General features: G+C 39.2%; 98 protein-coding genes, 2 tRNA genes and 3 rRNA genes (2 of these 103 only partly in view). 54 read left to right on the plus strand and 49 right to left on the minus strand.

From position 1 onward, the window contains the following. The 5 genes in view from ACQY77_RS12830 to ACQY77_RS12850 are tightly spaced (at most 10 nt apart) and all read left to right on the plus strand, a layout consistent with a single transcriptional unit that may run on beyond the window. On the plus strand, nucleotides 1-3,153 hold the 3' portion of the coding sequence (locus ACQY77_RS12830; protein WP_421941750.1) for a response regulator. It extends 432 nt beyond the left edge of the window; 3,153 of the gene's 3,585 nt are visible here — the last part of the coding sequence; the start codon falls outside the window, past its left edge; it ends in the stop codon at nucleotides 3,151-3,153. Nucleotides 3,154-3,163: 10 nt separating this feature from the next. Beyond that, nucleotides 3,164-3,541 (plus strand): response regulator, encoded by a 378-nt coding sequence (locus tag ACQY77_RS12835; RefSeq protein WP_421941749.1) that lies wholly within the window; start codon nucleotides 3,164-3,166, stop codon nucleotides 3,539-3,541. Next, on the plus strand, nucleotides 3,538-4,356 hold the full coding sequence (locus ACQY77_RS12840; protein ID WP_421941748.1) for a CheR family methyltransferase: 819 nt from the start codon (nucleotides 3,538-3,540) through the stop codon (nucleotides 4,354-4,356). Before ACQY77_RS12835 ends, ACQY77_RS12840 begins: the two co-directional genes overlap by 4 nt. Beyond that, the gene (locus ACQY77_RS12845; protein ID WP_421941747.1) at nucleotides 4,341-4,925 is read left to right on the plus strand and encodes a chemotaxis protein CheB; all 585 of its coding nucleotides are present in this window, start codon (nucleotides 4,341-4,343) and stop codon (nucleotides 4,923-4,925) included. The genes ACQY77_RS12840 and ACQY77_RS12845 overlap by 16 nt, the downstream gene beginning before the upstream one ends. After that, nucleotides 4,918-5,298 carry a response regulator gene (locus tag ACQY77_RS12850; protein WP_421941746.1) on the plus strand — a complete coding sequence of 127 codons (381 nt, stop codon included), beginning with the start codon at nucleotides 4,918-4,920 and terminating at the stop codon, nucleotides 5,296-5,298. Before ACQY77_RS12845 ends, ACQY77_RS12850 begins: the two co-directional genes overlap by 8 nt. A 4-nt stretch (nucleotides 5,299-5,302) precedes the next feature. Here ACQY77_RS12850 and ACQY77_RS12855 read toward each other — a convergent pair whose 3' ends face one another. The 4 genes from ACQY77_RS12855 to ACQY77_RS12870 form a co-directional block, all read right to left on the minus strand. Beyond that, nucleotides 5,303-6,259, minus strand: a complete 957-nt coding sequence (locus tag ACQY77_RS12855) for a DUF3137 domain-containing protein (RefSeq protein WP_421941745.1) — start codon at nucleotides 6,257-6,259, stop codon at nucleotides 5,303-5,305. Continuing rightward, entirely contained in the window at nucleotides 6,259-6,816 is a 558-nt protein-coding gene (locus ACQY77_RS12860) for a LemA family protein (protein WP_421941744.1), read from the minus strand. Before ACQY77_RS12860 ends, ACQY77_RS12855 begins: the two co-directional genes overlap by 1 nt. A gap of 58 nt (nucleotides 6,817-6,874) precedes the next feature. Continuing rightward, nucleotides 6,875-8,692: a hypothetical protein gene (locus ACQY77_RS12865; RefSeq protein ID WP_421941743.1), complete on the minus strand. Its 1,818-nt coding sequence runs from the start codon at nucleotides 8,690-8,692 to the stop codon at nucleotides 6,875-6,877. Between the two features lie 62 nt (nucleotides 8,693-8,754). Next, on the minus strand, nucleotides 8,755-10,542 hold the full coding sequence (locus ACQY77_RS12870) for a hypothetical protein (RefSeq protein ID WP_421941742.1): 1,788 nt from the start codon (nucleotides 10,540-10,542) through the stop codon (nucleotides 8,755-8,757). 780 nt (nucleotides 10,543-11,322) lie between these two features. On the opposite strand from ACQY77_RS12870, the gene miaB reads away from it, so the two are divergent. The 12 genes from miaB (at nucleotide 11,323) to ACQY77_RS12930 (ending at nucleotide 29,622) form a co-directional block, all read left to right on the plus strand. Continuing rightward, entirely contained in the window at nucleotides 11,323-12,738 is a 1,416-nt protein-coding gene (miaB, locus tag ACQY77_RS12875) for a tRNA (N6-isopentenyl adenosine(37)-C2)-methylthiotransferase MiaB (RefSeq protein ID WP_421941741.1), read from the plus strand. Nucleotides 12,739-12,878: 140 nt separating this feature from the next. Then, nucleotides 12,879-14,114: a sigma-54 interaction domain-containing protein gene (locus ACQY77_RS12880; protein ID WP_421941740.1), complete on the plus strand. Its 1,236-nt coding sequence runs from the start codon at nucleotides 12,879-12,881 to the stop codon at nucleotides 14,112-14,114. A gap of 17 nt (nucleotides 14,115-14,131) precedes the next feature. Continuing rightward, nucleotides 14,132-14,632, plus strand: coding sequence for an LptE family protein (locus ACQY77_RS12885; RefSeq protein ID WP_421941739.1), 501 nt, complete (start codon nucleotides 14,132-14,134; stop codon nucleotides 14,630-14,632). A gap of 106 nt (nucleotides 14,633-14,738) precedes the next feature. Continuing rightward, complete coding sequence (locus ACQY77_RS12890) at nucleotides 14,739-15,782, plus strand: hypothetical protein (RefSeq protein ID WP_421941738.1); 1,044 nt, start codon at nucleotides 14,739-14,741, stop codon at nucleotides 15,780-15,782. Between the two features lie 13 nt (nucleotides 15,783-15,795). Beyond that, the gene (gene secG, locus ACQY77_RS12895) at nucleotides 15,796-16,158 is read left to right on the plus strand and encodes a preprotein translocase subunit SecG (RefSeq protein WP_421941737.1); all 363 of its coding nucleotides are present in this window, start codon (nucleotides 15,796-15,798) and stop codon (nucleotides 16,156-16,158) included. A 435-nt stretch (nucleotides 16,159-16,593) separates the two neighbouring features. Further along, complete coding sequence (locus ACQY77_RS12900) at nucleotides 16,594-16,884, plus strand: co-chaperone GroES (RefSeq protein ID WP_421941736.1); 291 nt, start codon at nucleotides 16,594-16,596, stop codon at nucleotides 16,882-16,884. Nucleotides 16,885-17,035: 151 nt separating this feature from the next. After that, a complete protein-coding gene (gene groL / locus ACQY77_RS12905; protein ID WP_421941735.1) occupies nucleotides 17,036-18,673 on the plus strand; it encodes a chaperonin GroEL in 1,638 nt (545 codons plus the stop codon). 300 nt (nucleotides 18,674-18,973) lie between these two features. Then, on the plus strand, nucleotides 18,974-24,907 hold the full coding sequence (locus ACQY77_RS12910; protein ID WP_421941734.1) for a PKD domain-containing protein: 5,934 nt from the start codon (nucleotides 18,974-18,976) through the stop codon (nucleotides 24,905-24,907). Between the two features lie 23 nt (nucleotides 24,908-24,930). Further along, nucleotides 24,931-25,926 (plus strand): PorP/SprF family type IX secretion system membrane protein, encoded by a 996-nt coding sequence (locus ACQY77_RS12915; protein ID WP_421941733.1) that lies wholly within the window; start codon nucleotides 24,931-24,933, stop codon nucleotides 25,924-25,926. A 24-nt stretch (nucleotides 25,927-25,950) separates the two neighbouring features. Next, nucleotides 25,951-26,610, plus strand: coding sequence for an MgtC/SapB family protein (locus tag ACQY77_RS12920; RefSeq protein WP_421941732.1), 660 nt, complete (start codon nucleotides 25,951-25,953; stop codon nucleotides 26,608-26,610). 214 nt (nucleotides 26,611-26,824) lie between these two features. Further along, nucleotides 26,825-28,252 carry an L-serine ammonia-lyase gene (locus ACQY77_RS12925; protein ID WP_421942382.1) on the plus strand — a complete coding sequence of 476 codons (1,428 nt, stop codon included), beginning with the start codon at nucleotides 26,825-26,827 and terminating at the stop codon, nucleotides 28,250-28,252. Nucleotides 28,253-28,428: 176 nt separating this feature from the next. Beyond that, the gene (locus ACQY77_RS12930) at nucleotides 28,429-29,622 is read left to right on the plus strand and encodes an aminopeptidase C (RefSeq protein ID WP_421941731.1); all 1,194 of its coding nucleotides are present in this window, start codon (nucleotides 28,429-28,431) and stop codon (nucleotides 29,620-29,622) included. A gap of 278 nt (nucleotides 29,623-29,900) precedes the next feature. Here the strand turns inward: ACQY77_RS12930 and ACQY77_RS12935 are convergent, their stop codons facing one another. The 3 genes from ACQY77_RS12935 to ACQY77_RS12945 all read right to left on the minus strand — a co-directional run bounded on the left by ACQY77_RS12935 (nucleotide 29,901) and on the right by ACQY77_RS12945 (nucleotide 32,690). Beyond that, nucleotides 29,901-30,812 carry an AEC family transporter gene (locus ACQY77_RS12935; protein ID WP_421941730.1) on the minus strand — a complete coding sequence of 304 codons (912 nt, stop codon included), beginning with the start codon at nucleotides 30,810-30,812 and terminating at the stop codon, nucleotides 29,901-29,903. Nucleotides 30,813-30,892: 80 nt separating this feature from the next. After that, nucleotides 30,893-31,366 (minus strand): Dps family protein, encoded by a 474-nt coding sequence (locus tag ACQY77_RS12940; protein WP_421941729.1) that lies wholly within the window; start codon nucleotides 31,364-31,366, stop codon nucleotides 30,893-30,895. A 97-nt stretch (nucleotides 31,367-31,463) separates the two neighbouring features. Beyond that, nucleotides 31,464-32,690, minus strand: a complete 1,227-nt coding sequence (locus ACQY77_RS12945) for a DEAD/DEAH box helicase (protein ID WP_421941728.1) — start codon at nucleotides 32,688-32,690, stop codon at nucleotides 31,464-31,466. Nucleotides 32,691-33,481: 791 nt separating this feature from the next. Between ACQY77_RS12945 and ACQY77_RS12950 the strand changes: the two genes are divergently transcribed. The 5 genes from ACQY77_RS12950 (at nucleotide 33,482) to rrf (ending at nucleotide 39,118) form a co-directional block, all read left to right on the plus strand. Continuing rightward, nucleotides 33,482-35,003 (plus strand): 16S ribosomal RNA (locus ACQY77_RS12950). Nucleotides 35,004-35,274: 271 nt separating this feature from the next. After that, nucleotides 35,275-35,349 (plus strand) — tRNA-Ile (locus ACQY77_RS12955). 85 nt (nucleotides 35,350-35,434) lie between these two features. After that, nucleotides 35,435-35,508, plus strand: a tRNA-Ala gene (locus ACQY77_RS12960). A 483-nt stretch (nucleotides 35,509-35,991) separates the two neighbouring features. Continuing rightward, nucleotides 35,992-38,869, plus strand: a 23S ribosomal RNA gene (locus tag ACQY77_RS12965). Nucleotides 38,870-39,006: 137 nt separating this feature from the next. Further along, nucleotides 39,007-39,118, plus strand: a 5S ribosomal RNA gene (gene rrf / locus ACQY77_RS12970). Together the 16S, 23S and 5S rRNA genes with 2 tRNA genes alongside form the textbook arrangement of a ribosomal RNA operon. A gap of 238 nt (nucleotides 39,119-39,356) precedes the next feature. On the opposite strand, the gene ACQY77_RS12975 is transcribed toward rrf, so the two are convergent. The 8 genes from ACQY77_RS12975 to ACQY77_RS13010 all read right to left on the minus strand — a co-directional run bounded on the left by ACQY77_RS12975 (nucleotide 39,357) and on the right by ACQY77_RS13010 (nucleotide 43,921). After that, complete coding sequence (locus ACQY77_RS12975) at nucleotides 39,357-39,797, minus strand: Hsp20/alpha crystallin family protein (RefSeq protein ID WP_421941727.1); 441 nt, start codon at nucleotides 39,795-39,797, stop codon at nucleotides 39,357-39,359. A 31-nt stretch (nucleotides 39,798-39,828) separates the two neighbouring features. Then, nucleotides 39,829-40,287: a hypothetical protein gene (locus tag ACQY77_RS12980; RefSeq protein WP_421941726.1), complete on the minus strand. Its 459-nt coding sequence runs from the start codon at nucleotides 40,285-40,287 to the stop codon at nucleotides 39,829-39,831. 11 nt (nucleotides 40,288-40,298) lie between these two features. Continuing rightward, nucleotides 40,299-40,532: a hypothetical protein gene (locus ACQY77_RS12985; RefSeq protein ID WP_421941725.1), complete on the minus strand. Its 234-nt coding sequence runs from the start codon at nucleotides 40,530-40,532 to the stop codon at nucleotides 40,299-40,301. A gap of 4 nt (nucleotides 40,533-40,536) precedes the next feature. Further along, nucleotides 40,537-40,803 (minus strand): hypothetical protein, encoded by a 267-nt coding sequence (locus ACQY77_RS12990; RefSeq protein WP_421941724.1) that lies wholly within the window; start codon nucleotides 40,801-40,803, stop codon nucleotides 40,537-40,539. Nucleotides 40,804-41,063: 260 nt separating this feature from the next. Continuing rightward, nucleotides 41,064-41,408 carry a hypothetical protein gene (locus ACQY77_RS12995; protein WP_421941723.1) on the minus strand — a complete coding sequence of 115 codons (345 nt, stop codon included), beginning with the start codon at nucleotides 41,406-41,408 and terminating at the stop codon, nucleotides 41,064-41,066. 9 nt (nucleotides 41,409-41,417) lie between these two features. After that, on the minus strand, nucleotides 41,418-41,969 hold the full coding sequence (locus ACQY77_RS13000; protein ID WP_421941722.1) for an RNA polymerase sigma factor: 552 nt from the start codon (nucleotides 41,967-41,969) through the stop codon (nucleotides 41,418-41,420). Between the two features lie 167 nt (nucleotides 41,970-42,136). After that, a complete protein-coding gene (locus tag ACQY77_RS13005; protein ID WP_421941721.1) occupies nucleotides 42,137-43,072 on the minus strand; it encodes a hypothetical protein in 936 nt (311 codons plus the stop codon). A gap of 87 nt (nucleotides 43,073-43,159) precedes the next feature. Beyond that, entirely contained in the window at nucleotides 43,160-43,921 is a 762-nt protein-coding gene (locus ACQY77_RS13010; protein WP_421941720.1) for a DUF4197 domain-containing protein, read from the minus strand. A gap of 201 nt (nucleotides 43,922-44,122) precedes the next feature. Between ACQY77_RS13010 and ACQY77_RS13015 the strand changes: the two genes are divergently transcribed. The 3 genes from ACQY77_RS13015 (at nucleotide 44,123) to ACQY77_RS13025 (ending at nucleotide 46,620) form a co-directional block, all read left to right on the plus strand. Next, complete coding sequence (locus tag ACQY77_RS13015; protein ID WP_421941719.1) at nucleotides 44,123-44,701, plus strand: RNA polymerase sigma factor; 579 nt, start codon at nucleotides 44,123-44,125, stop codon at nucleotides 44,699-44,701. Continuing rightward, on the plus strand, nucleotides 44,694-45,944 hold the full coding sequence (locus ACQY77_RS13020; RefSeq protein WP_421941718.1) for an energy transducer TonB: 1,251 nt from the start codon (nucleotides 44,694-44,696) through the stop codon (nucleotides 45,942-45,944). Before ACQY77_RS13015 ends, ACQY77_RS13020 begins: the two co-directional genes overlap by 8 nt. Nucleotides 45,945-46,005: 61 nt before the next feature. Beyond that, nucleotides 46,006-46,620 (plus strand): FMN-binding negative transcriptional regulator, encoded by a 615-nt coding sequence (locus ACQY77_RS13025; protein WP_421941717.1) that lies wholly within the window; start codon nucleotides 46,006-46,008, stop codon nucleotides 46,618-46,620. A 203-nt stretch (nucleotides 46,621-46,823) separates the two neighbouring features. On the opposite strand, the gene ACQY77_RS13030 is transcribed toward ACQY77_RS13025, so the two are convergent. The 8 genes from ACQY77_RS13030 to ACQY77_RS13065 all read right to left on the minus strand — a co-directional run bounded on the left by ACQY77_RS13030 (nucleotide 46,824) and on the right by ACQY77_RS13065 (nucleotide 54,418). Continuing rightward, a complete protein-coding gene (locus tag ACQY77_RS13030) occupies nucleotides 46,824-47,834 on the minus strand; it encodes an inorganic phosphate transporter (protein WP_421941716.1) in 1,011 nt (336 codons plus the stop codon). Nucleotides 47,835-47,846: 12 nt separating this feature from the next. Continuing rightward, complete coding sequence (locus ACQY77_RS13035; RefSeq protein WP_421941715.1) at nucleotides 47,847-48,488, minus strand: DUF47 domain-containing protein; 642 nt, start codon at nucleotides 48,486-48,488, stop codon at nucleotides 47,847-47,849. Between the two features lie 228 nt (nucleotides 48,489-48,716). Next, a complete protein-coding gene (locus tag ACQY77_RS13040) occupies nucleotides 48,717-49,742 on the minus strand; it encodes a sensor histidine kinase (RefSeq protein WP_421941714.1) in 1,026 nt (341 codons plus the stop codon). Nucleotides 49,743-49,775: 33 nt separating this feature from the next. After that, the gene (locus ACQY77_RS13045) at nucleotides 49,776-50,540 is read right to left on the minus strand and encodes a TIGR03915 family putative DNA repair protein (protein ID WP_421941713.1); all 765 of its coding nucleotides are present in this window, start codon (nucleotides 50,538-50,540) and stop codon (nucleotides 49,776-49,778) included. 25 nt (nucleotides 50,541-50,565) lie between these two features. Next, nucleotides 50,566-51,822, minus strand: a complete 1,257-nt coding sequence (locus ACQY77_RS13050; RefSeq protein WP_421941712.1) for a putative DNA modification/repair radical SAM protein — start codon at nucleotides 51,820-51,822, stop codon at nucleotides 50,566-50,568. A gap of 91 nt (nucleotides 51,823-51,913) precedes the next feature. Next, the gene (locus ACQY77_RS13055) at nucleotides 51,914-52,561 is read right to left on the minus strand and encodes an HD domain-containing protein (RefSeq protein WP_421941711.1); all 648 of its coding nucleotides are present in this window, start codon (nucleotides 52,559-52,561) and stop codon (nucleotides 51,914-51,916) included. A gap of 67 nt (nucleotides 52,562-52,628) precedes the next feature. Beyond that, nucleotides 52,629-52,910, minus strand: a complete 282-nt coding sequence (locus tag ACQY77_RS13060; RefSeq protein WP_421941710.1) for a helix-turn-helix domain-containing protein — start codon at nucleotides 52,908-52,910, stop codon at nucleotides 52,629-52,631. Between the two features lie 326 nt (nucleotides 52,911-53,236). Then, the gene (locus ACQY77_RS13065; RefSeq protein ID WP_421941709.1) at nucleotides 53,237-54,418 is read right to left on the minus strand and encodes a THUMP domain-containing class I SAM-dependent RNA methyltransferase; all 1,182 of its coding nucleotides are present in this window, start codon (nucleotides 54,416-54,418) and stop codon (nucleotides 53,237-53,239) included. Between the two features lie 56 nt (nucleotides 54,419-54,474). On the opposite strand from ACQY77_RS13065, the gene ACQY77_RS13070 reads away from it, so the two are divergent. From ACQY77_RS13070 to ACQY77_RS13080, 3 genes are all read left to right on the plus strand, one after another. Continuing rightward, on the plus strand, nucleotides 54,475-54,843 hold the full coding sequence (locus tag ACQY77_RS13070) for a DUF3127 domain-containing protein (RefSeq protein WP_421941708.1): 369 nt from the start codon (nucleotides 54,475-54,477) through the stop codon (nucleotides 54,841-54,843). Between the two features lie 341 nt (nucleotides 54,844-55,184). Beyond that, nucleotides 55,185-56,978 carry a sensor histidine kinase gene (locus tag ACQY77_RS13075; RefSeq protein WP_421941707.1) on the plus strand — a complete coding sequence of 598 codons (1,794 nt, stop codon included), beginning with the start codon at nucleotides 55,185-55,187 and terminating at the stop codon, nucleotides 56,976-56,978. Between the two features lie 178 nt (nucleotides 56,979-57,156). Continuing rightward, nucleotides 57,157-57,852 (plus strand): response regulator transcription factor, encoded by a 696-nt coding sequence (locus ACQY77_RS13080; RefSeq protein WP_421941706.1) that lies wholly within the window; start codon nucleotides 57,157-57,159, stop codon nucleotides 57,850-57,852. On the opposite strand, the gene ACQY77_RS13085 is transcribed toward ACQY77_RS13080, so the two are convergent. Further along, nucleotides 57,853-58,701 (minus strand): menaquinone biosynthesis family protein, encoded by an 849-nt coding sequence (locus ACQY77_RS13085; protein WP_421941705.1) that lies wholly within the window; start codon nucleotides 58,699-58,701, stop codon nucleotides 57,853-57,855. 40 nt (nucleotides 58,702-58,741) lie between these two features. After that, entirely contained in the window at nucleotides 58,742-59,365 is a 624-nt protein-coding gene (gene mqnB, locus ACQY77_RS13090; RefSeq protein ID WP_421941704.1) for a futalosine hydrolase, read from the minus strand. A gap of 118 nt (nucleotides 59,366-59,483) precedes the next feature. Here mqnB and ACQY77_RS13095 point away from each other — a divergent pair, with 118 nt between their 5' ends. The 4 genes from ACQY77_RS13095 (at nucleotide 59,484) to ACQY77_RS13110 (ending at nucleotide 65,339) form a co-directional block, all read left to right on the plus strand. Beyond that, complete coding sequence (locus tag ACQY77_RS13095) at nucleotides 59,484-59,894, plus strand: 6-pyruvoyl trahydropterin synthase family protein (RefSeq protein ID WP_421941703.1); 411 nt, start codon at nucleotides 59,484-59,486, stop codon at nucleotides 59,892-59,894. A gap of 30 nt (nucleotides 59,895-59,924) precedes the next feature. After that, nucleotides 59,925-60,560 carry a GTP cyclohydrolase I FolE gene (folE, locus tag ACQY77_RS13100; RefSeq protein ID WP_421941702.1) on the plus strand — a complete coding sequence of 212 codons (636 nt, stop codon included), beginning with the start codon at nucleotides 59,925-59,927 and terminating at the stop codon, nucleotides 60,558-60,560. A 73-nt stretch (nucleotides 60,561-60,633) separates the two neighbouring features. Beyond that, the gene (gene fabD, locus ACQY77_RS13105) at nucleotides 60,634-61,515 is read left to right on the plus strand and encodes an ACP S-malonyltransferase (protein ID WP_421941701.1); all 882 of its coding nucleotides are present in this window, start codon (nucleotides 60,634-60,636) and stop codon (nucleotides 61,513-61,515) included. Nucleotides 61,516-61,667: 152 nt separating this feature from the next. After that, on the plus strand, nucleotides 61,668-65,339 hold the full coding sequence (locus ACQY77_RS13110; protein WP_421941700.1) for an ATP-binding protein: 3,672 nt from the start codon (nucleotides 61,668-61,670) through the stop codon (nucleotides 65,337-65,339). A gap of 29 nt (nucleotides 65,340-65,368) precedes the next feature. On the opposite strand, the gene ACQY77_RS13115 is transcribed toward ACQY77_RS13110, so the two are convergent. Beyond that, a complete protein-coding gene (locus ACQY77_RS13115; RefSeq protein WP_421941699.1) occupies nucleotides 65,369-66,271 on the minus strand; it encodes a hypothetical protein in 903 nt (300 codons plus the stop codon). Nucleotides 66,272-66,480: 209 nt separating this feature from the next. Between ACQY77_RS13115 and ACQY77_RS13120 the strand changes: the two genes are divergently transcribed. The 3 genes from ACQY77_RS13120 (at nucleotide 66,481) to ACQY77_RS13130 (ending at nucleotide 70,668) form a co-directional block, all read left to right on the plus strand. Further along, complete coding sequence (locus tag ACQY77_RS13120) at nucleotides 66,481-68,025, plus strand: glycoside hydrolase family 10 protein (RefSeq protein WP_421941698.1); 1,545 nt, start codon at nucleotides 66,481-66,483, stop codon at nucleotides 68,023-68,025. Nucleotides 68,026-68,154: 129 nt separating this feature from the next. Further along, on the plus strand, nucleotides 68,155-69,276 hold the full coding sequence (locus ACQY77_RS13125) for a DUF4407 domain-containing protein (RefSeq protein WP_421941697.1): 1,122 nt from the start codon (nucleotides 68,155-68,157) through the stop codon (nucleotides 69,274-69,276). Between the two features lie 84 nt (nucleotides 69,277-69,360). Next, nucleotides 69,361-70,668, plus strand: a complete 1,308-nt coding sequence (locus ACQY77_RS13130; protein ID WP_421941696.1) for a M20/M25/M40 family metallo-hydrolase — start codon at nucleotides 69,361-69,363, stop codon at nucleotides 70,666-70,668. A 67-nt stretch (nucleotides 70,669-70,735) separates the two neighbouring features. Here the strand turns inward: ACQY77_RS13130 and ACQY77_RS13135 are convergent, their stop codons facing one another. From ACQY77_RS13135 to pnuC, 6 genes are all read right to left on the minus strand, one after another. Continuing rightward, nucleotides 70,736-71,230, minus strand: coding sequence for a GNAT family N-acetyltransferase (locus ACQY77_RS13135; RefSeq protein ID WP_421941695.1), 495 nt, complete (start codon nucleotides 71,228-71,230; stop codon nucleotides 70,736-70,738). Further along, on the minus strand, nucleotides 71,227-71,787 hold the full coding sequence (locus tag ACQY77_RS13140; protein ID WP_421941694.1) for a thiamine pyrophosphokinase: 561 nt from the start codon (nucleotides 71,785-71,787) through the stop codon (nucleotides 71,227-71,229). Before ACQY77_RS13140 ends, ACQY77_RS13135 begins: the two co-directional genes overlap by 4 nt. A gap of 67 nt (nucleotides 71,788-71,854) precedes the next feature. Continuing rightward, the gene (locus ACQY77_RS13145; protein WP_421941693.1) at nucleotides 71,855-72,487 is read right to left on the minus strand and encodes a thiamine phosphate synthase; all 633 of its coding nucleotides are present in this window, start codon (nucleotides 72,485-72,487) and stop codon (nucleotides 71,855-71,857) included. A 184-nt stretch (nucleotides 72,488-72,671) separates the two neighbouring features. Then, nucleotides 72,672-75,110 carry a TonB-dependent receptor gene (locus ACQY77_RS13150; protein ID WP_421941692.1) on the minus strand — a complete coding sequence of 813 codons (2,439 nt, stop codon included), beginning with the start codon at nucleotides 75,108-75,110 and terminating at the stop codon, nucleotides 72,672-72,674. A 516-nt stretch (nucleotides 75,111-75,626) separates the two neighbouring features. Next, nucleotides 75,627-76,163 carry an AAA family ATPase gene (locus tag ACQY77_RS13155; protein ID WP_421941691.1) on the minus strand — a complete coding sequence of 179 codons (537 nt, stop codon included), beginning with the start codon at nucleotides 76,161-76,163 and terminating at the stop codon, nucleotides 75,627-75,629. Further along, on the minus strand, nucleotides 76,147-76,752 hold the full coding sequence (gene pnuC, locus ACQY77_RS13160) for a nicotinamide riboside transporter PnuC (RefSeq protein WP_421941690.1): 606 nt from the start codon (nucleotides 76,750-76,752) through the stop codon (nucleotides 76,147-76,149). Before pnuC ends, ACQY77_RS13155 begins: the two co-directional genes overlap by 17 nt. A gap of 521 nt (nucleotides 76,753-77,273) precedes the next feature. On the opposite strand from pnuC, the gene ACQY77_RS13165 reads away from it, so the two are divergent. Further along, nucleotides 77,274-77,591, plus strand: coding sequence for a carboxypeptidase regulatory-like domain-containing protein (locus tag ACQY77_RS13165; protein WP_421941689.1), 318 nt, complete (start codon nucleotides 77,274-77,276; stop codon nucleotides 77,589-77,591). Nucleotides 77,592-77,787: 196 nt separating this feature from the next. Beyond that, nucleotides 77,788-80,625: a carbamoyl-phosphate synthase large subunit gene (gene carB, locus ACQY77_RS13170; protein ID WP_421941688.1), complete on the plus strand. Its 2,838-nt coding sequence runs from the start codon at nucleotides 77,788-77,790 to the stop codon at nucleotides 80,623-80,625. Nucleotides 80,626-80,752: 127 nt separating this feature from the next. Here carB and ACQY77_RS13175 read toward each other — a convergent pair whose 3' ends face one another. The 3 genes from ACQY77_RS13175 to ACQY77_RS13185 form a co-directional block, all read right to left on the minus strand. After that, nucleotides 80,753-81,511 (minus strand): DNA alkylation repair protein, encoded by a 759-nt coding sequence (locus ACQY77_RS13175; protein ID WP_421941687.1) that lies wholly within the window; start codon nucleotides 81,509-81,511, stop codon nucleotides 80,753-80,755. A gap of 120 nt (nucleotides 81,512-81,631) precedes the next feature. Continuing rightward, entirely contained in the window at nucleotides 81,632-84,076 is a 2,445-nt protein-coding gene (locus ACQY77_RS13180; RefSeq protein WP_421941686.1) for an outer membrane beta-barrel protein, read from the minus strand. A 278-nt stretch (nucleotides 84,077-84,354) separates the two neighbouring features. Continuing rightward, nucleotides 84,355-86,034 (minus strand): dipeptidyl-peptidase 3 family protein, encoded by a 1,680-nt coding sequence (locus ACQY77_RS13185; protein ID WP_421941685.1) that lies wholly within the window; start codon nucleotides 86,032-86,034, stop codon nucleotides 84,355-84,357. 112 nt (nucleotides 86,035-86,146) lie between these two features. On the opposite strand from ACQY77_RS13185, the gene ACQY77_RS13190 reads away from it, so the two are divergent. Then, nucleotides 86,147-86,983: an N-acetylmuramoyl-L-alanine amidase gene (locus ACQY77_RS13190; RefSeq protein ID WP_421941684.1), complete on the plus strand. Its 837-nt coding sequence runs from the start codon at nucleotides 86,147-86,149 to the stop codon at nucleotides 86,981-86,983. Nucleotides 86,984-87,041: 58 nt separating this feature from the next. On the opposite strand, the gene ACQY77_RS13195 is transcribed toward ACQY77_RS13190, so the two are convergent. Beyond that, nucleotides 87,042-88,697 (minus strand): glutamine--tRNA ligase/YqeY domain fusion protein, encoded by a 1,656-nt coding sequence (locus ACQY77_RS13195; protein WP_421941683.1) that lies wholly within the window; start codon nucleotides 88,695-88,697, stop codon nucleotides 87,042-87,044. A 117-nt stretch (nucleotides 88,698-88,814) separates the two neighbouring features. Here ACQY77_RS13195 and ACQY77_RS13200 point away from each other — a divergent pair, with 117 nt between their 5' ends. The 7 genes from ACQY77_RS13200 to ACQY77_RS13230 all read left to right on the plus strand — a co-directional run bounded on the left by ACQY77_RS13200 (nucleotide 88,815) and on the right by ACQY77_RS13230 (nucleotide 93,968). Further along, entirely contained in the window at nucleotides 88,815-89,234 is a 420-nt protein-coding gene (locus ACQY77_RS13200) for a cobalamin B12-binding domain-containing protein (RefSeq protein WP_421941682.1), read from the plus strand. A gap of 2 nt (nucleotides 89,235-89,236) precedes the next feature. Continuing rightward, complete coding sequence (locus tag ACQY77_RS13205) at nucleotides 89,237-90,016, plus strand: enoyl-CoA hydratase/isomerase family protein (protein ID WP_421941681.1); 780 nt, start codon at nucleotides 89,237-89,239, stop codon at nucleotides 90,014-90,016. Nucleotides 90,017-90,174: 158 nt separating this feature from the next. Continuing rightward, entirely contained in the window at nucleotides 90,175-91,590 is a 1,416-nt protein-coding gene (locus ACQY77_RS13210) for a sigma-54-dependent transcriptional regulator (RefSeq protein ID WP_421941680.1), read from the plus strand. Between the two features lie 136 nt (nucleotides 91,591-91,726). After that, on the plus strand, nucleotides 91,727-92,776 hold the full coding sequence (locus tag ACQY77_RS13215; protein WP_421941679.1) for an AI-2E family transporter: 1,050 nt from the start codon (nucleotides 91,727-91,729) through the stop codon (nucleotides 92,774-92,776). Nucleotides 92,777-92,850: 74 nt separating this feature from the next. Further along, on the plus strand, nucleotides 92,851-93,117 hold the full coding sequence (locus tag ACQY77_RS13220) for a YtxH domain-containing protein (RefSeq protein ID WP_039474732.1): 267 nt from the start codon (nucleotides 92,851-92,853) through the stop codon (nucleotides 93,115-93,117). Between the two features lie 49 nt (nucleotides 93,118-93,166). Next, the gene (locus ACQY77_RS13225) at nucleotides 93,167-93,547 is read left to right on the plus strand and encodes a phage holin family protein (protein ID WP_421941678.1); all 381 of its coding nucleotides are present in this window, start codon (nucleotides 93,167-93,169) and stop codon (nucleotides 93,545-93,547) included. Beyond that, nucleotides 93,534-93,968: a hypothetical protein gene (locus ACQY77_RS13230; RefSeq protein ID WP_421941677.1), complete on the plus strand. Its 435-nt coding sequence runs from the start codon at nucleotides 93,534-93,536 to the stop codon at nucleotides 93,966-93,968. Before ACQY77_RS13225 ends, ACQY77_RS13230 begins: the two co-directional genes overlap by 14 nt. A gap of 74 nt (nucleotides 93,969-94,042) precedes the next feature. On the opposite strand, the gene aspS is transcribed toward ACQY77_RS13230, so the two are convergent. After that, complete coding sequence (gene aspS, locus ACQY77_RS13235; protein ID WP_421941676.1) at nucleotides 94,043-95,788, minus strand: aspartate--tRNA ligase; 1,746 nt, start codon at nucleotides 95,786-95,788, stop codon at nucleotides 94,043-94,045. 153 nt (nucleotides 95,789-95,941) lie between these two features. Continuing rightward, entirely contained in the window at nucleotides 95,942-96,346 is a 405-nt protein-coding gene (locus ACQY77_RS13240) for a hypothetical protein (RefSeq protein WP_421941675.1), read from the minus strand. Nucleotides 96,347-96,597: 251 nt separating this feature from the next. Here ACQY77_RS13240 and ACQY77_RS13245 point away from each other — a divergent pair, with 251 nt between their 5' ends. The 4 genes from ACQY77_RS13245 (at nucleotide 96,598) to ACQY77_RS13260 (ending at nucleotide 99,697) form a co-directional block, all read left to right on the plus strand. Further along, nucleotides 96,598-97,158 (plus strand): RNA polymerase sigma factor, encoded by a 561-nt coding sequence (locus tag ACQY77_RS13245; RefSeq protein WP_421941674.1) that lies wholly within the window; start codon nucleotides 96,598-96,600, stop codon nucleotides 97,156-97,158. Continuing rightward, the gene (locus ACQY77_RS13250) at nucleotides 97,148-97,675 is read left to right on the plus strand and encodes a hypothetical protein (protein ID WP_421941673.1); all 528 of its coding nucleotides are present in this window, start codon (nucleotides 97,148-97,150) and stop codon (nucleotides 97,673-97,675) included. Before ACQY77_RS13245 ends, ACQY77_RS13250 begins: the two co-directional genes overlap by 11 nt. A gap of 99 nt (nucleotides 97,676-97,774) precedes the next feature. Beyond that, nucleotides 97,775-99,073, plus strand: a complete 1,299-nt coding sequence (locus ACQY77_RS13255; protein ID WP_421941672.1) for a hypothetical protein — start codon at nucleotides 97,775-97,777, stop codon at nucleotides 99,071-99,073. 63 nt (nucleotides 99,074-99,136) lie between these two features. After that, the gene (locus ACQY77_RS13260; protein ID WP_421941671.1) at nucleotides 99,137-99,697 is read left to right on the plus strand and encodes a TlpA family protein disulfide reductase; all 561 of its coding nucleotides are present in this window, start codon (nucleotides 99,137-99,139) and stop codon (nucleotides 99,695-99,697) included. A 60-nt stretch (nucleotides 99,698-99,757) separates the two neighbouring features. Here ACQY77_RS13260 and ACQY77_RS13265 read toward each other — a convergent pair whose 3' ends face one another. From ACQY77_RS13265 to ACQY77_RS13305, 9 genes are all read right to left on the minus strand, one after another. After that, nucleotides 99,758-100,633 carry a pirin family protein gene (locus tag ACQY77_RS13265; RefSeq protein WP_421941670.1) on the minus strand — a complete coding sequence of 292 codons (876 nt, stop codon included), beginning with the start codon at nucleotides 100,631-100,633 and terminating at the stop codon, nucleotides 99,758-99,760. Nucleotides 100,634-100,692: 59 nt separating this feature from the next. Continuing rightward, nucleotides 100,693-101,223 carry a YceI family protein gene (locus ACQY77_RS13270; RefSeq protein WP_421941669.1) on the minus strand — a complete coding sequence of 177 codons (531 nt, stop codon included), beginning with the start codon at nucleotides 101,221-101,223 and terminating at the stop codon, nucleotides 100,693-100,695. Nucleotides 101,224-101,497: 274 nt separating this feature from the next. Continuing rightward, nucleotides 101,498-102,085, minus strand: a complete 588-nt coding sequence (locus tag ACQY77_RS13275; protein WP_421941668.1) for a Crp/Fnr family transcriptional regulator — start codon at nucleotides 102,083-102,085, stop codon at nucleotides 101,498-101,500. 12 nt (nucleotides 102,086-102,097) lie between these two features. Then, on the minus strand, nucleotides 102,098-102,256 hold the full coding sequence (locus ACQY77_RS13280) for a FeoB-associated Cys-rich membrane protein (protein ID WP_421941667.1): 159 nt from the start codon (nucleotides 102,254-102,256) through the stop codon (nucleotides 102,098-102,100). Nucleotides 102,257-102,335: 79 nt separating this feature from the next. Continuing rightward, the gene (locus ACQY77_RS13285) at nucleotides 102,336-103,523 is read right to left on the minus strand and encodes a hypothetical protein (RefSeq protein WP_421941666.1); all 1,188 of its coding nucleotides are present in this window, start codon (nucleotides 103,521-103,523) and stop codon (nucleotides 102,336-102,338) included. A gap of 65 nt (nucleotides 103,524-103,588) precedes the next feature. Next, a complete protein-coding gene (locus tag ACQY77_RS13290) occupies nucleotides 103,589-104,416 on the minus strand; it encodes a type 1 glutamine amidotransferase (RefSeq protein WP_421941665.1) in 828 nt (275 codons plus the stop codon). A gap of 7 nt (nucleotides 104,417-104,423) precedes the next feature. Then, nucleotides 104,424-105,536 (minus strand): carboxylate-amine ligase, encoded by a 1,113-nt coding sequence (locus ACQY77_RS13295; RefSeq protein ID WP_421941664.1) that lies wholly within the window; start codon nucleotides 105,534-105,536, stop codon nucleotides 104,424-104,426. A 15-nt stretch (nucleotides 105,537-105,551) separates the two neighbouring features. After that, on the minus strand, nucleotides 105,552-106,598 hold the full coding sequence (locus tag ACQY77_RS13300) for an ATP-grasp domain-containing protein (RefSeq protein WP_421941663.1): 1,047 nt from the start codon (nucleotides 106,596-106,598) through the stop codon (nucleotides 105,552-105,554). Between the two features lie 64 nt (nucleotides 106,599-106,662). Further along, entirely contained in the window at nucleotides 106,663-107,370 is a 708-nt protein-coding gene (locus tag ACQY77_RS13305) for an esterase family protein (RefSeq protein WP_421941662.1), read from the minus strand. A gap of 184 nt (nucleotides 107,371-107,554) precedes the next feature. On the opposite strand from ACQY77_RS13305, the gene ACQY77_RS13310 reads away from it, so the two are divergent. Next, entirely contained in the window at nucleotides 107,555-108,364 is an 810-nt protein-coding gene (locus ACQY77_RS13310) for an alpha/beta hydrolase (RefSeq protein WP_421941661.1), read from the plus strand. A 3-nt stretch (nucleotides 108,365-108,367) separates the two neighbouring features. Here ACQY77_RS13310 and ACQY77_RS13315 read toward each other — a convergent pair whose 3' ends face one another. Together ACQY77_RS13315 and ACQY77_RS13320 are read right to left on the minus strand one after the other, a co-directional pair. Continuing rightward, nucleotides 108,368-109,288 (minus strand): hypothetical protein, encoded by a 921-nt coding sequence (locus ACQY77_RS13315; protein ID WP_421941660.1) that lies wholly within the window; start codon nucleotides 109,286-109,288, stop codon nucleotides 108,368-108,370. 2 nt (nucleotides 109,289-109,290) lie between these two features. After that, on the minus strand, nucleotides 109,291-110,721 hold the full coding sequence (locus tag ACQY77_RS13320) for an MBOAT family O-acyltransferase (RefSeq protein WP_421941659.1): 1,431 nt from the start codon (nucleotides 110,719-110,721) through the stop codon (nucleotides 109,291-109,293). Between the two features lie 301 nt (nucleotides 110,722-111,022). Here ACQY77_RS13320 and typA point away from each other — a divergent pair, with 301 nt between their 5' ends. The 4 genes from typA to ACQY77_RS13340 form a co-directional block, all read left to right on the plus strand. After that, complete coding sequence (typA, locus tag ACQY77_RS13325) at nucleotides 111,023-112,828, plus strand: translational GTPase TypA (RefSeq protein ID WP_421941658.1); 1,806 nt, start codon at nucleotides 111,023-111,025, stop codon at nucleotides 112,826-112,828. Between the two features lie 162 nt (nucleotides 112,829-112,990). Beyond that, on the plus strand, nucleotides 112,991-113,863 hold the full coding sequence (locus ACQY77_RS13330; RefSeq protein ID WP_421941657.1) for a lysophospholipid acyltransferase family protein: 873 nt from the start codon (nucleotides 112,991-112,993) through the stop codon (nucleotides 113,861-113,863). Between the two features lie 82 nt (nucleotides 113,864-113,945). After that, a complete protein-coding gene (locus ACQY77_RS13335; protein ID WP_421941656.1) occupies nucleotides 113,946-115,136 on the plus strand; it encodes a serine hydrolase domain-containing protein in 1,191 nt (396 codons plus the stop codon). Between the two features lie 55 nt (nucleotides 115,137-115,191). Continuing rightward, a protein-coding gene (locus tag ACQY77_RS13340; RefSeq protein WP_421942381.1) for a hypothetical protein crosses the window boundary here: on the plus strand, nucleotides 115,192-115,343 show its 5' portion. The gene runs 892 nt beyond the window's last position; the window shows 152 of its 1,044 coding nt (coding positions 1-152); it begins with the start codon at nucleotides 115,192-115,194; its stop codon lies off the right edge, out of view.

The following is a 115,343-nucleotide window of genomic DNA, read 5'->3' on the forward strand; positions in this document are numbered from 1 at the left end:
ACCTATATGGATCAGGTTAGAGATTTGGTAAAAAGGATGACGGATGAAGAGAAGCGTTTATTAGAGGAAAGAACCACAGAACTTAATAAGTTAACTTCATACACGCCTGTATTAATTATGTTAGCAGCATTGCTGGCGGTGCTTATTACCCTGTTTTTCTACAGAAAAGTTTCCATTGATTTTGATGAAAGAGTAAAGCTTCAGCAAGAAATTGAAGAGAAGAAATATGAAATGGAGAAACGCATTATTGCCATTAAGGAAATCGCCCACCAGATTTCGGCTGGCAATTATGGGGTTACTTTAGATAGCCAGACAAGAGATGACATTGGAGAGCTTGCCGAATCGCTCAATAGCATGTCTGCCTCGTTAAAAAAATCTTTTGATACACTGGAAGAAAATGAATGGTTACAAACCGGTGTAGCCAATCTCAATGTAAAAATGGTTGGTGAGAAAGATGTTTTTCATTTGGCTGATGATATTATTGAATTTTTAGCAGCATACACCAAAAGCCAGGTTGGTGCCATTTACCTGTTTAAGGATGATGGCTATTTGCATTTGAAAGGTCAGTATGCCTTGCAAGGGCAGCAGTTAGCTCCTGTACTAGAGATTGGGCAAGGCCTAATCGGACAGGCAGTTAAATCCGGTAAACGAATTCTTTTAGATGAAGTTCCTCAAAACGAATTAACAGTAAGCCATGCTACAGGTAAAATTAAACCCGCCCAGTTGGTTATTCTCCCGATTGTAAGGAATGAAATTACCATTGGTGGGATAGAACTTGGAACCATAACGGAATACAATGATTTACAGCTCCATTTCTTAAATCTGGTTATGTCTGATGTTGGCACCGCACTGCTGGGTGCACAGAACCGACAAAAACTGCAACAATTGCTGGAAGAAACTCAGGCACAGTCAGAAGAATTACAAGTTCAGCATAACGAGTTAGAAGGTATGAATGCCGAGCTCGAAGCGCAGGCTCAGAAACTTCAGGCATCAGAAGAAGAATTGAGGGTTCAACAAGAAGAATTGCTTCAAAGCAACCAGGAGCTGGAAGAAAGAAGCAGCTTACTGGAAGAGAAAAATGAGTTAATTGAAGAAAGAAACCTTGAAATACAACAAAAAGCAGAGGCACTTGAGCTGAGTACCCGCTACAAATCAGAGTTTTTAGCCAACATGTCTCATGAATTGAGAACACCATTGAATTCTATATTGCTGCTATCGCGATTAATGGCCGAAAACGAAGAAATTGATAGCGAGCATAAAGAATATGCAGAGGTGATTCAGAGTTCGGGCCAGGGCTTGTTGAGCCTGATCGATGAAATTTTGGATCTTTCTAAAATCGAAGCGGGCAAAATGGAGCTCGACAGGGCAAATATCAAAGTTGAAGAAGTGGTGCTTAATATGCGTTCACTTTTTAACCCCCTTGCCAAAGAAAAGAACCTCGAGCTGGTGATTGACCAATCTGCTGATGTACCTGAATTTTTTCACACAGACAAAATGCGTTTAGAGCAAATATTAAAGAATTTGCTGTCAAATGCCATTAAATTTACCAGTTTAGGCTCTGTTAAGCTTAATATTACAAAAAATGTTAAGCTTGATGCTTTAGTTTTCAAAGTAACAGATACCGGTGTAGGTATTGCCCCGGAAAAACAGGCCATGGTGTTCGAAGCTTTCCAGCAGGCAGATGGTTCTACCCGCCGCAAATTCGGCGGCACAGGATTAGGTCTTTCTATCAGTAGAGAGCTGGCTAAACTTTTAGGTGGATATATTGATTTAAAAAGTACAGAGGGCGAAGGAAGTATCTTCACTTTAACGTTGCCGATCGATAAAAATAAAGGTATTGAAAAGCTGGATGCACCTGCAGAGCGGATTACTCATCCAGTTTCTGATCAATTCCCGAAAGTAAGTCATTTAACAGTTCCCAATATCCCGCAAGAAGTGGAAGACGACAGGCATAACATTCAGCCTGATGATAAAGTAATCCTGATTGTGGAAGATGATACGCCATTTGCAAAAACCTTGCTGGATTTTACACGTAAACGTAACTACAAAGGCCTGGTGGCGGTACGTGGCGATGCCGGAATAGAGATGGCCAAAACCTATAAACCATTGGCTATACTTTTAGATATACAGTTGCCTGTGAAAGATGGCTGGCAGGTAATGGAAGAACTGAAATCTGATCCTGAAACACGCCCGATTCCGGTGCACATCATGTCGTCTTTACAGGTTAAAAAGGAAAGCCTGCTTAAAGGTGCAGTTGATTTCATTAACAAACCCTTTGCATTTGAACATATGCAGGAGGTGTTTCAAAAGCTTGAACATGCGCTTAGCCGTCATCCTAAAAAGGTACTGATTGTGGAAGAGAATGAACAGCATGCGAAGGCATTGAGCTACTTCCTCAGCAACTTCAATATCCAAACGGAGATTGTAAATCAGGTAAATGAGGGGGTTTCTGCTTTGCACAAACCAGAAGTAAATTGTGTCATCTTAGATATGGGTATTCCGGATAAACATGCTTATGAAACACTTGAAGTAGTGAAAAAAACACCTGGTTTGGAAAATCTGCCCATTATAATTTTCACAGGTAAAAATCTTTCAAAAGGTGAAGAGAACAGAATCAAACAGTATGCAGATTCTATTGTCGTTAAAACAGCACATTCTTATCAACGTATTTTAGATGAAGCGGGCTTGTTCTTACACCTTGTTGAAGAGAAAAGTAAAGACAAACGTAAAACACCAAGGAAATATTCAGAATTGCAGGATGTTTTGAAAGGCAAAACTGTTTTGGTTGCCGATGACGATGTGCGCAATATTTTCTCATTAACGAAGATGCTGGAACAGCACCAGATGAAAGTTTTGGCAGCAACAGATGGCAAGGAAGCATTGAAGTTACTGGAGGAAAACGAAACTGTTGATGTAGTGCTGATGGATATGATGATGCCGGAATTAGATGGATATGAAACTACAACCGCCATCAGGCAAAATGCTAAGTATAAGAATTTACCCATTTTAGCAGTTACAGCAAAAGCCATGATGGGCGATCGTGAAAAGTGCATTGCAGCTGGTGCATCAGATTATATCAGTAAACCGGTTGATATGGATCAGTTGGTATCACTGTTACGTGTATGGCTCTACGAAAATCATCATAACGCTTAATTATTTTTTTATGCCCCTAAAAACAGTATTAATAATAGATGACGATAACCGAAACATTTTTGCCCTGAAAGCTGTATTAAAAGCTAAAGGGTTTGATTGCTTATCTGCTACCAGTGCGCAGGAAGGTTTCTCGCTCATCGAGAAAAATGAAAAGGTAGACATTGTGTTGATGGATATGATGATGCCTGATATGGATGGTTACCAGGCTATTGCGGCCATGAAAAAATCAGCTGCAATGCAAAATATCCCGGTTTTAGCGGTAACGGCCCAGGCCATGGTTGGCGATAGGGAACGTTGTTTAAGTGCCGGGGCATCGGGCTATGTCTCCAAACCTATAAATGTTGATGAATTATTGGTGCAAATAAAAAAGTTTACCCCTGATACGTGATAGTGGATGCAATAGACAATGAGCAGGTGAGCCTGTTATTAAATGATGTTCTGGAAACTCATGGGTATGATTTTCTGGAGTATTCTCCTGCATCTATAAAACGCAGGATTGCACGTTTATTCGCACTGGATAATTTTGTTAGTTTTGCTGAGTTCCGTTACACTATTCGCTCTGATAAACAATATTTTAAACGTTTTTTAGAAGAAATTACGGTAAACGTAACCGAAATGTTCCGCGATCCGGGCTTTTATAAGGCCTTGCGCAATGAAGTGTTACCTAATCTGGGTACTTATCCATTTATCCGGATTTGGGTTGCGGGCTGTTCAACAGGAGAGGAAGCCTATTCGCTGGCCATTGTACTAAAAGAGCTAAATCTCCTGAATAAATCTTTGATATACGCCACAGATATTAATCCTTCTGTATTGGAAAAGGCCAAGAAAGGGATGTTTCCGTTAAATTATTTAAAGGGATATTCGGAAAATTACCGCCAATCCGGAGGATTAAAGGATTTTTCGAGTTATTATACCGCTAATTATTCATTGGCCAAGTTTGACGAAAGCCTCAGCAGCAAGATGATATTTTCTACCCATAACCTGGTTTCCGATCATTCTTTTAATGAGTTTCAATTAATTATGTGCCGAAACGTGCTCATCTATTTCGATAAGGAACTTCAACATAAAGTTTTTAACTTGTTTGATAATAGTCTGGAGAATTTGGGGTATCTGGCTCTAGGGAGTAAGGAGAGCCTCGACTTTTGGTCCAGAGCCAAAGAATATAAAAGAGTAAAAACAGAAAAAATATGGCGGAAACTTTAAGAAAACCCAAATGTGGTGCTATCGTTATTGGCGGCTCAGCGGGAAGTCTTGACGTATTGCTCGAAGTTTTTCCTTCACTTAGGGCAGACTTAAAGTTTCCCATTATCCTTGTGGTGCATCGCAAAGGCAGTTCCGAATCTCTCCTCTCTGATTTACTGCAGAGCAGAACCGCACTAACGGTTTTAGAGGCAGAAGAAAAATCCTTACTGGAAGGGGGGAAGGTATATATCGCTCCGGCCGATTATCACCTACTTATTGAAGAAGACCATACCTTATCTTTGGATTATTCTGAAAAAGTTAATTATTCCCGTCCGTCTATTGATGTTACCTTTCAGTCTGCTGCAGAGGTATTTAAGTCAGAATTGGTTTGTGTTTTACTTTCAGGATCCAATGCCGATGGAGTGGAAGGATTAAAAACTGTAAACAATTTCGGTGGAAATGTGGTTATACAGAATCCAAATACAGCAATAATGCCGTATATGCCGCAACAAGCCATAAATGCGGTAAAACCAAATCTGGTTTTAGATAGTTTTGATATGGCAGAATATATAAATGGTTTGCATGGATAGTGAAAATTTAAAGGGTGTGAAAAAAGTATTTGTTTTTGATGATAATAAGGATATCCTCGATCTGTGCACATTCATTCTGGAAGATGCGGGGTATGAGATCAGGACTTCCGAGACGGCCAATAATATCGAAGAGCAGGTTTCGGCCTATATGCCCGATATCATCTTTATGGATAACTGGCTTCCTGATTTAGGTGGGATTCAGGCTACGAAGGCAATAAAACAACATCCTGATTTAAAGCATATTCCGGTAATTTATTTTTCTGCCAATAACGATATATCTGCTTTAGCCAGCGAGGCAGGCGCCGATAGCTACCTTTCTAAACCTTTTGATATCGCCTCGCTGGAAGAAATCGTTAAAAAACATTTAAGCTAACAGCTTATTGCTTACCCCAAATTCGGGTATTCAGATCAAGCTCCTGAACAATATCATGCATAAATTTAATGGCTGCAATGTCATCATTGAGCAGCTGCGGATTGAGCAAGGTTTTAAACACAGGCGCTTCAAAGTAATTCCGGTTTAATGGGAAACCGATATACATCCTGGATTCTATAAAAGAAAGACTGATCGCATATTTTGCACTATTGTGGAGGTTTAAAATCCGCTCCATCATGGCAGGGGTTAAAATATACCTGGCTTCTACCTGATCGGTTGCGTAAGTAACAAACGTTTTATCAAAATCAGTATTTTCTAAACTCACCACATCTTTGCTTCCGTAGGAAAATACGTTTTTAGAAAACCAGGCGCCTATTGCTGCTCCAAAATCTTTTGGCCTGACTACGGTAACGCCATTAAAATATTTATTGAAATCGGCTACAAAGATGATCCCTTTAAAAATATCGTGCCACTCGGTACGGGTTCCGTTTTTGGTTTGATGAACAGTTTTATACTCAGCATGTACTTCAGCAAAATAAAAGCTGGTTTTTCCTGCAGTGCCACTTACTAAATCCTCGGTTTTATAGCGGTCAGGCTGCTGAGTGAATAGTTGGGAGTAGATGAATTCCTGCGCTAAAATTCCCTCGTAAGGTTGAATGGTTAAACTTGGATCCATGAATTTAAGTGCAGCGCCAATCACATCTCGCTTATAAGCATCTTTGTAAGCGTGTAATTCATCACCAATACGGTAAAGGATAATACCACCTACAATTCCGAGGGCAATTAAACCTACTATGCCGGCAACCGGAAAGCCCAGTATAAACCCTAAAATGAGCAGAAAAACGCCCGCGCCAATGCCAATATAACCTTTTGTTTGTGCCGCAGATATTTTTTTTCGCTCAATTTCCATGTTAGCCAATACATTTTGTAAGGCTACATTGCTTGCTAAATCAAACTGCATTAATTATTGAAAAGTTCTTTAGCGCTTATGTTTTTACGTTCTTCAACAGCAGTTTCCAAAACTGGTTGGGGCTGAAAGTTAAGCATGCCGGCAAACAAACTTCCCGGAAACATCATGATGGCATTATTATAATCAGTTACTGCTGAGTTGTAAGTTCTGCGGGCAGCGGCAATTTGCTCTTCACTTTCTGTCCAGGTGGTTTGCAAATTAATAAAGTTGGTGTTGGCTTTTAAATCAGGATAGTTTTCTATGTTAAGCATTAATCCCTTAACACTACTGCCTAACTGGGCATCAATTTGTGCTTTCTCGGCATCGCTAACCGTGCCGGATGTTGCTTTTGCCCTAAGCTCAACAATTTTGGTTAAAGTACTTTGTTCATAGTTGGTATATTGTTTCACCACCTCAACAAGGTTTGGAATAAGATCGAAACGTTTTTTAAGCATTACATCAATTGCCGAAAAGGCATTGGTAACCTGGTTCTTTTTGCCGATAAGCGAGTTGTAGAAGAAGATACCGATTAACAATAGGAAACCGATAACAATAATAGCGATAATCATAGTTTTATGTTTTGAGTTTAGATCATAAATATAGCAAAAGGTTACAAGTGTATATCTGCTATCTGCGATGTAATCTTTCCAGTCGCGCTTTCTGTTGCCTTCTTTTTAATCGTTTTTGCTTCCGGATCAGGTGGTTTTCTCTCATTTGTTTAAATTTCGCGATGTGCTCCTGAATTTCTGCCTGTTTCTCTTCCGTAACCCCCACACTGTGTTTTATACCCATGTAAAGGCTTCGCCAGATCAGGTTAAAGAAAGAGGTATTGGATGGGCGTTGATAGTTAACATCAGCGGATATGAATTTTCCGTCCCGTGATGGATTTTCAGCATTGATGATTAGCGCATTAGCTAAAATGGATAGTAAGCCACGCGTAACCAGGTGATCTTTCTCCGGATCATTCCGCATCAAGGCAACCGAAAGGTCGTAATAAGAGAAATCGACTTTTCCCCTGGCGCCAAAATCATTTGCATTGAAATTGAATTTAAGCTTTTCTACATTTCCCCTATTAATCCTTACCAATCCAAGCGGCTTGGTAATGGCGTTTAAAATGCGCGCATTGAAATGCTGTAAAACACCATTAAAAGCAAAACTACCATCTTTGGCCAATAAGTTAAACTTAAAGTTTAGGTCAAGCTTACCTTCACCAAGCAAATAGGAGGCAAGGCTTACATCCATGATGGGGTTTTGAGCTTTTATCTTGGAGATATTTGTGGCATTGCGGATAATCCCGGAAGTTCGTTCAAAACTAATTTTTCCCCGCTGGTTGCTCTCTTTGTTATAGGCCGCATAACTGATATCAATATCTTTTAACTGTATTTTCTCGGCCAGGATTGGTGCATTTATTTTTTGTAAAAGCTGATGTGGGAAGCGACCAATTTTGTTTTCCCTGGGTTTGGCCGGGAGTGCATCATTTGCAAAAACGGATATAGATCCATTGGCAATGGCCATTTCTTTAGTTCGCAGCTCTTGTTTACTGATGTAAAGCGGCAAGTTAATACCATTCATCATGATATTGTTCATTTGAATGCTAAAGCGGTCACGGGCATAACCCGCTACCTGCCCAAACTCCATTTCTCCGTACAAAGGTTCTAAAGCAAACTTACTGACACGGAGTTTTCCTGTAGATGCCCTGAAATCAAGCTGATTAAGCTTAATATTGTACATTTTATCTGGCGTAGGATAAACATAATCTTTAAGATTGATTACGATGTCTTTTAGGAGGTATATTCTTTTTGGATCATCTGCGGATGTAGAATCTACCAGTAAATCAGTCAAAGTAATGTTCAGGTTATCTATAGCAAAAGGAACTTCATTGCCCCTGTTTCTGTTGATGTATTTAAAGCTGGCATCTCTAAAAAGAATGTTTTTTATGCTAAATTCTTTCAGGTTTTTAGAGATGTATTCGTAGGGTAGTTTAATGGGTTGAGGCTGCCGGTCTTCATTAAAGTCAAGCTGCTTATTTATCATCATCACTTCTGGTTTATCAAAAACCACTTCCTCCAGCTGGAGCTTATGTTCCCGGTAAAGGGTTAAAGGGTGAAAACGATTAACCACCAGTTTTTTTAATTTAATACTGTAAAGATTATTGGGCGCTCTTTTAAGGCGAATAAGTTCATTATAACGAGTAGTATCGGGCGTAATGGTCACATTTTTAAGCGTTGCATGGCCGGTAAAAATATTGGTGGTAACTGTGGTAAAGCTAATCGTGTATAAACTATCCGTAGAAGTGTAAAGGAGTGTTTTTATCCTATCGGTAAGTAACGGCCGGGATTTAACATTCAAAAACCATGCTGTAGCGGCTAAAATGGCAAAAACAACAAATGATATACCTGCAAGCCACTTAAATAGTCGGAAACGATGATTAGAGGTATTCGGCATTGAAAATGGGGAATGTTACACCACAATATACATTATAAATCGCGTTTGTTGAAAGGGCTTACTTAATTTTTCTCACGCCGCGCTTTCCTGGCTTCCTTTCTGTCGGCTCTTTTCTGTTCTCTTATTTTCTTGGCAATTACTTTTTGTTGTTTTACAGGATCTTTGATCGGCACAATACCTACGCCCACAATATCTCTTATGCCCACGAAAACAGTCTTCCACATCAGATTGAAAAATGAAGCTGAATTTATCCTTGTGTTGCGCATACTGGCTGTTCTCGGACTTTCGCCCTTAGCGGGGTTTTCATCTTTTACCAGCACAGCATTGGCCAGGAAGGAGAGGAATCCTTTTTCCTTGGTTCCTTCACCATCAATGTTGTCAGATAGCATCTTAACTTTTAAATTGCTGTATAGCATATTCAGGTTGCCTGAGGCACCGGCCTGGTTTCCGCTGGCTTTAAAATCTACCTGTTGAATGTGGCCGCTTTCTATTTCTACCAGACCAAGCGGCTTTGAAAGTGGGTTTAGATTGGTGAGGCCAAAATTACGCAGAATCCCGCTGTAATCAAACGCACCATTCTTGTCGGTAAGGTTAAAATCAATTTTTACCTGAAGCGAACCTTTACCCATTAGCAGGGTGTTGAGATTGGCTAACGCATGGCTTTGTTTTGTCAGCCTTAAACTATCGTTGGTTACATTAAGGATGTTGCCGTCAATGGATTTAAAAGTGACCGAACCTGTTTTCTTGCTTGCCGGGTTATATTCTCCGTACTTAACATCTACATTTTTTAACCAGACAGTGTCTATGCGGATAGGAAAATTCAATCTTTTTAAGGCCACATGCGGGAAATTTTTTCCTTTATCGAGGCCCGGCGATGGAGGAGACTCCCGGCTCATGAATACATCAACCTGTGCCGGACCAATTCTTAGCGAACGCGCATGGAGTTTTTGATCGGTGTTGAGTGCTATAAAATCTACCTGTCTGAGTTCTATTTTCTGAAAATTCAAATCGTAGCGGTCTTTTTGAACGTTGTATTTTCTTGCAAAAGTAAGCTCGGGGTATAAGGGGGTCAATTTTAAACCTTTAACTGTTATTTTTTTAGAAGCCGTTGAGCCGGTAATGCTGTCTACGAGCATGTTATACATTTTATCTTTGGTGACTGATTTATAGCCGGCAATATTGAATGCAACATCTTTGGTGTAATAGAAACGGGTAGAATCCTTACTCGATAAGGAATCTAAAAGGAAATCTTTTACCATTACATTGAGGTGTTTAATGGAGTTTACCACCTTTTTGGTCCCGGCCTTATTAATGTAGTCAAAATCGGCATCAACAATTTTAATGGAATTGATGTGCAATGATTTTAATGTTTTGGAAATTTGTTCATAAAGGGTTTTCTCAACTTTAACAGTATCTGGTCTTTTAGTTACTTTGCTGAAGGTAACATTGATAGATGGTTTTTCGAGAATAATGGCACCCACATTTGCACGCTTTTTAAAGTAAGCGGTTAAAATACCAACCCGACTAATTTGAAGCTTTTTTAATTTAAGCTCAAAGGTATGGGCAGGCGCCCGATGTTGAATTTTTAAACTATCGTAAACCTTGGCATTGGTGCTGAGTGTTACATTTAAAAGCGCTAAACTTCCGGTGAGAACATTTATACGTACATCTTTAAAATCGATGCGATACAAATGATCGGAACCATTGTATACACCGGCCTTGATTTTTTCGGTGAGGATGGGTTTCCATTTCGCATTAATAAACATGGCCCCAAAGGCTAAAATCAATATAAGTGTACCGGATATACAACCAATCCATATCCAAATGCGGTTTCTTTTTTTAACATCCATTTTTTTGGTTTTCAATTAGAACAGATAGCGGAGGTAAAGGTTTGTTTTTCGCTTGTGGTCAATTCTTTTGTAACTACTTTGGCTGTTTTTAAAATGTTGTGGGTTGCGTGTTATGGGTCAGGTCGCCTAAATATTTAACAACTCGGTGTTCTCTGTTCTTTTCTCAGCGTCCTCTGTGGTTGAAATATAAAGTAAGAAGATAGACAGGATGCAAAACTTAGGTGGTTAGGATTGTTGTGAGTTGTGTGTTACGTGTTATGGGGCAGGTCGCCTAAATATTTAACAACTCGGTGTTCTCTGTTCTTTTCTCAGCGTCCTCTGTGGTTGAAATATAAAGTAAGAAGATAGACAGGATGCAAAACTTAGGTGGTTAGGATTGTTGTGAGTTGTGTGTTACGTGTTATGGGGCAGGTCGCCTAAATATTTAACAACTCGGTGTTCTCTGTTCTTTTCTCAGCGTCCTCTGTGGTTGAAATATAAAGTAAGAAAATAGACAGGATGCAAAACTTAGGTGGTTAGGATTGTTGTGAGTTGTGTGTTGCGTGTTATGGGGCAGGTCGCCTAAATATTTAACAAACTCGGTGTTCTCTGTTCTTTTCTCAGTGTCCTCTGTGGTTAAAATGGTTGTGAGTTGCGTGTTATAGGTCAAGTCGCCTAACTATCTTCCTATTATCCTTTCTACTCAAAATAATCCAAGTGTAAACATTTCAACTAAATATGTCAATTTGTCACTTTTAATTAAATTTATGTATTTTTGCAATCCCAAAATCTTTTTTGATAATGTTAGATTTACAAGTACAGGATAAAACACACGATGAAGCCAGACAAGGAGAAGCTTTAATTTTAGAAACTCCCCAGAAGGCAGATGCACGTAAATTATATATTGAGAGTTATGGTTGTGCCATGAATTTTGCAGATAGCGAAATTGTTGCTTCCATTCTTTCTGAAACTGGTTTTGAGACTACGGGCGATTACCACCAGGCAGATGTAATTTTTATCAATACCTGTTCGATTCGTGAAAATGCGGAAACCCGTGTTAGAAACCGTCTGTCGCAATTTGGTGTAGAAAAACGCCGCAATCCCAAATTGATTGTGGGTGTATTGGGTTGCATGGCAGAGCGTTTAAAATCTAAATTCTTGGAAGAAGAGCGTTTGGTAGATGTAGTGGTGGGCCCTGATGCTTACCGCGATCTTCCTAATTTAATTGAGCAGGTAGAAGAAGGCCATAAAGCGGTAAATGTTTTGTTATCGAGAGAGGAAACCTATGCGGATATTAGTCCGGTACGTTTGAATAGTAATGGCATTACCGCATTTATTTCCATTACCCGTGGTTGCAATAATATGTGTTCTTTCTGTGTGGTACCTTTTACCCGCGGACGTGAGCGCAGCCGGGATGCACATTCGATTGTAGAAGAAGCAAGAGGTTTGTTTGCAAATGGTTACCGCGAGGTTACTTTGCTCGGGCAAAATGTAGATTCTTATACCTGGAAATCGGAAGATGAGACTGAGACTGTAAATTTTGCTCAGTTACTGGAAATGGTGGCATTGGTAGATCCATTACTGAGGGTTCGTTTCTCTACTTCACATCCAAAAGACATTACCGATGAGGTTTTACACACCATCGCCAAATACGATAATATTTGTAATTATATTCATTTACCAGTACAATCGGGAAATACCCGCGTACTGGAGCTGATGAACCGAACATACACCCGTGAGTGGTACATCAACAGGATTGATGCCATTCGCAATATTATCCCGAATTGTGCTATCTCTACAGATATCATCGCAGGTTTCTGCACCGAAACTGAAGAGGAACACCAGGAAACCTTAAGCATGATGGATTACGTACAATACGATTTTGCTTATAATTTTACCTACTCTGAGCGTCCGGGAACTTTAGCAGCCAGAAAGCTGGAAGATGACATTCCTGAAGAGGTTAAGAAGCGTCGTTTAGCAGAAATTTTGGCTAAGCAACAAGAGCACTCCTTAATGCGTTTACAAGAGTGGGTGGGTAAAACCATTCATGTGTTGATTGAAGGTACGTCTAAAAAATCTGATAAAGATTATTGCGGAAGAGGAGATAGCGGTGCTATGGTGGTTTTCCCAGCTACAGCTGATGTTAAACCAGGCCAATATGCAGATATTTTTATCGAAAAATGTACTTCTGCAACTTTGATTGGAAAAATCATTTAGTTGTAGGTGGTAAGTTTAAGTAACAGGTTTACTTGGCGAGCACTACATACCATTTGATCGAAAATAGAAAGTCAAAACGAGATTTAGCCGTTTAGACTTATAACTTACAACGCTATACTGCAGCCCATAACATAATAAGAATGGATACACAAAATATAAAACAGCGTTTCGGGATTATTGGCAACTCGCCTTTATTAAACCGTGCTATTGATATTGCCAGCCAGGTTGCACCTACAGATATGTCGGTATTAATCACCGGAGAGAGCGGGAGTGGTAAAGAGGTTTTTTCGCATATTATCCATCAGTTGAGTGCCCGTAAACATGGTGCTTTTATTGCCGTTAACTGTGGTGCTATACCAGAGGGAACGATAGATTCAGAATTGTTTGGACACGAGAAAGGGTCTTTTACCGGTGCTCACGAAGCCAGGAAAGGTTATTTTGAGGTTGCCAATGGCGGAACCATTTTCTTAGATGAGGTGGCAGAACTTCCGTTGGGTACACAAGCACGTTTATTGAGGATTTTAGAAAGTGGCGAATACCTTCGTGTAGGATCATCGAAAGTGCAAAAAACCGATGTGCGGATTATTGCCGCTACCAACGTTGATGTTTATAACCGGGTTAAGAATGGCAAATTTAGAGAAGATTTGTACTATAGGTTAAACACCGTTCCTTTGCGTATCCCACCTTTACACGAGCGTAAAGAAGATATTTATCTTTTATTTAGAAAATTTGCTGCCGATTTCAGCGATAAATACCGTAGCCCGGGATTACAACTGGAACCAGATGCGATTCAGATTTTAACGAATTATAGCTGGCCGGGTAATGTTCGTCAGTTGAAAAATATCGCCGAGCAGATTTGTGTGCTTGAAAAAGATAGAAATGTAAGCGGGCAGGCCATATTAAATTATATCCCTAATGAAGCCGGAAGCAATTTGCCAATGGCAATCAATTCATCATCAAAAGAAGATTTTACAGAAAGAGATATTTTGTATAAAGTGCTTTTTGATATGAAAAAGGACATGGTGGAGCTTAAAAAATTAGTGGCAGAAATTATTCAGCATGGCGGAAACACCGCTACTGTGTTGGCAGATAATCCACAATATATTAACCAGCTTTATCGTGATGTCGAATTGCCTGTTGGCCAGGAGCATGCTTTTACCATCCAGCAGCCAGCGCCAAACAACATCAATAGCAATAACGATTATTTTGCGCATGATGCTGAAGAGGTAGAAGAATCACTATCGTTGGTTGATAAGGAATCTGACTTGATTAAAAAAGCCCTGAAAAAGCATAAGGGAAAGCGCAAATTTGCAGCGCAGGAACTGGGTATTTCTGAACGCACGCTTTATAGAAAAATTAAAGAGTTAAATTTATAAGTACTGCCGATAGGTTTATGAAGATTAAATTATTTGGATTACTGATTATCGCTGCATTAAGTTCTTGTGCTTATTCTTTTGGTGGGGCTTCTATTCCGGCGGAAATGAAAACAGTAACCGTTCGGATTTTCGAAAATAATGCCCCTTTGGTTGTACCTACACTGAGCAACCAGTTTACAGAAGCGGTAAAAACAAGGATCAGAAATCAGACGCGTTTGAGCATTACGCCAAACGAAGGGCAGGCGATTTTTGAAGGTAGAATAACCGGCTACGATATTAAACCCATTGCACTTCAATCTAACAGCATGCCTACTGCTGCAGGAAACCGTTTAACCATTACAGTTGCGGTAAAGTTTACCAATACCTTGGATAGCAAAGGAAGTTTTGAAGAAAGTTTTACCCGTTATTATGATTTCTTAAACGGAGCATCCATTCAATCGCTTTTACCTGCGGCAATAGAAAACATCAATAAACAATTAACAGAAGATATTTTTAACCGGGCATTTGCGCAATGGTAGTTGCTTAATTGCCTTTGGCTTTACATCACCTGATTACAGCTTCACAACCTGAAACTAAACTTTTCAAAACCACCTACATTTTTTAACTTAGCAGCAAACCGTAAAAATGGATAACAAACAGCTTTTGGCAGATTTACTTTCGCAACCGGGCAAGGTTTCGTCAGCTCATGTGCCTTTTTTGAAAGAAATGCTGCAACAATATCCATTTGCCCAACCCATTCATCAGCTTCTGGCAAAGGCCGATGCTCAATTTCTTCCTAAAGCAGCACTTTATAGTACTGGAGCCACCTTATACCATATTTTGCAGGCAACATATACTCCTGAAGAAGATGTTGAAGAGCTGGTATTGGCTGTAGAAGAGGAGGAAGCAGATGAGCAGGAGGTTTATGAAGAGATTACAGAACACCAGCCAGAGCTACCGGGTACCCTGGATTCTTCAACGGTACAAGCGCCAAATAGCATTCCGGGTGTAGATAGTCAGTTGAGGGATTTACCTGCCCAGGATGATTCTTTTATTGAAAGTGCTGCAGCAATCGATTTCTTTGCCTTTGAGGAAAAGGAAGCCATTATTGCAGTGCCGGCAGCACCGCTAATTGAAACGGTTACGCCGGATGAGCCAGAAGTTAATTTTGTTTCGAAATACGATGACGATCAGCTGCCCTATACTTTTCTATGGTGGCTGGCTAAAACCCGTAAAGAGCACGAACAGATTTTTCAGCCTTATGCTCAACCCAAACCAGCACTTTCCCGCCAGCCAGAAAACAATCAGTTACAGCAACAGGCAGAGTTTCAACAACAATATGTAGAGCACATTTTTCATATTCAAACACCGTTTGAGGTGGCGGATCATTTGGCAGAATACCCGGTTGGGGATGTAAAAGATGCTAAAGGGGCGGAGATCATCGAAAAATTCTTAAAAGAAGACCCTACAATAAAGCCACCAAAGCCAGAGCAAATCGATAATGAGAATAAGGCTAAAAAAAGCGCTGAAGATCATTACGACCTCGTTTCGGAAACATTGGCGAAAATTTATATCGAGCAAATGCTTTATCACAAGGCCATAGATACTTATAAAAAATTAAGTTTGAAATATCCAGAAAAAAGTGGTTACTTTGCCGACCTTATCCAATCTATAGAAAAGAAATTTTAAAACATATTTTACAATGGTAACCCTTTTAATCATTTTATTAATTATTGTATGTATCGCCTTAGGCTTATTTGTATTGGTACAAAACCCTAAAGGTGGCGGTTTAGCTGCTGGCGCCGGAAGTAGCAATATGTTCGGTGTGCAACGTACAGGTGATGTGCTGGAAAAAGGCTCATGGATTTTGTTAACCCTTATTGTGGTATTAACATTGGGTATTACTACCGTTGCAAAAACAAGTGGTGGTGCTGCTGCGGTTGGTAACTCAGCTATTCAAGAGCGTTTAGATAAAACACCATCTCCATCTCCAATTGGCGGTGCCTTAAACAACAATAAGCCTGCAGCAGCTCCTGCTCCGGCAAAAGATACAACTAAGAAATAATCGATTTATTTCGAGTTAGAAAAGCTTTCCTCAAAAGGGAAAGCTTTTTTTGTTTATTGGTCATTCGTCATTCGTCATTGGGCAATGGCCATTGGCTATTTGTGGTTAGCCTGCGTTAATTAAACCCGATTGGCCTGAAAAGCGCCCGTTTTTTCCGGGCGTTGGAACAGAAAGCGGGGCTGGTACCAACCGACGCAGGTTTATACTGCTTTCCTGTAAAAAAATCTTTTAATCAACCGAAGTTTTACCAACTTAAGAATGGGGAAGGTCATCTACTCTGCCAAGCTGACACTTAAATTTATTCCATATTCTACATTTGTTTATAAAATTGACAGAAGGGGTGAAAATTTGTCCCTGAAAACCACTTGGCATAAAAAGTGTTGTTTGAATGACTGTTAAAAAAAATCAAATCAAAATAAAAAAATAATAAAAGTTATGGCATTAAACCTAAAACCAATTGCCGGCACATCGAATAGGGTAATTGTTGAACCCGCTGCGGCAGAAGAAAAAACTGCATCAGGTTTGTATATTCCTGATACTGCTAAAGAAAAACCATCTAAAGGAACTGTAGTTTCAGTTTCGGCAGAAGATTCTGAAGGGAAAAAACCAAGTGTTAAAGTTGGTGACGTAGTTTTATACGGTAAATATGGTGGTACCGAGCTTCCTTATAACGGTAAAGATTATTTGATCATGCGTGAAACGGATATCTACGCAATCGAAGGATAGAAATTAATTAGTGAATGACCGAGTGAATGATTCGGTCTGAGCAGAAAAAATCTAAATAATTAATTAACAAATTGAATGTGGGATTGGGCTTAGCGGATGGTTGAATAAATCATCGCATTCTGGCATCCAATCATTCAAAATTAAAAACAACATGTCAAAACAAGTAAAATATAACGTAGAAGCACGTGACGCCCTGAAAAGAGGTGTTGATATTCTTGCAAATGCAGTAAAAGTAACTTTAGGTCCTAAAGGCCGTAATGTAATTATTGATAAAAAATTCGGTTCACCGGCGATCACTAAAGATGGTGTTTCTGTTGCGAAAGAAATCGAATTGAAAGATGCAGTAGAGAACATGGGTGCTCAAATGGTTAAAGAAGTTGCTTCAAAAACAGCTGATATTGCTGGTGATGGTACAACCACAGCAACTGTATTGGCTCAGGCAATTATTACTACTGGTATTAAAAACGTTGCTGCGGGTGCAAATCCAATGGATTTAAAACGCGGTATTGATAAAGCGGTGACTGCAGTAGTGGAGAACTTAAAATCTCAATCTCAAGCAGTTGGTGAAGACAACAACAAAATTAAACAAGTTGCCTCTATCTCTGCTAATAACGATGAAGTAATCGGTTCGTTAATTGCTGAAGCAATGGGTAAAGTAGGTAAAGATGGTGTAATTACTGTTGAAGAAGCAAAAGGTACTGAAACTGAAGTTAAAACAGTAGAAGGTATGCAGTTCGACAGGGGTTATTTATCTCCTTACTTCGTAACCAATGCAGATAAAATGGAAGCTGAGTTGGAAAACCCTTACATTTTAATCTACGACAAAAAAATCAGCAACATGAAAGAATTGTTGCCGGTTTTAGAAAAACAAGTTCAGACTGGTAAGCCACTTTTAATTATTGCTGAAGATTTAGACGGTGAAGCATTAGCTACTTTGGTCGTGAACAAAATCCGTGGTTCACTGAAAGTTGCTGCTGTTAAAGCACCAGGTTTTGGCGACAGAAGAAAAGCAATGTTAGAAGATATCGCCATCTTGACTGGTGGAACGGTAATTTCTGAAGAAAGAGGTTATAAATTAGAGAATGCTGATTTATCTTACTTAGGTCAGGCAGAAAAAGTTGTAGTTGATAAAGACAATACAACTGTTATTAACGGTGCTGGTAATGCAGATGACATTAAAGCGCGTGTTAACCAGATTAAATCTCAAATTGAAACGACTACATCTGATTACGATAAAGAAAAATTGCAAGAGCGTTTGGCTAAATTAGCTGGCGGTGTTGCTGTACTTTATGTAGGTGCGGCTAGTGAGGTTGAAATGAAAGAGAAAAAAGACCGTGTTGATGATGCTTTACATGCAACTCGTGCAGCTGTAGAAGAAGGTATCGTTGCTGGTGGTGGTGTTGCTTTCATTCGTGCTGTTGAAGCTTTAGCAAATCTTAAAGGCGCTAATGATGATGAAAACACTGGTATTCAGATTATCCGCAGAGCGATTGAAGAGCCTCTACGTCAGATTTGCGAAAACGCAGGTATTGAAGGTTCTATAGTAGTTCAAAAGGTTAAAGAAGGTAAAGCTGATTTTGGTTACAATGCACGTACTGATGTTTATGAAAACTTAATTGGTGCAGGTGTTATTGATCCGACTAAAGTAAGCCGCGTAGCCTTAGAGAACGCAGCTTCTATTGCAGCGATGTTATTGACAACAGAAGTAGTTTTAGCAGACGAGCCTGAAGAAGGTGGTGCTCCAGCTATGCCTCCTATGGGTGGCGGTGGCATGGGTGGCATGATGTAATAAGCAGCCAGCCAAAACACTTTCGTGTAAAAATTCCCTCAAGGTATAAACGCCTTGAGGGTTTTTTTATGCCCAAAAAGCTCAAAAAAGGCACTTTTAGTCCGGCTAACTGCTTCATTTAGTTGGGGTTGATGTAAAGTTTTAAGATTGTAATGTAAAAATTACGTCCTTTGTAGCTAGAAATTTATTAGCGCGTCTTTTTGTAGACTACTCATGAGCAGCTACTTAAAAAGAAAGCAGGTTCTTGCCAAACCAATCTGCTTTTTAGAAACGCAGTAAAATGACCCCCTAGTGTTAGAGATGATGAAGACCTGTTGTATAAGGAGATGGCCTTTTATTGCCCTATTTTTTGGGGTGCTTTTGTATGCTTCAACCTGTTTAGCCCAAATCAGCATCACTGCCGTAGATTCGGGGCCTTTTACTCCTGGAAGTACCATTGGCGTACCTTTTTCAATTGCCATAGGTTGTGCAGGTCAAGGCAATCAATTTCAGTTGTATCTTTCGGATGAGAATGGAAATTTTGCAACAGAAAAACTCATTGGAAGTTATACCGGATTTTATAGCACCTATGTAAACGGGGTTATTCCTGTAGGTACCGTTCCTGGAACCGGGTATAAGGTTAGGATTAAATCTACAAACCCTGTGTCCGTAAGTGATCCTTCTACGTTTTTTGAAATTAAAGCGGGTGCGGCGGTAGAGGCAAAATTAAGTTCCAGCTTGTTGAGGTCAGATAATCCTGAAACATTTGGAACCTGTATTAGTAAACCTGCCAATTTATTGTACCTGAGCAATGAGTCAACTGCGAATAGTTTGGTAACAGCCAGTGTAAATAATGAGGTTGTTGCCGGCGTAACCAACATTACATTCGATACACAAATTAAGCAATTTACTGCAGATCAGGTACATTATACCATTCTCACTAAAGCCGTTATGCCAGATGGTACAGTGGGTACTAAGGCTTATTTGATTGTTAACAATAAAACGGTAACCGCTTTTGGAACTTCAGGCAATAATGTAGTTTGTTTGCCTCAGGGGCAACTGGAGTTTAATGTAGATATTACTTCGCCAGATGGTATCCAGAAAAATTTCCCTGGAAACAGCTACGTAATTACCTGGGGAGATAACGAAACAACCACCTATACTTTATGCGACATAAAAAGTGCCGGGGGTAAAGTTACACATGCTTATACAAGGTCCTCATGTGGAAGTGTTTCTAACCTAAGCAGCGGACCAATTTATAATGCATTTGCGGTAACCATTAATGTTTCTAATGATTTTTGCGGGACTATTGGAACACCTGTTTCTTCTTATGCCAAAGTAGTAGTAAAGCCCATTAATTCTTTTACCTTTGATTCTCCTGCCTGTTCGAACACCGATGTTGTTTTTACCAATACTTCGGTTTTAGGCGAAAATCCCAATACCAATTCGCCCGGATGTGTACCCAATAATGTAACCTATAATTGGTTTGTTGATGGAGTACCCGTAAAGGTGAATCAACCCCGTTCTTATAATTTAGTTCATCAGTTCACCGCTCATGGTGAGCACACAATCCGCTTAGAATCTAATAGCTCGGGTGCTTGTGACGCCACTCCGGTAGAAATGAAGATTTGCATTCAGGACCCCCCAAAGCCAGCTTTTACACTTCCTGCCACTACGGTTTGTACACCTACAATATTGAAGCCTACCGATAATACAATTATTGATAATATATGTAGTAATCAGGCCACTTATAACTGGAGGGTTTCTCCGGCAGTTGCATTTGTAAATGGAACAAGTGCATCCAGTAAGGAACCAGAGTTTAATTTTATTACACCGGGGGTTTATACTATTGTGTTAAACGTTTCTACGGCCTCTTGTGGTTTTGTGGCTTCGGCACCGCAAACGGTAGTTGTAAATACTACCCCTGCTGCTACGCTTTCTCCCGATATCATTTTGTGTAATTTAGCCACATACGATTTTAACAATACCACCTCGGGGCCAACACGAACTACTTTTTCCGGTACCTCGCAAGAACTTGCAGATACTTATACCTGGAGCATTACCTCGGTGGCAGGTGGTACCTTTACTTTTACCGGAGGAACCAATGCCAACTCAAAATACCCTTCAGTACAATTTAATAACTACGATGAGTATACCGTAACAGTTACCCATAAAAATAACTGTGCTACTGTAACGAAAAGTCAAAAGTTAACGTTTTCAACTGCTCCGGTAGTGAATGCAGGTCCAGATCAAACAGTTTGCTACAACAATGCACAGTTTACTTTGGCTGGTAATATTACAGGTACTACTACAAGCCAGACCTGGGTTGGTGGGACAGGTACCTTTGCACCGAACAGAAATACATTGAATGCTGTTTATACACCATCAGCAGCTGAAAAAACAGCAGGAAGTGTAAACCTTACTTTAAGAGCGATAACTGGTTTATCTGGTGTTTGTGCACAGGTAGATGACGAGGTGGTTTTAAAAATCCAGCCAGACATCAGTATAACCAGCCAGCCTTCAAAAGTTATCTGCACAAATAATACAGTCGCCTACATGCCAACATCTGCCGTAACGGGAGTAACTTTTAACTGGACGGCCACGGGGTCAACAAATGCCACAGGTTATTTGGCTTCAGGAACGGGAGATATTACCGATGTGATTACCAATACGGATGCAACAACAGATGCTACTGTAGTGTACATTATCACACCGCATAAGGATGGCTGCGATGGAACACCTTTTACCTTTACAGTTACCATTACACCTAATCCTACGGCTGCAGCTACAGCGCCAAACTTAACTATCTGTAATAAAAATTCTGCTGCAATCACACTCTCTTCTAATTTAACTGGCGTAAGGTTTACTTACTCCAGTTCCATAACCGGAAGCATAACCGGAAATTCGAATCGGCTTACCGCAAGTGCCGGCACACAGATCAACGATGTTTTAACAAATAGTGGAACTTCTGCAGGTACGGTTACTTATACCATAACTCCATTTTCTGCCGGAGGATGTCCTGGTGCCACAACGACCATTACCATTACGGTTTTACCTAGTGCTACTTTAGCCAATGCTGGTGCAGATGAGGCCATTTGTAATGTAAGTACTTATACTTTAAAAGGAAATGCGGCTGTCGTGGGTTCTGGAAAATGGACTATAGTTGCTGCCCCAACAGCGATTTCTTTTGCCGATGATACCCAAAACAATACCCAGATTTCGGGCTTACAACCTGGTAATACATATATTTTAAGGTGGACAATTGCTGATGTTGGTTGCAGCAGTAGTAGTGACGATGTTCAGATTACCGTTAATCCATTAAGTGTAGGTGGCACAACCACAGGTGACGTGGCTGTATGTGCAGGTGCTAATGGAGGAAACATTTCCCTGGCTGGCGAAGTAGGTAATATTATCCGATGGGAAAAATCTATTGATAACGGTACAACCTGGGCAACCATTGTTTCAACAGTAAATCCGTATGTTTTTTCGAACTTAACCGTTAGTACCCAATTTAGAGCAGTGGTACAAAGCGGTGCCTGTGCAGAGGCGTTCTCATCTGTGAGTACAGTAACGGTTAATCCGGGAACTGTTGTTGCTAACGCCGGAAACGATCAAAGTTTGTGCAGTGGTACTAGCATCAGTTTAAGTGGAAATAATCCAGCACCAAATACAGGTTTGTGGACATTGGTTTCTGCTCAAACAGGTGTGGCTATTACCGATGCCACCTTATATAATACGACTATTACAGGCCTTGTTCCGGGGCAAACATATACTTTCAGGTGGACTATTTCTGGTTTTGCCTCTTGCCCGCCATCATTCGATGAGGTAACCATTACTTATTATTCACCTGTAACCAATAATATATCAGCAGCAGCTGCACCAAACTGCGCGGGGCAAAATGTAACCATTACAGGTGATGTACCAACCGGTGGAACAGGAACTTTCGCCTACCAGTGGCAAAGTAGCCCTGATGGAACTACATGGAGTAACGTGGTATCGGCTACGAATAAGGATTTGACTCTAGTGGTTAATGTACCTACATTTTTCAGGCGATTGGTAAACAGCACCATTTGTACTTCAACCAGTAATACAGTTCAGGTGAATGTACTTCCTGGTCTTGCCAATAATCAGATCTCAGCAGATCAAACGATTTGTCTGGGAGCAGCTGTTAATCAGCTCGCAGGTACTACACCTACGGGTGGAAATGGAATTTTTGCTTTTCAATGGCAAGCCAGCACCAATGGTACTGTTTGGACGGATATATTGGGAGCTACATCAACAAGTTATACACCTCCTATACCAACAACTACCGTTTATTACCGCCGATTGATAAGTAGTGGCCCATGTGCAAGTAATATCAGTAATCAGGTTAAAATAACGGTTAACCCTCCTGCAAAGGCAGAGATCGTTTTTAATGCTGACAAGGGTTGTGCTCCTTTTAGACTGGCCGCAACCAATATTTCAGCTACGCCATATGCAGATCGGAATGCGAGTTACACCTGGTATGCTAATAATGTACAGATTGGCACCGGGAACGTTTTTCCAGGATACACCATCGCAACAGATAATGAAAGTGTTGTAATCAAACTGGTGGTGACCAGCAGTTTGGGCTGTAATAACGATGAAACCAGTCATGTTTTTAGTACTTTCCAGAATGTTACAGCCACATATGCGCAAAATGTTACTGCCGGATGCGGTCCTTTGAATGTGGTTTTCACGAACATTTCGAATTCATTAACAGCAGCAACTTTTAAATGGGATTTTGGCAATGGCACAACTTCAAATCTGGCACAACCTCCAGCGGTTCCCTATCAGGCAGATCCAACAGGAAAGGACATTACTTATACCGTTACTTTAGAAGCCACAACGCCTTGTGGCATAACTTCACAAACCTCAACCGTATTGGTAAAGGGTAAACCCGTTTCTGTTTTTTCTCCAGATAAAACTACCGGATGCTCACCATTACCGGTAACTTTTAGCAATACGTCGCCAGGAAATTATACCAGTTATACTTATGATTTTGGTGATGGAACAGCTCCATTAACCGTAACCGATAAAAACAGTGTAAGCCATACCTATACCACTTTGGTAGTGAGGGATTATATTGTAAAAATGACCGCCACAAATGAATGTGGTAGTAATGAATCACAATATTCTATTCGGGTTTCGCCAAATGATATTATCCCCGAATTGGTTGTAAACAGTAATCAACTCAGGGGCTGTGCACCTTTAAAAGTCGATTTTTTCAACAATACTAAGGGAGGCAGTACTTTTGTATATGATTTCGGTGATGGCAGTACAACGGTTACCCATACTGCTCCCGAAACGGTATCACATACTTTTACTGAGCCCGGGAAATATACCATTACTTTATATGCTTCTAACAATTGCTCAAATGCTTCAACAACAGAGACGGTAGAAGTATTGGCTCAGCCAAACGTAAGTTTTAGTGCAGATAAAACTACAATTTGTGATGGCGTTACCATCAGGTTTAAAAATACCAGTAGTGGGGCCATTGGTTATGTTTGGGATTTTGGTGATGGTTCACCAACTTCTAATACCATTGAGCCAACCCACACTTATACCGGGGCGGGTAAAAATTATTCTGTAACGCTTACTGCAACCAATGCTTTGGGCTGTACAAAAACAGTAACCCTTAATGAATACATTAATATTGCCCTGCCACCTACACCATCTTTTACGGTAAGTCCGGGAAATGAACTATCTATCCCAAATTATACTTTTGGTTTTAAGGATACCAGTGTTGGTGCGGTAAGCTGGGAGTGGGATTTTGGCGATGGCGCTAAATCAACACTACAAAACCCATCACATACCTATGCCAATGAAGGTGTGTATAGCGTTACTTTAAAAATACTAAACAAAGAGGGCTGTTCGGCAAGTATTTTCCAATCGGTTAGAATTATTGGTGTACCTGGTTATTTGAACCTTCCCAACTCGTTTATGCCTGCCAGTGCTAAAAATGAAATCAAAGTTTTTAAAGCCAAAGGTCGTGGCATTAAAGAATGGGATATGAAGGTGTTTAACAAGTGGGGGCAGGTGTTATGGGAAACGACCAAGTTGGATGATGGGGCGCCGCTGGAGGGTTGGGATGGAACATACAATGGCCAGGAGCAGCCCCAGGGGGTTTATTACTGGAAAATAGAAGTCAAATTTGTAAACGGAAGCGATTGGAAGGGCATGTCTTTAGATTCGGCTCCGCCAAGAAAAACCGGTGTAATATATTTAATAAGATGATGGGGGGAAGAATAATATTACTCATGTTGATATGGGGGGTGCCATTTTTTGGGGCCGCCCAGGATCACATTTATTCACAGTTTTACAATGCACCCATTTATTTGAACCCTGCTTTAACCGGTCAGTTTGAGGGCGATATCCGGTTTAATGCCTTGTATAGAAATCAATGGACTGGCTTAGCCAGCGATTTTTCTTATATGACTGCTTCGGGCGATTTAAATTTACACCAAATTAATAGTGGTGTTGGCTTAATTTTTAACAGAAGCAGTGAGGGAACAGCTTATCTCCTAAAAAATAATATTGCAGCAAGCTATTCTTACATCATTGGTGGAGATGATTTTGCACTTTCTTTCGGTCTGCAGGGCGGAATTACCAATCAAAAGCTCAATTGGGATAAATTGGTATTCGGCGATCAGATTGACATTTCTACAGGATATATTCCTGGAAGTATTTCTGGAGCAGAAAGACCAGGTATAGATAGCCGTTACTATTTTGATGCCAATGCCGGAGCAAATCTGGTATATGGTAAGTTTATGATAGGTGTAGCTGCCCATCACCTGAATAAACCTGACGAATCGCTTTCGGGCTTCCAGGCAAAGCTCCCCATGCGCATTTCGGGTAATGTAAGCTATCAAATTACATTAATCCCCGATCAGTACGATCGGGACGGCTCTTACCTGATTCCCTCTATTGTTGCCTATAAACAGCAAAATGTAATGTCATACAGTTTCGGCACTCAGTTTAAATACAAAGGAGTTAATGCAGGCATCTGGTTCCGGAATGATGGAAATAGCAAAGGAAATGATGCTGTTGTTTTCTCTGTAATCTTCGATATTTTTAACCGCCGAACCAACGGAGAAAAATTTAGACTGGGAATTAGCCACGATGCTACCACATCTAAAATTAATTACAGCAATACAGGCGGTACGTCTGAAATCGGTATCGGCTACGAGAAATATTGGCCCAATAGTTCTAATGGAGGAAGGGCAAATGGTTTGAGATGTTATGATTTTTATTAATTTGCCTAAAACTTATATAAGGCAATGAACGATATTCTGGATAACAGCCACTTTATTACGCAAAGCGAAGTAAATAAATTCCTATTGGCAACTTTATTGTGCGGCTTAATTGGTGCAGAAAGAGAGTATAGAAGTAAATCTGCCGGATTAAAAACCATGATGATGATAGGTTTGGGATCAACATTGTTTACCATATTATCTATCAGGATAGGAGTTACCAGTCATGATCGGATTGCCTCTAATATTGTAACCGGAATCGGCTTCCTGGGTGCAGGTGTAATCTTCAAGGAAGAAAACCGGGTTAAAGGTTTAACCACAGCATGCATCATCTGGATCGTTGCCGCCATTGGTATGGCCGTAGGGTCAGGATATTATGAACAAGCTATTGGTGTAACCGCTGTAGTATTACTCGCTTTAATCGTTTTTCCGTTCTTAGAAGAAATTGGCGATCGGCGTTTTACTAAAAGAGTTTATCGCATTGTAAAAAAACAACATAAGCACGGCGATTTAGAAAGTTATGAAGAAGTGTTTAGAGAAAACAAACTCAAACCTCAAAGAGGAAAGCATCAGCTGGTTAATGAAATTATTACCGGAAATTGGGTAGCAACAGGGACACCAAAAAACCACAAAAAGTTTGTAGAACGAATGCTGAAAGACGATGATATCATTGAGTTCGATTTTTAAACATCCTGGCTAATATCTGAACTTCCTAAATAAACCGCTCTATCCCAATTAATTTGTTTCATGTGAAACATTGCCGGTTTCTTATTGAGGAGATGGAAATGAATTTATTCACTTAATTGTACCGTTAAAGCGCACTCGGAGTCGAAGACCACTGAATCAAAATTAATTTCTGATCTCAAAAAACAATGATAGCTTTGCGTAGCTAACTTTCATGATGATTAAGGAACAGATCTCCGTTTTTGATATTTTTAAAATTGGTATTGGCCCCTCGAGTTCACATACTTTAGGACCATGGCGTGCTGCACAACAATTTACCGCATCACTGGCTCACAACAACATTTTAAATGATGTAGAGCAGGTCAAAATATTGCTTTATGGTTCACTTGCAAAAACAGGCAAAGGACATGGCACTGATGTGGCTATTTTATTAGGTTTAACTGGTGCAGATCCGGTTACTTTTGATGTGGACGCCGTTACACCAACTTTCGAACGCATTCAAAACGACAAAAAATTAAATTTAGAGGATCAATTGGTTATCAATTTTGATTACTCCGAGGATCTCCTTTTTCTTTTCGCAGAAAGCCTTCCTTATCATCCCAATGCAGTTACTTTTCAGGCTTTTTTAAATAATGGAAAGGCCTTCTCTGAAACATATTATTCTATTGGTGGTGGTTTTGTGGTGAAAGAGGGTGAGGATAATAGCAAAAAGGTGCAGGTTGATTTACCTTTTCCTGTAGAGAAAGCTAAAGATTTGTTGCATTGGTGTTTGTCGACAGGATTGAAAGTGAGTGAGATTGTTTTAGAGAATGAGCTGGCCTGGCGATCTGAAAATGAAACTAAAAAAGGAATTCTTCAACATTTTCAGGTAATGCGTGATTGTATTTATCGGGGCTGCCATACAACAGGTTTTTTACCCGGTGGTTTAGATGTTGCGCGAAGGGCATTTCCACTAAACAAACGACTTATCGGTCAAAATGAATACCATGATTTTGATACCTGGCTCCAGGCCATTAGAAATGGCGGTAATGGCTTTAACTATATTCTAGATTGGGTTAGCTGTTTTGCATTGGCTGTAAATGAAGAAAATGCATCCTTTGGCAGAGTCGTTACTGCGCCAACCAATGGCGCTGCGGGTGTAATTCCGGCAGTATTGCAGTATTTCATTGTTTTTTGCGATGGCTATTCAGAAGAAAAAATCATTCAGTTTATAGCCTGCGCATCAGAAATAGGCAGTATATTCAAAAAAGGAGCAACAATCTCTGCCGCCATGGGAGGTTGTCAGGCAGAGATTGGTGTTTCCTCGGCTATGGCTGCAGCGGCTTTGACAGAATGCCTGGGTGGATCACAGCGTCAGGTTTTAATGGCCGCAGAAATCGCAATGGAACATCATCTGGGATTAACCTGCGATCCTATTGGCGGCTTGGTTCAGGTGCCATGCATTGAAAGAAATACCATGGGCGCTATCAAAGCAATTACAGCCAGCCAGTTGGCCCTGCAAAGTAATCCTGATAAAGCAAAAGTAAGTTTAGACGCCGTAGTAAATACCATGTGGGAAACCGCTCTGGATATGAATGCGAAATACAAAGAGACTTCAGATGGTGGTTTGGCTACCAATATCCCAATCAGTTTGCCCGAGTGTTAAAATAAAATATACCTGTATAAATGGCTTCTCCAGTTAATGAAGAAGCCATTTATCATTTATGATACTAACAAATGGCATTTTAGCATTATCATGACGATTGAACAGCATTATTACAGTGTTGGCATTTCCTAAACGTTAACAAATTGATAAATTAGCGCCCTTATTAATTCATAAAAATGACTAAACACACAAAATTGGGTTTGGTTGGCCTGGCATTATCCTTATCAACTCTGGTAAGTTATGCACAGGACAATCTGGTAAACTCATTAAAAAACAATCAAAGCGAAAACAGCAAAGATGCATTCAAGTTTACAGAAGTAATTAACCTGGCTAATACCCCGGTTCAGAATCAGGGTTCTTCTGGTACTTGCTGGAGCTATTCTACCAACTCTTTTCTCGAATCTGAAATGATTAAAGCAGGGAAACAACCTGTAGTACTGTCTCAGCTGTTTTCAGCGCGTAATGCCTATGTAGAAAAAGGTAAAAACTATGTACGCATGCATGGCGCAGTATCACTGGGAGATGGTGGTGCATTGCATGATGTAATCAACATGTACAGAAAGTATGGTGCAGTACCTCAGGAAGTTTATACTGGCTTAAACTATGGTACTAAAATCAACAAAACAGGCGAACTGGGTGATATTGAGAAAGGCGTTTTGGAGGCTGTTGTGAAAAATGCCAATGGAGAACTAACACCAAACTGGATCAAAGCATATACTGGTGTTATTGATGCTTACTTAGGTCAGGTTCCTGAAAACTTTACCTATAATGGCAAAAAATACACCCCTAAAACTTTTGCAAATGAGGTTGTGGGTTTAAATCCTGATAACTATATAGAACTTTCGTCATTTAACGATCACCCGTTCTACAGCAAATTTACTTTGTTGGTACCGGATAACTGGTCGTTTGATCAGGTTTACAATGTTAAGGTGAACGAGCTTACAGATATTATCGACAATGCTTTAAAAGCAGGATATACCGTAGCATGGGCTACTGATGTTAGTGAGAAATCTTTCAGCTGGAAAAACGGTGTGGCTTACGTACCTGCAGTTCCATTCGCAGATATGACAATGACACAAAAAGCAGCGATGTTTGATGGCCCTAAGCCAGAAATGGAAATTACACAAGAAAACCGCCAGCTGGCATTTGATAACTATCAAACTACTGATGATCACGGAATGCACATCGTTGGCGCGGCTAAAGATCAAACTGGTAAAGAGTATTACATCGTTAAAAATTCTTGGGGGGCTACCAACGATTACAAAGGCTATTTATACGTAACTAAAAATTATGTGAAATATAAATCAACCGCTATTTTGTTGAATAAGGCTGGCATCCCAGGCACAATCACTAAGAAATTAGGATTGTAATCAATACACACTAAATAATTCGAAAGCCAGGGTAATTTTTTTACCCTGGCTTTTTTTAGGCTTCATGCAGAATATTATCGTTAAAGAGCATGGAGTAAGGAACACAGAGCAATGATGAAGTGCTTTACAAACCAAAGTTGGATAATTCCCCAAATCTATTTAGCTGCCTTAGGCGCATTAGGTAGTAAAGGAACAAAGGTTAGGGAGCAAGGAATACTGACGAAGTACTCGAAGCTGAAAGCACAGAAATCTTGATACTTAATAGTTGCTACCTGATACTAAAATAATCCCAGATGTGTCAACACAAACCACCAAACGGCTGTCGTAAGAAATGACAGGAGTATCCCGATTCCAACCACCAGGTTAGACAATTTCGGGTTCAGGTTGTATTGATCAGCCACTACACCTGCAGTTAGCAAGGTTGGCATAGCCATCTCAAATATAGTGATCTGAGTGATCATCCCTTTCAAACCCAGTAATACTGCAATAATTAGGAGAACAAGCGGAGCTAAAATCAGTTTATATAGCAAAGCAAAGCTGATGGCTTTCAGTTCGCTAAACCAACCGCCAAACCTCAGTTGTAAACCAATTGAAAATAATGCCAACGGACCAACCGTACCAGCCAGTTTATCAAACAACGGATTTAAACTACTGATATCAATAAATCGGGGAACCGTCAGGGCCAAAATGCATCCAATTAAAGGAGGAAAAGAAAGCACCTTTTTAAGTACCAGTTGCGCACTTAATTTTTGCTGTTGCGAAGAACGGATGGCTACAATAATCCCAATAGTGGACAATAAAGTGAAAGTTACCTGATCACATATAATGGCCGTGCCAAACTCTTTTTCACTAAAATAGGCCGCTATTAAAGGAAGGCCAACAAATGTGGTGTTGCTTAATGAACTTGTTAACTTAAGGCCACCTGCAGTTGCTTTGCTAACTTTCCTGAACCTACTATACAAGGTGATAAATAACCAGCCCAGTAACCAGACTAACACAGGAGCAAGCGCAGGAAAAAGCAGGTCTTTAGTCCAGGTGATGTGTGGAAGGTACTTAAATGATGTTGCCGGTAGGGCAATGTATATAATCCAGGCGTTAATGCCTTTGTGCGCATCTTTTGGTAAAACTTTACGTTTACGGAAAAGAATACCTGCGATGATACATAATCCAATAAGAATGAAATTTGCCATTGATGACGGCAAAGATAGGCTATAAAAGAAAAACGCCAATAAGAAATTGATCTATTGGCGTTTAATGCTGTAAATTAATATTACTTCAAATGAGCCCTTAAGAACCAGGCCATCTCTTCATGGGTTTCCATTAAGCCGGTAATAAAGTCGCTTGTTCCGGCATCACCATAATCATTAGCGATTGGATTGATATTCCCTCTGATGAATTCAATGATGGCTTCATGATCCGCGAGTAAATCTTTAATATAACCTAAGCTATCATTATGTCGCTCACTGTATTCCGTTAAATGAGTTAATGCCAAAAAGTTTTTTAAAGTTGCAGGAGCGTAATGACCAATTTTACGGATTCGCTCAGCTACGCTATCGATAAACTCATCCAGTTGGTTATACTGTTCTTCGAAAAATTTATGTTTAGCTAAGAAATCAGCACCTTCAACATTCCAGTGGGCATTGCGTGTTTTCGTATATAACACATATTCGTCTGCTAATAATTTAGCCAATTGTTCCGATACGGCTTGTCTGTGTTCAGTCGTTATTCCAATTTTTGCTTCCATTTTTGATTGCTATTTTGATAGACCTAATCTACTCTTTATCGTTGTCAAAAAAGGAATCTGAATATCATTATTGTGTTAAAAAACAACACAGACGCCGTTATGCCGATGGTTTAGGTTTTTTCTTTTTAAACCATACTTTCTTTTTGCCATTGTTATTCGGATGGCTTTTTTTCTCTTCTACATGTTTAATCTCAATTGCAGCAACTGTTTCGGGAAGTGGCAACCGAGGTACCTCTTTCTCAATTAGTTTCTCAATATTATCGAACTTACGTTTATCCCTGCCATTAACAAGCGTAATTGCAGTACCTGTAGTTGCTGCCCTGGCTGTGCGTCCAATACGGTGTACATAATCTGCAGGATCATGAGGCACGTCGTAATTAATCACAAGATCAATTCCCTCCACATCTATCCCTCTCGACAAAACATCTGTTCCAATTAAAATAGGAAGTCTCCTGTTTTTAAAAGCCAGTAGAATATCTTCACGCTCCTTTTGCCCCAGATCGGAGTGAAAAGGTTCCGCTTTAATACCTAAACCCTTAAAAGCTTTATGAAGTGCTTTAACTTTTTCTTTTGTTGAAGCAAAAATAATGCTGCTTTTATATTGATCTTCTTTAAAGATTTCTGTTAATAAAGCTTGCTTTTGCTGGTCGTGGATATTATAAGCCTGCTGATTGATGCCTTCCGCTGGCTTGGCAATAGAAATGGTAATTTGTTTGGGCTCATGAAGAATGGTCCCGGCCATCTTGCGGATTTTAGGAGCCATTGTGGCTGAAAATAAAAGCGTTTGGCGTTTTTTAGGCAGGTAGCTTACAATCCGCATAATGTCGTCGTAAAATCCCATATCCAACATTCTATCTGCTTCATCCAGAATGAGGTGTTGCAAATGTTGAAGTTTTAAAACGCCCGAAGATAGGTGAGCCATTAGTCTGCCAGGTGTAGCGATAATGATATCTACCCCTTCACGCATTGACCTTTTTTGTTGCTCGTAAGCAATGCCATCACCGCCTCCATACACAGCCAGAGAACTGATATTGGTAAAATAGGCAAGTGCTTCCACCTGTAAATCTATTTGTTGTGCCAGTTCTCGCGTTGGCGCTAAAATTAACGTGTTGTTGTGTCTGTCAGCTGCCCGGCTAATTTTATCCATTACAGGTAAAAGATAACTGGCTGTTTTTCCAGTCCCTGTTTGAGCACAGGCAATGAGATCGTGATTCTCTAAAATTACCGGTATGGCTTGTTCTTGTATTGGAGTAGCGCTTTTATATCCCATGGCCATCAGGCCTTCGTATAAATCGGGGTTGAAATTAAAGTCGTTAAAATTCAATCTGTTATATTTATAAAATAAGGCAAAAGTACCTTAAATTACAGCCAATAGCAAATTCATTAATAGTTATTCGTTTTTGTTGCAGTTTTTACCACAGCGCTAGCCCTTCTATAAAGTAAATAGTATATACATTATATATACTACACCATTGAATTTGCCTCATGCTTTGTGCAGCTGATTTTTACCGCCTCTATCACAATTGTTATTCAAGTAGTAGTTTTATGCTCATAAGCATATTTCTTATGCGATCAGGGAGCTGCTAGTTGTGGTTTTTTCGACCCCGGCTAAACTAAACGAACAGCCAATCAGCAAGATATAATGTTTTTTAAAATACTTCTTGCAGGATTAAAAAAGTTCACTACCTTTGCAGCCCGGTTCGGAAGGAACGGAAAGTGATAGGGGGATACGGAGAGGGTGATAATTGAAATAAGGTTGAAAAGAAAAGCGGAAAAATAAAAATATTTTTCTTGCGGATTAAAAAAGTTTTTCTACCTTTGCAATCCCAAACGGAAACGAAAGGGGTTCCCGGAACGGCGGATGTCGGAAAGGGGTTTAAAAAAGAGATACAGACGAACTTCGGTTCAGAAGATATAAAAAAGAGATCGGCCGTGAGGTTTACCAGATCGATAAGTTCTTAAAAGAGATGTCAATGTAGCGTAGCGGGGTAATGAAGTACGCATTCAAGTACAGAATACCGTCGCTTTATTTTAAAGTCAGTGACTAACAGACAAAATTAAAAAAGAAGACTATTTTTAACATAGTTAAAACTGGTCAGTTTCAAAACACATTTTACAATGGAGAGTTTGATCCTGGCTCAGGATGAACGCTAGCGGCAGGCCTAATACATGCAAGTCGAGGGGTAGAGGAGAGCTTGCTTTCCTTGAGACCGGCGCACGGGTGCGTAACGCGTATGCGACCTACCTTTATCAGGGGGATAGCCCGGAGAAATCCGGATTAACACCGCATAAAATCACAGTACAGCATTGTACAATGATCAAATATTTATAGGATAAAGATGGGCATGCGTGTCATTAGCTAGTTGGCGGGGTAACGGCCCACCAAGGCGACGATGACTAGGGGATCTGAGAGGATGGCCCCCCACACTGGTACTGAGACACGGACCAGACTCCTACGGGAGGCAGCAGTAAGGAATATTGGTCAATGGAGGCAACTCTGAACCAGCCATGCCGCGTGCAGGAAGACTGCCCTATGGGTTGTAAACTGCTTTTATCCGGGAATAAACCTGCTTACGAGTAAGTAGCTGAATGTACCGGAAGAATAAGGATCGGCTAACTCCGTGCCAGCAGCCGCGGTAATACGGAGGATCCAAGCGTTATCCGGATTTATTGGGTTTAAAGGGTGCGTAGGCGGCCTGTTAAGTCAGGGGTGAAAGACGGTGGCTCAACCATCGCAGTGCCCTTGATACTGACGGGCTTGAATGGACTAGAGGTAGGCGGAATGAGACAAGTAGCGGTGAAATGCATAGATATGTCTCAGAACACCGATTGCGAAGGCAGCTTACTATGGTCTTATTGACGCTGAGGCACGAAAGCGTGGGGATCAAACAGGATTAGATACCCTGGTAGTCCACGCCCTAAACGATGAACACTCGCTGTTGGCGATACACAGTCAGCGGCTAAGCGAAAGCGTTAAGTGTTCCACCTGGGGAGTACGCCCGCAAGGGTGAAACTCAAAGGAATTGACGGGGGCCCGCACAAGCGGAGGAGCATGTGGTTTAATTCGATGATACGCGAGGAACCTTACCCGGGCTTGAAAGTTAGTGAATTATCCAGAGATGGATAAGTGAGCAATCACACGAAACTAGGTGCTGCATGGCTGTCGTCAGCTCGTGCCGTGAGGTGTTGGGTTAAGTCCCGCAACGAGCGCAACCCCTATGTTTAGTTGCCAGCATGTAATGGTGGGGACTCTAAACAGACTGCCTGTGCAAACAGAGAGGAAGGAGGGGACGACGTCAAGTCATCATGGCCCTTACGTCCGGGGCTACACACGTGCTACAATGGACGGTACAGAGGGCAGCTATACAGCAATGTAATGCGAATCTCACAAAGCCGTTCACAGTTCGGATTGGGGTCTGCAACTCGACCCCATGAAGTTGGATTCGCTAGTAATCGCGTATCAGCAATGACGCGGTGAATACGTTCCCGGGCCTTGTACACACCGCCCGTCAAGCCATGGAAGCTGGGGGTACCTAAAGTATGTAACCGCAAGGAGCGTCCTAGGGTAAAACCGGTAACTGGGGCTAAGTCGTAACAAGGTAGCCGTACCGGAAGGTGCGGCTGGAATACCTCCTTTCTGGAGTAGCATTGACTACTCGCTGCGCAACATGATACTCTAATAAAAGTTAAAAAGTTGAAAGTATTAAGTTATAAGTTGAAAAGGCCACATGGCCTTGGTACGATATACTTTATACTAACGACTAAAAAAGACACACCCAAAAGATTAACCACTCAGTGGCTTTAACAAATCTTTGAGAGGCGAGATTGAAATTGAATTACGATTTTTGATTTACGGTTTGCGATTGCATTAAATCTAAAATCGTGGGTCAGGAAATCTAAGATCAGAAAGTCCCGTAGCTCAGCCTGGTTAGAGCACTACACTGATAATGTAGGGGTCTCCAGTTCAAATCTGGACGGGACTACTATAAGGGAGTTAACAGTTAAGAGTTATGAGTTTACAGTTATATATACTGCAAACGGGGAACAGAAAACTGCAACATATCTTTCGGGGAATTAGCTCAGCTGGCTAGAGCGCCTGCCTTGCACGCAGGAGGTCAACGGTTCGACTCCGTTATTCTCCACTGGAAGTTATAAGTGGTAAGTAATAAGTTATAAGTTTTAAAACTTGCAACCTGGAACTTACAACGGTTATAAGTGTTAATTATAAGTTATAGGTTTTAAAACTTACAACCTAGAACTTAAAACTTACAACTCGAAACTTACAACTCAAACAAAGCTACCTGGATCGGTAGTATACATTGACATCAAGAAAAAGAAGAGAATGCCATCGGGGCACAGAGAAACGGTTCGAGCCCGCAATTTTCACTAACGAAGCTGGGACAAGGCTTAGGTTGGGGCACATGACACCCTACACCTTTATACCCTTGGTTTTCGGTTTCAGTAAAGTTCTTTGACATATTGGAAGAAGTTAAAAAAGAAGAGCAAACAACAATAGGCGACTGTTGTGTTTGTGCTCACCATTGAAGGGGCAACCTGGATATGGTATGAGACATCATAACAAGAGCAAAAAAGCATACCATACGGCGCAAAAGGCGTATGCGTAGAAGAAAGTAAAGAAGAGTACACGGGGGATGCCTTGGCTCTCGGAGGCGATGAAGGACGTGATAAGCTGCGATAAGCACCGGTGATCTGCAAATAGGAACTATACCCGGTGATTTCCGAATGGGGCAACCCGGCATGTTGAAGACATGTCACCATAATGGAGCAAACCTGCCGAACTGAAACATCTAAGTAAGCAGAGGAAGAGAAAATAACAATGATTTCCTGAGTAGTGGCGAGCGAAAGGGAAAGAGCCCAAACCACACCTGTTACGGCATGTGTGGGGTTGTAGGACTGTGATGTGGTTACAATGTAATGAAGTGGAACGGGATGGGAAGCCCGGCGACACAAGGTGATAGCCCTGTACACGTAAATACCATTGGCCTAACAGTATCCTGAGTACCGCGAGGTCGGAGACGCCTTGTGGGAATCTGCCGGCACCATCCGGTAAGGCTAAATACTCCCGAGAGACCGATAGTGAACCAGTACCGTGAGGGAAAGGTGAAAAGAACCCCGAACAGGGGAGTGAAATAGAACCTGAAACCGTGTACTTACAAGCGGTCGGAGCATCCAGGTGGTGTGACGGCGTGCCTTTTGCATAATGAGCCTACGAGTTACTCTTCTCTGGCAAGGTTAAGTGCTTCAGGCACGGATCCGAAGCGAAAGCGAGTCTGAATAGGGCGTATAGTCAGAGGAGGTAGACGCGAAACCTTGTGATCTACCCATGGACAGGTTGAAGGTGCGGTAACACGTACTGGAGGACCGAACCGATAAACGTTGAAAAGTTTCCGGATGATCTGTGGGTAGGGGTGAAAGGCTAATCAAACTGGGAAATAGCTCGTACTCCCCGAAATGTTTTTAGGAACAGCGTGGATATTAAGTTTCATAGAGGTAGAGCTACTGATTGGGTGCGGGGGAGTCAAATCCTACCAAATCCAGACAAACTCCGAATGCTATGAAATATGATCTGCAGTGAGGCGCGGGGTGCTAAGGTCACGCGCCGAGAGGGAAAGAACCCAGACCATCAGCTAAGGTCCCCAAGTTACAGTTAAGTTGAACTAACGAGGTCCGGTTGCACAGACAGCTAGGATGTTGGCTTGGAAGCAGCCATTCATTTAAAGAGTGCGTAACAGCTCACTAGTCGAGCGGCCGGGCATGGATAATAAACGGGCATTAAATTGTACACCGAAGCTATGGGATTGAAATATATCGGTAGGGGAGCATTCTAGCGGCAGTGAAGGTACCTGGTAATGGGTGCTGGAGCTTCTAGAAAAGCAAATGTAGGCATAAGTAACGATAAGGCGGGCGAGAAACCCGCCCACCGAAAGGATAAGGTTTCCTGATCAACGCTAATCGGATCAGGGTTAGTCGGGACCTAAGGAGAACCCGAAGGGGATATTCGATGGACAACTGGTTAATATTCCAGTACTTTTTATAACTGCGATGTGGGGACGGAGTAGTGACACTGCCGCGATCTGACGGAATAGATCGTTGAAGGCTGTAGGTATACATTTGGTAGGCAAATCCGCCGAGTGTGCTGAACGCTGATAGTACCGCGAGCCTTCGGGTAAGTGGATAGTGCAGGTAATCAGACTTCCAAGAAAAACCGCTAAGCTTCAGGTTATAAAAACCCGTACCGCAAACCGACACAGGTATCCGGGAAGAGGATTCTAAGGTGCTCGAGTGAATCATGGCTAAGGAACTCGGCAAAATGGCCCTGTAACTTCGGGAGAAGGGGCGCTGGTAGCAATATCAGCCGCAGTGAAAAGGCCCAGGCGACTGTTTAACAAAAACACATGGCTTTGCAAAATCGAAAGATGAGGTATAAGGCCTGACACCTGCCCGGTGCTGGAAGGTTAAGAGGGGATGTCATCCGCAAGGAGAAGCATTGAATCGAAGCCCCAGTAAACGGCGGCCGTAACTATAACGGTCCTAAGGTAGCGAAATTCCTTGTCGGGTAAGTTCCGACCTGCACGAATGGTGTAACGATCTGGGCGCTGTCTCAGCCATGAGCTCGGTGAAATTGTGGTCCCGGTGAAGACGCCGGGTACCCGCAACGGGACGGAAAGACCCCATGCACCTTCACTACAATTTAACATTGACATTGGGTACAGGATGTGTAGGATAGGTGGGAGGCTATGAAGCGGTGTCGCCAGGCATCGTGGAGCCAACGTTGAAATACCACCCTTTCTGTATTCGGTGTCTAACTCCCTTAGTGGGAGGACATTGTTTGATGGGTAGTTTGACTGGGGTGGTCGCCTCCAAAAAGGTAACGGAGGCTTTCAAAGGTAAGCTCAGTACGCTTGGTAACCGTACGGGGAGTGCAATAGCATAAGCTTGCTTGACTGTGAGACATACAGGTCGATCAGGGTCGAAAGACGGATATAGTGATCCGGTGGTTCTGCATGGAAGGGCCATCGCTCAAAGGATAAAAGGTACGCTGGGGATAACAGGCTGATCTCCCCCAAGAGCTCATATCGACGGGGAGGTTTGGCACCTCGATGTCGGCTCGTCACATCCTGGGGCTGGAGAAGGTCCCAAGGGTTCGGCTGTTCGCCGATTAAAGTGGCACGCGAGCTGGGTTCAGAACGTCGCGAGACAGTTCGGTCCCTATCTGTTGTGGGCGTAGGAATTTTGAGTGGGGCTGACCTTAGTACGAGAGGACCGGGTTGGACCAGCCTCTAGTGAATCTGTTGTTCCGCCAGGGGCATTGCAGAGTAGCTACGCTGGGAATAGATAAGCGCTGAAAGCATCTAAGTGCGAAACTAGCCACGAGATGAGAATTCCATATAGGGCCGTAGCAGACTACTACGTTGATAGGTTACAGATGTAAAGATGGTGACATCACAGTCGAGTAATACTAATCACCCGAAGCTTTCAAAGCAACACAAGTTGTTTGCTCTTCGAAACTTAACTTCTTTCAATAATATGTCATTTAAGTTGATGGTTATAAGTTATAGGTTTTAAGTAAGTTTTACTTACAACTTAATACTTACCACTTATTACTTAAATAAAAATATTCAGGTGCCTATATCGGCGGTGTCCACCTCTTCCCATTCCGAACAGAGAAGTTAAGCCCGCCAGAGCCGATGGTACTGCGGTAACACGTGGGAGAGTAGGTCGGTGCCAGATCTTAAAACGGAACCCTTCAGTTAACACTGAGGGGTTTTCGTGTTTTATAGGGGTTTACAAGGACCAAATGCAGATAGTTTAAGACTTTGACCTTTCAGCTCCCAACTCAAGACTACAGACTCAAGACTCTAGACTTTGACTAAGAACTCCCAACTAATGTCCACCTCTTCAAACAAGAAATTTAGGGTACAAAAAAGCCCCGACAATGTCGAGGCCTGGGCATTATGATGGACGAAACTTAATCCACAGCGATGTTTTTCGCAGGTATGTTCGTTTCGGGATTTTTAGGAAGGCTTACTTTTAAAATACCATCAGCGTAATTTGCGGTAATCTGATCAATAAGAACTTTCCCATTTAAGCCAAAGGCTCTTTCAAAAGCTCCATTGCTGTATTCTCTCCTGTTAAACCTTTTAGCGTCTTCCGGGCGTTCTTCAGGTGTATAGGAAACCGTTAATACATCATCTTGGGTAATCACTTTTAAATGCTCTCTTGCTAAATCTGGTGCATAAATATGAAGGATAAAGTTTTGATCTGTTTCTTCAATATTCACCGGTACTTTTCTGAATCTGGTCTCAAAAAGTTGCTGATGATGTTTGAAATGCCGGCCAAATCTTTCGCCTCTCGGTTTACAATCACCATAATTCATTCTGCCTCTATGGCATCTATATTCGTTATACATAATTTTGATTTTTAAATAATTTATTCTTTGATTAATAATTTGTAACAGCTTCATTAAGCGCAGCGACATTGAGTTCTATGGTATCGGGTACAAGAGTCGCAGCAGGTTCCTCAACCCGATTAACCATGGTGGGAATATCTAATTTTTGAGCAATTACATTGGCAAATGGAAAAGTTGCTGAAAAAATAACATAATCGAATGTCAAATCTTTTATCTGTTCCAAAATATCATCGATAAACTTCATGGGTTCCAATAATGCGCTAATGAGGCCGTTAGTTGGATAATCGGTCTTTTCTGAGAGGTTGTTAAATACATTCAGGCCCGTTCTGTAACGTTTAAATTTTGCGCCCAAATAAGAGATGGATTTTTTGAATTTTATCGAACTGAAAAAGGTAATTTTTTCACCCTGGTTAATTAATGTTGAAGCTAAATTCAATTCAGAATTAACATGCTGCAGGGATGGGTTGCTCAAAAATAGTACGTTTGACATGACGATGTGGATTATATGGCTGTTCGACCTATGGAATCAACCATTGCTTTACTACTGTCCATTGGTTTATTATAATGATGGTTAATTCCGTTTTTTTTCCAATGCTCCTGGCACTGCTCTTTCGGGTAATGATGATTGCTAAAATCCAACCGATCAGGATACCCTCGCGCTATCGCTAATAAATTTAAACTGTAAAATGTTCCTGCTGTGGCGGCTAAGGCCAATATAATTCTAAATGCTCTCATGATTTCAGTTAATGTTAATTTGATTTACGCTTCCGTTGCCCTGTATATTTGGATGATACCATTGATTATCGATAGGAATAATGGGTTCGTGGCTAGCACCAAAGTTCTGATAATGGTAGTGTATGAAATGCCTGCGTTTGGCTTTAAAATACATCTTAAAGATAAGGCCAATAAATAGGGCGAGAAGGATAAATTTGAATACAAACGGTATGAAGAACAGGGTAGTACCCAGTACTACTCCAAATCCTATAGCTCTTAATATTTTGATCATGTTCTATCTTGTTTTTTAAGGTAGACGCACAACCCTAATTTTTACTTTAAAGAATTTTATTTAAAAGAGAGGAGACATAAAAGTGTTTGCTACAAATCAGTATTTCAAGGATAAACCTTAATTAGTGAATATCAGGAGAGTTTTTGAGCAAGCTAAGGCTAATGGCCTTTTATCTATATTCTGAATACTACGTTAGTAGCATCATATTATTGGACTGTTCTTCTAAACAAAAAAGCCAGCATTTTATCGCTGGCTCTCTGTTATTCATCTCTTCTTCTTCTCCAATCACGGCATCGGTTTTTATATTCCTCGCGGAACCGATCACGTTCTTCTGTGCTCATGTGCCGCCATTTTTCCCGCATACCCGCTCCCCCTGGTCCAAATTTACCCGGCCCACCTCCTCGGCCGAAACTTCCAAAAAGTAATCGGCACAATACCAGTAATCCCAAGGCCTGCCAGAAATTAATGGGTTTGCAGAAAACCACTTCCGGCAAAATAGAATTCCATAAAAATTTAATCACATAACCCAAAGCCGTAGCAATCAAAATTGCTCCTGGGATAAAAAAAAGAAGTTTTTTACCTCGACTAAAATTTCCACGCCTCATAACAGCAATTTAATAGTTAATAAATTCTTGATATAAATGTTGTAAACGGTTGCGCAGATGTTTCACCGCATAACCCTTTCTTGATATTAGTGTTTTAATATTTTCACCTGTTTCATTCGCAATATCCTGAAAAGTACGCTCTTCAAGTTCATTTTGAATGAAAACATATCGTTGATTTTCAGGTAGTTCCTCTAAGGCCGAAAATAACTGGTCCCAAAATAATTTCTTCAGGCCTTCTTCTTCGGGACTATAAGCTTCGGCTAATAAAATTTCTTTGAAACTAATTTCGCCGTCCTCATCTTCAAAACTTAAATCTTCGAGAAGCTGGTCTTTTTGCTTGCGGTATCGATCTGTAATCTTATTCCGGGCAACCCGGTATAACCAGCTCCCTACCTGTTCAATAGCGTTAGTTTCAGGCTGATTGCTTAATTGGTACCATACATCCTGTAAAATATCTTCAGCATCTTCATCGGTATTCACCCGCCCCCGGATGAAACTAAATAAGCGCTTACCGTAATCAGCAACTGCAGAAATGATATTTTGAGGTTCGTTTTTTGGCACTATTTGTTCTTTGATAAACCAGTAGACGAATGAAAATCAATATTACTTTAAATTTTGCTCTTTTTTTTTAAATAGATGTGTATACCGTAATTTAATCCAAATAAAAGTCCCTATAGTTTTAACATCAATCGCCAAACTGTAGGGACCTTTATATATTGAACCTGAAGTTATTTCAGTGTACCGGTAGGATTTGTTCCTTTCTCTACAATTGTTTTAATATTTCCATCTAGATCAGAAACATATATTTTACTTTGTGTGAAAGGTTTTTCAGCCCCACTGTAAAAAATGCGATCATCTGCCGTAACAAACAAATAGGGAACATTTATGCCTTTTGGCGAGATACGATTTACTTTTTTACTGTCCACATCCAATACATAAACAGCTTCACTAGGCCCTGTTAATCCATCAAGTACATCCGCATTGCCAACATTGAAAATTAATTTCTTGCCATCCCGTGTGTAAAAGAAACGATTGCTGCTGGCCAAAAGGAAATCTTTTCCAATTAGCCCAGAAATAAGCTTAGTGTCGATAATTTTACCCTTAGTATTAAAGGTATAAAGATTAGTCAGGTCATGACCTAATAGTTCGGTTTCGTTTTTCCAGGTTGGTGAATAAACACTAATGTTAGATGCACTGTCAATCAACTGGTATCCGGTGTTATCATTTTTAATGACACCAATTTTCCATAACTTCTTTGAAGTGAAGATGCTAAAAGCCAAATTTGAACCACTTGGCGACCAAACTGCCTGATAGTAATTGTTACTGTTAACCTGAAGTTTAAGCTGACTTTTGTTCTCCATATCTGCTATCCAGATGCTGCGTCCACCTGTAGAATCTGTTAAAGTATAGGCAAGCTTAATTCCATCAGGTGATATCGCCGGATCGGTGGCTCCACCAAATGAAATCTGTTTTAAAGTATCAATGCTGGTAGCAACAATTTTTTGCCCATCCTGATAAGCCAAAGCTATGGCCTTCTTGCTTAATGCAACAGTATCTAAAAGTGCGGTAGATACCGAACCATCTTCAGTTTTATTGCCATTACAGGCAGCAATTAAACCTAAACAGGGAATAAAATATTTGAGGGATTTTAAGGTCAAATTCATCTTACAATTTTACGGATTGTTTTTAAACAAAAAGATTCAGGCCCTTTCGAAACCTGAATCTTTAACATTTTATGATACTCTGTAAACTTAAATCTTCTTTTTATCGGCATAACCGAAAACTTTCTGTAAAAGTGTAGAGCTTCTTGCATTCAAGTTACCTCTGATTTTCAGCTCTTCTTTGGCTACTTCTAAAAATAATCCATCAATAGCCTTTTGCGTTACATAGGCCGTAAGGTTAGTGTTAACAGGCTTAACCAGGGGCAGTCGATTATATTGCGTAGTCAAATCAGAATAATATTTGGTCGCATTAACCTTGCTTAAACTGGTTGTCACTATAGGACTAAATTTCTCAGTGAGTTGTGCAGAAGTAACCCTTTTAAAGTATTCTGTGGCAGCATCACTTTTGCCTAAAAGGATGTTAGTCGCATCCGTAAGTGTCATCTGTTTTATCGCTGAAATAAAAATAGGTTTAGCTTCTTTTGCTGCATCTTCAGCTGCACGGTTTAAACTGGTAATTACATTATCGCAAAGTGAATTCAGGCCAAGCCCACGAAGTGTCTTTTCTACCTTTTGGGCTTCAGGAGGCATAAGGATTTTGACCGCTAAGTTACCTAAAAAACCATCTTTAGCTGATAGCCTGTCAGCGCCAGCCGAAACGCCTAACTGTAAAGCCTCTTTTATACCCAAGCCAATTTCTGATGTGGTTGGTGCACCGGCACTTGTAGCAGAACTGCTTTGCCTGTCAGTAACTTTTTTAAATATATCGCTTAACTTAATTTGCGCCTGTACTTGCTGATGTGAAAAGAAAATCAGTGTTAACAAGGTCAATAGTCTGTTTAGTTGTCTCATTTGATGCGAGTTTAATATCACATAGCAAAACCATTGCCACAAATGGGTTCGCTATTTGTCTTTCACAAAGATAAAGCTTTTAACATCGTCAAATGTTAAAATTTCTCAATGTCAGTAATCCCTAATAATTTAGTTTAAATCGCCCATAGTCGAAAATATTTTTTATACTTGAAAGATAAATCTCGATAGCTACTCAATTTTTTGAAGTTCATAAAAAATACAGCTGGCAAACGCCAGTATGAAGATGCCGATCTAATCGCCGAGTACAAGAAAACTGGTGATTTGGATGCTTTGGGTACGCTTTATAATAAATACATGCACCTGGTTTTTGGGGTTTGTTTCAATTATTTTAAAGACGAAGAACAGAGTAAAGATGCTGTAATGCAAATTTTTGAGGAATTGGTTCTCAAGTTAAAAGCACATGAAGTGCTGAACTTCAAAAGCTGGCTACATGTGCTTACCCGAAATCATTGTCTCATGGCGTTGCGTAAATCGGCGAAACAAAATAACGTTTCTTTAGACGATACTTTTGTGGAAAATACTGATTTTGTGCATCTAGATATCGACAACACAAAAGAAACGCAACTTACCATTATGGAAAAGTGCATGGAAACTTTGACGGAAGAACAGCGAAAAAGCGTAGATTTATTCTATCTGCAGGAAAAATGCTACAAAGAAGTTGCTGAAATCACTGGATATGATATGCTTAAAGTAAAAAGTTATATCCAAAATGGTAAACGGAATTTAAAGATTTGTATAGAAAAAAATAGTAGTGAATAAGGATTGGTTAGATATTGACGTGCTGGAAGATTACCTAGATGGTAAACTTGATGCCAAAACTATGCATTTGGTAGAGCGTCAGGAGTTGGAAGATCCTTTTGTAGCAGAAGCTTTAGAAGGATTGCGCCAGTCGCCTAAGCGTAAGCAACACATTTCTATTTTACAGAACCAACTTTACCACCGCATTGCGAATGAACCTTTAAAACGTAAAATGTGGGGGATCACTACCCAGCGTTTAAGCATCGCTGCCACCGCAACAGTAGCTTTTATTGCCGTGAGCATATTATTTTTTATGAGGGAAACCAACCGAAGAAATGATATTGCTAAGCGCAAAGATGCAGGTGTAATCGTAAACCTTGATACCACTGCTGTTGTAGCTGCAACTCCACCTGCAGTTAAAGATTCTGTTCCTGTTGATGGTGCACAAAGGCACAACGCCATTATAGACAAAGCAATTAAGCAAGCCAAAACAGGAGATTTGGCTAAAAACAGTAAGACTTTCCATACAGAGGTGAAGGCAAAAGAAGAGGAAAAAGTAAACACTTTTTCTGCTCAGGAAAGTAAAACGGCTGTTCAGTTGGAAAAAGTCCAGGCCATTGCAGCAGCAGCACCTGGTCTGGCCAGTAATAAACCAGTTTATGTTGGAAGTGTTATCGCTCAGGATGGTAAACCGATTTCCGGGGCAGTAGTTAAAACAGCAAGTGATAAGCATATTACCGCTACAGACGCCAATGGTTTCTTTGCCTTACCGCTTGATAGTGCAGATAAGCGCAAGGAAATATTAGTTAAGGCACAAGGATACAATGATAAAATCGTTTCAACTGATCCAAATGCCATTAGGATGGCCTTAAGCGGGGACCGGTCTTTAAATGAGATTGCCGCTATTACCGGGTCGAACGTAAGGAAGAAAGAGCGGATTGAGGCACCTAAAATTGTACTTAGGGCAGATCAAAATCTAAATGGTAAATCAGCTGAAGAAGCCACTAAACCTATTCCTGTATCAACAATTGATTATAACCAATACCTGGAAAACAACAATAAACTGTATACTGCTAAAGGTAATATACAGTACGTTATTGTAAGGTTTAAAGTGAAGAAAAATGGAAGACCTGCCGACGTAAAAGTAATTAAAAGCATTGATAAAAAGACAGACGCAGAAGCGAGGCGGTTAATTATGAACGGACCTGATTGGGTATTGCCTAAAAACGGAACAGACGAGGTAGAGTTAAGTATAAAGTTCTAATGGCTTCCATTTAATTGAAGCTTTTATATTAATCGGGATTTCCGGTTCTTAAATCATTTACATGTATAAATTACCTTATTATCAGGTTGATAATCAAGCTGAAGTTATAGCTTTCATGCAGCAGAATAATTTCGTTACGCTGGTAGGCTTTGATGGCGATTATCCGGTAGCCACTCAAATTCCAGTTAAAATTGTTCTTGATGGTGAGCAGATCAAGTTAATTGGGCATATAATGACTAGGACAGACCATTGTGCCGCATTTGAAAAAAATCCTAAGGTTTTGGCTATGTTTACCGGAGCACATGCTTACATCAGTGCATCTGTTTATGAAGATCCGGCAGTTGCTTCTACCTGGAACTACAAAACTGTTCAGGCCAAAGGAAATATCAAATTACTCTCCTCTGAAGAGACGTATCAGGTGATTAAAGGTATTACTGATCATTATGAAGGTGAAGATAGTCCGGCTGCATTCCACAAAATGGATGAAACGTATATTCAAAAGCATTTAAAAGCCATTACCGGATTTGAAATTGAAGTGACTCATCTCGATCATGTATTTAAGATCAGCCAAAATCATTCAGCTAAGAATAAAGAAAGTATTATTGCGAACCTCGAAAGCAGCGGAGATGTGATGTCTCAGGAGGTTGCGAAAGAGATGAAGAGCGCGAAAATGTAAATACTTTAGCTTCACTACGAAGTAATTAATTACCCTCAAATCTTTGGAGAAAAGCAGGTGTTTTTTTTGAACCAAAAAAAGCTATATGGTAAAATATGAGCCAGGCTTGGTGTGCGCTGTGGTACAAATAAGCCGCCCAGCTGCAAATAAAAAAGGCTAAAACAAATTTGTCTTAGCCTTTCGAGTATATTAAAGGATTTTGTTTATTTAAAATAATAAATCAAGCTGTAAATAATCGCTGCTAATGTTGCAGATACCGGGATGGTTAAAATCCATGCCCAGATTAAATTAATGGTTACCCCCCAACGAACTGCTGAAACACTTTTTACAACGCCTACCCCCACGATTGAACCTGTAATGGTGTGTGTAGTTGAAACAGGGATACCAAAATGTTCGGTAATGCCTAACGTAACCGCTCCGGCACCTTCGGCAGCAACACCCTCAAGAGAGGTTACTTTAGTGATTCTTGATCCCATAGTTTTAACAATTTTCCAGCCGCCGCTCATTGTGCCCAATGAAATTGCTGAATAACAGGCGATCGGTACCCATGCAGGCATAGCTTCGAAATCAGGAATAACTTTTTGCGCAATCAAAGCCGTTGCAATAATACCCATAACTTTTTGTGCATCATTACCGCCATGGAAGAAACTTAATGCTGCAGATGAAAGCAGCTGCAGGCGTTTAAACCATTTCTCGGCCGTCGCCGGTTTAGCATATCGACAAATATTGATGATAATCAATGTAATGGTGACTGATATAACCATACCAATTACGGGTGCAAGTACGATAAAAGAAACAATCTTAATTACGTAACCCATATTAACAGCATCTAATGCACTGGCACCTGTTAACATGGCATGAGTCATGCCCGCTCCGGCAAAACCACCGATTAAGGTGTGTGATGAACTGGAAGGAATGCCATACCACCAGGTAAGCAAATTCCAGATAATAGCTGCAACAAGCCCGGCAAATATAACCTCTAGCGTAATGTATTGCTCAATTACAGTTTTGGCCACGGTATTGGCCACTTTGTGATCTGTAAAATAGAAATAAGCCGCAAAATTAAATAGGGCAGCCCAAAGCACCGCTTGGAAAGGCGTAAGTACTTTTGTAGAAACGATGGTTGCGATAGAGTTTGCCGCATCGTGGAAACCATTGATGTAATCGAAAGCAATGGCTAAGATTACTACAACAACCAATAAGGTAGTTACCATGTTTATTTTAGATTAGGCGTTTTTAACAAGGATAGTTTCCAGTACATTCGCAACATCTTCGCACTTGTCTGTAGCTTTTTCTATCGTTTGTAAAACCTCTTTTTGTTTAATTAATTCAATCGCATTCGTTTCGTATTCGAAAAGACGGGCAACCGCCAAAGTAAATACGTAATCTGCCTGGTTTTCTCCGCTGTTAATGCGGATACAAGCATCGGCGATTACACGGATATTTTTAAAACTGCGTAATTCTTTGATGGCTTTATCAATATCTGTACACATTTCTACCAAAAGCTCAGCTATCTTAACAATAGGTTCGTTAATGGTATGCATGTTATACATTTGCATACGGTTAGCAGTTCCATAAATATAATCAGCAACATCATCAACGGCAGTAGCCAATTGGTGAATGTCCTCCCTGTCAAAAGGCGTAATGAAGTTCCTGCTCAATTCCAGAAAAATGGAGTGCGTAATGTCATCTCCTACATGTTCTAAACGCTCAATCTCTTTAAAGATGGTTTTTCTACTTTCTGGATCAGCGGTGCTAACCATTTCTAATAGGGCCTCTGCAATTTTTAAAGCATTGCTTCCTGCTTGCTCAAAAAGAGGATGAAACTTTCTGTCTTGAGGGGTAAAGAACTTAAAAATATTGTTCATGTTAATTTTTAATATGTTGCAAAGCTACGAGGCCAATGTTAAGTTAATGTTAAGTTATTAATTATCTTAACACTTTGAGCGTTAAGAGTATGTTTGCAACAACGGCGTCAATATGCTCAGCGAGAAAAGAGAGTTGATTTGAAATCTTGAAATTCGGGTTATGTGTTTGGATCTGGACCTTTAACCTGTGCTGATGATTGAAAAATACTAGCCTGCAGTTAACTTAGGTTATCCACCTTTTTGCAGGGTAAAAGCGAAGGTAGTTCCAATATTTGGTGTGCTGCGTACAGAAATGGTTTGTTGATGGGCTTCCAGGATATGTTTAACAATGGCTAAGCCCAAACCTGTTCCGCCTACTTCTCTGGCCCTATGCGTATCAATACGATAAAAACGCTCAAACAAGCGTAAAAGATGTTTTTCTTCTATTCCAATACCATTATCGGTTACTTCAATTAAGAATTGATCGTGAAGCTCGAAAATCTTAATGGCTGTTTCGCCATTTTCTACACCATATTTAATGCTGTTAACAATCAGATTAATTAAAACCTGACGTATTTTCTCCCGATCGGCCTTAACCATGGTTACAGCTGTATATTTATCTTTGAAGAAAAGCGTTATGTTTTTAGCTTTAGCCCGGTCTTCTAGGTTGTCCATCACCTCTTTTGCCAGTACTACAAAGTCAAATTTTTGATAGTCTATAGGTGATTCTCCTGTTTCCAGTTTAGAAATTACATCAAGATCATTAATTAGATAGCTTAAACGCTCTACGTTATTCCCCGCTTTTTTTAAAAAAATAATGGCTTGTTCCGGGTCATCCTCAATACAATCTTGTAAAGTTTCGATATAACCCTGAATAGCAAAAAGGGGGGTTTTAAACTCATGAGAAACATTGGAAAGAAACTCTCTTCTAAACTGTTCCTGCTTTTTAAGCAAATCTATTTCTTTCTTTTTTGCACCTGCCCATTCTTTCACTTCTTGTTCCACATCATTAATGGGATCCGCACTTACGTATTCACCTAAAGCATCTTTTAAGTCTTTACCTAGCTTAAGATTATGAATGAGTTTATAGATCAGTTTAATTTTGGTGTAAATGTATTTTTCGAGCAGGTAATAAAATACAAGGAAGCTACTTAAAAAAGAAACACCAAATGAAATGGCCAGATAATATAAACTGTGCTGAAAATAAAAGTTAACCAAACCAATAGATGAGGCCACAGCAAGGGCAGTAAATAAGACCAGGATACTCAATTTCATGCTGCAATTTAGGAGTTTTATGTTAATCGTGTATTAACTCAACTGCTTTTCGGTTAAATATTTCCAGTACCTTTTGGGTACATGCTGTACATGTAATCTGGTGTTTTTACGGGCAACAATATTCGCACTCTTAAAATAATCTTTCCACAATAAAGCATAAAGTTGCTCCTTTTCATCGGATAAAGCCGGTGATAATTTTTGTTGTTGGGTATCTTTGCTGAAATTAATGGTAATTTCTTCAACAGTATTGAGGTTATAGTGTAAGCCATATTTTCGTTTCAAATCATAAATGATCCATTGTTGATCTGCATAACGGTTTTTAAAATGATTGGATATTAGGGGCAAAACATTAAAATCAGGATCGATACTTGCGTAAAATATTCCATCGGCAGTTTCCTGAAAGCGGATAAAGGCTTCCATCCGGTGTTTCTCGCGTTCTACACTCTTGGCATATTTCGAAAGGGCCATCACGTGAGCGTTACCATAATTTTCTTCCGCACCCTGTTGATGCATGAAAATATAACATGTAAATTGAAAAAGATGATTGTATGCTTCCGGAAGCTCTGATAAATAGCTGCAATAAAACTTACGAAGCCAGTCCTTACGAAGCTTTTTTTGAAGTCCTAGCCATACACGATCTGCTTTTGAAGTATCAGTTGTAATTTCCAGGCTTTCTGCAAAGGCTTCGGGCTGAAAAATAGCTGTCGATTTTAATATCACCTGCCCTGGTTTACGCTCAAACCATTCAAATACGCTACTCAAAAGACCCGCAAGCGAGCCATCGAAAATGTAGGTCATGTTAAGTTAATTATTCAGTTGGAAACTAAAAAAGCAATAACTGATCTTGAGCGGTTTTAAGGTATTTACTTTGGCTTTCGGCTAAAATAAAGGCCTTGATCTGTGTACCTTGATAATCTTTCAGTTGATAGGGGCTATCTGCACAGGTAATAAAATGTTTGGCCCTGTTATAGGCGATGCCGATCTTTTTCAATTGATCTATCCGAAGCCTGCCAAACTTTCTGGCCTGAACAATTTTCTTCGCAGACATGATGCCAATACCGGGCACCCGTAAAATCATTTGATAGTCAGCCTTGTTAATATCTATTGGGAAATGTTGCATATTCCGGATGGCCCAGCTCAACTTCGGATCAATATCTACTTCCAGGTTGGGGTTTTCATCATTGAGGATTTCCTGTACCTGAAAACCGTAAAAGCGCATGAGCCAGTCAGTTTGATACAGCCTGTTTTCCCTTAACAATGGTGGTTGTGTTCCTAAAATTGGCATTCGGTTATCATTACTAATGGGAATATATCCCGAATAATATACCCGTTTAAGCGAATAATTTTTATAAAAAGCATTTGCAGTATACATAATGTCCTTATCACTTTCGGCTGTTGCGCCCACTACCATTTGCGTACTTTGGCCAGCTGGAACAAATTTGGGAACATGCTTAATCAACTTTTTATCTTCTCCAAACTGGACAATATTTTGCTGAACAAAAGCTAAGGGTTTGATCACATCAGCATGACTTTTTTCCGGTGCTAAGAGTTTTAAGCCTGCTTCGGTCGGCATCTCCAGGTTAATACTCATCCGGTCGGCATATAACCCCGCTTCTTTAATAAGTTCATCACTTGCACCGGGAATAGTTTTGAGATGAATATATCCGTTATATCGCTGTTCTAAACGAAGTTTTTTAACGATTAAAAGCAGACGCTCCATTGTAAAATCTGCATTTTTAAAAATTCCGGAACTGAGAAATAATCCTTCGATATAATTTCTACGATAGAAATTCATAGTGAGCTCTACAACTTCATCTACAGTAAAAGCCGCACGTTTTACATCGTTACTTTTTCTGGAGACACAAAAAGCACAATCGTAAATACAATGATTGGTCAAAAGGATTTTAAGAAGAGAAACGCAGCGACCATCTTCGGTATAGGTATGACAAATTCCTGAAGTATGAGAATTTCCTAAGCCTTTATTATCATTCTTTCTTGTCCCTCCACTCGAAGAACAAGAAACGTCGTACTTTGCTGCATCAGCAAGGATATTTAACTTTTCACGAATCCTGTCAAACATAATCAATCAGTTAGCTAACAAATATAGCTAAAAGACTAAAAATATTAGCAAAATGATTTAATGAATAACACTCTGAAAAGGAGTGGATGGCTTATTTGCCTTCCCATTCGTGATAAAACTGATCTAAGTATTGCAGCATAAATTGATGACGTTCTGCTGCAATTACTCTACCGCTCCCGGTGTTCATCATATCTTTTAGTTTTAATAATTTTTCGTAAAAGTGATTGATGGTTGGGGCTGTAGTATTTTTATAACTTTCCTTATCTAAGTTTTCTTGTGGCTTAATTTCAGGATCGTATAAAACCCTGTTTTTATACCCGCCGTAGGTAAAGGCTCTGGCAATTCCAATAGCTCCAATGGCATCGAGGCGGTCAGCATCCTGAACCACTTCCATCTCTTTGGAAGTAAATTTTGCGTTGTCAAAGCTGTTTTTAAATGACATGTGCTGGATGATTAGTTTAACCTGCTCAATAATAAGCTGATCTACAGCGATAGATTGTAAAAAATCCTCAGCTACTTTTGGTCCCAGTTCTTCATCACCACCGTTAAACTTTGGATCAGCAATATCATGTAATAGTGCAGCCAGTGCAACTATCAGGTAGTTTGCTTTTTCAGTGGAGTTAATGTTTAAGGCAGTTTTAAAAACACGTTCAATATGAAACCAGTCGTGGCCAGCTTCTGCATTCTTTAAAGTTTCCTTAACAAAATCTATAGTTTTAGAGATGATGATGTCCTGCATATTCTATTTTTTTCAAAGGTATTGGAAAAATAGAAAGGAGGAAAGAAATGATATCAACAGGCAAATACTATACTGCTTTTGCCTGTCTGGTTTCATCTTCAACGATAATTTTGATCAAATCATTATGATCCATTGTTAAAAAATGAGTAACTTCTACTTCTAGGATGGCCGCAATTTGAAATAACCGGTCAACAGTTAATTTGCTGTAGCCCAATTCAATTTTACTATACGCATTTTGGGAAATCTTTAGCTTAGCTGCAAGATAATCTTGAGTATAATCTCTGTATTCTCTAATTTTTCTAATATTTCCGGCGACGTTCTTCGTTTTTAAAGTCAATAGATCTTCCATACAAATTTTAGGTATTTTAACAACTTACGGTGGTATATACGATGATCAAATCAATTGAGTTTTCAATTTATTAAATTTTTTAATTGATTGTATATACTTAATTAAGTTATATGTTAAGCATTATAACAACTAAAACTGCTCAAATGTTTACTGTATTCTACTTGTTTATTAAATACCACCTGCTATTCAATGGTTCCATAGGTTAAAATTTGTAATTGCCTATGGTAACAATACCTTATGGGGATAGGAAGAATCACCCTGGGTAAAAGAAGGGGTAGGTTATTGCAATAAGATAAATATTATGGAGCGCGTTAATAAAGTTGTGCTTATTCTATAATTAAAGGGGCCCTTTTAGAACCATCATAAAGCTCGTATTCTAATAAACGGCAATCTAATTTTCCGTTATAGAATTCGATTTTCCTGGCGGCCTTAAGCCCTATTTTTTTAGCTAAATCAGGGTTACCGGTAAAAATGTAGCCCGAATAACCTTTACATTGCTGCTTCATGTAATCGCCCATGCGCTTATACGTAAGCTCTAGCTTGCTGTGAACGCCCAAACGTTCCCCGTACTCGGGATTGAAGACTACGGCACCTTTTCCACCTTCAGGAACAGGAGTTTGTTCAAAATCACAAACGTGAAAGTCAATAAGTGTATCTACACCCGCAGTTTTGGCATTTTTGCGGGTTACTTCAACTGCATCTTCAGATATATCGGAAGCAACAATTCTAAAATCGATATTTTTAACTACCTGATCTTTCAATAATCTTCTTTCAGCAAAAAAGACCTGTTCATCGTAACCGATGATGTGCATAAAGCCATAATTCATGCGGTAAAGGCCAGGTGCCCGATTGGTTGCAATTAGCGCTGCTTCGATGGCCAAGGTTCCTGAACCGCACATCGGATTAATGAAAGGCGATTTTTTATCCCATTGGGTAGCCAAAATTACACTTGCAGCTAATGCCTCTAACATAGGGGCTTTGCCCGGAATTTTGCGGTAGCCGTGCTTCGCCAATGTTTCGCCGGAAGTATCTATAAATACATCAGCATCAGCATCTTTCCAGTAAAGGTGAATAACTGCTTTGTTGGCATCTGATCCGGAATTGGGTCTTAAACCTTTTTTCTCTTTCATTCGGTCAACAATAGCATCCTTTACTTTAAGGTTGGCAAATAGCGGGGTAGTAATGTGCGGATTATCCACATTTGAAGTTACAGAGAAATAACCTGTAAAATCGATTAACTCTTCCCATTCAATTGCCTTAATCTCATTATAGAGATCATCAGGATTTTTTGCAGTAAAGCTTTTAATGGCATACAAAATCTGGCTTGCACAGCGTAAATTTAAGTTTAATCTGATGCATTCTGTTAGGGTGATATGGAGTTCAACCCCTGTTGAAAAAGCTCGCTCTATTGTATAGCCAAGTGCTTTAACTTCATCTTGAAGGTATGGAGAAAGGCGTTTATTGCAGGTAATGATTACCTTGCTTTTATTGTGGAAAACTTGCGTCATAATGTATGCGAAGTTATCAATAAAATTATTGAGATTTGATGTTTATAGTACAAGTTATGGAAATTAAAGGAAAAGTACACGAAGTAGGTGCAACTCAGCAAGTAAGTGAAACGTTTAAAAAACGTGATTTAATAGTAGAATACGCAGAAAATCCAACATACCCAGAATATATTCGTTTTGAGGCTTTACAAGATAAAACTGCTTTGTTAGATACATTTAAAGCGGGTGATGAGGTTGAGGTTTTCTTTAATTTACGTGGCCGTCCCTGGACAGATAAATCAGGAAAAACTTCATATTTCAATAGTTTGGTGATTTGGCGTATCAATGCTATTGCAGGAAATGCAGCAGCACCTGGCGCACCAGCTTATGCTGCTCCTGTTGATGTAAGCAGCGCACCAGGCGAGGATGATGATTTGCCTTTCTAAATAAAGAATCTTTTTTAAGCAAACAATTTTGAACCAATGCCGAGGCACCTGCCCCGGCATTTTTTGTTTCTAATGGCAGCATTATTCAACAGCTTGGCTTGGAACGACCAATCACTCCAAGCCTGGCAGGTAACTGTTTTGCTTCAGTCATCATTCACATGCAAACAAACACCATTAAGCCTTCATTCTCAGTACCATTACGTGTTAAAATATGTTAAAAAGCCGCTCAACAGCGCTCAAATAAGTAATTTTGAATTTGTAGCGCTACATTCATCTCACTCGTTTAAGCTACGAAGATCTGATTCATGAAGAAAAGAAGTTTTTGGTTAATCACTGTTTTAATGACAGTAGCGCTCCTTGGCGTGTTTGTAATGCAATTGTATTACATCAGGGAGGCTTATAGTCTAAAATCACAGCTTTTTGATGAACAGGTTAACCAAACTTTAAATACTGTCGTTAATAAAATCCAGCGTTTAAATGTTGCAGATCATATTAATAAAAGAGATGCCGAGAATAAGTTGCAGTATGAACAGGAACTTAGACAGCGTGAGCTTGACATAAAAGATCTGAAGCAACAATTTGTACAGGAGCAGGAAATCCGAAAAGGGGAGCAGCAGGTGCAGATTGAAAACTACCTCAATCAGCAAGATAGTTTAATTCGTGTATCTTATAGAAGAACACAGATTCTATCAGAAAACACTTTTAAGTCGCTATCAACACCAACAGCACGAATTGGAAAATCTTTATTGGATGTGCAGATGGATGCGCTGGTAGATGGAGATTTTAACCTTAAAGCTTACAGCATGCGCTCCAGATTGAGCTCTACTGATGTTAAAACCTTTAATTTCAGAACAGCGAGAACTTTACCAGATACCATCAGGTATTTGGGAGAAGATCCCATGACCGGTAAGCCGTTACTCATTGCACTGCCTAAACTTTCGGATGAACTGGTTTTAAAATTCAAAAGAGAGGATAAACTGGCAAAGCTGAAGTTTGATCAACAATTGAATGCTTTAAACAAAGGTATCCGGCCATACAATGGATCTAGTCTGCTACAGGATGTGGAAAAGGAAATGCGTGAAGTAAATATCCCCATCTATAAACGCGTTGATTTAAGTAATCTTGAACGATTATTAAAAAGAGAGTTTCTCAACCACAATATTGATCAGGTATATGATATGCAGGTGAAACTTGCCCGAAAAGACTCTGTACTTTATTTAATGGCAACTAGCGGGCAACCTAAATTTGAAGATGACAAAACATATAAAGTCCCCATCTTTAATAACGATATATTCCGTGATCCGGGAACTTTAATGGTAAGGTTTCCATATAAAAACTCAGCAATACTAACCAATTTAGGTGCTACACTGGCTTCTTCTGTAGGTTTATTACTGGTGTTGGTATTTATCTTTTCTTATACACTTTACGCGATACTGAAGCAAAAGAAGATCTCGGAAATGAAAACGGATTTCATCAACAACATGACGCATGAATTTAAAACACCGGTGGCCACCATTATGATTGCCAGTGAAGCTTTAAAAGATCCGGAAGTTACAGAAGATAAAGCGCGGTTAAAACGATTGGCGGGGATCATATACGATGAGAATGTTCGGCTGGGTAATCATATCGAGCGGGTGCTTAGTATTGCCAGGCTCGAAAAAAATGAGCTGAAAATGGAGAATGCTGAAGTGGATATGAACGATTTGATTTTAATCGTACTGGACAGCATGAGCTTACAGCTTCAGAAACGCAATGCTTTAATCAATGTTCATACTGAAGCTGAACAGGCCGTTATATTTGGAGATGAGCTACACCTTTCCAATGTGCTTTACAACCTGATAGATAACGCCAATAAATATAGTGCAGATACTCCTGAAATTACGATCTCTACCCGAAATACGCATAAACAGCTAATCATCGAAATTTCTGATAAAGGGATTGGAATGACTAAAGATCAGTCAAAGCGAATTTTTGATCAGTTTTACAGGGTACCAACAGGAAACTTACATGACGTAAAAGGCTTTGGTTTAGGCTTAAATTACGTACAGGATATTATTAAACAATTAAACGGCAGTATTAAAGTTAGCAGTGAAAAAGATAAAGGTACAACCTTCGAAATATCGCTACCTTTATAATACTTGAATACCTGTCGGTGAAAAACTAGGTTTTATCGATACAATTGAGTGGGCTGAGGTAATTTGGGTAAAATAGTGTTTGTTGAAAAAAATACTAATCGCAAATTAAACCCTTATGCATAGTCAGAATCAAATCTCAGGTATCGGTTATACCCCTTACGTGAACAAAATAAAAAAAATGAAAAAAATACTTCTGGTAGAGGACGATCCAAATTTGGGCTTATTGCTTCAAGATTATTTGCAATTGAAGGGTAAGTTTGATGTTACCTTATGTACCGATGGCGATGAGGGCTTGCGCAGTTTTAATAAACAGAACTTTGACCTTTGCATTCTGGATGTTATGATGCCTAAAAAGGATGGATTTACGCTAGGAAAAGACATTAGGAAGGTAAATTCCCATATCCCAATCATTTTTGCTACAGCGAAGACCATGCTTGAAGATAAATCTGCCGCTTATGATTTAGGCGGAGATGACTACATCACGAAACCTTTCCGCATAGAAGAGCTATTGTTACGCATTAATGCTATGTTTAAACGCATGGCTAATCGCGGCACGCAAAACGAAGAAGAGGCTGAAACACAATTTGCAATCGGGAAGTATATTTTTGATTACACCACGCAGATTATTTCAGCAGGGGAGGAAACCCAAAAACTTTCTACTAAAGAAGCAGAGCTCTTACGTTTGCTTTGCCTGAAAAAAAATACTGTACTTACAAGAGAAGAGGCGCTTTTAAGTATATGGCACGACGACAATTACTTTAACGGAAGGAGCATGGACGTGTTTTTAAGCAAACTGCGCAAATACCTTAAAGGCGATCCAAGTGTAGAAATTATTAACGTACATGGAAAGGGCTACAAGCTTTTAGTAAGCTAATTAGAGGTATAAGTTTTCCTTAATCGCAGGGATGATGTTTCTTTCCTGCGCCAATGTAAATAGGGTGTCAATTGCTTTGCGTCCTTCTGCACCAAGATTAATGCTATATTGGTTTACATACAGCTCAATATGCTTATACATTACCGATTCTTCCATGGCTTGTGCATGTTCCTTTATAAATTCAATTCCAGATTTTGGATGCGCAAAGGCATACTCCACCGATTGGCGGATGAGGCGGTTAATCTTAAGTTGAACAGCTCTCTCTAATTTTCTGTTGATTACAATCCCACCAAGCGGGATGGCACAGCCGGTTTGTTTTTCCCAATAATCGCCCAGATCAACAATTTTAGTCAGCCCTTTATCCTGATAGGTGAAACGGTTTTCATGAATAATTAATCCAAGGTCAATTTCATCATTTAATAAGGCATTTTCGATTTCAGAAAATACCATTTCCTGCTTGTTTTGCAGTTCAGGATAAGCTATGCCAAGTAAGAAATTGGCTGTAGTATATTTTCCGGGAATACCAATTTTAAGGTTATGGTTTTCTTTTTTCAGCGCTGCCTGCAGTGTTTCGGAGGTGTATTTTTTACTAATCAGCAATGGCCCTACCCCAAACCCTAGTGCGCTACCTGCGTCTGAAAGTGCATATTGATTTGCTACATAGGCAAAAGCATGGAAGCTCAGTTTAGTTATGTCCAACTCTGCCCTGAGCGCTTTTTGGTTTAATGTTTCTACATCATCAAAAACAACTTCAAATTCCAGCCCCTCAGTATCGATCTTATGGTGGATCAATGCATCAAAAATAAAGGTGTCGTTGGGGCAAGGAGAAAAACCTAATGTAAGCTTCATGCGTCAAAAATAGGAACTCGGTTAAATTACTTCGTCATAATCAGTTCATTTCTCCTATAAAAGAGATGGCCCAATCGTTTAAATTCTGGATGGCCAGCCCCATTTTCCAGTTATCCTTATTACGGGGCTCTACATAATTAGATATACTCCTGATTTGGAGGCATTCTATGTTTTGTTGCTTACAAGCGTAAAACACAGCCGCTCCCTCCATGCTTTCGGTTGTTGGATTGAGGCGTTTAACCAGGTTTTTAATGCTTTTTTCGCTTCCGCTTACACGATTAACCGTTATGCCCTTAACTTCTAACAAACCTGTTTTTTGCTTGCTTTTTGCTTTATAACTGTTTTCTCCAAATCCAAGATCATTTATGGTTAAAAATTCATCTCCGTTTTCTGCCCCCAGTTCAGCAAAGGTATCCTCTGTAACATTAACCAGATTTCCTAAGGGTATAGTGCGATCAAAACATCCTGCAATTCCGAGGTTGATTACCAATGTATACCGGGTAGAAAGGTGTTTTCCAAGAGCAAAGGCGGTAGCTACCATGCCTACACCAGTAATGAGTACGTCGAAATTTTTACTCTCTGTAAAATCACCCTCATTGAGATTAAAGTGCTGGTAAAAAAAGCTCAACTCGGCTTTGGTTGCGGCAACAATTAATGTTTTCATGGTTTAAAGGTACAGAAATGCATTTATTGATATTCAAACCATCATCCATTTTACATCTTCTACAATAATAATGAGTGCTTACGCACGAATGCTTATATTTGTATTTTATTTTATAATAATGATTTATATAACGAGAAAAGCATCGTTCAATGCAGCACATAAGTTATCTCGCACCGATTGGGATGAGGAGCAAAACACTGCTGTATATGGTAAATGCGCAAATCCTAACTGGCATGGTCATAACTATTGGCTATATGTTACCGTTAAGGGAGAAGTAAATCCGGAAACGGGATTCTTAGTAGACCTGAAATGGTTAAAAGATGTGATGAATACTTATGTTGTTGACAAAGTAGATCATAGAAACCTTAATCTTGATGTTGATTTTATGAAAGGTAAGCTGGCTTCAACAGAGAATTTAGCTATCGAAATCTGGAATCAATTACTAGCTCCAATTGCAGAAAGCGGCGCAACACTACATTCGGTTAAAATTTATGAAACCGAAAATAATTATGTTGAATATTTTGGTTAATCCAGTCCGCAAAACACAGCTTATATTTGAATGGAAAATAAAGACGTTTTAAGAGAAGAATCGATAGACGGTTATGTGAAAATAGACCGCTACAATGATTTGAAGATATCTGCTGTAGCAGATCATTACAAAGATATATTAGGGCAACTTGGCGAAAACCCTGAGCGCGAGGGCTTGTTGAAAACACCTGAACGCGTGGCAAAAGCCTTGCAATACCTCACCCATGGATATGATTTAAAACCGGATGAGATATTAAAAGGGGCAATGTTCGAGGAAGATTACAGCCAAATGGTTGTGGTTAAGGATATAGAAGTGTATTCTATGTGTGAGCATCATATGCTTCCTTTTTTTGGTAAAGCTCATATTGCCTATATTCCAAACGGTCATATTGTAGGCTTAAGTAAAATTCCACGCGTGGTAGATGCTTTTGCGCGCCGATTACAAGTACAGGAACGTTTAACGAACGAAATCAGAGATTGTATCCAAAATACTTTAAATCCGCAGGGGGTAGCAGTTGTAATGGAATGCCGTCACCTTTGTATGGCCATGCGTGGTGTACAAAAGCAAAATTCAGTAACCACTACTTCTGCGTTTACAGGTAGCTTTTTGAGTAATGATAAAACAAGAGCTGAATTTTTAAGGCTGATTACAGCAAGTTTAGATTAATAACAACCAAACTGAATATCAGGATAAGGATATAAAAGTTAATTCTTTATCTTGATACTCTAATCAAATTATAATGAGAGCATATATTTTTCCTGGACAGGGAGCGCAATTTGTAGGCATGGGTAAAGACCTTTATGAGAACCCATTAGCGAAAGAACTTTTTGAAAAAGCGAATGAAATCATTGGTTTCCGCATTAGTGATATCATGTTTGCCGGAACAGATGAAGAATTAAAGCAAACAAATGTAACCCAACCCGCAATTTTCTTACATTCAGTAATTACTGCAAAAGTTTTAGGCGATAGCTTTGTGCCTGATATGGTAGCGGGGCATTCATTAGGTGAGTTTTCAGCTTTAGTGGCTGCAAATGCTTTAAGCTTTGAAGATGGATTAAAATTGGTCATTGCTCGCGCTAATGCGATGCAGAAAGCATGTGAAGCGCAACCTTCAACCATGGCCGCAATTTTAGGTCTGGCAGATGAGGTTGTGGAACAAATTTGTTCTACTATCGATGCAGTGGTTGTTCCGGCAAATTATAACTGCCCGGGGCAATTGGTTATTTCAGGAAGCATAGAAGGAATTGATGAAGCCTGTGCGAGGTTAACCGAAGCAGGTGCAAAAAGAGCATTAAAATTAAACGTTGGTGGTGCATTCCACTCGCCATTAATGGAGCCGGCAAAAATTGAATTGCAGGCTGCAATAGAAAATACTGCAATAGCTGCACCTATCTGTCCGGTGTATCAGAACGTAGACGCAAAGCCATATACCGAGCCAGCTCAAATTAAAGAAAATTTAATCAAACAATTAACCGGGGCTGTACGTTGGACTCAAACAGTAGAGCACATGTTAGCTGATGGCGCTACTGAATTTGTTGAAGTAGGACCAGGTAATGTTTTACAGGGATTGGTTAAAAAAGTAAGCCGCGAAGTGCAAACCAGCAGTGCAGCAGTTGCCTGATCAGCCATCTAACCTAAAATAATTTCAACGCCATGAACATTGCTGTTTATGGCGTTATTTTTTATCAATAATTAATATCTTTATCAAAATCGATGAAATTGAGCTTTGGTGTAAAAATAAGGTTCCTCTTACTTATATTGGGTTGCTGCTTAATGGTAACTTCAGTTTCTTTAAGTCGATTTACCACCAGGAGCCAGCTATTGGAGCACAGTGGGCAGGAAATTCAAGATAATTTATTAGCCAAAGAAAAAATTGTCAGTGATTTTCTTTCTGATAAAGATCAGGTAGAGCTGGCTAAGAACTTCCATTTACAGCCTAACAGTGTCATTAACTTTCTTGATACGTATCGTAGAATAAGTGGAATAAACATTTTAACCTATCAAAATAATATTCTCAAATTTTGGAGTACAACCAGGGTTACCGATATAGATCCGTCTGCTATAAAAATGGGAACCTCTGTTTTGTTTTTTTCCAATGGCTGGTATGAGGTGATTCGGAGTAAACAAGGTGATTTTGATTTTATTTTTCTCATTCTCATTCAGTCTCAATACCCATTTAAAGAAACGCAGTATTTTAAGAATGATATTGATCCGCAATTATCTAAAACGAAGGCGCTAACCTTAGCGTCATTTACAGATAAGGATGTGTATACCATTAAAAGCCTGGATAACAGATTTTTGTTTGGGTTAAAAGTAAAACCAGGTTATGTAGAGAACTTTTCTTCAGGAACACAGCTCTGGATGTTTGTTGCAGGTATGCTCTGTATCTGCATGTTTTTCAATTCATTGAGTTCGTACATTGCCCGACGCGGATATCTGGCCTGGGCTACTTTTTTGCTCTTCGCATTCTTCTTTATTTTTCGCTATTCTGATTTGCATTACGGGTGGTTTTCTAATCGGTTTGCTGTTGATTTGTTTGATCCAAGATTATATGCTGAAAGCTTTTTGCTTCCTTCGCTTGGCGGTTTCTTACTAAATGTTATTGCGGTAACCTGGTTGCTGCTATTCATTTATAACCATAAAGCGCAGTATCGATTTCCAGGGTGGGTTACGGAAAATAAAGTGATCGGACTCGTTATCCATATCGCATTACTGTTAATTATTGGCCAGATTACCCTGTGGGCAGACGACGCCTTTTTCGGGTTAATCTATAATTCAAAAATTAATTTTGATATCATCAATATTCTGAAACTTAGCGGATCGAGCTGGGTGAGTATTGTTATCCTTTGTCTGGTTTGGTTTCAGATTTACCTCATCATAGTAATTTCAACTGAAGTAACCAAACAACTGAATGTTAACAATAATGAAAGGCTGACAATTTTTTTGTTGGGTTTTTTAAGCGTTTTTATATATAAGCTGAGTACTGATTTTACGGCTTTCTTTATTGTTTTTGCCCTTGTTTTCTTTATTGTAACGAGAGCAGCATATATAGAAAACAAAAAATTTTCTATAGGTCTTTTTGCAATCGTGTTTTTTTGTTTAGCTTTTAATACTTCTATAAAATATATCAAGTATAAGGATATTACAGAAAGAAGCTGGAGAGAGCCAATGGCCCGAAAGGTTCAATCTTCTGAAGATCCAAATGCGGTACTGGCCCTTGGTTCATTGGAAAAACAATTGTTGAGGGATGAATTTCTACTTCGTTTTTTTAGTCAGGATGAGAGTTCTAATTATCAGGTACTGAAAAATCACATTAAAAATTATTTAGATGGCTATCTCAGCAGATACGATTATCAAATTTACACCTATAATACCTTGGGCGAACCAACAAACAAGCAGGAAACCCAGGCCCTTAATAAGTATAAAAGCCTGGTTCAGTCTGGTTCTGTTAAAATTGATAGTTCCAATTATTTTTATCAGGTAAATAATACCTTCGGTTATCAGGATTATTTTGGTATTGTACCAATGGTTGATAAAGGAAGCTTGCTGGGCACGCTGGTTATCGAACTGCGTTCAAAACCCTACAATTATAACAATCGCCTTCCAGATTTACTTGGCGACCATAAAATGATGAAAGATGAGGACTTTAGAGGATATTCTATCGCCTTATACAGTAATAACGTTTTGCTTAATCAATCCGGAAATTATACCTATCCGTTAACGGGGAACATTTTTAAAGGTAAAAAGGATGATTTTGTGATTTATAATGATGAAAAAGTAGACTACAGCCATTTGATTTATAAGCCTAGTGATAGTAAAATGGTGGTGATCAGCAAAGAAAAGGTTGATTATGTAGAACGACTTGCTGCGCTATCTTTCTTCTTTTTGGTGTTTATTATTTTCTCACTGATTCTTTTTGGCTTGGTGTGGTTGGTTAAGAACCTCGATGATGATAAGGTGGGTTGGTTCAGTATAAACCGATCACTAATGATCAATGCGAATAAAATATTATATAAAACGCGTATCCAGGTTTCCATTGTGCTGTCTGTAGTTGCCACTTTAATTATTGTAGGCTGGGTAACCTATTATTACATGAACAATGAATACAGGGGGCAGCAGGATACGTTTTTAAAGGATAAAATAAGAAAGGTGCAGCAGAACTTTGAAAAGCAAATTTTTAGCCATGGCATTATTACCAATGATGAAAATGCGATTGCAGATTTTAACAATTTTGCTGATATCAATAATGCTGATTTAAACCTCTACGATATCAATGGAAATTTAATTATGACTACTTATCCAAAGTTATATAATTTCAAAATTATTGGGAGAAAGATGGGGCCATTGGCTTATACCTATCTTAATAAACTGCATCGATCAGAGTATATCAATAATGACGAGAAAATAGGTACTTTAACTTATGCAGCGGCATATGCACCCATTCGGAATGCACAAAACAGGACAATTGCTTATATAGGTTTACCAAATTATTCTAATGAAGAAGAGTATACAGATAAAATAGCACTCTTTGTAAGTAACCTGATTAATATTTATGCATTGGTTTTTGTAGCCATTGGAGTTTTAGCTGTGTTTTTAGCTAATCAGATTACTAATCCTTTAACTTTTATCCAGGAGAGCATTAGCCGTACTAAAATAGGGCAAAGGAATGAACCGATTGTGTGGCGCAGGCATGATGAGATTGGTTCGTTAATTAAAGAATATAATAGTATGATTGCCGCATTGGAGGAAAGTGCAAGAAAATTAGCGCGATCGGAAAGGGAGAGCGCCTGGAGGGAGATGGCAAAACAGGTAGCACACGAAATTAAAAACCCTTTAACCCCACTAAAATTAGGGGTACAGTTGTTAGAAAAATCGTGGAAGGAGAAAGACCCAAACTTTGAAAACAAGTTTAATAAATTCAGTAAATCCTTTATTGAGCAGATCGAAAGTCTTTCTAAAATTGCATCAGAGTTTTCAAACTTTGCCCGCATGCCCGATACCAACCTGGAAAAACTTTCTGTGTTACCAATTCTTGCGCAAGCCCGGGAGGTATTTAAAAGTACCTCTAATGTAGAGATCAACATCTCGGATAAAACTGATGGCAATACTCTGGTAATGGCGGATCATGATCAGCTTTTGAGAACGTTTAATAACCTGTTTAAAAATGCCATCGAAGCCATAGACGATGATGCACTTTGCTGTATCAACGCCGTATTATATAATGATAGGAGCCATGTTTACGTCGAGATAAAGGATAATGGTAAGGGAATACCAGCAGATTTTCATGATAAGATATTTGTTCCTAATTTTACAACCAAAACATCGGGAACCGGCCTTGGTTTAGCATTTGTGAAGCAGGCTACAGAAAATGCAGGAGGCTCAGTTAGTTTTACTTCGGTATCTGGAGTCGGAACTACGTTTTTCCTCAGTTTTCCTTTAATTTAAGACAAGTGCAGGTTTTTTTGAGTAAGAAATTACCTCAAATCGATTTGAGCCTTACCCATTGTACTGCCGTCGGTATATAAGATAACGGTATAAATGCCTTTAATGAAAGGCTTTGGGTTAGTCCAGTCTATGGTATAGGTAGAGTCATCGTTGTTGTAATCGATGAAAATAGAGTGACTATATTGCATGTCCTGTCCATCGGCTTCGAAGCGATTACTATCTTCAGCTAAGAGGTTTCCTGCCGGATCAAAAACACGTAAATAAATATTATGGTGGCCTTTTTCAGCCAATTCATTAGGAACAATATTAAAGCGTACGCTTAATTTTTCTGCGGTAGATGAACGGGTTACCTCTACCTTTTTGCCGCTGGATTTAGTTCTGAAGGCAATTATTTCTGCTGTCTGAACTTTTAAAGCTGCTGCTGTTTTTACTTTAGCATTTAAAGCAGTGTTTTCAGTTTCCAGATTTGAAGCCTTATTTCCCATATTCCTGATGGCATTTTCAAGGCTATCTCTGCTGTTTTTTAGAAAAATATTATCCTTTTGCAACTGGATAATCTGGTCGTTGTAGTTTTTAACGAAAGTTTTAAGCTCATTAATCTGGGCATTAGCTTTGTCCAGTTCTCCTTGAGTGATCTGTCCTTTTTCTAAAGCCACCTTTAATTCAGCAATTTTTTCTCTTGCCAGCTTTTGCTCTTCAACAAGTTTGTCGTTAAGGTCCAGGTTAAGTGCGTTAACTTTATCCAGCTCAACTTCAATTTTTTCAACCTCTAAGCGTAATTTATCCTTCTCAGTACTGACGGTTACAAATCTTTCGCTCTGTTGTCGGTCTTTAAAAAACAAGTAGGCATTGGTTCCAATAAGGGCAGCAATAACAATAATTAAAAAATAAATTTTGTTTCTATCACCCTTGTTAATCTTCTGTGGTTCCATTTTTTATTTAAGCTGTATCTTCTCCAATTAATATATCTTGAATTTCCATAGGTAAATGGTTATACAGTAATTTTAAAATAGGGCGCAAATTAAAATTTTTATTAAACTTATATGAGTTTTTAAAAAAAATCGTTTACTTGCTAATGTTCATGGGGTTAAATACTGCTTGAGCACAAACACACAAATTGAATAAAAAACAAGACATTATAATGTTCAAAAACTTCGTATACGCACTTTTATCTTTAATTGTTCTACCGTATATCTTAAATGCACAACCTTTATCAAAAATTGCACCAAAAAGAGAGTTTCGGGGGGTATGGGTTGCAACAGTAACCAATATTGATTGGCCATCAAGGCCAGGTCTCTCTATAGACCAGCAAAAACAAGAACTTATTGGGATATTAGAGCGTCATAAAAGCCAGGGCATGAATGCAATTATTTTACAGGTTAGGCCTGCTGCTGATGCATTTTATGCTAAATCCAGAGAGCCCTGGAGCCAATGGTTAATGGGGAGGCAGGGCTTATCTCCGGCTCCGGGCTACGACCCATTGGCTTTCGCCATTAAAGAAGCTCATTTTAGAGGAATGGAGCTTCATGCCTGGTTTAATCCATATCGGGCAAGCATGGGCAGTTCTGCAGCGCTTAGTGAAAACCATGCTTATAGAAAACATCCAGATTGGTTTTTTACCTATGGCGGTAAGAAGCAGTTTGATCCGGGGATTCCTGATGTAAGGGCGTATATCGTTCAGGTTATTTTAGATGTAGTTAAGGGATATGATGTAGATGGCATTCACTTCGATGATTATTTTTATCCCTATCCAATTGAAGGGCAACGGATAGACGATGGTAATACTTTCTATAAGAACCCGAATAATTTCTCTGATATTAAAGACTGGAGGCGTAATAATGTTGATCTTTTGATTAAAACACTTACAGATAGTATACATCATTATAAAAAATGGGTAAAGTTCGGAATCAGTCCTTTTGGTATCTGGCGTAATAAATATGAAGATCCGGAAGGTTCTGCTACCAGTGGTTTATCCAATTATGCCGAGCTATATGCCGATAGCCGCAAATGGGTAAAAGAGGGCTGGGTAGATTACATTAACCCTCAAATTTATTTTACGTTTACCAGACGGGTTGCGCCTTATGGCACTCTAGTAGATTGGTGGAGTAACAACAATTATGGCAGGCATGTGTATATTGGTCAGGCGGCATATCTGGTAAACTCCAGAGCGGAGGCTGCCTGGAAAAATTCATCAGAAATACCCAATCAAATCCGATACCTAAGAAGTAACAACCGCATTCAGGGGAGCGTATTTTTTTCGTCCAAATCAATGATGACCGTGGCAAGGGCTGTTGGAGATAGTTTAAAAAACGACCTTTATAAATATCAGGCCCTACCTCCGCAGATGCCCTGGTTAGATGATGTTTCTCCTAACCAACCCCAGGCTTTAACTGCAGATGCTTTAAAAGATGGTGTACATTTGAAGTGGCAACAACCTCTGAAAGCAAGTGATGGGGAAACAGCATCCGGTTACGTCATTTATCGCTTTACTGAGGGCGAGAAAATCTCAGTACTCGATCCTAAAAATATCCTTAAAATTAGTTTTGAAGATTATGTTTCATTTATTGATACTTCTGCAGAAAGCGGAAAGCGCTATAGTTATTTGGTAACGGCTTTAGACAGACTTAAGAACGAAAGTGAACCCAGTGGGCCAGTAGGGGTAGAAGTGCCGCTTGCAAAGGAGTAGGGCTTTTTAGTATCAAGATTAAGAGAATCAGGTATCAAGAGGGATTACTTAAAACACAGCGGGGTAAACTTTTTGCCAAAAAATCTGTAACATAATTAATCCTTAGGCGTTTAATGATAAACGAATAAAATGGACAAATTGAACCGTTTCTTTTGGTTTTGCTCTGGCGCTCATATTCCTACTTTAGAAAAGTACCCAAGCGAACAGAATAAATATACAGGTATTGGCGCCACAATTTTCTTTACAGGGCTATTTGCGGCCTTATCTGGTGGTTATGCAATGTATTTCGTATTTAAGGGTGATGATTTAGCCGTTATTTTTGCGATTATTTTCGGTTTCTTGTGGGGAGCGGCGATTTTTAATATGGATCGTTATATTGTTTCGAGTATTAATAAGAGCGCAACAACGAATAAGCAGCTTTTGCAGGCAACCCCCCGAATTTTACTGGCCATTATGATTGGTATTGTAATTTCAAGACCAATAGAATTGAAAATTTTCGATAAAGAAATTAAAGAACGCTTAAAGGTAAGTTACCTGAATGGCCAACGTTCTAAAATTGATACCCTGAATAAAGCTTTTGAAAAGAAGTATCAGGTAGAATTTGGCCGACTTAACCAACAAAAGGCTACCCGAGACTCACTTGAAAAGGGCATCAAATCCGATCGCCAAAAACTAAACTTCGAGATTTTTGGTAATAAAACAACCGAAACCTCTGGAGTAATGGGCTATGGTCCTTACGCTAAGCGGAAAGAAGCAGAAATTAAACAGCGTGAATCAGAATTGGATAGCCTAAAGGCCAATATTAATAAATCAGAATCTTTTATAGATAAGCGCAAAGAATTTGATGGTCTTTTCACCGAAAAGCTCTATACAGCCAGGCAATTAGATAGCTTAGCCAATATTGCTGGCTTTGCCGACCGCAATTGGGCTTTGGGACAACTAAAGTTTAATGCTGATGGTTCAAGAGATAATAATACAGCCCTTGCGGTTATGTTTATTGGCTTACTTTTTATTTTCTTTGAATGTTTACCTGTTTTTGTGAAGTTGATGAGCGCCAGGGGCCCTTATGATTTTGCTACAGCAGATGGGGATGAGGTGGCTATATATCAATCGAAGAAAGATAAGGACTTTCATTTGGAGGTAGCAGACAACATTCACGAAACACGGGTTGAGTCAGAATCTTCGAAAAGGAAAGAAATTATTAAAGGGAAAGCCTATCGTGATCTTGAACGCCACGATTGGGATAGCTAATTGAAAAGTAAAACCTACTTTGCTTGTTCCACAACTGCATTTAAATTTGCATATTGGACAATTCATAAATCAACCTACAAAATAATGAAGAAATTTTTTCTTTTGGCTATGGCAGGCTTTGCCTGCTCGCAGTTACAAGCCCAGAATATTGATAAAATAATTACCAGGGAATATACAGATCACCTGATCAAAACATTAAGTGCCGATGACATGCAGGGCCGGGCAACATTTACACCTGGAATTGATAAGGCGGCAACTTTTATTGAATCTGAGTTTAAAAAAATAGGACTTCAACCGCTGCCTGGTGAAAAGACTTTCCGACAAACTTTTTATAAATACAAGATTAGCAGGTTGAGTACTTCAGTTAAAGTTGATGGGAAAGACATTCCTGCCGAAAACTTATTGATCTCTGGTGCAAATGCAGCAGCAATAAAATTTGATCAATCTACTGCAACGGTAGCTAAGCTCGATCCTGAGAAACCTTTTGTTGCTCAATTGAGGGCTTTTGTAGAAAGTAAGCAAAACCAGTTGATATTGGTAGATTCAAAATTTGCTGATTTGTTTGCTCGTTATAAAGGTTACTTCGATCGTCCGGCTACGATAGATGAAAAGGACGTATCTGGCCCTTCGGCCGTTCAGGTATTTGTATTGGGAACGCCGGCAGCAACAAATTATGAAGTAGCCATCAGCAATAAGGTAGATAAAATGCCATTATTCAATGTTGCCGGAGTTATTCCAGGTAAGTCTAAAGCGAAAGAAATTGTGGTTTTCTCTGGTCATTATGATCACTTAGGCTTTCTTAAACCTGTAGATGGTGATAGTATTGCAAACGGGGCAGATGATGATGCTTCGGGAACCACCGCAATGATTGCTTTAGCAAAATATTATAAAGCTTTAAAGAACAATCAGCGTACCCTCATTTTTGTGGCTTTTACAGCAGAAGAGATTGGTGGTTTCGGGGCGAAATACTTTTCAGAAAAATTAAATCCAGAAGAAGTAGTAGCCATGTTTAATATCGAAATGATTGGAAAAGACTCTAAATTTGGGAAAAATACCGCATTTATTACCGGATATGAACGATCAGATTTCGGCAAAATTTTACAAAAAAACTTAAAGGGAACTGAATTTACTTTCCACCCCGATCCATATCCGGAACAAAATTTATTCTACCGAAGTGACAATGCCACACTGGCTGCTTTGGGTGTTCCGGCACATACCATCAGTACCGATAAAATTGATATTGATAAATTGTATCACTCCGTAAAGGACGAATATAGTTCGCTGGATGTAGAGAATATTTTATCAACCATTAAGGCAATTGCAAAAAGTGCCATTACGATTGTTGATGGTACAGATACGCCTACACGCATCCCTAAACTAGAAAAGAAGTAAGGTTGCCCGAAAATGTAAAGCCCGCATTTGTATACCAAATGTGGGCTTTATTATGAGTAAAGAACAACTAGAATTGGTATTCCATTACGTAATCATCCATAATGTAACCTCCGCCAATATCTAATGCTACTGATTCTTTAATGCTAAATCCAGCTTTCAGATAAAAATCTTTGGCTTTGTTATGCTTATTCACGTTTAATTGCAACGCACTGGCGCCTGCATCTTTCACCTGGTTAAAAACTTCATTGATTAAGATTTTACCCACTCCTTTTCCATGTGCACTTGGCAGTACATATAATTTATGGAGTTTAAAAATCCTGTTTTCATGGTCGATAATAGAATATCCGGCAAATCCATATTCTTCTTCCCCTTGTTCGGCAATTAAAAATATATGCCCCTCCATAAGTTGGCGGAGTAATTCACCTCTATTGTACATGTTTTCCAACATGTAATCTATTTGTTGCTGACCGATAATTTCCAGATAGGTAGAGGGCCAGGTTGCTGCGGCGATAGCCTGAATCAGCGCTATGTCTTCTTCTTTGGCTTTTCTGAGGGTTATCATATTGGTTCGCTAATAAATATAGGTTGGCCAGAAAAGGTAAATTCTACAAAACCATCGTTTACAACATTAAAAATTCCGTCTTCATTCTGCATCAGGTTGCTTACTTCCAGATAGGAATTCCCCAGGATATTAAATTCACTTCCGGCAGGTTTCCAGACTGAGAAACCCGATTTAATGGTGTAATATTTCGCCCTGTCGGTGAAGACTACCATATTTATTTTATCCGAAAAACCAGCAAACTTCTCCAGATCAAATTTATCAGTGATCACATTTACTGCAGGATATCGTTCCTCAAAAAGGTAATTAATGGCTACCATAAGTGAATCAACAGGGCCTTGAATTGCTTTCGTATTTTCTTGGGTTTCAGATGTACTTCCGTTTACTAAAACATCAACCTTTAAACCTAAGGAAAGAATTTTATCGTAGTTTTCTCCATTTACCAAAAGTGTTGGGCTCCATTCTAAAAGCTGGCCCAATAGTTCTTCGTTAAAATGACCTAGCTCATCTATATATAATGCAGGTTCTTGTTTTTCTTTTACAATGTGATGTGAAGACATAAGGACGAAGATAAAAAAAATAGGGGCAAAAAATTATGGGGGATAATCAAGGGCAGGTAAAATAAGATTATCGCTTTACAGCATCGTAAAAATCCTGATAAGCTTCAATAAAATCATCAGCACTATAAATGGCACCAGAAACCGCTACGCCATAAATGCCAGTATGCATTAAGTCTTCTACGTTACCTAGTTTTACCCCTCCAACGGCTAAAACAGCAATTTTAATTCCAGATTTTTTGAGTTGGGGCATGATCGTTTGATATCCTTCAATTCCCAATAACGTACAATCATTTATTTTAGTAGTCGTGACATCAAAAGGGCCTAAACCAACATAATCTGCTCCCGCATTAGCCAACTGTATAATTCCGGCCAAATCAGTTGCATAGCCACCCAACGTAACATCATCACCCAGTTGTTTGCGCAGGCTAACAAAATTGGCATTCCTGTCTTCCATATGGAATCCCTGGATATCGGCTTTGCCATGAAGCTGTGTATGGTTAGTTACAATTAATGTAGTACCCCAATCGTCGCATATTTCTGCAATAGCATTAACTTCTGTCAGTAATTCATCATCTGCTTTGCTTAAGCATCTGTATTGAATCCATTTGGCGCCTGCTTCGCAAGCCCATTGAACTTGTTCAATATGGCTAATGCCGGGAAGATCATGTGTGATGTAATGAAGCTTTTCTATGTATTTCATGTAAGTGCAAACTTAACAAAGATTACGTTGGGTTAAGTTGCAAAAAGAGATATAGAAATGATTGAGAAAAGCTTTCGCGTAAATTTGTGTTTCCGTGGTGCGGAATAACAGCCACGGAAACACAGAAGCCACGGAAATAGAGATAAGATAACGCGTTGTTATGTGTGTTTCCGTGGCGAAAAAATTAAAACTTTACATTCAGGCTCAATAGGAAATTGGTGCCTGCTTGAGGATAGAAAAAATTCTCGGTTATCCTGCTTCCACCATATTGATAGCCGTAGGTGTAACCATTACTTTCGTAACGTTTATCCAAAAGGTTATTAACTAATAAGCCCAGGTTTATATTTTTAACACCTGAAAATCTGAAATCATAACCCAATCGCGCATTGCTTACCCAATAACCATTTATCGTCCGGTCGTTATTTTGGGTATTATCCAGGTACTGTTTGCTCACATATTTGCTTTGTAAAGCTATTGCAAAACCTTTAAAAGGATTATAGGCCAGCTCTCCAAAAATCACAGCATTTGGAGAATAAGAGATGTCTGTTAATGCATATTGATTGACAACTTGCCCGCCATTATCGTAGTCATCATAATATTCCGTGAAATTTTTAATCTTATTGCGGCTAAAGGCTGCGTTTGCATTAAGTGTAAATGCTTTATTTATAATGTAAGAACCATCAAGCTCAATTCCCAGGCGGTAACTTTTATCTACATTTTGGCGGAAGTTACCACCCACATCGTTGATTTTGCCTGTTACAACCAACTGATCTTTGTAGAACATGCCATATAGATTTGTTCCAACATTAAATTGGCTGTTTTTGAAACGGTAACCCAGTTCAATGTCTTTTAAGTGTTCGCGTTTAGGGAAAGCTCCGGCTGCTGCATCGGCATAATCATCACGATTGGGTTCTTTATTGGCTACACTAAATGAGCCATAAATGTTACTTTCTGCATTGATGAAATAGGTAGCGCCTACTTTAGGATTAAAGAAATTCAGCTTATCAAAAATGGCTAAAGTGTTTAACTTGTTTTCTGTACCATCAATTGTATAATAAACCCTGCGATATTGAAGATCTGCAAATAAGCTTAATGATTCTGTTGGACTATAATTTGCTTTCCCATAGATATTGAAATCAGTTTTAAAACCATCGTTATCATAATAATGACGATCAACGCTTCCGTTTGATGCATACTGCGCCCAGATAACCTGACCGAAATGCGCACCTTTATACTCATTGTATGCACCGCCAAGTGTAAAATTTAACTTTTGATTAGGTTGGTAATTAAAAGCATAGGTTGCGCCATAAAAATCATTGTCTAACCATCTTCTACGGATTAAATCGGTACTTTCAATAGTTGTTCCACCAATTACCACAGGGTTGAGCCCGTAAGCACTCAAATCGTTATCTACACGATATTCTTCATAGTAACCTTTGCCTTTTGTATAATGAAGCGCACCATTAAAGGTGAATTTTTCTGAAAGCTGACGCGCATAAATCAATTGATAGTGATCTTGCCAATAATTATCAGTCTGGTTATCGTAAGTAAAACTGTTGTATCTTCTGCCAGAATTTAACAGGTTTTCGGCATCCGCCGGACTCAAACTGTTTCTTTCTATATAAGCGTTCATACCAGCCACATCATTGGTTAAACGGGACTCGGGAATACCGTTCCAGGACTGATAAGTTTTTTCAGCACCGGAAAATACATTCAGGCGCAATAAATCTTTATTTCCGTGATAAGCTCCGGATACAAAGAACGATTTAAGTAAGGATGCACCACGGTCAACATAACCATCTGAACTGATTCTTGATAATCTGCCATCAAAACTGAAACGGTTGTTGATTAGTCCTGTTCCAACTTTTACTGTGTTCTTCCAGGTGTTGAAGCTGCCATAAGTGTTGTTAATTTCTGCATAAGGCTCAGTTTCACTTGCGGTGGTTTGAATATTTAAACTTCCACCAAAGGCGCCGGCACCATTGGTTGATGTACCTACACCACGTTGAATTTGAATATTATCTACGGAAGAAGCAAAATCGGGCATATTTACATAAAAGGTACCCTGGCTTTCACTATCGTTTATCGGAATGCCATTAACCGTCACGTTTATGCGGCTATTATCGCTTCCACGAATGCGGATACCAGTATAACCCACACCCGCACCAGCATCAGAATTAACGACAACACCCGGTGTATTCTGCAATATAAAAGGCAGGTCTTGTCCGAAGTTGTTTTTCTCGATTTCGGTTTTGCTTACATTTTTATAAGTAGTAGCCGATTTTTCGTTAGCTCTTGTAGCCCGTACAATTACCTGGTCCTGAAGGAAGTTCTGCGCCGAAAGACTGAAATTAATTTCTGTATCTTGATTAAGCGTTACCGTTTTTTCTGTGGTTTTATATCCAACATAACTTACTACGATGGTGTATGTGCCATTATTCAGGTTAGACAGCGTAAAGGTTCCGTTAGCAGTGGTTTGGCTCATGATACTGCGGCCTTTAACCCTTACATTGGCTCCTGTAAGCGCGCCCTGATTATCGGTAACTTTTCCGGTAATGGTTATTTGTGCCAATACAAAGAATGGCAACATTGCAGCAAATACTGCAGACAATAATTTTTTCACTGTTTTTGCTTTTCGTTAAACAATCGGAAATAGGGGTACTCCCGATTTTTGTTAAACTTCCATAACTCCAATCCCTACGCCGGCATTACCCGGATCAGGTGCATTTAAAGGTATATGATTTGAGGTTTTATGGCTAGGCGCTACCCTAAGATTAAACCTTTAACTTTTTACCTTCAAAATGGGTATGATCTCAGCCTGTTTTTGTGTTCTTTAAACAAGGCACCCCTAATGATGGCGCAAATGTATGTAATATTTTGGGAAATTACGATTTTAAGAAGGCTGTCTTGGGTCTACAGTCAATAGTCCAAAACGCTGAGATATTTTATAGTCGTTAATATTTAGACATTATGCCAAACCTGCATCTGGTCTTTGTTCCTTGCTCCTTATTCACTTGCTACCTGATACTAGCATCCTGATACTTTAAAAACGTACTTATTAGCTAGTGATTAAACTTCATGCCCAGCCTGCACCCGGTCTTTGCTCCTTTCTCTTTGTTCTTTAATCCTCCTGATTCTCTCATCTTTCTACTCCCAGAAAGCCATCAATTGCCGCTATCGCATTTAGGATTCTCATTTCGCCCAAACCATTAATTACGGTATAATTCGCGTTCAGCGCCTGAAGTTCTTTGTGCCAAACTTCCATAAAGTGTTCTCTTTGGTTGGGGAAATCACGTAACGGATCATCCTGCCAGGGCAAATCAATATCCATTAAAAGATAAAGGTCATAAGGTTTTTTGGGGAGTGCATCCAAAACAACCCCTGGTGTTTCACCCAGCATGGCGTCACTCCATATTTTAACGGTAATAAATGTGGTATCGCAAACAATAAAATGGTCTTTGCTGGTGGCCAGTATGGCATCTTCAAGTGCAACCTGCCCGTAAAACATATTAATTTCATCCTGTAGGGTATAGGGGCCATTTAAGCCTTCGCAGTAATAGCGGGCATACTCTGGCACCCATGCAACATGGTAATGGTTAGCCAGGTATTGAGATAGGGTTGACTTCCCCGTGCTTTCCGGGCCAACGATGGCAATTTTTTTAACTGACTTGTTCACGATACGTTTTTTTCCAATCTAAATATCCTTTATAAGCAATACCAATTAAAACAAAATATAATATGGCGCTTAAATTTAGTTGTTTATATAAAAATAGGGGGATGTAGCAAATATTTACAAAAACCCATAACAGCCAGTTTTCTAAAATTTTCCTTGTTAATAACAGCTGGGCGACAAAGCTTACAGCGGTACAAAATCCATCTGCATAAGGTACGGTACTATTGGTGTATTTGTCCATAAACCAACCCAGCGCCAGGCTAATCAGTGGGATACTGATGAATATCCAAATCCATTGCTTAGGATTAAGTTTCTGGATAAGCTTTTGATGCTCAACTCTTTTGGTAAGCCAAAAATACCAGCCATAAAAAGCAGTTGACAGAAAATACACTTGTAAGGCCATATCACCATACATGGCTTCCCGATAAAATAACAAACCATAAGCCGTTACACCAATGATGGATACAGGCCAATTCCAGATACTTTCTTTGGCAGCTAAACAGATACAGGCAAAACCAGCCAATACTGCGAGCCACTCTAATGCTGTAGTGTGATTGAACTGTTCAATTAAAAACTGAAAAAAAGTAGCCATTAAGAATATCTAATTATTCAAAAGTAAGAGAAAAATAAGATCCTAAAAGAAAAAATCCGGTTGAGGAGGGCTCCTGCAACCGGATAATAAACCAAACAAACTATTTATGAAGAAATCCTCATGGCGGGTAACTAATCCGCGGAGGAAGCTTTAGATCATTGTCTAAAGTATTTACAAAACGCAAATACGTGTTGGTTATTACAACATTTCTGCCAATAATAATTAGTAAAACGTTTCATGACTTAATTCTGACGTCTGAGGGCATATTCTCAAATTTTTTTAACAGAATTTAACGATTATCACAAAATAGATACAAACGAAATTACAGCCTTGTAGTAATTCTAGTACAATGATACGTTTCGCTGTTCATTATTCAAAACTAATTGTAATAAATTGTGTTATTTATTTAAGACAATAAGATAAAATTATTTAGAGGCGGTACGGAATATGTCTATTTTACGTTAAAACGTTAGGCAAATTAAAATAACCCCCGTTTCAGATTGAAATTAAAAACATCAGCCATGAAAAAGTTAGGTATGATATTATCATTATTAATCATTGTTGCACTTGGGTCAATAGCCTTTAAAAGTATTCGTTTAGGTGGGATAATGGGGAGGGTAACCCCTGTTGATGCTGCAGCTAGTGTTTCGCTGGTATCAGGAACAGATACATTAAAAGCGCAGATTAGTCAGGGTGCATTTACATTTACCAATTTAAAACAGGGTGTGTATTCGGTTTGGATAAGAGCCAATGCCCCTTATAAGGATACGTTGATAGAAAATGTAGCAGTGAAGGATAGTGCAACCACTGATTTAGGAGAGATTAAACTCCAGCAATAAAGACGGTTTTAAACCCATTTAAAGGGGCTTTTTTAAGCCCCTTTTTTATTTTAAAAAAAGTATCTTAAAAACCGCTTAAAAAGCCTATCTTTGCATCCCGACAGAACAGTCGGGATTTTACTCCTAAAAAAGCACAAAATCTCGTTGCTTTGTAGTCTTTACAGACCGTTTAACTTAATTTTATTGATTTTATATCATGCCTAAAGACACTTCTATACGCTCAGTATTAATTATCGGTTCGGGTCCAATCATTATTGGTCAAGCCTGTGAATTTGATTACTCGGGTTCCCAATCGGCCTTATCTTTGAAAGAAGAAGGTATTGCCGTATCAATCATCAACTCTAATCCGGCAACAATTATGACGGATAAAGTTATCGGCGATCATGTTTATCTTCGCCCATTAACTGTTGATTCTATTGAGGAAATTTTACAAGAGCACATAGCATCTGCCGATTTACCACAAATCGATGCGGTATTACCTACTATGGGAGGTCAAACTGCATTAAACCTGTGTAAAGAAGCTGAAGAGCGTGGTGTTTGGGAAAAATACGGTGTACGTGTAATCGGGGTAGACGTTGATGCGATCGAAAAAACCGAAAACCGTGAGGCTTTCCGTCAATTGATGGTTGATATCGGCGTAGGTGTAGCAACCTCAAAAATTGCCAACTCATTCTTAGAAGGTAAAGAAGCTGCACAAGAGATTGGTTATCCATTGGTTATTCGCCCTTCATATACCCTTGGTGGATCTGGTGGCGGATTTGTACACAAGAAGGAAGAATTCGACGCAGCATTAAAACGTGGCTTAGAGGCTTCTCCTACCCATGAGGTATTGGTAGAGCAAGCTGTTTTGGGCTGGAAAGAATACGAATTAGAGCTTCTAAGAGATAGCAATGATAACGTAATCATCATCTGTTCTATCGAAAACTTTGATCCAATGGGTATCCATACCGGCGACTCGATCACTGTTGCTCCTGCGATGACCCTTTCTGATCGTTGCTACCAGGAAATGCGTAACCAGGCAATCAAAATGATGAGAGCCATCGGAAATTTCGCCGGAGGATGTAATGTTCAGTTTTCAGTAAATCCGGAGAATGATGAGATCATTGCAATTGAAATCAATCCACGTGTATCGCGTTCATCAGCTTTGGCTAGTAAAGCAACTGGTTATCCAATTGCAAAAATTGCGGCTAAACTGGCAATCGGTTACAACCTGGATGAGATCGAAAATCAAATCACTAAAACAACTTCTGCTTATTTTGAGCCTACTTTAGATTATGTAATTGTTAAGGTACCACGTTGGAACTTCGATAAATTTAAAGGAGCGAATAAAGAGCTTGGTTTACAGATGAAATCTGTAGGTGAGGTAATGGCTATTGGACGTACCTTCATTGAAGCCCTTCAAAAAGCTTGTCAGAGTTTAGAGATTAACCGCGCAGGCTTAGGAGCAGACGGAAGACAAAATAAAAATATCAATGAAATTATGGATGGTTTAGAGCATGCCTCTTGGAACCGTCTGTTTTTAATTAAAGATGCGATGACAATGGGTGTTCCATTGGAATCAATCCGTAAGGTTACCCGCATCGATAAATGGTTCTTAAATCAGATTCAGGAACTTGTTGTGCTTGAGGTAGAATTAAAGCGTTACTCGTTAACGAATATTCCTCGCGATTTCTTCTTCACCCTTAAACAAAAAGGTTTTTCTGATGTTCAGATCTCCTGGTTACTGGGAAATGTTACAGAAGACGAGGTTTACGAGCGCCGTAAAGAATTAGGTATCCGCCGTGTTTATAAGATGGTTGACACTTGTGCTGCGGAATTCCCTGCACAAACTCCTTATTACTATTCAACATTTGAAGAAGAAAACGAATCTATTCCTTCTGATAGAAAGAAAGTAATCGTTTTAGGTTCAGGCCCTAACCGTATTGGTCAGGGTATCGAGTTCGATTATTCTTGTGTTCACGGTTTATTAGCTGCTAAAGAGTCTGGATTCGAGGCGATTATGATCAACTGTAACCCTGAAACGGTTTCTACCGACTTTAACATGGCTGATAAATTATACTTTGAGCCGGTGTTCTGGGAGCATGTTCGCGAGATTATCGACCTGGAAAAACCAGAAGGTGTAATTGTGCAGTTAGGCGGTCAAACAGCTCTGAAGATGGCACAACAGCTAACCGAAAAAGGTGTTAAGATTATCGGAACTTCATTTGAGAATATGGATCTTGCAGAAGATCGTGGACGTTTCTCTGATTTACTAAAAGAACTGGATATCCCTTATCCTCGCTATGGTGTAGCTGAAAATGCTGAAGAGGCATTAGTGGTGGCTAACCAGGTAGGTTACCCGGTATTGGTTCGTCCAAGTTATGTATTAGGTGGTCAGGGAATGAGCATTGTAATCAATGATGAAGACCTGGAGAAAGCTGTAGTTAAATTATTAGGTGACTTGCCGGGTAACCGTGTATTGATTGATCACTTCTTAGATAGAGCAGAAGAAACCGAGTCTGATTCTATCTGCGATGGAGAAGATGTTCACATCATTGGTATGATGGAGCACATTGAGCCTGCAGGTATTCACTCAGGAGATTCAAGCGCAGTATTGCCGCCATTCAGCTTAAGTACCAGTGTAACTGATCAAATGGAACTTTATTCTAAGAAATTAGCTAAAGCATTAAATATCAGTGGATTGTTGAATATTCAGTTTGCTGTGAAAGATGAGAAAGTATATGTAATTGAGGCCAATCCAAGAGCGTCTCGTACGGTACCTTTTATCGCAAAAGCTTATGATGTTCCTTATATAAATATCGCAGCAAAAATAATGTTAGGGGTGGCGAAATTAAAGGATTTCACCATCGTACGTAAATTAAAGGGATATGCAATTAAAGAACCTGTTTTCTCTTATGAAAAATTCCCTGAGGTTGCTAAAGAATTAGGTCCGGAAATGAAATCTACCGGTGAAGCGATTCGTTTCATTAAAGATTTGGAAGATCCATATTTCCGCAAGCTTTACAAAGACAAATCAATGTATTTGAGTAAATAATAAATGAAGGCCGATGTTCAACATCGGCCTTTTTTTGTTTAACTACACCCCATGGTTCGTGATCCATGGTTCGTGACTCACGAACCATCATATAACCGCTAATTCTTGATTTTAGCTAAAAATCATATTATCTTCTAAGGGATTTAACCGCATTCTTTAATCCCAGATAATGGCTTTTTTCAGCAGGTTCAAAATGTTCTATGGCATAGCGAAGCATTACCCTGGGCATATTTGCGGCATGTTTTTCAAGAAAAGAGATTAACCTGTTTTTATTCTTTTTACCTGCTTCCCTTATCCAGCCACCGGCCGCTTTATGAATCAGGTCTGCAGAATCATTGACCAAAATTTCGGCAATTTTAAATGTATCTTCAATCTGTTTGTGTTTGATAAAGAATGCGGTGCTCACAATGGCTGTCCTGCGCTCCCACATATTATCAGATAGAGCAAGCTGGTATAAGATTTCTCTATCCTTATCCCATAAATATGCACCAATTACATGAGGAGCAGCGCGGTCTACCAAATCCCAATTGTTAATATGCTGATGTTGATTCAAATAAAGTTCGAAAAGGGCTTTCCGTTCAATTTCCGCTATTTTTTTACTCCTTGCCTTAAAATCCATAATACTTACTGCGCCTACTCTTGCTTCATGGATTTTGTTTTTTAACAGAACTTCTATTTCCTCAATCGGAAGATCGATATAGGCTTTAGCGATTTCAAAAACCTGCCCCATGCTAACGCCCAAAAATTCATCGGGAGTGCCATTATCACTTTTAAAATACCGTTGAATTTTGACCCGTTCAATATCCGATTGGCAGCTGCAAAGTTTCTCCATAAAAGCTTTAGCTGTTAAATTGGAGGTTTGCTTAGCAAGTTTTTCGGCAGGCATGGACTTTAAGTTTATTAAAGTTAAAGTTTAATTGTTGAATTTTGAATGAGTGAGTGAATGGAGTGGCCTGCACCTGACCAATCACTACTAAACTAATGACCATTGACTGTAAGACCAATGCTAATTCTTCATCCTGTTTTGTTCAGACTCCGTTCCGGTGCTTCTTCTTCTGGCAGGTTTAATTTCGTTTTTGCCAAAGCGGTATGTAAAACTTAAACGAACAATCCGGGTTTCATTTTTTTGGTATAGGGCATAATCAAGTCCGGGGTAGGCGCTGCTAATTTTATTCACTTGCGTATTGAAAATATCATTCACAGATAGCTTAATACTACCTTTTTTATCCATCACCGTCTGACTAATACCTGCATCTATTCCATAACGGGTTTTAATTCTCAATACTCCGTAGGTAACCGGCGATTCGAAACTGCCCATTAATTCGGCCAGTAAGCCTGTTTTAATGGTGAAATTATGTTGCGATTTAATCTGGAATGCAGTACTCTTGTTGTTTAAAGACTGGCCGGCAAGATCAGGTGCCTGGAAATCTAAATGAAAAATATTTGCGGTATTATTGGTTTGCCACCATTTGGCAAAATTAACAGGAACACTTAAAACCATCGAATAACTGAACTGCGTAGCAATGTTCTCATTTGTTTGGTACAATGCTTTTTTCTCATTATCCGGAAGGATTACCTCAGTAATCATATCGTTTACCCTGCTAAAGTTTAGCGTAACCGAATATTTCTTCTTCAACATGTACGTAGCTTCGAAATTATGAGTGTATTGCGGATTTAAGAACGGATTACCTTGATTATAAGTGTATTGATCAAGAAAATAAAGGAATGGGTTTAAGGCATCATAGCTTGGACGATCTATCCTTCTGCTGTAAGATACATTAAGATCGTGGTTTTTTCCCAGCGACTGATTGATGAAAATACTTGGAAAAAAGTCGATGTAATCGCGTTCAATTACTTTGGCGGTAGTTACCGAATTTCCTTTCGAGTTGGTTTGTTCAGCCCTTAAGCCCAATTGGATACTGGTGGTTTTGAATTCTTTATTCAGGTTAACGTACGCGGCATTAACATTTTCATCGTAAATAAACTGATTACTTCTGCGGGTATCATTTTGCCAGTTGTTATTAATCAGTTCTTGCGCGTTGAGGTTATTATCGGTTTTGACCCAGCTGCTTTTTAAACCAGCTTCAAATTTCATCTTCTTCTTCAAAGGCAACGTATAATCTATTTTAAAGGCTTTGATATCAATTACAGATGGCGTTTCGTTCTTGGTATAAGCGATTGGTCTGATTGCTGCTCCACTGCTATATAGGTATTTATTAATGTAATTGGCTTTATCATTTCCATGGTATCTCGAGTAATCGAGGTCAGCTGAAATTTCCTGTCCGGCAGTATCCAATACGGATTTGTAATTCATGTTATACGATAGGTTGTTGTACCGGTTGTCTATAACATTGTTGGCCACTACGGATGAATCGGTTTTGATGAATGAGTTTCCGATCAGGGTGTTGTTTAGGAAATCTTCGCTACCATTGTTAAAGTAGCCATTAATCAGTAAGCCCAATGTATTTTTTTTATTTAAGAAAATATCTAACCCGGCTTTGAAGTTATTGCCAGCATTTTTACGCTCGCTATCACCCGATTGAGAAAAATAGGTGTTATTAATTGTACCATTTGAGATTCTATCGATGAGAATAAACTGATCTCTCTTGTTGCTGTAGTAATTGTAATTTCCAAAAACGTTAATGTGCTCGGTTCGGTGGTTAAGGTTAAGCCCTCCACTTGCCCGGTAATTTTTTCCATAGCCGCCCGCCAGGGTCATGCTGCCATTGGTGCCGCCATTTTTACTTTTTTTAGTTTTGATATTGATGATTCCAGAATTTCCTGATGCATCATACTTAGAGGAGGGATTGGTAATCAATTCGATGCTTTCAATATCAGAGCTCTGCATATTGCGTAAAAGATTGGCCACATCGGCACTGCTCATGTAGGTTTGTTTACCATCCAATTGAATCAGCACACCTTGTTTACCCAGCATTGAAATCTTGTCGTTTTGATCAACAGTAACGCCGGGCGCTTTTTGAAGCAGTTCTAAAGCCGTAGATCCTGTGGCAATTGAGCTGTTGGATACATTCATTACCACACGGTCCATTTTGCGCTCAAATAGGGGCTTGGTAGTGGCAACAGTTACTTCTTTAAGCATCTGTGTAGTGGCAGTTAGCTGGGCTGTACCAAAATCTATTTTAGCGTTTTCACTGGTTAAAGGCATTGCCTGGCTTTTTAAGGTTTTATACCCCATGTTGCTGGCTTTGTAAAAGTAGCTCCCCTTAGTGTTTATATTGAAGTTAAACAAACCATTTTGATCTGTGAATGCTGTTTTAACTACAGTAGAATCTGGAAGTTTAAAAAGTACAACGGTTACATAATCTGCAGGTTTTTTTTGTTCATCTAAAATCGTACCGGTAATGTTTCCTGTGTTGGGGGTTTGAGCATATAGATTTGTGCTGGCAAATGCAGCAATTAATATAATGGTTAGTTTGGCTAGTTTTTTCATTGGTTTTGTTATTACGATTAAAAAATTAGGCAAAATGAGCTATGGCAGCACTTAAGATGCGCCTGCTCAGGGCCTGCATAATTAAAAGTTTAGTTTTTCGCGAACGGATTTTTTGCTCGGTTAATAGTAAGACGATTGTTTTTAGAAAAGGTTACAGGTTTTGTTCAAAGTCTTTATTCCTGTTATATGTTCCTAAAGAAACATAATGAAGGCGGGCAATAAAAAAAAGCCGAATATACCTTTAAGTACATTCGGCCTTTAAAAATGGTTTAATGCAGTTATTTTACGCCGAGTACATCAACGCCTTGTTCAAACACAACATCCACAGGGATGTTCTTTTTGGTTAAACGGTCCAGATCTTTTTGTAGGGCTGCTGAAATTAGTGCCTTTTCTTTTTGCGCCTTCTCTACGGCAAGCTTATCTCCATTCCCTTGCAAAGTAATGATGAAAGCACTTAGTTCATTCATGGCAGTTGCAAACTTCTCGAAATTAACTTTATACGTGCCACTTGATGTACGTTCAAAAGCGCCTTTTTCCTGGAAGTAGTTAAAGCATTGCATATTTGCTTTACCATGAGCTTCTGATACACCAAAGCGTACAGATCTTAAAATACCGGCCATGAAAGTAGTGTAGTAGTCTTTAATATCGCCCTGAAGTTCGCCTTTTTTTAATAGGCCAGTAACCATATACAAACCTAAAACATCGGCCTTGCCTTCTTCCAGCCAGCTGTATTGATCTTTAAGGGCCTCTCTAACAAATCCTTTTCCTGTAATCGTTTTCTTAATTCCCAAGCCGTGCGCTACTTCATGAAACATTACATTGGCAAAAAAAGCATCAAACTTGATGTATTGCTGTTGTTCAGCATCAATCAGTTCTTTAGCAATTGGAACCAATATTTTATCAAATTTAGCCTGCATCGCATTCTTTAATTGCGAGCGGCGTGTTCCTTTTTCCTGCTGAATCTTTTCATCATTAGGCAGGTTAACGGCTATGGTTTTTGACCCGGCATTGCAATCGCCCGCATAGTAAACAACATCATAAGCATTAAGTTCTGAATCTGTACCTGGTGTTTCGGCCTTATATTTAGCTGCAACAGGCAGGTTTTTCTGTAGCTCAGGAAGCATTTTTACATACTTGGCTAAGCGTTTACTCCACTCCTTATCTTTTATTAAAACATAGGCTTCGTAACTGGTGCGGGCATTAAACATTTTATCTTCATAGTTCTCTATCGGGCCAATAATGATGTCTAACCCATTAGATTTCATGTCTAACCAGGCATAATCACTTGCCGTGAAATTGTCAGTTACCAGTGCGTCGGCTCTTAGATTCAGGTATTTTTTAAGTCCGGCATCTTCAGCAATAAGCGCAGCTTGTTTTAAAAGTGAAGAGGCTTTTTGAAGTTCGGCTGCAAATTGAACATGATAAGGTACAGTGCTTAGTTTTCCTGTACTGTCTTTCTTCACAAATGAATATGCACCAAATTTATCTTTAAGATCAGATTTTTCTATTTCGGCTTTTGTTATTCCATATGGATAAAATGATGCACCCTCCGGTCTTATACCTACTCCGGCAACAAAAGGCTTGTCGTTGTTTAGTCTATCCCATGGGCCATAATTAATGTTTACAAAATCACGGGTCTTTTCATCTTTTATGGTTGCTAATAAACTATCACGTTGTGGATAAGTTTGCTTCCAATATAGCTCATCCATAATTTCTGCTGCCTGAATGAGCAAAGGAAGAATCTTCCTGTCGTTAACACTGAGATTGTTTATATTGGTCGTAAGTTTTACCCGTTCGTAAATAGATAAGCGCTGTGCGACATAATTGGTTAGGCTGTCTTTTTGTACCGTTTCGCCTTTTTCGTTTACGGTTTTATTGTTGTTGGTACAACCTGAAACAAGGGCAACAGAAAGTGCTACCGCAGATAGAATTGTAGATGCTTTGTATAAATTCTTCATTCTTAATATATATCGGGGCTAAATTAGTAAAATTTGAATCCATTGTATAAAGTTTGATGCAAAGGATGAAGTTTCCTATAACTTTGTAACTTCATTATTTTAAAAGTAAAACATGTTGTTAACCCATTCTTCAAAATCTATTGCGCTCTTATTGATCTCTTCAGTATGTTTATGGTCTTCTTGTGGAAGCAGTAAATATGCGGCAACAGAAAAGATCTATAAGCAGAAAACTAAAGATTTTGCTAAGATTATAACCAGTACTCCTCCTGTAGGACAGTTATATGATCCTGTAGAAGGAACAAATCAAACCTGGGTTGGTTCTGTAAATTTCGGGATACGCAAACCCAATTTTGTCATCATTCACCATACTGCACAAGATAGCCTGGCGCAAACCATTAAAACTTTCCATTCTACCAAAGCAGGGACGAGTGCACATTATGTAATCAGCCGAGATGGCAAGGTTGTGCAAATGGTTAATGATTATTTACGCTCCAACCATGCGGGGGTAAGCAAATGGGGTAAAGATACCGACCTGAATTCTTCTTCCATAGGAATCGAATTAGACAATAACGGAACTACTGACCCATGGCCGGATGCACAAATTAACAGTTTGCTGAAGTTATTAGCCACACTCAAGAAAAACTATAATATTCCGGCGGCAAATTTTATCGGGCACTCAGATATAGCACCTAAACGCAAACCTGATCCCAATAATTTCCCATGGAAGAAACTGGCTGAAAAAGGATTTGGATTTTGGTATGATGATGTACTGAAGAACCCTCCTGCAGATTTCGATACCACCAATGCCCTGAAATTAATGGGCTATGATACCAGCGACTTGGGAGCAACCATTACAGCCTTTAAACGCCATTTTATTCAAAGCGATTTAACACCAAAGCTAACACCAGTAGATATTTTGGTGTTATATAATGTGTATACGAAGTATTAGTAAACTTAAAGCATAAAAAAAGCGACTAACTGTCGCTTTTTTTATTTATTGTCTAAAATTATGCTTTCTTAAACGTATCCTTTAGTGTAACGGTTCGGTTGAAAACTAATTGATCTGCTGTAGAATCCTTATCTAAACAGAAGTAACCTTTTCTGATGAACTGATAACGGCTGTCCAGGTTGGCATCAGCCAAAGCCGGTTCAATGTAAGCCTTTTGCAATACGGTTAAGCTTTCAGGATTTAAGTAATCCTTAAAATCTCCTTCTTCTGCATCAGGCGTTTCTGATGTAAATAACCTATCGTATAAACGGATTTCTGCTGTCTTGGCATGTTGTGCGCTTACCCAGTGAATGGTGCCTTTTACATGAACACCACTGGTGTCGCTTCCACTTTTAGATTCTGGAATATAAGTACAATGAATTTCGGTTACATTGCCATTTTCATCCTTTACAAAATCTTCGCATTTAACGATGTAGGCAAATTTTAAACGAACCATTGCCCCGGGAGCCAAACGGAACCATTTTTTAGCAGGAACTTCCATAAAGTCTTCACGCTCAATCCAAAGTTCGTTACTGAACGGAATAATGCGTGTACCACCGCCATCCTCTGCCTCTGGATTATTCTCGCCGGTAAGTTTTTCTGTTTGTCCGGCAGGATAATTGGTAATTACCAGTTTAATCGGATCTAAAACAGCCATTACTCGATTGGCAGATTTGTTTAAATCTTCACGGATACAGAACTCCAGTAAGCTCAATTCAATTAAGTTCTCGCGTTTGGCAATACCTATACGCTCACAAAACTCACGGATACTTTTTGGCGTAAACCCTCGTCTGCGTAAACCGCTGATTGTAGGCATGCGTGGGTCATCCCAGCCGCTCACTAATTTTTCGTTAACCAATTGCAGCAACTTACGCTTGCTCATTACCGTACTGGTTAAATTCAGGCGGGCAAATTCATATTGTTTAGAAGGGAAAATCTCCAGTTTCTCAATCAGCCAATCGTAAAGTTCGCGGTGAGAAACATATTCTAAAGTACAGATGGAATGCGTTATGTTCTCGATACTGTCGCTTTGTCCGTGGGCGAAATCATACATTGGGTAAATGCACCATTTGTTGCCGGTACGGTGGTGCTCTGCATGTTTAATGCGATAGATGATAGGGTCACGCATTAGCATATTTGGGCTAGCCATATCAATTTTTGCACGCAAAGTGTAAGCACCATCGCCAAATTCACCATTTTTCATTCTGGTGAAAAGGTCAAGATTCTCGTCAATACTGCGGTTACGATAGGGGCTATCCTGGCCAGGTTCCGTGGGCGTACCTTTTAAAGCTGCAATTTCATCTGCAGTGCTTTCATCAACATAAGCCAGGCCTTTTTCAATTAGTTTCACTGCAAAACCATATAATTCATCAAAATAATCCGATGCATATAGTTCATTTTTCCAGTTAAAACCCAACCATTTAATATCTTCTTGCTGGCTGTTTACATATTCCGTTTTCTCCGTTACCGGATTGGTATCATCAAAACGGAGGTTGGTATAGCCACCATATTTTTGTGTTAGTCCGAAATTTAAGCATATTGCTTTAGCATGGCCAATGTGTAGGTAACCATTAGGTTCAGGCGGGAAACGCGTAACCAAAGTTTCATACTTGCCACTATTTAAGTCGTTCTCAACAATTTCTTCAATAAAGTTCAATGACTTCTCTTCACTCATAAAAACCTGTAAATTAGGAATGCAAAGGTAAAAAGATTGATCGTAATTCTCCTTGTTTTAGTTAATGATTAATTTGATATTCAAAATCGATACATTTACATCAACTTAATATTCATTATGAGCAAAGTATTAAATCGTCCGGTACGCGTTTTAGTAGCAAAAGTTGGGCTTGATGGGCACGACAGAGGCGCGAAAGTGATTGCAACATCTTTAAGGGATGCAGGAATGGAAGTGATTTATACGGGTTTACGCCAAACCCCGGAAATGGTGGTAAATACTGCGCTTCAGGAAGATGTAGATGCCATCGGCATTTCAATCCTTTCAGGAGCTCATATGACTGTTTTTCCCAAGATTATAGCATTAATGAAAGCAAAGGATATGGATGATGTGTTACTTACCGGAGGAGGCATCATACCTGAAGTAGACAGAAAAAAACTTGCTGATTTGGGCGTTGGAGAGCTTTTCCCTCCGGGAACAACCATGGCAAGTATTGTTAAATATATTCAAGACTGGGTTTCAGTAAACAGAAATTTTTAATTATGGGATATCAAAATCTAATCACGACAGTTAAGGATAACATTTTATATGTTACCATAAGTAGGGAGAAGGCATTGAACGCATTGAACAAGGATACTTTAACCGAACTTGCAGCGGTTATTATTTACGCCAATCAAACAGATGAGATTTCAGGTGTGATTTTAACTGGTGCAGGAGAAAAAGCTTTTGTAGCAGGGGCAGATATTAAAGAATTTTCAGATTATACAGGCAAGCAGGGCGAAGAACTGGCCAGGACTGGTCAGGATAAGGTATTTAATGCAATAGAAAATTCTGCTAAGCCCTTCATTGCTGCTATTAATGGTTTTGCACTGGGCGGTGGTTTAGAACTGGCCATGGCCTGCCATATCAGGGTAGCAGCCGATCAGGCGAAAATGGGACTGCCAGAAGTAACTTTAGGTCTAATCCCCGGTTATGGCGGTACGCAACGCTTAACACAATTGGTCGGAAAAGCTAAGGCGATAGAAATGATTATAACAGCCAATATGATTACGGCGGTAGAAGCCGAAAAGATTGGATTAGTAAATCACGTTGTTCCGCAGGCAGATTTGATTGACAAAGCAGCGGAAATTTTAAGTTTTGTGAAGCAACGGGCACCGCTTGCGGTTGCTGCAGCAATAAAATCTGTAAATGCAGCCCTTAATGGAAAGGATGGGTATTCGGTTGAAATTGAAGCGTTTGGTAAATGTTTCGAAACTGCAGATTTTAAAGAAGGCGTTGCTGCATTTGTTGACAAAAGAAAGCCAGTTTTTAATAAAAAGTAGCTTGTTTGTATAATTAGTTCTATATGATTGAAAAATAACTGTAGAAAAAATTTCCCATTCCGGGTTATTTTTGTATATATGCATTATTAAAATAAAACTCTCCACTATTGCTTCATCCCTCATGGTTCAGAGATTTTTAGAATATTAATTTTATTCTGATGAAGAAAAAAATACTAATTATAGATGATGAGGTAAACATCGGTCTGTTACTGTCAAGGTTTCTTACCAGAAATGGTTTTGAAGTGGCTAATGTAATAACCGGAGGCTCTGCATTTGAGCTAATGGCAGCAGAAAGATTCGACCTGGTGTTGTGCGATTATCGCCTGGATGATACTGATGGCAGAGCAATTTTGATCAAGATTAAAGAAGAATATCCATTTACAGGTGTAATTATTATTACGGGTTATTCTGATATTAAGCTTGCTGTCGAACTGATTAAGCTAGGTGCATACGATTATATAACCAAACCGCTTTATCCGGATGAGATTCTAAATACCATCAATAAGGCGCTGGAAACGCAAAGGGCTTTGAATGAATCCAGCGTAACAGAAACTAAAACTACAACTACACAGGCAGCATCCGGATACGTTAATCATGGAGATTATATCGACGGTAAAAGTGAAGTATCACTAAAATTGTTGAAACAGATCCAACTGATTGCACCAACAGCCTACAGCATTATATTAACCGGTAAAAGTGGTACCGGAAAAGAATATGTAGCCAAAACCATTCATTTGAATAGTTTGCGTAAAGATCAGCCATTTGTGGCGATGGATTGCGGGTCTTTAACTAAAGAACTTGCCGCAAGTGAGTTCTTTGGGCACGAGAAAGGTGCTTTTACCGGGGCACTGTATACTAAAATAGGACATTTTGAACAGGCAAATGGAGGAACATTATTTCTGGATGAAATTGGCAATCTTTCTTATGAAATACAAGCAACCTTACTTCGAGCAGTGCAAGAGCGAAAGCTGAAAAGAATTGGCAGTACCAAAGAAATTGACCTGGATGTTCGCATTATTGTGGCTACCAACGAAAATTTGATCGAAAACATAGCCAATGGAAGCTTTAGGGAAGATCTATATCATCGTTTTAATGAATTTTCTATTGCTGTTCCTTCTTTAAAAGAAAGAGAACAAGATATTTTAGTATTTGCTGAACGCTTTTTATGGGTAGCCAATAAAGAACTCAATAAAAATATCAGGGGTTTTTCTGAAGATGTAAAAAAGTGCTTCCTCAATTACCATTGGCCAGGAAATGTTAGAGAACTCAAAAATATTATCCGCCGCCTAGCCCTGCTTACCGAAGGTTATGAAATTGAAGTCGAGGCCTTGCCATTAGAATTATCCAGCCGTTACACCAAGGATTACGAAAGTGAGATATTACTTAAACAAGCCAAGGCAGCAATGGCTGATAAACCGAAAGATTTAAAAAATGCTGCCCAGGAAGCCGAGTATGATACCATATTAAGGGTATTGAAGGAGGTAAACTTCAATAAAACAAAAGCGGCTGAAATACTGAATATTGATCGGAAAACTTTATACAATAAAATTAAAGCAATCAAATTAGAAGAATAGAAGACTTGAGGGAAGGGGCAATTAATGTGAAGGCAAGCCAGGACTTAACACAGAACCCGCAACAGATAAATCATTTAAAAAAGTTTAAAACAAAACACAGCTTTTTTATCTTTTAGAGAATACCAAACAGCTCGATATGTCAGTATTTTCTTATAAGCAACGCAATAACATTAACCTGGTCATCATCATTGCACTTGGGATATTAATTGCTTACTCACTTCAGGCTATTTTTGGAGCTATTTTAAGCACCCTGGTTCTTTACACCATTTTGCGCCCGGTATATATTCATCTGGCAGAAGAGAAGGGTTGGAATAAACGGGTAGTATCGATTCTGTTAATTGGGGTCAGTTTAGTATTGATCGTTTTACCCTTCTATGCGCTAAGCAGCATGGTTATCAGCAAGATTTCAGAGCTCAAAAATAATGAGATTTTCTTTAAAAACCTGTTGGTAAAACTTCAGCACCTTATCCCGGTTAAAATTAATCAGGATCTGATTCAGGAGGGTATGAATAGGTTAGGTAACTGGGCAACGCAGCTTTTCCCATCACTCATTTCAAGTGCCGTAAACATTGTGCTGAGTTTGCTGGTTATGTACTTTTTGCTCTACTTTATGCTTATTGAGCGTAAACGATTTGAGTTTTCACTAATTAAATATGCACCCTTTAGAGAACAAAACGCGCTGCGCTTTGGCGATGAAATGCGGAATACCACCTATGCCAATGTGTTGGGTCAAGGGCTTATTTGTTTGGTTCAAGGCTCCTTAGTGAGCTTGTCTTTTTTTATATTGGGTTATAAGGATCCGCTCTTTTGGGGGGTAATTACTACATTTATTTCTTTTGTTCCTATTTTAGGGCCACCGGTAGTGTTTGTGCCTGCGGCTATTTTGCAAATTGCAAATGGAAATAATTTTGAAGGCTGGGCCATGCTAATCTTCGGCTTTGTTGTAATTATCAACATTGATAATGTACTGAGATTTATTATCGCAAAAAAAGTTGGTAATATACACCCTATAATTACTGTAATTGGCGTAATTATTGGTATCCCATTATTCGGAATCCTGGGATTAGTTTTTGGGCCACTGTTATTATCTTATTTTATTTTGCTTGTTAAAATCTACGAAACCAGTACGCTGGCTTCAGAAAGATTGGAAAGAATTAAAACAAATAATGAGCATAATGAGTTATAAAAATAGCTTAACAGTAAAATAATATAGTAAATTTATATTGTATGTAATTGTTAAACCCTTAAAATACATTGATTATGAACGATAACTCAAAAGTTGTAGTAGCCTTATTGGCAGGATTGGCTGCCGGTGCCGCTTTAGGTATATTATTTGCCCCTGATAAAGGTGAGGAAACACGTGACAAACTAAGCCAGTCACTTAAAGATTTGGGCGATTCTATTAAAGATAAAGCTGCCGATGAAATCAACAACTTGGCTAGTTTAAAAGATAAAGTAGTAAGCTCAATCAAAACAAAGTTGAGAAGTGTTGAAGAAGAATATAGCGATGATGTAGAGCACGCTTAATTCATAAATATAACCGGGCGCTTGCGCCTGGTTAAATCTCATCTAAACTATGCAAGAAAATAAAGATAAAAGTATTGAAGACCTTGTAGATGATGCCAAAGGCTTTTTGGAAGCAAGGATTGAATATACACGACTTTACCTCGTAGAAAAGGTATCCAAATTATTTGCCGATATCGTAACCAGTACTGCCGTTATTGTATGTTTTATACTTGCATTTTTATTCGGTAGCGTTACGCTGGCCCTTTTCCTTTCTGATGTATTGGGGAGCTATACGCGTGGCTTCGGTTGTGTTTCTCTGATTTATATCGTATTGGCAATTATTGTTTATTTAACCAAAGATAAATACATTGAGAAGGCTATTATTAATGTAGCGATCAGAAGGTATTTTGATAAACTGGCAGATAAGGAGGCTGACGATGAAAAATTATAACATCCGGAACCTGGAAGATCTGTTGGCGAGAAAGAATGAACTTAAAGTTCAGTATACGCTTAAGCAGGACGATTTAAAGCGCGATACCAAAGCTTATTTTAAACAGTTTACACTGGGTGCACTGATCAAAAAATATGCTACCCCAAGTAATTTTTTTAAAGCAGACGAAAAGTTAAATATCAGCAGTACAGCAATGTCGTTAATTCTGCCCATGTTAATGAATAAAACCATTTTCAGAAGTTCAGGCTTTGTTACCAAGGCGCTAGTGGGACTGGCATCGGGTAAATTGGGTAAATCTTTAGATGCTGAACATTTATCAGCCATATTTAATTCGGTTAAAGGCTGGTTTAGTAAGAAAAAAGAGAAGAATGAAAAGAAGTTTGTCGACTATGGCATCCCGCCGGATAGTGAAACTTATTAAAACAAAAGCCCCGGTTTTTTTGAAATCGGGGCTTTTGTTTGTTCAATGTACTGAAGCAAGTTCAGCAAAGTAGATTATAAATCTGTTTTGATCTTTAATTCCTTTAATTGTTTTTCATCAATTGTACTTGGACTATCAATCATCACATCTCTTCCTGAATTATTTTTAGGGAAAGCAATTACATCACGGATGGTATCTAAACCAGCAAAAATCGAGGTTAATCGATCAAAACCAAAAGCAATACCGCCATGTGGAGGCGCTCCGAATTCGAATGCATCCATTAAGAAACCAAACTGCTTCTGAGCTTCTTCAGCACTGAAGCCTAGGTGTTTAAACATTAATGCTTGTAATGCACGATCGTGGATACGGATAGAGCCACCGCCAATTTCAGTACCATTAATTACCATATCATATGCATTTGCACGAACTTCTCCTGGCTTAGTGTCCAATAAAGCAATATCTTCTGGCTTAGGCGAAGTAAACGGATGGTGCATGGCATGGTAACGTTCAGTTTCTTCATCCCATTCTAATAAAGGGAAGTCTAGCACCCAAAGCGCAGAGAATTTATTCTTATCACGTAAGCCTAAACGGTTACCCATTTCTAAACGGAGCTCGTTGAGTTGTTTGCGTACTTTATCTGTGTTGCCGGCTAAAATTAATAACAAATCACCTTTTTCTGTCTGAAAGGCTTCACTCCATTGCTTTAAATCTTCCTCGTTAAAGAATTTGTCTACAGATGATTTGATCGTATCATCATCATTATGACGGGCATAAATTAACCCTGTTGCGCCAATTTGCGGCCGCTTGATGAAATCAGTCAGCTCATCCAACTGTTTACGTGTATAGCCGGCAGCACCTTTGGCATTGATACCCACTATCAGTTCAGCGTTGTCAAATACAGGGAAGCCTTTACCTTTTACTAAATGGTTAAGCTCAACAAACTGCATGTCAAAGCGTGTGTCTGGTTTGTCAGAACCATATAAACGCATAGCGTCTGCATATTGCATGCGCGGTACAGCAGGCAAATCATAATCACGAACCTCTTTAAATAAAGTGCGGATTAAGCCTTCAAAAGTGTTTAAGATATCTTCTTGTTCAATAAAAGACATCTCACAGTCAATCTGTGTAAACTCAGGCTGACGGTCAGCTCTTAAATCTTCATCTCTAAAGCACTTTACAATCTGGAAATAACGGTCGAAGCCAGAAACCATTAACAATTGTTTGAAGGTTTGTGGCGATTGAGGTAATGCATAAAATTCACCTTCGTTCATGCGGCTAGGCACCACGAAATCTCTTGCACCTTCTGGAGTTGATTTGATCAGTACCGGAGTTTCAACCTCGATAAAATCCAATGCATCCAGGTATCTGCGAACAGATTGTGCCATTTTATGGCGTAAAACCAGGTTATTGCGAACTGGGTTACGGCGTAAATCAAGATAACGGTATTTCATGCGTAATTCATCACCACCATCTGTTTCATCATCAATCATGAAAGGAGGTAATTTAGCTGCATTCAGAATTTCTAAAGACGAAACTTTGATCTCAATTTCTCCTGTAGGAATTTTTAAGTTTTTGTTACTGCGTTCTACAACGGTACCAATAGCTTTAATTACAAACTCACGGCCTAAGCTGCGGGCGCTTTCGCATAATTCGCGATTATCGTCCATGTTAAAAACCAATTGTGTAATGCCGTAGCGATCACGAACATCAATGAATGTCATGCCTCCTAAATCTCTTGATTTCTGCACCCAACCACATAAGGTTACACTATCACCTAAATTTTGAAGGTTTAATGCACCGCAAGTTACTGTTCTTAACATATTTGTAATTATAATTTGAGCGGCAAAAATACCGATTTTGTTTTAAAGTTTTGAAAGGAAGATTTAAGGAATTTTTGCCTGGTAATTTTAATGGCTATCGAGCTGTTTTAAAGGGGCATCTTTCTTTAAAAGAATAGAATTTTCAGAAGATTATTAATATTTCTCTTCTAAAACAATTTCAACCGCAGTAATTTTCCACTCACCACTTGAGTATTTCCAATGGTTGATTTCTTCAGTTTGAATGGTTTGCTTTTTGGTAAATAAAAGCAGATTAGACTTGATTAAAACAGATTTCCTGGCAATTTTCTCGGTAAAAGTATCATTTTCCAACGATGATTTAATCCGGTAATGACTGGTTTGGTAAGATTTAATATTTCTAAAAGCCCGCTGTAAATCGCTAGTCAGCTGTTTCTTGGAAATTGTAATCCCCGAAGCATCCTTATAATTCAGGGTATCGTCAAAATGGTTTACAAAATCGCTTACGTCTTTATTCTCTAATGCCTGATTGGCTTTTTGATGTATATGGTCTAATGCGGCAATAATTAAATCAGTTTCCATGGTATGAAGGTAGAATTTTTGTACTTCGAATTCAAATTTATGATGTGAGTACTGCCCTTTTTCCATAGATGCTTTTATTACTGCCCTAACTTTACCCTAAACAAAATGAATTACCTGGAAAAAATAAAATCATGTTATTGCCTGAACTTTAATCTCTGAAAGATCCGACCTTTCATACTTTATAAACTTTTTTCTACCTTGATGCAACGTTTCAAAATCTCCCTTGTCTTATAATCAGAATCATCAACATTTTGGAAACCGTCTACGTAGATAAAAACTTAGAACTAGTAAGAGCGTGTATGCAGGGCAGCCGGGCAGCGCAGTTTGAATTGTATAAACTGTATGCCAAGGCAATGTATAATGTGGCTTTGCGCATCTTAAACTATGAGGAAGAAGCGGAAGATGTATTACAGGAATCATTCCTGGATGCATTTACCAGGATTGTTGATTTCAGGCAGGAAACTACCTTCGGTTTGTGGTTAAAGCAGATTGTAATTAACAAATCAATTAACTACCTCCGTAAACGGAAATTCGAATTTGTTGGAACCGATGAAGTAGGAGAACTGGCAGATGAGATTGGAGCAGATGAATATGAAGTGCAACTTCAGGCAGAAGAAATCAGGAGGGCAATTACTGAACTGCCTGATGGCTATCGGGTAGTGTTGAGTTTATACCTTTTAGAAGGTTATGATCATGAGGAGATTGCACACATTTTGAAAATTAGTGAAAATACAAGCAGAACACAGTATATGAGGGCGAAAAAAAAGCTCAAAAGTATTTTAGAACAGAAAGGGATGAGAGATGAACAATAGGTTAGAAACATTTGTAAAAGAAAATCGCAAGGCATTTGATGTGATGGAGCCTTCGGCAGGGCTTTGGGCTAAAATTGAAAAAGAGCTCGATACAAAAAAGAAAAAAAAGCCTGTAAAGCTATATCTCTGGATGAGTGCAGCCGCAGCTATAGTAGTAGTTTTAGGCTTAACCTGGCTTTACTTAGGAAGGTTAAAAGGCAATGATATCGACATTGCAGATGTTAACGAAGCTTATGCAGAAAAAGATGTACACTACGCAGGATTAATTACTGAAAAAAGAGATAGCCTGGCCATTTTTGCATCGGCAAATCCAGATTTGTATAAAAAGTTCACATCTGATTTAAAAAAGCTGGATGATGAGTATGAGCGTTTGAAAGAAGAACTGCCTAAAACACCTAATCAAACTTTGGTGGTAAACGCCATGATTGAAAACCGTAAAATTCAGTTACGCCTGCTTAAACAACAATTATTGATCATCAATCAGGTAGATGATTATAAAAAGGTAAACCAAATTTAAAAACAACAACAAATCGTTCCATAAGGCTGCGATAAAACGCTCATCACATTAAATTAAAGAAGCCAGTCGGCGGGTTTTTTAAGATTTAATGAGCATAATATGAATAACATGAAAACAACAGGATTTTTATTGGTCTTTATGGCCGTAGTCGCCGTTAAAACCAATGCTCAGGAAATTGCACTGCACAGTATCCCATCAGACAATTATGCAGTAAATACGGTAAAAGTAAGTACAGTAAATGCTATTGTTTCAGCCATGCAGCAAACGGAAACGGGAGGAGATGCAGAGCGCTCAAAATCTTTTAGCAAGAGCTTTAGTGTTGATAACAACGATAAAGTAAACCTAAATAATCAATACGGATCGATTACCATTAAAACCTGGGACAGGAAAGAAGTAAAGGTTGATATTGATATTAAGGCCTATAGTAATTCGGATAGCGATGCTCAGAAACTGATTGACGAAGTTAGCATTGATGCCGCCAAGGTGGGCGATGTGGTTTCCATTAAAACCCTAATGGGCGCGCGTAATGGCAGGTATGGAAGAAATGTAAAAAATGGTGTAACTACCTGGAGAAGGGAGCTAAAGGTGAGTTATACCCTTTATATGCCCGCAGTAAATCCATTAACCGTTCTTCAGCAATACGGAAATGTTGATATGGGCAATTTTTCGGGGCCAACATCACTAAAAATACAATATGGAAACCTCAATGCAGGTAATTTAAGTAATGGTAATAATTATATCAATGTTCAATATGGTAAAACAACCATTCAGGAGTTGAATACTGCTATCGTTAAACATGAATACGGAGCTGGGGTAAGCATTGGTACTGCAGGTACCATTGCGGTTGATGCAGAGTACGTTGCGGTAAATATCAATAACATTAAACGATCTGCAGATATTAAGGTTCAGTATGGTGGCGGATTAACCGTAGGGAATATTCAGGGAAATTTATTATTGAACAGCGAATATGCTAAAGTGAATATCAATACCATTAAAGGCAATACCGTTATTAAACAAGCTTATGGTAAACTTGCCCTGGCTAGCGTTGGAAAGCTTTCATTAAAAGCCGAGTATACTGATGTAGCCATCGGCAATCTGAATAGTGATGCCAATATCGATATGGAGTATAATAGAATTACTATAGATGATATTGCTCCGGCATGTAAAAACTTTACTTACAACGCAGAGTATGTGAGCGCCGGTTTTGGTTTTGGAAATGGATATACCGGAAGCTTTAATGTAAACAGCACCTATTCGGGATTTAAATATGGTGGTAATGTATCTGCAAACCTGGTGAGCAAGGATGATGAAACGAAAAAATATTCGGGCAAGATTGGTAATGGGGGCGGAGCAAACATTAACATTAAGGTAGAATATGGTTCGTTAACATTCAAATAAAAATTAATTAACCAAACATAAAAGTCTTGCTGAAAAGCAGGACTTTTTTATTTGTTTTGCAAGATGAAAAAATACTTTCTTGCATGCTTTATTTCTATTTATGCTTTGAGCTTACAGGCACAAACCACGCCAGTTAAATGGGCTACGCAGGAAACTTTTTTTGAAGATTTAGTTGGCAAAGTGTTGCCCGATTTTAAAGGACGAACAGTTAAAGGTTTGCCTTTTGCTAAAAAGAGTCTCAACGATCAGATTGTTCTGATTAACTTCTGGTTTGAGAAATGTCCTCCATGCATAAAAGAAATGCCATTACTCAATAGTTTGGTAAGCAAGTATAAAAACAAGGGCATCCGGTTTATTGCAGTTACTTACGATCCTGTTATTAGTGCAAGGAAGTTTCAGCAAAAAAACGGATTTCAATATGAGGTGGTATGTTTAACACAGGATGAAATTGGCCGGCTAAACATTAATCATGGTTTTCCCACAAATGTTTTGATCGGGAAAGATGGTAAAATCATCTATGCTACGGCAAATTTATCCCTCGATGAAGATTTGCCAGAGCTAAAGGATAAAACAGTACGCTTTGAAGCGCTTTTGAAAGCTGAAATTGCCAGAACTAAACAGTAGATATAAAAAAACCGATATACCCTAAGATATATCGGTTAAAATATAAATTGATAAACCTGATTATTCTTCCAGATAGCCAAACTTGCCCTGATTGTAGTCTTCAATAGCTTGATGAATTTCTGCTTCTGTATTCATCAGAAATGGTCCGTATTGTTGTATTGGTTCATTAATCGGTTCTGCACTTAATACCAGTACGATGCTATTTTCCAGCGCTTCAATGCTGATATTTTCTCCTTTTTGATCGAAATATACAAAGCTGTTAACGGTTGCAGTTTCTTTGCCATTTATTCGGATATTTCCTTCTACCACCATAAAACCGGTATTAAAGTGCTTCGGAAAGCTAAAATTTGCTTTTGCACCTGCGTTCAATCTTGCATTATATAGTTCGATAGGGGTAAAGGTACTTGCAGCACCTGCCGTGTTTTGATAATTTCCGGCAATGATTTCAATTTTACCGCCATTACCTGGTAAAGTAAATACCGGCATATCAGACTGCTTAATGGCCTGGTACTTTGGCCTGCTCATTTTATCTTTCGCAGGTAGGTTAACCCAAAGCTGAATCATTTGAAATGGCCCGCCATTTAAACTATAATTTTCTTCATGGTATTCTTTATGTAAAATACCACTGGCTGCGGTCATCCATTGTACGTCGCCCGGATAAATTACGCCATTGTTGCCTGAACTGTCGTGATGTGCCACCGCCCCATGATATGCAATAGTGACTGTTTCAAATCCACGATGCGGATGCACACCTACACCGCGAGGCTCTTTTCTCGCAGAAAATTCAATTTTAGCGCCATAATCCATCAAAAAAAATGGATCCATGTTTATCTGATATCCGCTCGGGAAAAAATTGTGTACCCTAAAGCCATCGCCAACCATGTGTGGTGCAGGCGCATTTAATACACTTACTACTTCTTTTATGTTGGTTTCCATATTACCTCCATGGAAAATTTAATCAGCCCACTGAATGCAGACTGTATTTTGAGGTTGAATTAAGCTTGTTTTACAAACTGTAATTCACCTAAAAGACGAACTTCTTCACTTACCATTACACCGCCGGTCTCTAATGCAGCATTCCAGGTTAAACCAAAATCACTGCGGTTAATTTTACCGCTTAAGGTAAAGCCAGCTTTAGTGTTTCCCCATGGATCTGTAGCTATACCACCAAACTCAGCAGTTAACTTAACTGGTTTAGTCTCTCCTTTGATGGTTAAGTTGCCTTTTACAATATAATCATCACCATCTTTTTCTACCGATGTGGATTTAAATTCAATGTGTCCAAATTTCTCTGCATCGAAAAAATCTCCGCTTTTTAAGTGATTATCACGATCGGTATTTCCAGTATCAATAGAGCTAATGTCTCCTTTAAAAGAGATATCTGCATTTTCGAAATCATCCCCATTGGATGTTAATTCTGCTGCGAATGATTTTAAACTACCAGTTACAGTAGTGATCATTAAATGTTTTACTTTAAACTGTAATTCACTGTGTGTTGGATCTAAAGTCCATTTTGTAGTTGCCATATCTTTGTGTTTTTGAGATGTTTAATATTTATAACACAAATGTACAGCAGTGGTTTGGAAGGAGAATTGATGTATGGTAAGTAAATGTTTAATTGTTTAACTGATGAATCGTTCATTTGCTGAGTTGCGGAGAACATTCACTTCTTCAAAATTCATCTATACGATAATTAATGATTGAAGGATGGAATGAGAGAATGATTGAATTTGTTTAACTGATGAATTGTTGATTTGCTGAGGGCATTCAATCATTCAAAACTCACTCATTTAAGATTACCTAAGGCCTGAAATGTTTATTAGCCAGCTCCTTCCGAACCCTGCTGAGCGACTCGGGAGTAATCCCCAGATAGGAAGCAATCATCCATTGCGGCACCCGGAGGGTAAGGTTGGGATAAAGTTTAATAAAGTCTAAATACCTTTCTTCTGCAGTAGCACTTAAAAGCATATTTATCCTTTTCTGCATAAAGCGGATAGAATTATTGAGTAAACGGATTTGCATGGGTTGCAGGCAAGGTACTTTACGTGCTGCTTCTTCCATAAAATCGTTAGGCATCAGAACCGCTTCAGTGGCTTCAATAGCATCTATAAAAAATATAGCCGGCTCATTATTCATGCTATTGCGATCGGACACTAACCAATTCTCAGGTGCAAATTGTAAAATGTGTTCTTTGCCTTTTTCATCAATTGAATAAGCTCGCAATAAGCCCTTCCCAACAAAAAAGCCATGCTTAAACTGGTCTCCTTTGTATTGAACAATTTGATTTTTTTCGAATTTTTTTACCTTCAGATCTCCAGAGATACTATCGAACTGTTCATCAGTGATGTCAATTTTTTCCTTCAGGTAGTTTTTAAACTGATGAATCATAAAAGCGTCAAATTACTTTTTAACGGTTTTAATGTCAGAAAAATCAACGCCACATTTGCAGTTTCCACCACAGCCATCTTTTTTCACCTGCAAAGATTTATAAACCAAACGGCCAACATATACCAATGCTACCGCAAAGAGTAAAAAGACTAAAATCGTTTGAATATCCATAATACAAATATAACAGGCTTTTGCTGTTTAGCGTTCAGTTAAATGTAAAAAGGTGGTAAGCTCCTGAAGTGCGGAACTGTTATTTCTCCATTAGGCCTATTGTACCACCTACCCAGTCAAAATCTGCATTGTATCGTACACCAATCATTTTTCCTCTGCTAAGGCGGGCAAGATTAATGCAAAGCTGAGGCTCTTCTCCATCAGCCCATAAGTACATCATTCTGATTTCCGCTTTTACGCCACCAGTAGGTGATTGAACAGCGGGCTCATATTTTACCTTTCGCTGGAGAATCCAGTTTTCGGGATCTTTGATGTTGCTTATATCTTCAGGGCTCACATCAATAATTACACCCATTCCTGCAAATGAAAATAAGGGTTTTAACACATAGTTCTCTAAGTCATGAGGAACATTATCTATCTGATCTAAAAAGCGCGTTTCGGGAACAAATTTGCTGTTTAAGAAGGGCATGGTATACTTGCTGATCCGGTAAAACCAGTTAGGATGCGTTACCCATTCTACATTTAATGTTTCACGTGGATCAAAGTTTTTGTTTAAAATTTCAGGATTTTCAGCTATTTCGTCAAAAATTAGCCTGTTATATATTCTCTTTAGCTGAATTTTTTCGGATCCTTCCTGATAAAAAAGGTTTTCACCCTCTTTGATGATATCCTCCAGCGCCAGGATTTTAATTCCCAGCATTTTCTGGGTAACCAAAAAGTCTATTGCTGTTTTTTGATTGTGAGCATCTACATCCATCAAAGCAACCTCATGTGGCTGATGTTTTCCAAGAATCACTTTTTTGAGCAGGGCTATATATTTTTCCTGATTGAAACCATTAAGGAAATAGTCAACAGAGTCGTCTATATTAAATACTTCCTTAAAGTTTTTACCCATATGGTGCTGAAAGCCATAAAGAGAAGGGAAACCTTGCATTTCAATAAGCATTGGTATGAGTTCGCCTTTTTCATCTTTGCAAACACCAAAATCAAAAGTTAAAAAATGGGGTTGGGCATTTTCATTGGGTACCCGCCATTCTTGAGGAATTGCATTTTCGGTGAGGGATTTAAAGTTATCTTGCCTAATGAGGCTAATAATTTCATTTCCTGCTTCGATCAGCTTGTTTTTTAGTGCTTTAGGCACAAAGACTGGGGTTTCGGCTACCCGAAAGGGGATTTCAATTAAGCCTTCCTCCAGTTTCTGGAGAAAGGCTTCGTATTTTTCGGGGCTGAACTTTTGATTGTATTTTTGGCGTTGAGCGGGTATCATAATGCTAATGGATTAATGAAGCCAAATCGTTTTAAATCCTGCTTACAAGGTGTTTTAGCCCATTGTTAAGCTTCCTGAAATTTTCCTATTGCTTTATTTAAAAAGTTAGGAAGGATAACGCTTTGCGTAAGTACTATTCTTTTCGGATCGTCCAGGCTGTTGAGCATATCGAGATACTTGGCTTCGCCATGGGTATCAATAATCAGCTTTTTCTTTTCCTCCTGGAGCAGATACATTTTCATGCCTATGGGGTCCGCTTCTGGATGAAATTGTGTACCTATAATTTCATCCGTAAAACGGATAGACATCATGCATCGTTCTAAATTCACATGTTTGCGTTCTTTTTCTATCGCCAGGAGCTTGGCTCCTTTCGCTTCGAAAGCTTCAAAATCTGGCGAGATAACCTGCCAGTCTCTACTATCAACAGAATAAAAAGGATTAGAAATTCCTTCAAAAACCTCCTCTTTTTCTCCATCTTTAGTTAAGGTAATTGGAAATATTCCAAAAGCATTTGAACGCCTCTCGGTTACTTTGCCCAGTTTATATTTACGGCAGGCCAGTTGAAACGAGTGGCAGATTAAAAAAGCATATTTCTTTTCTTCCTTATTTACTGTATTGAATGCTTCAATCTGGTCTAACAGTTGAAAGAAGTCATTCTCCCATTTCTCGCCTTCACTTTCAACAGGGCTACCCGGACCGCCGCTAGAAATATATACATCATATTCCATACCTGGTATTTCGGCTTTTTGCCTTAAATCGAAAATATCAAATTGGAGGTCGATGTGGTTATCGGTTTTAAAACGGGATAAAATCTCCTGAATTCCCCGCATCCCCTGGTTAGGAGCCCCATTGTTCATGTCAATAACGGCTACCTTTAAAATGCTTTTATCCATGGTTTAATTACTTTGCACCTATAAGTGTTTGAGTAGTAATGTAATCTACTACGGATTCAAAGTTACCAGTTTGTTCGTAAACCGCCAACTGCCTGTCAGCACCAGTTCCATGCTCCAGTATTTTATGCACGTAATTAATGTCGTCTCTGCAGCCTAAATCATCTACTACATCATCCACAAAATCTAAAAGTTCTAAAATCAGGTTCCGACAATTGACTTCCATTTCTTTGCCAAAATCAATTAAATTTCCATCAACACCATATCGGGCTGCCCGCCATTTATTCTCATTAATTAAGGCTCTTGAATAACTGATGAACTTCATGTTTTGCAAACGAAGCTTATACAATTTTGCACATAAGGCTTGGAATAATGCTGTAAAAGCCATTGATTCATCAATTAGCATCGGGCAATCGCAAATTCGAAACTCTACCGTATCAAAAAACGGATGAACGCGGATGTCCCACCATATTTTCTTTGCATTATCCATGCAATTGGTCTTGATGAGCAGTTTCACATAATTATCGTAATCCTCAATGCTGTTAAAGATATCCGGAATTCCTGTTCTTGGAAATTTATCAAAAATCTTTGTCCGGAAAGATTTGTATCCTGTATTTCTCGACTCCCAAAAAGGCGAATTAGTTGACAAAGCGAAAACATGGGGCAGGAAATACCTCACCTGATTGGCAATGTGAATGGCCAATTCTCTTGACTGGAAGCCTACATGTACATGCAGGCCAAAAATTAAATTAGAACGGGCAGCTTCCTGCAGTTCATTTACAATTTCATTATAGCGGGGATGTTCTGTAATCAATTGTTTTTCCCAATGTGAAAATGGGTGTGTTCCGGCTGCTCCAATTCGAAGCCCTTGTTCTCCTGCCAGTTGCGATACTGTGTATCGAAGCTGAGAGATTTCTTTGCGGGCTTCTTCGGTACTTCTGCAAATGCCTGTTCCTACTTCAACCACTGCCTGGTGCATTTCTGCTTTTACCTGGTCTTTGTGGATCTTTTGTGCAGCCTCAACAATTTTTTGGTCGTGCGAAGTTAACTCTCTGGTAACGGGATCAATTACCATGTATTCTTCTTCCACGCCTAGCGTAAATTCATTCATCCTAATGCTCATTAATATTATCCCTAATTATTTCTTAACTGTGGCTTTTTTTGGTTTGGCGACTGTTTTTTCAACAGCGGGTTTACTGCTTGGTTTCTTAGTTTTTGCAGGCGCTTTGGATATCAGAGGTTTGCCAGCTACCGATGATTTGATATATTCTCCCCAGGTGAGGTTATCCTGACCATCTTTTTGTGCCTGCGCTCTTTCTATAGCATAATTTGCAGTGGTTTCTACTACCCATTCAAAATTTTCCGCTCCTACACTTTTTACATCTGCATCTGGTGCCGGATTGCAAAAATCTATGGCAATTGGTATGCCGTCTCTAACTGCAAATTCTACCGTATTAAAATCGTATCCCAGAAAGGTGCAAAGTTTGATCACATAATCTTCTATGGTTTTTAACAGTTTAGTATCCGGTGCAAAACTGTCTACAGCATAGCGCAAATGGTGTGGGTTACGCGGATCATAAGACATGATGCGCACATGTTTACCCCCAATGCAGTAGCATCTGTAATACTGTTCAAAGATGATTTCTTCCTGTAACAACATAACGAGTTGTGCTGTGCCAGCATGCTTATTGAAAAAATCTTCTTTATCATGAAGTTTGTAAACATCCCGCCAGCCACCGCCATCAAAAGGTTTCATATAAGCTGGAAAGCCAACATAATCAAAGATGGCATCCCAGTTTAAGGGCATGGCTAAGTTTGAAAAAGATTCTCCTGTAGTTCCTGTTGGATGCTCCCTGGATGGGATCAGCGCTGTTTTCGGCACCGGAACACCAATTTGCTCTGCAAGTACGTTGTTAAAAAATTTTTCATCAGCACTCCACCAAAATGGATTGTTAATTACTGCAGTACCGGTTATGGCTGCATTTTTTAAGGAAGACCTGTAAAAGGGAACATCTTGCGAAATGCGGTCGATAATTACAGCGTAGCCTAAGGGAGCGTTCTGAAATATTTTGTCAATTTTAACGGCCTCAGCTGTGATGCCTTTAATGGCTTTCTGGTTAATTCGTTCGATAACGGCTTCAGGAAAAGAGCGCTCCTGTCCGAATAAAATCCCTATTTTTTTCATTCTTTGAGTTTATTGTTTAATGATCAAACATCTTAAATGTCAGATCGTTTTGTTGATTTCTTCTTTAAAGTTGAGCAATATATTCAGGGAACATTTCTCTCCAGATCGGCCAGTCATGATCAGCATTTTGCCTGATATCCAGCCAGTGGTTAATGCCTTTCTGATTGAGGATGTGTGATAACCTTTCATTGTCAGGTCTGCACATATCCCGATCGGTAGTTCCGAGAACAATTTTCAAGTAATGCAATTCTGGATTGCTATTGTTGGGGATGAAATCTATGGGGTTGTTAAAATAAACATCGTTATTGTAGAATCCGTCTAACTGGCCGGTAATGTCAAATGCACCACTCATACTAAACATATGGCTTACCAGCCAGGGATGTCTGAAAGCAAAATTCGCTGCATGATACCCACCAAAACTACAACCTGCCGTTATTATTTTTTGATGGCCTGTTTCATGTTTGGCTAAAGGAGCAAGTTCTTCCAACAGGTATTTGTCATACCAGATGTGATTTTTTACACGATCTGCCGGAGGAATACTTTTATTGTACCAGCTTAATTTATCAATGCCATCCGGGCAATAAATCTTAATTTTTCCCTCATTGATGAATCCCTCAACAGAATCTATCAGGTTGAAATCTTTATTTTCGAAATATCGCCCCATACTGGTTGGAAACAGTAGAATAGGGATACCACTGTGGCCAAATATTAACAAGTCAATGTCAGTACTTAAATTTGGGCTGTACCATTTTTTATGTTCTTCTTTAACCATATCAAAAAATGAATGTTTTAATATAGAAATTAAATCTCATAAAAAGAACGAAAGCTTTTTTTTAAAATGGATATAAATGAAAGGTTTTGTAAAAAAATGCCGCTGATATTTAATAGTTTAGAGAGAATCGTACCTTTGCCCGAATTTATAGGCATTGCGCCAGGTGAACGGTGATTTGAAGTTTATGTACACAACAATTTTATCAGTTAAAGTTAATACCAGTAGTTTTAAAATCCCTTCTGCTTATTTAAAGCATGAGGTTGAAATAGATATTTATACCCCCGAAGGTATTTTAGGGAATGAAAAAATTGAGTTGCTTTTACTCAATGACGGGCAGGATGTAGCCAAAATGAATTTCACAGAAATTTTAGAAGAAGCACATCATAATAAAAGAAATCATCGGTTAATTGTTGTAGCAATTAAAGCCTCAGCCGATCGGTTAATGGAATATGGCGTAGCTGGTATACCCGATTTTAAAGGCAGGGGGGCTAAGGCCAGTCAGTATACAGATTTCATCGTAAAAGAGCTTTTAACTTTTGTAAAAAAGAAAATTGCCTTACCGGTGATGGGAAAGGTGGCTTTCGCTGGCTTTTCGTTAGGTGGTTTATCTGCTTTTGATATCGCCTGGAATAATCCAAATGTTTTTGATGCTGTTGGCGTATTTTCTGGTGCTTTTTGGTGGAGAAAGAAAGATTTGACCGATGGCTATACCGATGCAGATCGTATTTTACATGAAATGCTTGACCAAAGTACAGGCAAACCTCAAATGAAATTCTGGTTAATGACGGGCACGGAGGATGAACAGGCCGATAGGAACAAAAATTTGATCATTGATTCTATTGATGATACCATTGATGTAGTAAAGTGTTTGATGAAAAAGGGATACAAAAGGCCAAATGAACTCTTTTACTACGAAAAAGTTGGCGGTAAGCACGATGTACCTACCTGGGAAAGTGTAATGCCCGCATTTTTGAACTGGGCTTTTGAGGTTTAAATCTTACATATGCTGTTCCTCTTTAAGTAAGAGGGCCGTTATCTTTAAAGAAAGTTTTTTAGCACCGTATTCATTCAGGTGATCGGCATCGTAAAAGTCGTTGGCTTTAAAGCTGCTGTCATCCAGTAAATTGTAGTATTTGGTTAACCGATGAGTATTACCGATTTGCCTGATGGCTGATAGTGTACCCTTCAATTGCGACTGACGTAAATGAGTGATATAAGATTTATAGGCAGGACTGGTAAATAATAAAACCTTGATTTTACGCAGTTCTGCAAAATCAATAATTTCATTAAGCAAGCGTATATTCTGCTCAAATCTTTTATTCGTTTTAGCCGTGTGACGGGCTGCGGCGACTGGGCCGGTTTTATCTAAATTTTTGTGGGTCCGCGCTGTGTAACGTTGTCCCCAGCCCAGCCTTGAGCAGGAGGTGTCTGCCTGTCCTTTTACATAATAAGCATACAATCTCGTTAAATTAACATCAAGCTTGTTTCCGAACACCTCCGTATCACTAATGAGCTTGTGATGGGTTTCAATGTGGTAATAAATACTGTAATTTTTACTTCGCCAGGCTTCAGGGCTATCTTCCAATAGGCCGTAAAGCGAAAAATAGTCTACCGGTAATACAATGTATTTAAGTTTAGACCAGTTGTTTTGGTATTTCTTTAAAATTGCAAGGTCGTAATCAAATGATTGCGATATGTAGCTGGCATTGAAACTAGCTTTTACATATTTTGGGTCTATTCCATAATAAACATGAGAACTACCCAGAAAAAGCGTGGATATTTCATTTGCATGATGGTCTAAATAATCTTTTTTAAATTCATAATCGTTGGGAATACGTCTGATTAATAATTCTACAGTTAAGCCTAAAACTAATATTGGCGTAAGAAAAAGGAGGAGGTACTGGACAAATTTTTTCATAGCTAGAATTGAAAATAGATAAACTGTTGCTCTTCACCCGAAAAATAAAAAATGGTTAATACAAGGGCATAGTAAAGCCCCCATCTGACAGGTTTGATCCACATAAGACCGAATTTTTGAATGGCATAGGGCTCATTTCTCCCATTCCACTCTAAAAGAATGAACAGTGTGAGGAGCAGGAAGAGTTTGATTGGCAATACCTGCGGGATACTAAATAGTGAGGCAGATCCGATAGATGAAATAATATGGAATGCATGTTGTACGGAATTCGCCCTAAAGAAAATCCAGGCAAAAACAGTGAGTGCAAAAGTTAGCATAATGGCCAGCAACTCTTTAAATGAGGGCCAGGTTCGTTCGGCGGCAACAATATCTAAATTAGACCGGTTGGTGTTAAATATAATGGACGGCATGATATAAAGCGCATTCAACAGCCCCCAAACGATAAAAGTCCAGTTGGCTCCGTGCCAGAATCCGCTAACCAGAAAGATGATAAATGTGTTTCGGATCTTACTCCAGGTGCCTCCTTTGCTTCCTCCTAGCGGAATATAAAGGTAATCTCTAAACCATGTGGATAAAGAAATGTGCCAGCGGCGCCAGAATTCGGCAATATCTCTGGAGAAATAAGGGTAGGCGAAGTTGCGCAAAAGTTCAATGCCAAAAAGCCTGGCGGTACCCAGGGCAATGTCAGAATAACCCGAGAAATCGCCATAAATTTGAAAGGCAAACAGGATAGCGCCTAATAATAAAGTGCTGCCTGAATAGGCATCAGAATGATTAAAGAGGGTGTTGGCAATGGTTGCACATTGATCGGCAATCACAATTTTTTTGAATAATCCCCATAGAATTTGCCTTAGGCCATCAACAGCCTTACTATAATCGAAATTTCTTGCTCTTTTAATCTGCGGAAGCAAGTGGGTGGCCCTTTCAATTGGCCCTGCAACTAACAGCGGGAAGAAACTTACAAATAAAGAATAATCAATGAAATTTCGTTCGGCCTTGATTCTTTGTTTATAGATATCGATCACATAGGACAGGCCATGGAAAGTATAAAAGGAAATGCCTACTGGTAAAATAACTTTCAACGTCCAGGGATTAACTTTTAATCCAAAATTGGAGATGGCCTCAGCAAATGATTCGGCAAAGAAATTATAGTATTTGAAAACACCGAGAAACCCAAGGTTTATGCAGATGCTGAGCCAAAACCAAAATTTTCGCTGATTGGGTTTTTGTTCCATCTTCAAGCCGGTAAAGAAATCGAGCAGGGTAGAGAAGATTAGCAGAAACATGAACCGCCAATCCCAGCAGGCATAGAAGAAATAGCTGGCAAAGAGCAGGAGTACATTTTGCAGCCTCAGTTGTTTTTTCCCGATTAGCCAGTAGAGTGTGAAGATAAGCGGGAGGAACAGGGCGAAACTTAAAGAGTTGAAAAGCATGGGACTATCTTTAAATGATTTTAAGGTGGATATAAAACTAAGGGAATAATCCTGTAGTATTAATGATGCGAAGCGGGTTGTGCCGAAAATGGATAAAAGCTGTGCAGGCGCTGTAAATAATTTTACAAGTGGAGCTGAGAATTTTTTATGCAGGTAAGCATAAGGACACTTTTGTCTGACTAACTTCCTTTTCTGTTAAAAATGAAGCAATTACGATGTTAAGTTTGGATTAAAAACTTGTTCCTATAGTGGGAAATTCATTTCAAAACCTTATCTTTGCGGCAAATTTGAGGCGCATTTTATGCAAAAGATAAGAAATATAGCTATTATAGCACACGTTGACCACGGTAAAACCACTTTGGTTGATAAGATTTTACACTCTTGTTCTATTTTTCGTGACAACGAACAAACAGGGGAGTTGATATTGGATAATAACGATTTAGAGCGTGAGCGTGGTATCACCATCGTGTCTAAAAACGTATCTGTTCAGTACAAAGACGTAAAAATTAACATCATCGATACACCTGGTCACGCGGATTTTGGCGGTGAGGTAGAGCGTGTTTTGAAAATGGCCGATGGGGTACTTTTACTTTGCGATGCTTTTGAAGGTGCAATGCCTCAAACGCGTTTCGTAACGCAAAAAGCTTTAGCATTGGGTTTAAAACCAATTGTAGTTGTAAATAAAGTAGATAAAGAAAACTGTCGCCCTGAAGAGGTTTATGAGCAAATTTTCGAATTGTTCTTCAACCTTGAAGCAACTGAAGAGCAATTGGATTTCCCGGTTATTTATGGTTCATCTAAACAAGGATGGATGAGTACTGACTGGCAAAAACCAACAACTGATATCTTCGCTTTATTAGATGCGGTTGTGGCAAATATTCCACCTGCACCAATTAACGAAGGTACTTTACAAATGCAGATTACCTCATTAGATTATTCATCTTTCGTAGGTCGTATTGCAATCGGTCGTGTACACCGTGGTACAATTAAAGAAAACCAACCTGTTACTTTAATTAAACGCGATGGCAAAATCGTTAAATCAAGAGTAAAAGAACTTTATACTTTCGAAGGTTTAGGGAAAATCCGTGCTACAGAGGTAAGATCGGGTGATATTTGCGCTGTTGTAGGTATTGATGGTTTTGATATTGGTGATACCATCGCTGATTTCGAAGCACCAGAACAATTACCGGTAATCAGCATTGATGAGCCAACAATGAACATGTTGTTCACGATCAATAACTCTCCATTTTTCGGTAAAGAAGGTAAATTAGTTACTTCTCAACGTATTAAGGAGCGTTTATATAAGGAAATGGAGAAAAACTTAGCACTTAAAGTTGTTGAAACAGCTTCTCCTGATTCCTGGTTAGTATATGGTAGAGGTATTCTCCATTTATCAGTATTAATCGAAACCATGCGTCGTGAAGGTTATGAAATTCAAGTTGGTCAGCCACAGGTTATCGTTAAAGAAATCGATGGTAAAAAACATGAGCCAGTTGAAACATTAATTGTTGATGTACCTGCGGAAGTTTCTGGTAAAGTAATAGAATTGGTAACTCAGCGTAAAGGTGAATTATTAATTATGGAACCAAAAGGTGATTTACAACATTTAGAGTTCGAAATTCCTTCTCGTGGTATTATCGGTTTACGTAACAACGTATTAACTGCTACGGCTGGTGAGGCCATTATGGCACACCGTTTCAAAGCTTATGAGCCTTGGAAAGGTACAATCCCTGGACGTTTAAATGGTGTATTGGTTTCAATGGAAAAAGGTCAGACAACTGCTTATTCTATTGATAAATTACAAGATAGAGGTCGCTTCTTCGTTGATCCGGGAGCCGATGTTTACGAAGGTCAGATTATGGGTGAGCACATCCGTGATAATGATTTAGTAGTAAACGTTGTTAAAGGAAAGGCATTAACCAACATGCGCGCATCTGGTACAGATGATAATACGCGTATCGCACCTGCAATTAAATTCTCTTTAGAAGAGGCTATGGAGTACATCCAGGCTGATGAATATATCGAGGTTACACCAGCAAGTATGCGTTTACGTAAAATCTTCTTAACAGAACAAGAACGTAAAGTAAAAGGAAAGCAATTTGCATAAGCCTTTTAAATATTAATATATAAGCCTCGATGTAAATCGAGGCTTTTTTTTTGCATCTTCTAATCAAAAGACCGCGATCCTCCGGCAACAGGCATGTTTTTTGCCTGCTGCTCCATTTGCGCTCTGATTATTAATTTTAACTTTACGCTTTAACTGTATAACATGCTTAAAAAGGGGTTCACCCATTTGGGGATATTTTTTATAGCCACACTGTCACTTCTGCCTATGTCCGTTTTGTATGTCTTTGCAGATGGACTTTATGTATTGTTATACTATGTTGTAAGATATCGGAGAAAGGTTGTCAGAACTAATCTTTTAAATGCATTACCAGAAAAGAATTTTGATGAGATTAAGCAGATTGAAAAAAAGTTCTTCAGGTATCTGGCATCACTAATTTTTGAAATTGTAAGACTAAACAGCATTTCGAAAGAAGAAGCATTAAAACGATTCGTTTTTCGAAATAAAGCCTTAATCGATAGCTACTTAATGCGGGGAGAAAGTGTTTTGGTTTGTTCTGCTCACTATGGAAACTGGGAGTGGGGAACCTTAAGCTGCGGGTTACATTTTGAAGCAACACAATACCCGATTTATAAACCACTAAACAACAAATCCTTTGATGACTGGTTTAAGAAGATCAGAAGTAAATTTGGAAATAAAATGATTGCCATGAGGCAGACCTTCAGGGCGTTACAAGCCAGCAAGGATGAAACAACTATTTTTAGCTTTGGTAATGACCAGGCGCCAACAAGGGAAGAATCCAATTATTGGACAACTTTTCTAAACCAACCCACGGCTATACAATTGGGGATAGAAAAAATTGCAAAAAAAACCAACCGACCGGTTTTCTATCTTAAAGTTAAAGTTATTAAAAGAGGATATTACGAGGTAGATTGTGTGCCGCTTTGTTTAAATCCTGCTGAAACTAAGGAATATGAAATTACAGAACAGCATACCCGGTTTCTGGAACAAATTATCCGAGATGAGCCAGCCTATTGGCTTTGGAGTCACCGAAGATGGAAGCATCGACCTCATTAGGACAGTTTTCAGTTGACAGTTGGCAGTTTCCAGTTTTCGGTTGAGCAGTTAAACAATTCAGCAATAGTAGTGCAATTAATAAATGAAGACCCTTAAAAGGATTTTAAAATGGTTTTTTATACTGGCCATTACCTGTGTCACCGCAATTTTTATTTGGAAACCTTACTTATTAAGGGTTTTACGTTACCGCACGCCAAGCGCAGAAACTTACAAGATTTTTCCTCAGGCTGTTGTTTTTCCCGGTGATGCTCATTTTTTATTTAAAAGAGCATTAAAAATGCGGACCGATTTGGATAGCCTGCATGTATTCAATGGCCAAAACCAATCCATTCGTTTTGACGATTATTTTAAGCAAGGTAAATTAACCGCTTTTATTGTCATCAGAAACGACAGCATCATTTATCAGAAATTTGCTGATGGGTATGCAGATAGTACATTAACCACAATTTTTTCAGGAGCTAAAAGTCTCATTTCTATTATGATTGGGCAGGCACTGGCTGAAGGCGACATAAAAAGTTTGAATGATAAGGTTATCGATTATATTCCAGAGCTGCGGACGAACACCGCATTTCATCATATTTCAATCAAAAATCTATTGGATATGAAATCCGGGCTAACCTTTCAGGACGCTTTTGGTGGTTTTATAAAGGCCTTTTTTTCTGATGAGGCCAAATACTATTATACCAGCGACATGAAAGCTGAATTGATAAATGTTAAATTGGTTAATGCACCAGGAACCGTTTGGAAATATAAAAGTATTGATCCGATTTTGTTGGGCTGGATTTTAGAAAGTGCAACAAAGAGAACAGTAGCGCAATATTTCCAGGAAAAAGTTTGGGTTAAGATGGGTTCGCAATATAAAGCTACCTGGGGATTGGATCATCCCGGAGGCTTGGCGAACACCGCAAGCCGTTTCCAGGTTACGGCAATAGATCTGGCCAAAATCGGTCGGTTGTTCCTAAACAATGGAAATTATAATGGTCAGCAGGTGGTACCCGCAAGCTGGATAAGGCAATCTGTTAACATTGGCAACGAAAAGCCTTCATCGGCTAAGGGCTGGCAAAAATCAGCGCATCATTACCTTTGGTGGATTCCACAAGAAGGTGAAAAGGGTGACTATGCCGCGGAAGGTATGCTTGGGCAGAGACTTTACATAGATCCTAAAACCAATACGATTATAGTGCAGCTTGCCAATCATGGTGCAGGTGATTATCCTTATCGAAAAATAAGCAGGTACCTGGCAGGTAAGCCCTTTACTTATCCTAACCGCTAATATTTCGATCTCATCCGCTTTGCCATAATTCATTAAAATGGTACATTGCTATGCAATGGAGAATAATGACGTAAAGATTTCTAAAAAGAAGCCGATTTTTCCGGTTACACCGGCCTTACAAAAATATCTTCGCCTCTATCAAAGGGAAGCCAAACTGCCTATTTCTTATAATGATTTGATGCAGTTTAATGAAGCTTTTCCCTTGAT

Source organism: Pedobacter sp. (assembly GCF_965279535.1).
Lineage (GTDB): Bacteria > Bacteroidota > Bacteroidia > Sphingobacteriales > Sphingobacteriaceae > Pedobacter.

What these genes read in the sequence shown, in the direction of transcription:
- ACQY77_RS13145 (WP_421941693.1), bottom strand. Translation starts at nt 72,487, where the DNA reads ATGAAATACATAGAAAAGCTTCATTACATCACACATGATCTTCCCGGC.
- ACQY77_RS12940 (WP_421941729.1), bottom strand. Translation starts at nt 31,366, where the DNA reads ATGGAAGCAAAAATTGGAATAACGACTGAACACAGACAAGCCGTATCG.
- ACQY77_RS12985 (WP_421941725.1), bottom strand. Translation starts at nt 40,532, where the DNA reads ATGAGAGCATTTAGAATTATATTGGCCTTAGCCGCCACAGCAGGAACA.
- ACQY77_RS12930 (WP_421941731.1), top strand. Translation starts at nt 28,429, where the DNA reads ATGACTAAACACACAAAATTGGGTTTGGTTGGCCTGGCATTATCCTTA.
- ACQY77_RS13030 (WP_421941716.1), bottom strand. Translation starts at nt 47,834, where the DNA reads ATGGTAACTACCTTATTGGTTGTTGTAGTAATCTTAGCCATTGCTTTC.
- ACQY77_RS13010 (WP_421941720.1), bottom strand. Translation starts at nt 43,921, where the DNA reads ATGAGACAACTAAACAGACTATTGACCTTGTTAACACTGATTTTCTTT.
- ACQY77_RS12980 (WP_421941726.1), bottom strand. Translation starts at nt 40,287, where the DNA reads ATGTCAAACGTACTATTTTTGAGCAACCCATCCCTGCAGCATGTTAAT.
- ACQY77_RS13050 (WP_421941712.1), bottom strand. Translation starts at nt 51,822, where the DNA reads ATGTTTGACAGGATTCGTGAAAAGTTAAATATCCTTGCTGATGCAGCA.
- ACQY77_RS13210 (WP_421941680.1), top strand. Translation starts at nt 90,175, where the DNA reads ATGAAGAAAAAAATACTAATTATAGATGATGAGGTAAACATCGGTCTG.
- ACQY77_RS13285 (WP_421941666.1), bottom strand. Translation starts at nt 103,523, where the DNA reads ATGATACCCGCTCAACGCCAAAAATACAATCAAAAGTTCAGCCCCGAA.
- ACQY77_RS12865 (WP_421941743.1), bottom strand. Translation starts at nt 8,692, where the DNA reads ATGCCGAATACCTCTAATCATCGTTTCCGACTATTTAAGTGGCTTGCA.
- ACQY77_RS13335 (WP_421941656.1), top strand. Translation starts at nt 113,946, where the DNA reads ATGAAGACCCTTAAAAGGATTTTAAAATGGTTTTTTATACTGGCCATT.
- ACQY77_RS12915 (WP_421941733.1), top strand. Translation starts at nt 24,931, where the DNA reads ATGTTGATATGGGGGGTGCCATTTTTTGGGGCCGCCCAGGATCACATT.
- ACQY77_RS13085 (WP_421941705.1), bottom strand. Translation starts at nt 58,701, where the DNA reads ATGAAGCTTACATTAGGTTTTTCTCCTTGCCCCAACGACACCTTTATT.
- miaB (WP_421941741.1), top strand. Translation starts at nt 11,323, where the DNA reads ATGTTAGATTTACAAGTACAGGATAAAACACACGATGAAGCCAGACAA.
- ACQY77_RS13220 (WP_039474732.1), top strand. Translation starts at nt 92,851, where the DNA reads ATGAACGATAACTCAAAAGTTGTAGTAGCCTTATTGGCAGGATTGGCT.
- ACQY77_RS12855 (WP_421941745.1), bottom strand. Translation starts at nt 6,259, where the DNA reads ATGCAGTTTGATTTAGCAAGCAATGTAGCCTTACAAAATGTATTGGCT.
- ACQY77_RS13120 (WP_421941698.1), top strand. Translation starts at nt 66,481, where the DNA reads ATGTTCAAAAACTTCGTATACGCACTTTTATCTTTAATTGTTCTACCG.
- ACQY77_RS12995 (WP_421941723.1), bottom strand. Translation starts at nt 41,408, where the DNA reads ATGAGGCGTGGAAATTTTAGTCGAGGTAAAAAACTTCTTTTTTTTATC.
- ACQY77_RS12910 (WP_421941734.1), top strand. Translation starts at nt 18,974, where the DNA reads ATGATGAAGACCTGTTGTATAAGGAGATGGCCTTTTATTGCCCTATTT.
- ACQY77_RS12975 (WP_421941727.1), bottom strand. Translation starts at nt 39,797, where the DNA reads ATGTATAACGAATATAGATGCCATAGAGGCAGAATGAATTATGGTGAT.
- groL (WP_421941735.1), top strand. Translation starts at nt 17,036, where the DNA reads ATGTCAAAACAAGTAAAATATAACGTAGAAGCACGTGACGCCCTGAAA.
- ACQY77_RS13300 (WP_421941663.1), bottom strand. Translation starts at nt 106,598, where the DNA reads ATGAAAAAAATAGGGATTTTATTCGGACAGGAGCGCTCTTTTCCTGAA.
- folE (WP_421941702.1), top strand. Translation starts at nt 59,925, where the DNA reads ATGGAAAATAAAGACGTTTTAAGAGAAGAATCGATAGACGGTTATGTG.
- fabD (WP_421941701.1), top strand. Translation starts at nt 60,634, where the DNA reads ATGAGAGCATATATTTTTCCTGGACAGGGAGCGCAATTTGTAGGCATG.
- ACQY77_RS12870 (WP_421941742.1), bottom strand. Translation starts at nt 10,542, where the DNA reads ATGGATGTTAAAAAAAGAAACCGCATTTGGATATGGATTGGTTGTATA.
- ACQY77_RS12860 (WP_421941744.1), bottom strand. Translation starts at nt 6,816, where the DNA reads ATGATTATCGCTATTATTGTTATCGGTTTCCTATTGTTAATCGGTATC.
- mqnB (WP_421941704.1), bottom strand. Translation starts at nt 59,365, where the DNA reads ATGAAAACATTAATTGTTGCCGCAACCAAAGCCGAGTTGAGCTTTTTT.
- ACQY77_RS12925 (WP_421942382.1), top strand. Translation starts at nt 26,825, where the DNA reads ATGATTAAGGAACAGATCTCCGTTTTTGATATTTTTAAAATTGGTATT.
- ACQY77_RS12880 (WP_421941740.1), top strand. Translation starts at nt 12,879, where the DNA reads ATGGATACACAAAATATAAAACAGCGTTTCGGGATTATTGGCAACTCG.
- ACQY77_RS13005 (WP_421941721.1), bottom strand. Translation starts at nt 43,072, where the DNA reads ATGAATTTGACCTTAAAATCCCTCAAATATTTTATTCCCTGTTTAGGT.
- ACQY77_RS13025 (WP_421941717.1), top strand. Translation starts at nt 46,006, where the DNA reads ATGTATAAATTACCTTATTATCAGGTTGATAATCAAGCTGAAGTTATA.
- ACQY77_RS13040 (WP_421941714.1), bottom strand. Translation starts at nt 49,742, where the DNA reads ATGAAATTGAGTATCCTGGTCTTATTTACTGCCCTTGCTGTGGCCTCA.
- ACQY77_RS13070 (WP_421941708.1), top strand. Translation starts at nt 54,475, where the DNA reads ATGGAAATTAAAGGAAAAGTACACGAAGTAGGTGCAACTCAGCAAGTA.
- ACQY77_RS12920 (WP_421941732.1), top strand. Translation starts at nt 25,951, where the DNA reads ATGAACGATATTCTGGATAACAGCCACTTTATTACGCAAAGCGAAGTA.
- ACQY77_RS12835 (WP_421941749.1), top strand. Translation starts at nt 3,164, where the DNA reads ATGCCCCTAAAAACAGTATTAATAATAGATGACGATAACCGAAACATT.
- typA (WP_421941658.1), top strand. Translation starts at nt 111,023, where the DNA reads ATGCAAAAGATAAGAAATATAGCTATTATAGCACACGTTGACCACGGT.
- ACQY77_RS13255 (WP_421941672.1), top strand. Translation starts at nt 97,775, where the DNA reads ATGAATAACATGAAAACAACAGGATTTTTATTGGTCTTTATGGCCGTA.
- ACQY77_RS13265 (WP_421941670.1), bottom strand. Translation starts at nt 100,633, where the DNA reads ATGGAAACCAACATAAAAGAAGTAGTAAGTGTATTAAATGCGCCTGCA.
- ACQY77_RS12890 (WP_421941738.1), top strand. Translation starts at nt 14,739, where the DNA reads ATGGATAACAAACAGCTTTTGGCAGATTTACTTTCGCAACCGGGCAAG.
- ACQY77_RS13315 (WP_421941660.1), bottom strand. Translation starts at nt 109,288, where the DNA reads ATGAAAAAATTTGTCCAGTACCTCCTCCTTTTTCTTACGCCAATATTA.
- ACQY77_RS13095 (WP_421941703.1), top strand. Translation starts at nt 59,484, where the DNA reads ATGATTTATATAACGAGAAAAGCATCGTTCAATGCAGCACATAAGTTA.
- ACQY77_RS12935 (WP_421941730.1), bottom strand. Translation starts at nt 30,812, where the DNA reads ATGGCAAATTTCATTCTTATTGGATTATGTATCATCGCAGGTATTCTT.
- ACQY77_RS13320 (WP_421941659.1), bottom strand. Translation starts at nt 110,721, where the DNA reads ATGCTTTTCAACTCTTTAAGTTTCGCCCTGTTCCTCCCGCTTATCTTC.
- ACQY77_RS13215 (WP_421941679.1), top strand. Translation starts at nt 91,727, where the DNA reads ATGTCAGTATTTTCTTATAAGCAACGCAATAACATTAACCTGGTCATC.
- ACQY77_RS13045 (WP_421941713.1), bottom strand. Translation starts at nt 50,540, where the DNA reads ATGACCTACATTTTCGATGGCTCGCTTGCGGGTCTTTTGAGTAGCGTA.
- ACQY77_RS13330 (WP_421941657.1), top strand. Translation starts at nt 112,991, where the DNA reads ATGCTTAAAAAGGGGTTCACCCATTTGGGGATATTTTTTATAGCCACA.
- ACQY77_RS13195 (WP_421941683.1), bottom strand. Translation starts at nt 88,697, where the DNA reads ATGAGTGAAGAGAAGTCATTGAACTTTATTGAAGAAATTGTTGAGAAC.
- ACQY77_RS13250 (WP_421941673.1), top strand. Translation starts at nt 97,148, where the DNA reads ATGAACAATAGGTTAGAAACATTTGTAAAAGAAAATCGCAAGGCATTT.
- ACQY77_RS13080 (WP_421941706.1), top strand. Translation starts at nt 57,157, where the DNA reads ATGAAAAAAATACTTCTGGTAGAGGACGATCCAAATTTGGGCTTATTG.
- ACQY77_RS13110 (WP_421941700.1), top strand. Translation starts at nt 61,668, where the DNA reads ATGGTAACTTCAGTTTCTTTAAGTCGATTTACCACCAGGAGCCAGCTA.
- ACQY77_RS12990 (WP_421941724.1), bottom strand. Translation starts at nt 40,803, where the DNA reads ATGATCAAAATATTAAGAGCTATAGGATTTGGAGTAGTACTGGGTACT.
- ACQY77_RS12850 (WP_421941746.1), top strand. Translation starts at nt 4,918, where the DNA reads ATGGATAGTGAAAATTTAAAGGGTGTGAAAAAAGTATTTGTTTTTGAT.
- ACQY77_RS13140 (WP_421941694.1), bottom strand. Translation starts at nt 71,787, where the DNA reads ATGTCTTCACATCACATTGTAAAAGAAAAACAAGAACCTGCATTATAT.
- ACQY77_RS12900 (WP_421941736.1), top strand. Translation starts at nt 16,594, where the DNA reads ATGGCATTAAACCTAAAACCAATTGCCGGCACATCGAATAGGGTAATT.
- ACQY77_RS13290 (WP_421941665.1), bottom strand. Translation starts at nt 104,416, where the DNA reads ATGGATAAAAGCATTTTAAAGGTAGCCGTTATTGACATGAACAATGGG.
- ACQY77_RS13205 (WP_421941681.1), top strand. Translation starts at nt 89,237, where the DNA reads ATGGGATATCAAAATCTAATCACGACAGTTAAGGATAACATTTTATAT.
- ACQY77_RS13295 (WP_421941664.1), bottom strand. Translation starts at nt 105,536, where the DNA reads ATGAGCATTAGGATGAATGAATTTACGCTAGGCGTGGAAGAAGAATAC.
- ACQY77_RS13240 (WP_421941675.1), bottom strand. Translation starts at nt 96,346, where the DNA reads ATGGAAACTGATTTAATTATTGCCGCATTAGACCATATACATCAAAAA.
- ACQY77_RS13280 (WP_421941667.1), bottom strand. Translation starts at nt 102,256, where the DNA reads ATGGATATTCAAACGATTTTAGTCTTTTTACTCTTTGCGGTAGCATTG.
- ACQY77_RS13225 (WP_421941678.1), top strand. Translation starts at nt 93,167, where the DNA reads ATGCAAGAAAATAAAGATAAAAGTATTGAAGACCTTGTAGATGATGCC.
- carB (WP_421941688.1), top strand. Translation starts at nt 77,788, where the DNA reads ATGCCTAAAGACACTTCTATACGCTCAGTATTAATTATCGGTTCGGGT.
- ACQY77_RS13190 (WP_421941684.1), top strand. Translation starts at nt 86,147, where the DNA reads ATGTTGTTAACCCATTCTTCAAAATCTATTGCGCTCTTATTGATCTCT.
- ACQY77_RS12885 (WP_421941739.1), top strand. Translation starts at nt 14,132, where the DNA reads ATGAAGATTAAATTATTTGGATTACTGATTATCGCTGCATTAAGTTCT.
- ACQY77_RS13260 (WP_421941671.1), top strand. Translation starts at nt 99,137, where the DNA reads ATGAAAAAATACTTTCTTGCATGCTTTATTTCTATTTATGCTTTGAGC.
- ACQY77_RS13125 (WP_421941697.1), top strand. Translation starts at nt 68,155, where the DNA reads ATGGACAAATTGAACCGTTTCTTTTGGTTTTGCTCTGGCGCTCATATT.
- ACQY77_RS13305 (WP_421941662.1), bottom strand. Translation starts at nt 107,370, where the DNA reads ATGGTTAAAGAAGAACATAAAAAATGGTACAGCCCAAATTTAAGTACT.
- ACQY77_RS13185 (WP_421941685.1), bottom strand. Translation starts at nt 86,034, where the DNA reads ATGAAGAATTTATACAAAGCATCTACAATTCTATCTGCGGTAGCACTT.
- secG (WP_421941737.1), top strand. Translation starts at nt 15,796, where the DNA reads ATGGTAACCCTTTTAATCATTTTATTAATTATTGTATGTATCGCCTTA.
- pnuC (WP_421941690.1), bottom strand. Translation starts at nt 76,752, where the DNA reads ATGGCTACTTTTTTTCAGTTTTTAATTGAACAGTTCAATCACACTACA.
- ACQY77_RS13175 (WP_421941687.1), bottom strand. Translation starts at nt 81,511, where the DNA reads ATGCCTGCCGAAAAACTTGCTAAGCAAACCTCCAATTTAACAGCTAAA.
- ACQY77_RS13270 (WP_421941669.1), bottom strand. Translation starts at nt 101,223, where the DNA reads ATGGCAACTACAAAATGGACTTTAGATCCAACACACAGTGAATTACAG.
- ACQY77_RS13055 (WP_421941711.1), bottom strand. Translation starts at nt 52,561, where the DNA reads ATGCAGGACATCATCATCTCTAAAACTATAGATTTTGTTAAGGAAACT.
- ACQY77_RS13065 (WP_421941709.1), bottom strand. Translation starts at nt 54,418, where the DNA reads ATGACGCAAGTTTTCCACAATAAAAGCAAGGTAATCATTACCTGCAAT.
- ACQY77_RS13310 (WP_421941661.1), top strand. Translation starts at nt 107,555, where the DNA reads ATGTACACAACAATTTTATCAGTTAAAGTTAATACCAGTAGTTTTAAA.
- ACQY77_RS13115 (WP_421941699.1), bottom strand. Translation starts at nt 66,271, where the DNA reads ATGGAACCACAGAAGATTAACAAGGGTGATAGAAACAAAATTTATTTT.
- ACQY77_RS13035 (WP_421941715.1), bottom strand. Translation starts at nt 48,488, where the DNA reads ATGAACAATATTTTTAAGTTCTTTACCCCTCAAGACAGAAAGTTTCAT.
- ACQY77_RS13060 (WP_421941710.1), bottom strand. Translation starts at nt 52,910, where the DNA reads ATGGAAGATCTATTGACTTTAAAAACGAAGAACGTCGCCGGAAATATT.
- ACQY77_RS13180 (WP_421941686.1), bottom strand. Translation starts at nt 84,076, where the DNA reads ATGAAAAAACTAGCCAAACTAACCATTATATTAATTGCTGCATTTGCC.
- ACQY77_RS13130 (WP_421941696.1), top strand. Translation starts at nt 69,361, where the DNA reads ATGAAGAAATTTTTTCTTTTGGCTATGGCAGGCTTTGCCTGCTCGCAG.
- aspS (WP_421941676.1), bottom strand. Translation starts at nt 95,788, where the DNA reads ATGTTAAGAACAGTAACTTGCGGTGCATTAAACCTTCAAAATTTAGGT.
- ACQY77_RS13200 (WP_421941682.1), top strand. Translation starts at nt 88,815, where the DNA reads ATGAGCAAAGTATTAAATCGTCCGGTACGCGTTTTAGTAGCAAAAGTT.
- ACQY77_RS12845 (WP_421941747.1), top strand. Translation starts at nt 4,341, where the DNA reads ATGGCGGAAACTTTAAGAAAACCCAAATGTGGTGCTATCGTTATTGGC.
- ACQY77_RS13135 (WP_421941695.1), bottom strand. Translation starts at nt 71,230, where the DNA reads ATGATAACCCTCAGAAAAGCCAAAGAAGAAGACATAGCGCTGATTCAG.
- ACQY77_RS13075 (WP_421941707.1), top strand. Translation starts at nt 55,185, where the DNA reads ATGACAGTAGCGCTCCTTGGCGTGTTTGTAATGCAATTGTATTACATC.
- ACQY77_RS13275 (WP_421941668.1), bottom strand. Translation starts at nt 102,085, where the DNA reads ATGATTCATCAGTTTAAAAACTACCTGAAGGAAAAAATTGACATCACT.
- ACQY77_RS13230 (WP_421941677.1), top strand. Translation starts at nt 93,534, where the DNA reads ATGAAAAATTATAACATCCGGAACCTGGAAGATCTGTTGGCGAGAAAG.
- ACQY77_RS13165 (WP_421941689.1), top strand. Translation starts at nt 77,274, where the DNA reads ATGAAAAAGTTAGGTATGATATTATCATTATTAATCATTGTTGCACTT.